This window comes from Dictyobacter formicarum (genome assembly GCF_016587435.1).
In genome coordinates, this window is sequence record NZ_BNJJ01000013.1 from 115343 (window position 1) to 230685 (window position 115343).

At 50.7% G+C, this 115343-nt stretch carries 99 protein-coding genes and 1 tRNA gene (2 of these 100 running past the window's edge); 56 read left to right on the plus strand and 44 right to left on the minus strand.

All coding sequences use genetic code 11. The features are described from left to right. The 15 genes from JMI88_RS22415 to JMI88_RS22480 all read right to left on the minus strand — a co-directional run. Nucleotides 1-640 carry the 5' portion of a PP2C family protein-serine/threonine phosphatase gene (locus tag JMI88_RS22415; protein ID WP_201364207.1) on the minus strand. 245 nt of this gene lie to the left of the window's left edge, so only the first 640 of its 885 coding nucleotides appear in the window; its start codon is at nucleotides 638-640; the stop codon falls past the left edge of the window. Between the two features lie 234 nt (nucleotides 641-874). Continuing rightward, nucleotides 875-2296 (minus strand): ribosome biogenesis GTPase Der, encoded by a 1422-nt coding sequence (gene der, locus JMI88_RS22420; protein ID WP_201364208.1) that lies wholly within the window; start codon nucleotides 2294-2296, stop codon nucleotides 875-877. Nucleotides 2297-2733: 437 nt separating this feature from the next. Then, entirely contained in the window at nucleotides 2734-3675 is a 942-nt protein-coding gene (locus JMI88_RS22425; RefSeq protein ID WP_201364337.1) for a ribose-phosphate diphosphokinase, read from the minus strand. Between the two features lie 84 nt (nucleotides 3676-3759). After that, nucleotides 3760-5610 (minus strand): N-acetylmuramoyl-L-alanine amidase, encoded by a 1851-nt coding sequence (locus tag JMI88_RS22430; protein WP_201364209.1) that lies wholly within the window; start codon nucleotides 5608-5610, stop codon nucleotides 3760-3762. 358 nt (nucleotides 5611-5968) lie between these two features. Further along, nucleotides 5969-6466: a YggT family protein gene (locus tag JMI88_RS22435; protein ID WP_201364210.1), complete on the minus strand. Its 498-nt coding sequence runs from the start codon at nucleotides 6464-6466 to the stop codon at nucleotides 5969-5971. Nucleotides 6467-6547: 81 nt separating this feature from the next. Then, entirely contained in the window at nucleotides 6548-8323 is a 1776-nt protein-coding gene (locus JMI88_RS22440; RefSeq protein ID WP_201364211.1) for a DUF2079 domain-containing protein, read from the minus strand. 43 nt (nucleotides 8324-8366) lie between these two features. Further along, nucleotides 8367-8966, minus strand: coding sequence for a metal-dependent hydrolase (locus tag JMI88_RS22445; RefSeq protein WP_201364212.1), 600 nt, complete (start codon nucleotides 8964-8966; stop codon nucleotides 8367-8369). Nucleotides 8967-9148: 182 nt separating this feature from the next. Continuing rightward, complete coding sequence (locus JMI88_RS22450; protein ID WP_201364213.1) at nucleotides 9149-9475, minus strand: Rieske (2Fe-2S) protein; 327 nt, start codon at nucleotides 9473-9475, stop codon at nucleotides 9149-9151. Between the two features lie 19 nt (nucleotides 9476-9494). After that, entirely contained in the window at nucleotides 9495-9893 is a 399-nt protein-coding gene (locus JMI88_RS22455; protein WP_201364214.1) for an iron-sulfur cluster assembly scaffold protein, read from the minus strand. A gap of 22 nt (nucleotides 9894-9915) precedes the next feature. Then, nucleotides 9916-11196 carry a cysteine desulfurase gene (locus JMI88_RS22460; protein ID WP_201364215.1) on the minus strand — a complete coding sequence of 427 codons (1281 nt, stop codon included), beginning with the start codon at nucleotides 11194-11196 and terminating at the stop codon, nucleotides 9916-9918. 178 nt (nucleotides 11197-11374) lie between these two features. Beyond that, nucleotides 11375-12829 (minus strand): Fe-S cluster assembly protein SufD, encoded by a 1455-nt coding sequence (sufD, locus tag JMI88_RS22465; protein WP_201364216.1) that lies wholly within the window; start codon nucleotides 12827-12829, stop codon nucleotides 11375-11377. After that, nucleotides 12822-13646 carry a Fe-S cluster assembly ATPase SufC gene (gene sufC, locus JMI88_RS22470; protein ID WP_201364217.1) on the minus strand — a complete coding sequence of 275 codons (825 nt, stop codon included), beginning with the start codon at nucleotides 13644-13646 and terminating at the stop codon, nucleotides 12822-12824. Before sufC ends, sufD begins: the two co-directional genes overlap by 8 nt. Nucleotides 13647-13667: 21 nt before the next feature. Continuing rightward, nucleotides 13668-14036: an RrF2 family transcriptional regulator gene (locus JMI88_RS22475; RefSeq protein ID WP_373323946.1), complete on the minus strand. Its 369-nt coding sequence runs from the start codon at nucleotides 14034-14036 to the stop codon at nucleotides 13668-13670. Then, the gene (locus tag JMI88_RS40770) at nucleotides 14036-14212 is read right to left on the minus strand and encodes an Rrf2 family transcriptional regulator (protein ID WP_373323947.1); all 177 of its coding nucleotides are present in this window, start codon (nucleotides 14210-14212) and stop codon (nucleotides 14036-14038) included. Before JMI88_RS40770 ends, JMI88_RS22475 begins: the two co-directional genes overlap by 1 nt. 163 nt (nucleotides 14213-14375) lie before the next feature. Continuing rightward, nucleotides 14376-15191, minus strand: coding sequence for a class I SAM-dependent methyltransferase (locus JMI88_RS22480; protein ID WP_201364218.1), 816 nt, complete (start codon nucleotides 15189-15191; stop codon nucleotides 14376-14378). A 589-nt stretch (nucleotides 15192-15780) separates the two neighbouring features. Between JMI88_RS22480 and JMI88_RS22485 the strand changes: the two genes are divergently transcribed. The 5 genes from JMI88_RS22485 to JMI88_RS22505 all read left to right on the plus strand — a co-directional run bounded on the left by JMI88_RS22485 (nucleotide 15781) and on the right by JMI88_RS22505 (nucleotide 23593). Next, nucleotides 15781-16212 carry a hypothetical protein gene (locus tag JMI88_RS22485; protein WP_201364219.1) on the plus strand — a complete coding sequence of 144 codons (432 nt, stop codon included), beginning with the start codon at nucleotides 15781-15783 and terminating at the stop codon, nucleotides 16210-16212. A gap of 196 nt (nucleotides 16213-16408) precedes the next feature. Beyond that, complete coding sequence (locus JMI88_RS22490; RefSeq protein WP_201364220.1) at nucleotides 16409-17293, plus strand: 4-hydroxy-3-methylbut-2-enyl diphosphate reductase; 885 nt, start codon at nucleotides 16409-16411, stop codon at nucleotides 17291-17293. A 6-nt stretch (nucleotides 17294-17299) separates the two neighbouring features. Continuing rightward, nucleotides 17300-18673 (plus strand): helicase-associated domain-containing protein, encoded by a 1374-nt coding sequence (locus JMI88_RS22495; RefSeq protein ID WP_201364221.1) that lies wholly within the window; start codon nucleotides 17300-17302, stop codon nucleotides 18671-18673. A 199-nt stretch (nucleotides 18674-18872) separates the two neighbouring features. Continuing rightward, entirely contained in the window at nucleotides 18873-19367 is a 495-nt protein-coding gene (locus JMI88_RS22500; protein WP_201364222.1) for a YajQ family cyclic di-GMP-binding protein, read from the plus strand. 221 nt (nucleotides 19368-19588) lie between these two features. After that, the gene (locus JMI88_RS22505) at nucleotides 19589-23593 is read left to right on the plus strand and encodes a tetratricopeptide repeat protein (RefSeq protein ID WP_201364223.1); all 4005 of its coding nucleotides are present in this window, start codon (nucleotides 19589-19591) and stop codon (nucleotides 23591-23593) included. Nucleotides 23594-23719: 126 nt separating this feature from the next. Here the strand turns inward: JMI88_RS22505 and JMI88_RS22510 are convergent, their stop codons facing one another. The 4 genes from JMI88_RS22510 to JMI88_RS22525 all read right to left on the minus strand — a co-directional run bounded on the left by JMI88_RS22510 (nucleotide 23720) and on the right by JMI88_RS22525 (nucleotide 27933). Beyond that, nucleotides 23720-24865 carry a lipid II:glycine glycyltransferase FemX gene (locus tag JMI88_RS22510; protein WP_201364224.1) on the minus strand — a complete coding sequence of 382 codons (1146 nt, stop codon included), beginning with the start codon at nucleotides 24863-24865 and terminating at the stop codon, nucleotides 23720-23722. 69 nt (nucleotides 24866-24934) lie between these two features. Further along, nucleotides 24935-26056: a lipid II:glycine glycyltransferase FemX gene (locus JMI88_RS22515; RefSeq protein ID WP_201364225.1), complete on the minus strand. Its 1122-nt coding sequence runs from the start codon at nucleotides 26054-26056 to the stop codon at nucleotides 24935-24937. 6 nt (nucleotides 26057-26062) lie between these two features. Continuing rightward, a complete protein-coding gene (locus JMI88_RS22520) occupies nucleotides 26063-26626 on the minus strand; it encodes a GNAT family N-acetyltransferase (protein ID WP_201364226.1) in 564 nt (187 codons plus the stop codon). A 635-nt stretch (nucleotides 26627-27261) separates the two neighbouring features. Continuing rightward, the gene (locus JMI88_RS22525) at nucleotides 27262-27933 is read right to left on the minus strand and encodes a hypothetical protein (protein WP_236023008.1); all 672 of its coding nucleotides are present in this window, start codon (nucleotides 27931-27933) and stop codon (nucleotides 27262-27264) included. Nucleotides 27934-28179: 246 nt separating this feature from the next. Here JMI88_RS22525 and JMI88_RS22530 point away from each other — a divergent pair, with 246 nt between their 5' ends. Together JMI88_RS22530 and JMI88_RS22535 are read left to right on the plus strand one after the other, a co-directional pair. Then, entirely contained in the window at nucleotides 28180-28803 is a 624-nt protein-coding gene (locus tag JMI88_RS22530) for a DUF4291 domain-containing protein (RefSeq protein WP_236023009.1), read from the plus strand. A gap of 58 nt (nucleotides 28804-28861) precedes the next feature. Then, on the plus strand, nucleotides 28862-31186 hold the full coding sequence (locus tag JMI88_RS22535; protein ID WP_201364228.1) for a GH92 family glycosyl hydrolase: 2325 nt from the start codon (nucleotides 28862-28864) through the stop codon (nucleotides 31184-31186). A gap of 113 nt (nucleotides 31187-31299) precedes the next feature. Here JMI88_RS22535 and JMI88_RS22540 read toward each other — a convergent pair whose 3' ends face one another. After that, nucleotides 31300-32046 (minus strand): cytidylate kinase-like family protein, encoded by a 747-nt coding sequence (locus tag JMI88_RS22540; protein WP_201364229.1) that lies wholly within the window; start codon nucleotides 32044-32046, stop codon nucleotides 31300-31302. Nucleotides 32047-32224: 178 nt separating this feature from the next. After that, complete coding sequence (locus JMI88_RS22545) at nucleotides 32225-33037, minus strand: polysaccharide deacetylase family protein (protein ID WP_201364230.1); 813 nt, start codon at nucleotides 33035-33037, stop codon at nucleotides 32225-32227. A 384-nt stretch (nucleotides 33038-33421) separates the two neighbouring features. Between JMI88_RS22545 and JMI88_RS22550 the strand changes: the two genes are divergently transcribed. Beyond that, the gene (locus tag JMI88_RS22550; protein ID WP_201364231.1) at nucleotides 33422-34105 is read left to right on the plus strand and encodes a hypothetical protein; all 684 of its coding nucleotides are present in this window, start codon (nucleotides 33422-33424) and stop codon (nucleotides 34103-34105) included. Between the two features lie 112 nt (nucleotides 34106-34217). Here JMI88_RS22550 and JMI88_RS22555 read toward each other — a convergent pair whose 3' ends face one another. Next, nucleotides 34218-36056: a copper resistance protein CopC gene (locus JMI88_RS22555; protein ID WP_201364232.1), complete on the minus strand. Its 1839-nt coding sequence runs from the start codon at nucleotides 36054-36056 to the stop codon at nucleotides 34218-34220. A gap of 262 nt (nucleotides 36057-36318) precedes the next feature. Here JMI88_RS22555 and JMI88_RS22560 point away from each other — a divergent pair, with 262 nt between their 5' ends. Next, nucleotides 36319-37767, plus strand: a complete 1449-nt coding sequence (locus tag JMI88_RS22560) for a vanadium-dependent haloperoxidase (RefSeq protein WP_201364233.1) — start codon at nucleotides 36319-36321, stop codon at nucleotides 37765-37767. A gap of 90 nt (nucleotides 37768-37857) precedes the next feature. Here JMI88_RS22560 and JMI88_RS22565 read toward each other — a convergent pair whose 3' ends face one another. Beyond that, a complete protein-coding gene (locus JMI88_RS22565) occupies nucleotides 37858-38844 on the minus strand; it encodes a glycosyltransferase family 2 protein (RefSeq protein WP_201364339.1) in 987 nt (328 codons plus the stop codon). Beyond that, complete coding sequence (locus JMI88_RS22570; RefSeq protein ID WP_201364234.1) at nucleotides 38844-39389, minus strand: GtrA family protein; 546 nt, start codon at nucleotides 39387-39389, stop codon at nucleotides 38844-38846. Before JMI88_RS22570 ends, JMI88_RS22565 begins: the two co-directional genes overlap by 1 nt. Before the next feature lie 393 nt (nucleotides 39390-39782). Between JMI88_RS22570 and JMI88_RS22575 the strand changes: the two genes are divergently transcribed. The 8 genes from JMI88_RS22575 (at nucleotide 39783) to cydC (ending at nucleotide 50067) form a co-directional block, all read left to right on the plus strand. Then, a complete protein-coding gene (locus JMI88_RS22575; protein ID WP_201364235.1) occupies nucleotides 39783-42278 on the plus strand; it encodes a sensor histidine kinase in 2496 nt (831 codons plus the stop codon). Continuing rightward, nucleotides 42275-42931, plus strand: coding sequence for a response regulator (locus JMI88_RS22580; protein ID WP_201364236.1), 657 nt, complete (start codon nucleotides 42275-42277; stop codon nucleotides 42929-42931). Before JMI88_RS22575 ends, JMI88_RS22580 begins: the two co-directional genes overlap by 4 nt. Nucleotides 42932-43054: 123 nt before the next feature. Beyond that, entirely contained in the window at nucleotides 43055-43534 is a 480-nt protein-coding gene (locus tag JMI88_RS22585; RefSeq protein ID WP_201364237.1) for a YbaK/EbsC family protein, read from the plus strand. A 442-nt stretch (nucleotides 43535-43976) separates the two neighbouring features. Beyond that, nucleotides 43977-45365 carry a cytochrome ubiquinol oxidase subunit I gene (locus JMI88_RS22590; RefSeq protein ID WP_201364238.1) on the plus strand — a complete coding sequence of 463 codons (1389 nt, stop codon included), beginning with the start codon at nucleotides 43977-43979 and terminating at the stop codon, nucleotides 45363-45365. A 13-nt stretch (nucleotides 45366-45378) separates the two neighbouring features. Then, a complete protein-coding gene (gene cydB, locus JMI88_RS22595; RefSeq protein WP_201364239.1) occupies nucleotides 45379-46398 on the plus strand; it encodes a cytochrome d ubiquinol oxidase subunit II in 1020 nt (339 codons plus the stop codon). Between the two features lie 155 nt (nucleotides 46399-46553). Then, nucleotides 46554-48305 carry a thiol reductant ABC exporter subunit CydD gene (gene cydD, locus JMI88_RS22600; RefSeq protein ID WP_201364240.1) on the plus strand — a complete coding sequence of 584 codons (1752 nt, stop codon included), beginning with the start codon at nucleotides 46554-46556 and terminating at the stop codon, nucleotides 48303-48305. Further along, a complete protein-coding gene (locus JMI88_RS39485; protein ID WP_236023010.1) occupies nucleotides 48302-48751 on the plus strand; it encodes an ABC transporter domain-containing protein in 450 nt (149 codons plus the stop codon). The genes cydD and JMI88_RS39485 overlap by 4 nt, the downstream gene beginning before the upstream one ends. A gap of 8 nt (nucleotides 48752-48759) precedes the next feature. Next, a complete protein-coding gene (cydC, locus tag JMI88_RS22605) occupies nucleotides 48760-50067 on the plus strand; it encodes a thiol reductant ABC exporter subunit CydC (protein ID WP_236023011.1) in 1308 nt (435 codons plus the stop codon). Between the two features lie 200 nt (nucleotides 50068-50267). Here cydC and JMI88_RS22610 read toward each other — a convergent pair whose 3' ends face one another. The 3 genes from JMI88_RS22610 to JMI88_RS22620 form a co-directional block, all read right to left on the minus strand. After that, on the minus strand, nucleotides 50268-50540 hold the full coding sequence (locus JMI88_RS22610) for a hypothetical protein (protein WP_201364241.1): 273 nt from the start codon (nucleotides 50538-50540) through the stop codon (nucleotides 50268-50270). 390 nt (nucleotides 50541-50930) lie between these two features. Beyond that, the gene (locus JMI88_RS22615) at nucleotides 50931-51314 is read right to left on the minus strand and encodes a hypothetical protein (RefSeq protein WP_201364242.1); all 384 of its coding nucleotides are present in this window, start codon (nucleotides 51312-51314) and stop codon (nucleotides 50931-50933) included. After that, on the minus strand, nucleotides 51292-51702 hold the full coding sequence (locus tag JMI88_RS22620) for a hypothetical protein (protein WP_201364243.1): 411 nt from the start codon (nucleotides 51700-51702) through the stop codon (nucleotides 51292-51294). The genes JMI88_RS22615 and JMI88_RS22620 overlap by 23 nt, the downstream gene beginning before the upstream one ends. 332 nt (nucleotides 51703-52034) lie before the next feature. On the opposite strand from JMI88_RS22620, the gene JMI88_RS22625 reads away from it, so the two are divergent. Beyond that, complete coding sequence (locus tag JMI88_RS22625) at nucleotides 52035-52958, plus strand: SDR family NAD(P)-dependent oxidoreductase (RefSeq protein ID WP_201364244.1); 924 nt, start codon at nucleotides 52035-52037, stop codon at nucleotides 52956-52958. A gap of 127 nt (nucleotides 52959-53085) precedes the next feature. Here JMI88_RS22625 and JMI88_RS22630 read toward each other — a convergent pair whose 3' ends face one another. Continuing rightward, nucleotides 53086-55494: a serine/threonine protein kinase gene (locus JMI88_RS22630; protein WP_201364245.1), complete on the minus strand. Its 2409-nt coding sequence runs from the start codon at nucleotides 55492-55494 to the stop codon at nucleotides 53086-53088. A 382-nt stretch (nucleotides 55495-55876) separates the two neighbouring features. Between JMI88_RS22630 and JMI88_RS22635 the strand changes: the two genes are divergently transcribed. From JMI88_RS22635 to JMI88_RS22655, 5 genes are all read left to right on the plus strand, one after another. Beyond that, nucleotides 55877-56647, plus strand: a complete 771-nt coding sequence (locus JMI88_RS22635; RefSeq protein ID WP_201364246.1) for a pentapeptide repeat-containing protein — start codon at nucleotides 55877-55879, stop codon at nucleotides 56645-56647. 154 nt (nucleotides 56648-56801) lie between these two features. Then, nucleotides 56802-57479 (plus strand): response regulator transcription factor, encoded by a 678-nt coding sequence (locus JMI88_RS22640; protein WP_201364247.1) that lies wholly within the window; start codon nucleotides 56802-56804, stop codon nucleotides 57477-57479. Then, the gene (locus JMI88_RS22645) at nucleotides 57476-58987 is read left to right on the plus strand and encodes a sensor histidine kinase (protein WP_201364248.1); all 1512 of its coding nucleotides are present in this window, start codon (nucleotides 57476-57478) and stop codon (nucleotides 58985-58987) included. Before JMI88_RS22640 ends, JMI88_RS22645 begins: the two co-directional genes overlap by 4 nt. Before the next feature lie 171 nt (nucleotides 58988-59158). Continuing rightward, complete coding sequence (locus tag JMI88_RS22650; RefSeq protein WP_201364249.1) at nucleotides 59159-60589, plus strand: amidase; 1431 nt, start codon at nucleotides 59159-59161, stop codon at nucleotides 60587-60589. 10 nt (nucleotides 60590-60599) lie between these two features. After that, entirely contained in the window at nucleotides 60600-61406 is an 807-nt protein-coding gene (locus tag JMI88_RS22655) for a DUF2785 domain-containing protein (protein ID WP_201364250.1), read from the plus strand. Between the two features lie 81 nt (nucleotides 61407-61487). On the opposite strand, the gene JMI88_RS22660 is transcribed toward JMI88_RS22655, so the two are convergent. Together JMI88_RS22660 and JMI88_RS22665 are read right to left on the minus strand one after the other, a co-directional pair. Beyond that, nucleotides 61488-61886, minus strand: coding sequence for a response regulator (locus JMI88_RS22660; RefSeq protein WP_201364251.1), 399 nt, complete (start codon nucleotides 61884-61886; stop codon nucleotides 61488-61490). A gap of 435 nt (nucleotides 61887-62321) precedes the next feature. Continuing rightward, complete coding sequence (locus tag JMI88_RS22665) at nucleotides 62322-63152, minus strand: helix-turn-helix domain-containing protein (RefSeq protein WP_201364252.1); 831 nt, start codon at nucleotides 63150-63152, stop codon at nucleotides 62322-62324. Nucleotides 63153-63276: 124 nt separating this feature from the next. On the opposite strand from JMI88_RS22665, the gene JMI88_RS22670 reads away from it, so the two are divergent. From JMI88_RS22670 to JMI88_RS22700, 7 genes are all read left to right on the plus strand, one after another. Then, on the plus strand, nucleotides 63277-63864 hold the full coding sequence (locus tag JMI88_RS22670; protein ID WP_201364253.1) for a hypothetical protein: 588 nt from the start codon (nucleotides 63277-63279) through the stop codon (nucleotides 63862-63864). A 51-nt stretch (nucleotides 63865-63915) separates the two neighbouring features. Next, nucleotides 63916-64059, plus strand: a complete 144-nt coding sequence (locus JMI88_RS22675; protein ID WP_201364254.1) for a hypothetical protein — start codon at nucleotides 63916-63918, stop codon at nucleotides 64057-64059. 790 nt (nucleotides 64060-64849) lie between these two features. After that, nucleotides 64850-65446, plus strand: coding sequence for a hypothetical protein (locus tag JMI88_RS22680; RefSeq protein WP_201364255.1), 597 nt, complete (start codon nucleotides 64850-64852; stop codon nucleotides 65444-65446). Between the two features lie 191 nt (nucleotides 65447-65637). After that, a complete protein-coding gene (locus JMI88_RS22685) occupies nucleotides 65638-66642 on the plus strand; it encodes a tyrosine-type recombinase/integrase (RefSeq protein WP_201364256.1) in 1005 nt (334 codons plus the stop codon). Between the two features lie 131 nt (nucleotides 66643-66773). After that, nucleotides 66774-66845, plus strand: a tRNA-Thr gene (locus tag JMI88_RS22690). A 281-nt stretch (nucleotides 66846-67126) separates the two neighbouring features. Beyond that, complete coding sequence (locus JMI88_RS22695) at nucleotides 67127-68041, plus strand: DMT family transporter (RefSeq protein ID WP_236023012.1); 915 nt, start codon at nucleotides 67127-67129, stop codon at nucleotides 68039-68041. 204 nt (nucleotides 68042-68245) lie between these two features. Further along, nucleotides 68246-69124 carry an aminoglycoside 6-adenylyltransferase gene (locus tag JMI88_RS22700; RefSeq protein WP_201364258.1) on the plus strand — a complete coding sequence of 293 codons (879 nt, stop codon included), beginning with the start codon at nucleotides 68246-68248 and terminating at the stop codon, nucleotides 69122-69124. Nucleotides 69125-69402: 278 nt separating this feature from the next. On the opposite strand, the gene JMI88_RS22705 is transcribed toward JMI88_RS22700, so the two are convergent. The 5 genes from JMI88_RS22705 to JMI88_RS22720 all read right to left on the minus strand — a co-directional run bounded on the left by JMI88_RS22705 (nucleotide 69403) and on the right by JMI88_RS22720 (nucleotide 72251). Then, on the minus strand, nucleotides 69403-69858 hold the full coding sequence (locus JMI88_RS22705) for a type 1 glutamine amidotransferase (RefSeq protein WP_373323953.1): 456 nt from the start codon (nucleotides 69856-69858) through the stop codon (nucleotides 69403-69405). Next, the gene (locus tag JMI88_RS22710; protein WP_201364260.1) at nucleotides 69813-70124 is read right to left on the minus strand and encodes a type 1 glutamine amidotransferase family protein; all 312 of its coding nucleotides are present in this window, start codon (nucleotides 70122-70124) and stop codon (nucleotides 69813-69815) included. The genes JMI88_RS22705 and JMI88_RS22710 overlap by 46 nt, the downstream gene beginning before the upstream one ends. A gap of 201 nt (nucleotides 70125-70325) precedes the next feature. Continuing rightward, nucleotides 70326-71156 (minus strand): SGNH/GDSL hydrolase family protein, encoded by an 831-nt coding sequence (locus JMI88_RS22715; RefSeq protein WP_201364261.1) that lies wholly within the window; start codon nucleotides 71154-71156, stop codon nucleotides 70326-70328. Nucleotides 71157-71455: 299 nt separating this feature from the next. Next, a complete protein-coding gene (locus JMI88_RS40180) occupies nucleotides 71456-71587 on the minus strand; it encodes a hypothetical protein (RefSeq protein ID WP_268906008.1) in 132 nt (43 codons plus the stop codon). Beyond that, the gene (locus JMI88_RS22720; protein ID WP_201364262.1) at nucleotides 71559-72251 is read right to left on the minus strand and encodes a class I SAM-dependent methyltransferase; all 693 of its coding nucleotides are present in this window, start codon (nucleotides 72249-72251) and stop codon (nucleotides 71559-71561) included. Before JMI88_RS22720 ends, JMI88_RS40180 begins: the two co-directional genes overlap by 29 nt. A gap of 269 nt (nucleotides 72252-72520) precedes the next feature. Between JMI88_RS22720 and JMI88_RS22725 the strand changes: the two genes are divergently transcribed. The 7 genes from JMI88_RS22725 (at nucleotide 72521) to JMI88_RS22755 (ending at nucleotide 80980) form a co-directional block, all read left to right on the plus strand. After that, a complete protein-coding gene (locus JMI88_RS22725; protein ID WP_201364263.1) occupies nucleotides 72521-72973 on the plus strand; it encodes a GNAT family N-acetyltransferase in 453 nt (150 codons plus the stop codon). A gap of 334 nt (nucleotides 72974-73307) precedes the next feature. Beyond that, nucleotides 73308-74891, plus strand: coding sequence for an MFS transporter (locus JMI88_RS22730; protein WP_201364264.1), 1584 nt, complete (start codon nucleotides 73308-73310; stop codon nucleotides 74889-74891). A gap of 170 nt (nucleotides 74892-75061) precedes the next feature. Then, nucleotides 75062-76768 carry a peptide ABC transporter substrate-binding protein gene (locus tag JMI88_RS22735; protein ID WP_201364265.1) on the plus strand — a complete coding sequence of 569 codons (1707 nt, stop codon included), beginning with the start codon at nucleotides 75062-75064 and terminating at the stop codon, nucleotides 76766-76768. A gap of 117 nt (nucleotides 76769-76885) precedes the next feature. Further along, the gene (locus tag JMI88_RS22740) at nucleotides 76886-77842 is read left to right on the plus strand and encodes an ABC transporter permease (protein ID WP_201364266.1); all 957 of its coding nucleotides are present in this window, start codon (nucleotides 76886-76888) and stop codon (nucleotides 77840-77842) included. A gap of 36 nt (nucleotides 77843-77878) precedes the next feature. Then, nucleotides 77879-79105: an ABC transporter permease gene (locus JMI88_RS22745; protein WP_201364267.1), complete on the plus strand. Its 1227-nt coding sequence runs from the start codon at nucleotides 77879-77881 to the stop codon at nucleotides 79103-79105. Nucleotides 79106-79285: 180 nt separating this feature from the next. Next, complete coding sequence (locus tag JMI88_RS22750) at nucleotides 79286-79954, plus strand: SOS response-associated peptidase (protein ID WP_201364268.1); 669 nt, start codon at nucleotides 79286-79288, stop codon at nucleotides 79952-79954. 405 nt (nucleotides 79955-80359) lie between these two features. Next, nucleotides 80360-80980 carry a biotin transporter BioY gene (locus JMI88_RS22755; protein ID WP_201364269.1) on the plus strand — a complete coding sequence of 207 codons (621 nt, stop codon included), beginning with the start codon at nucleotides 80360-80362 and terminating at the stop codon, nucleotides 80978-80980. A 448-nt stretch (nucleotides 80981-81428) separates the two neighbouring features. On the opposite strand, the gene JMI88_RS22760 is transcribed toward JMI88_RS22755, so the two are convergent. Both JMI88_RS22760 and JMI88_RS22765 read right to left on the minus strand, forming a co-directional pair. After that, nucleotides 81429-82847 (minus strand): DUF512 domain-containing protein, encoded by a 1419-nt coding sequence (locus JMI88_RS22760; protein ID WP_201364270.1) that lies wholly within the window; start codon nucleotides 82845-82847, stop codon nucleotides 81429-81431. Between the two features lie 129 nt (nucleotides 82848-82976). Continuing rightward, nucleotides 82977-83123, minus strand: coding sequence for a hypothetical protein (locus JMI88_RS22765; RefSeq protein WP_201364271.1), 147 nt, complete (start codon nucleotides 83121-83123; stop codon nucleotides 82977-82979). Nucleotides 83124-83789: 666 nt separating this feature from the next. Between JMI88_RS22765 and JMI88_RS22770 the strand changes: the two genes are divergently transcribed. From JMI88_RS22770 to JMI88_RS22785, 4 genes are all read left to right on the plus strand, one after another. After that, on the plus strand, nucleotides 83790-85649 hold the full coding sequence (locus JMI88_RS22770; RefSeq protein WP_201364272.1) for a serine/threonine-protein kinase: 1860 nt from the start codon (nucleotides 83790-83792) through the stop codon (nucleotides 85647-85649). A 425-nt stretch (nucleotides 85650-86074) separates the two neighbouring features. Further along, nucleotides 86075-87868 (plus strand): ABC transporter ATP-binding protein, encoded by a 1794-nt coding sequence (locus JMI88_RS22775; protein WP_236023013.1) that lies wholly within the window; start codon nucleotides 86075-86077, stop codon nucleotides 87866-87868. A gap of 20 nt (nucleotides 87869-87888) precedes the next feature. After that, complete coding sequence (locus tag JMI88_RS22780; protein ID WP_201364274.1) at nucleotides 87889-89709, plus strand: ABC transporter ATP-binding protein; 1821 nt, start codon at nucleotides 87889-87891, stop codon at nucleotides 89707-89709. Between the two features lie 597 nt (nucleotides 89710-90306). Then, the gene (locus JMI88_RS22785; RefSeq protein WP_201364275.1) at nucleotides 90307-91989 is read left to right on the plus strand and encodes a molybdopterin-dependent oxidoreductase; all 1683 of its coding nucleotides are present in this window, start codon (nucleotides 90307-90309) and stop codon (nucleotides 91987-91989) included. Between the two features lie 32 nt (nucleotides 91990-92021). Here JMI88_RS22785 and JMI88_RS22790 read toward each other — a convergent pair whose 3' ends face one another. Continuing rightward, nucleotides 92022-92456, minus strand: a complete 435-nt coding sequence (locus tag JMI88_RS22790) for a FixH family protein (RefSeq protein WP_201364276.1) — start codon at nucleotides 92454-92456, stop codon at nucleotides 92022-92024. A 439-nt stretch (nucleotides 92457-92895) separates the two neighbouring features. On the opposite strand from JMI88_RS22790, the gene sdhC reads away from it, so the two are divergent. The 6 genes from sdhC to JMI88_RS22820 all read left to right on the plus strand — a co-directional run bounded on the left by sdhC (nucleotide 92896) and on the right by JMI88_RS22820 (nucleotide 99519). Further along, on the plus strand, nucleotides 92896-93495 hold the full coding sequence (gene sdhC, locus JMI88_RS39490; protein WP_236023014.1) for a succinate dehydrogenase, cytochrome b556 subunit: 600 nt from the start codon (nucleotides 92896-92898) through the stop codon (nucleotides 93493-93495). A gap of 71 nt (nucleotides 93496-93566) precedes the next feature. Next, entirely contained in the window at nucleotides 93567-93983 is a 417-nt protein-coding gene (locus JMI88_RS22800) for a succinate dehydrogenase/fumarate reductase transmembrane subunit (RefSeq protein ID WP_201364277.1), read from the plus strand. A 15-nt stretch (nucleotides 93984-93998) separates the two neighbouring features. Then, nucleotides 93999-95735, plus strand: a complete 1737-nt coding sequence (gene sdhA / locus JMI88_RS22805; protein ID WP_201364278.1) for a succinate dehydrogenase flavoprotein subunit — start codon at nucleotides 93999-94001, stop codon at nucleotides 95733-95735. An 11-nt stretch (nucleotides 95736-95746) separates the two neighbouring features. Continuing rightward, a complete protein-coding gene (locus JMI88_RS22810) occupies nucleotides 95747-96454 on the plus strand; it encodes a succinate dehydrogenase iron-sulfur subunit (RefSeq protein WP_201364279.1) in 708 nt (235 codons plus the stop codon). 197 nt (nucleotides 96455-96651) lie between these two features. Continuing rightward, on the plus strand, nucleotides 96652-97533 hold the full coding sequence (locus JMI88_RS22815; protein WP_201364280.1) for an alpha/beta fold hydrolase: 882 nt from the start codon (nucleotides 96652-96654) through the stop codon (nucleotides 97531-97533). Between the two features lie 480 nt (nucleotides 97534-98013). Then, complete coding sequence (locus JMI88_RS22820; protein ID WP_201364281.1) at nucleotides 98014-99519, plus strand: tetratricopeptide repeat protein; 1506 nt, start codon at nucleotides 98014-98016, stop codon at nucleotides 99517-99519. 77 nt (nucleotides 99520-99596) lie between these two features. On the opposite strand, the gene JMI88_RS22825 is transcribed toward JMI88_RS22820, so the two are convergent. After that, nucleotides 99597-99917, minus strand: a complete 321-nt coding sequence (locus JMI88_RS22825) for a hypothetical protein (RefSeq protein ID WP_201364282.1) — start codon at nucleotides 99915-99917, stop codon at nucleotides 99597-99599. A gap of 1037 nt (nucleotides 99918-100954) precedes the next feature. On the opposite strand from JMI88_RS22825, the gene JMI88_RS22830 reads away from it, so the two are divergent. Next, the gene (locus tag JMI88_RS22830; protein WP_201364283.1) at nucleotides 100955-102145 is read left to right on the plus strand and encodes a LolA family protein; all 1191 of its coding nucleotides are present in this window, start codon (nucleotides 100955-100957) and stop codon (nucleotides 102143-102145) included. A gap of 90 nt (nucleotides 102146-102235) precedes the next feature. On the opposite strand, the gene hemH is transcribed toward JMI88_RS22830, so the two are convergent. The 4 genes from hemH to JMI88_RS22850 all read right to left on the minus strand — a co-directional run bounded on the left by hemH (nucleotide 102236) and on the right by JMI88_RS22850 (nucleotide 107804). Next, the gene (hemH, locus tag JMI88_RS22835; RefSeq protein ID WP_201364284.1) at nucleotides 102236-103174 is read right to left on the minus strand and encodes a ferrochelatase; all 939 of its coding nucleotides are present in this window, start codon (nucleotides 103172-103174) and stop codon (nucleotides 102236-102238) included. A 12-nt stretch (nucleotides 103175-103186) separates the two neighbouring features. After that, nucleotides 103187-104269 (minus strand): uroporphyrinogen decarboxylase, encoded by a 1083-nt coding sequence (gene hemE / locus JMI88_RS22840; RefSeq protein ID WP_201364285.1) that lies wholly within the window; start codon nucleotides 104267-104269, stop codon nucleotides 103187-103189. A 153-nt stretch (nucleotides 104270-104422) separates the two neighbouring features. Continuing rightward, entirely contained in the window at nucleotides 104423-106381 is a 1959-nt protein-coding gene (locus tag JMI88_RS41150) for a serine/threonine-protein kinase (RefSeq protein WP_201364286.1), read from the minus strand. A 160-nt stretch (nucleotides 106382-106541) separates the two neighbouring features. After that, nucleotides 106542-107804, minus strand: a complete 1263-nt coding sequence (locus JMI88_RS22850; protein ID WP_201364287.1) for a serine/threonine-protein kinase — start codon at nucleotides 107802-107804, stop codon at nucleotides 106542-106544. 549 nt (nucleotides 107805-108353) lie between these two features. Between JMI88_RS22850 and JMI88_RS41155 the strand changes: the two genes are divergently transcribed. Continuing rightward, a complete protein-coding gene (locus tag JMI88_RS41155; RefSeq protein ID WP_236023019.1) occupies nucleotides 108354-108575 on the plus strand; it encodes a translation initiation factor in 222 nt (73 codons plus the stop codon). A 155-nt stretch (nucleotides 108576-108730) separates the two neighbouring features. Here the strand turns inward: JMI88_RS41155 and JMI88_RS22860 are convergent, their stop codons facing one another. Beyond that, nucleotides 108731-109147 (minus strand): VOC family protein, encoded by a 417-nt coding sequence (locus tag JMI88_RS22860; protein WP_201364288.1) that lies wholly within the window; start codon nucleotides 109145-109147, stop codon nucleotides 108731-108733. Between the two features lie 350 nt (nucleotides 109148-109497). Between JMI88_RS22860 and JMI88_RS22865 the strand changes: the two genes are divergently transcribed. From JMI88_RS22865 to cysS, 7 genes are all read left to right on the plus strand, one after another. Continuing rightward, complete coding sequence (locus JMI88_RS22865) at nucleotides 109498-109971, plus strand: hypothetical protein (protein ID WP_201364289.1); 474 nt, start codon at nucleotides 109498-109500, stop codon at nucleotides 109969-109971. 465 nt (nucleotides 109972-110436) lie between these two features. Then, entirely contained in the window at nucleotides 110437-111090 is a 654-nt protein-coding gene (locus JMI88_RS22870; RefSeq protein WP_201364290.1) for a translin family protein, read from the plus strand. Between the two features lie 265 nt (nucleotides 111091-111355). After that, a complete protein-coding gene (gene menA, locus JMI88_RS22875; RefSeq protein WP_201364291.1) occupies nucleotides 111356-112717 on the plus strand; it encodes a 1,4-dihydroxy-2-naphthoate octaprenyltransferase in 1362 nt (453 codons plus the stop codon). A gap of 275 nt (nucleotides 112718-112992) precedes the next feature. Continuing rightward, nucleotides 112993-113526 carry an MOSC domain-containing protein gene (locus tag JMI88_RS22880; protein ID WP_201364292.1) on the plus strand — a complete coding sequence of 178 codons (534 nt, stop codon included), beginning with the start codon at nucleotides 112993-112995 and terminating at the stop codon, nucleotides 113524-113526. Between the two features lie 191 nt (nucleotides 113527-113717). Then, nucleotides 113718-114374 (plus strand): hypothetical protein, encoded by a 657-nt coding sequence (locus JMI88_RS22885; protein ID WP_201364293.1) that lies wholly within the window; start codon nucleotides 113718-113720, stop codon nucleotides 114372-114374. A gap of 165 nt (nucleotides 114375-114539) precedes the next feature. Further along, entirely contained in the window at nucleotides 114540-115319 is a 780-nt protein-coding gene (locus tag JMI88_RS22890; protein ID WP_201364294.1) for a TatD family hydrolase, read from the plus strand. Further along, nucleotides 115316-115343 carry the beginning of a cysteine--tRNA ligase gene (gene cysS / locus JMI88_RS22895; protein WP_201364295.1) on the plus strand. 1157 nt of this gene lie beyond the right edge of the window, so only the first 28 of its 1185 coding nucleotides appear in the window; the start codon lies at nucleotides 115316-115318; its stop codon lies beyond the right edge, outside the window. Before JMI88_RS22890 ends, cysS begins: the two co-directional genes overlap by 4 nt.

Consider the following 115343-nt stretch of genomic DNA (forward strand, 5'->3'; position numbering starts at 1 on the left):
GATAGATCAGGTTCCTTTGCGGATGCGTGTAGACATCTTCTGGTTCGATTTGCTTCGACTCGACCAGGCGAGCAACCAGCGAGTGGTCCCTGGTGACAGGAGTTAAATTGTTCCCTCGTAACAGATACGTACGACTGTCGCCAACGTTGGCAATATACGCCTGATCATTTTGAATTAGCGCTGCGGTAACAGTGCTACCCAGACCGCGGGCCGATGATTTTTTCTCACCATAGCCTACGATTGCTTTGTTGGCTTGTTGTATGGCGGACTCCAGTTGATCTCCGATTAAAGAAACCGCCTGCGTTTCAGGCAATTTCTGTGTTTTTTGACTTGTAGTCGAATTTGCAGGGGTAGAATTTAATTTAACAGTTTTATTTGGATCCAGCGCTGCTTTGTCTAGTTTGATGGTAGGCTGATCATGGACAGGCTTAAAGAAAAAATCTAACGCTTTACTGATTGTCTCCACGGCTAGCTTGCTCGCCACCTCTCCTGCCTTATAGCCTCCCATGCCGTCAGCCACAATGAATAAACCGCGATCGCCATCTTCTGAAGATTCCACGCGCTTATAAGCATAATCTTCGTTCTGATCCCTTTGTTTCCCAACATCAGTTTTATCAGCAGCAGTAAGTTTTAAATGCATAATAAATTACCTCACCCAAGCAGGAGACTCCTCTGTCCGTTACATGTTCACTATAGCATATAGGAGTATTCGTGACAATTGCAGCATGCCCAATAACATAGTTCTATAATTATTGCATGAATATGATGTACGACTCTATAGGATACATCATTTATACGCAGCAAAAAGCCGACGGTTGTAATGGTGATCTCTACCCGGGTAAGGTCTATTTCCAGACGCGCAGTGGTGCTGCCTTTAGCGTTTCTCGTCACGTTCTTTAGCGGAACGTGGTCTGAATTGCAGGCGAATGGCGGTACCTCTAAAACTAAAGGCTTCGCGCAGGCGATTCTCCAGATAGCGCTCATACGAGAAGTGGACCGCTTCGGTGTCATTGACGAAAAAGACGAAGGTGGGAGGATTGACCCGCGCCTGCGTCGCGTAGTAGATCTTCAATGGTTTGTGGCGAATGACGGTCGGGCTATGGCGGCGAGTGGCCTCCTGGACGAGTTCGTTGAGGCGCGAGGTGGGCACGCGCAGGTAGCGCATCTCGGCGATCTTAACGGCTGCTTCAAGAATCGATTTTACATGATAGCCTGTCTTAGCCGAGGCAAATACAATTGGTGCATAGGGAATGAATTTTAGTCCTTCAGCTAGAATATCACGATACTCTTCCGCGCTCTGAATCTCCTCATTGGGATGGGCGAATATGCCCTCGCGCTCGGCTTTGCGCTGCTCCTGGGCCAGGTCCCATTTGTTGACGACGACGATCACACCTTTAGCTTGATCGTGGATGGCGCCGGCAATGTGGGTGTCCTGGGCCGCCAGACCTTCGCTGGCATCTAACATGAGGATGGAGACATCACTGCGCTCAATGGCACGCTCTGAACGAAGCACGCTATACTTTTCGACGCCAGCGCCAATGCGACCACGGCGGCGAATACCAGCGGTATCGACCAGGCGGATCTTGCGCCCTTCAAATTCGATGGTGGTGTCGATCGCATCGCGGGTGGTGCCCGGAACATCGCTGACGATGGAGCGCTGCGAACCAGTAATGGCGTTCAATAAAGAAGATTTGCCCACGTTTGGACGCCCAACGATGGAGATACGAATGATGTCTTCATCTTCCTCTTCTTCCATCTCTTCCGCTGGCGGCAACTCTTCCACAATACGGTCCAGTAGATCACCAGTACCCACGCCCTGAATTGATGAGATCACGATGGGTTCACCCAGACCCAGGCTGTAGAATTCGACCGCGTCCATACGGCGGTCTTTGTTGTCGGCCTTGTTGGCGGTCACAATGACGGGCTTTTGGGTCTGCCGCAGTTGGTGGGCCACGTCTTCGTCGGCGGCGGTGATACCAGAGCGGGCATCAACCATAAACACAATCACATCTGCCTCTTCAATAGCCAGTTGGGCCTGCGACATCACGTGATTCATCAGATCACCAGGTTGACCATGCAAACCGACCTGCCCCACAGGTATACCATTACCTAGCTCCAGACCGCCGGTATCGATCAAGGTAAATTCACGTCCGTTCCAGTCGGTATCTCCGTAGAGGCGATCACGGGTAGTGCCCGGCATATCTTCAACAATGGCGAGGCGCTCGCCAATCATACGATTAAAAAATGTGGATTTGCCGACGTTTGGTCGGCCAACAATAGCAACAAGCGGCTTCATAAATGCCCCTCCACCCTTTCCTGGTGCAAAACAATCCTCAATCGCGTACCCGCGCCCCTTCCGGACGCAGCGCATGGGTATTATAACACAATCTATCGTCGCCCTTTGCGGACATTGCATTTTATGTAATCAAAAGAAGAATCACCGTAGGTGCTGGGCTTACCCCAGCTTGCCACCCGCCGCAGCGTGGTGGCCCTGTTGATCATGCCCCCAGCATGCTCGCCCTCGTCGTTCAGTCCCTCATGGCGGTTTCTGTGCCCAAAAAGGAAGGTTCCTTTTGGGCACCGCGTGGGGGAAGAAGTAATGCCGCGAGAAGCATTATCGCTGGGATACAGGGCCCCACAAACGGTGGGGCAAGCGACCGCAAGGGTCGTACCTACGGTCTCGCGTTTCCAAGGGAGCGTCTCTCTGGCGAAATATACATATCTATCTCAAGGTTACCAAAACAATTCAGATACCGAACGACCATCATGGATGCGACTGATGGTACCAGCTATGAGTTCCGCTACAGAGAGTACTGTCAGATTGGGCAAAAGTTCAGGCTCAGGAGATGGAATGGAATCGGTAATCACAATCTCTTTAATAGGGGCCTTTCTGAGACGTTCAAGGGCCGAGCCAGAAAAAATGCCATGAGTGACACAGCAATAAATGTCTAGCGCCCCTCCTTCGTGTACGACGCGCACTGCCTGGGTGAGTGAACCGGCCGTGTCAATCTCATCATCCACAATCAATACATTGCGACCTTCAACGTTGCCAATGATACCCATAGCCTCAGTCATACCATTATTCCCTAAACGCCGCTTCTCAACTATTGCCAGAGGTGCATCCAATCGGTCCGCCAGTTTTCGTGCCTTTTTAGCAAAGCCTTCATCCGCCGATACAACGGTAAAGTTCTGGAGGTCCTTATCAACAAAATAGCGCGCCTGCGTAATCTGGGCCGTCAACTCATCAACTGGAATATTAAAAAAACCCTGGATCTGCCCGGCGTGCATATCCATGGTCAAAACTCTATCAGCGCCCGCAACTGTAATGCAATCAGCGATCAGCCGCGCCGTAATGGGTACCCGGGGCTGATCTTTTTTGTCTGTACGTCCATACGCATAGTAAGGAATCACTGCAGTAATGCGGGCTGCCGATGCACGTTTCAATGCATCAAGCATGATCAGCAATTCCATAATTGAACGATTAACGGGTGTACTGAACGGCTGAATTACAAAAACATCACGGCCACGAACGTTTTCGTTAATTTTGACAAAAATATTCTCGTTACTGAATTGAAACACATCTGCATCTCCTAGAGGAATTCGCAGATGTCGACATATGGCTGCTGCCAGCGGACGGTTTGCGTTCCCGCTGAAGATACTCAAGTCGTCCAAAATGCACCTCCTGGTAGCAAAAAGTATATCACATTGCTAGCCGGTGTGGTAGATTGCTTCGAGGTTTAATAGCTGTGTTTATCTCACCTAAAGGTTAACAGCTGTCTCCGGTACCCAGGCCTGGCGGTGATTAAAATTGATTTCGTACCAGTAGTTATTCTTATCGTCCTGCACGCCAAATGCGGAGACAAAGATGGCTCTCTGGGGCGCGTCACCGATTTGATAGTCATTTTTTTGTTCGGGCTTGCCATATACTTTGGTCGCGGTTCCAAGGGCAATCAGCATGCCCATTCCACGACTGATAGAACCCGGGGGTACAGCCAGCCAGACCTGGCGGGCGCTGCATAAATGGCTCGGCTTCTTATCCTTGAGATGGGACTCCACGCCATACCAGATCTGATACATCGCCATACCTGTGCTGGCCTGGTCCATGGCGACATTAGTATAGGCGTAGCTGATACCGGGCTCAATATTGCTGGTCTCATCGGTGATGCTGTGGCCGGCGTGTGGCACTAATCCTGAATTCGTACTAGGACCGTTGTAGAGGGAAAAGAAATTGTAATTGGCCTCCGTCTCTTGGCCGCCCGAACCAACGGGCACGCGATTAAATGGCGGGTCGACTGAAATGACATTAGCGCTGAAGGCGGTATGACGAGCATCAGGGGTGTCCTGCGCACCGATCAGACTAAAATAATAGCCCCATAACCAGTACGGTCCGGGATCGACATGGTTAGGCATCAGGGCCACCGAGGGTGCGGGTACGTCGCCATGGCCAATAATATGAGCACGATCAAACGGCAAATGATATTTCTTGAGCAGATAGGCTACCAGTTTGGCCGAGGCCAGGTACATGGCGGCATTATACCATTGATAGCCCGTGGCGGCATATCCGGCATGCTCGATGCCAATGGCGCGCTGGTTATACCAATAATTTCCCATGTGATAGGCGATATCGGTATCGTGCATGATCTGATAGACCGTCCCATCAGTATCCACGACATAATGGGTGCTGACAGCGGCTTTGACATTGTGGAAATAGTTGATGGCGTCCATGGCGCTGCCTTCAATGTCGTGAATGCCCACAAAATCAACGGGATAGTCCGCTGGCCTGTCAGAGCTTTCGTAGGTACAGGGTGCGTTGTCATCGACACTATTGCAATCAAATTTATTGGCATCCAGGATGCAATCGATGGCACCGGGATAATCGGTATTGCCATCCCGCGAACAGCCTTTGGGTAAGGCTGCGCTGTCTGGCTGCATAATTTGCGAGTGGCTCGAGCGGCTCATGGCCCCAATAGGTTTATAATGCTTTGTGGCCGAGATTGGCATGGCAGAAATGCGTGGAACGACGTGCTGAGCCGCCAGGGTCACTATTTCACCCTTCTCTGCTCTGGCCACGAATCCCTGATTGATGATCTTATAAACGGCGTCGGCATACATCTGGCCAACCGCCGCCGAAGAGGCACCGCTATACATACTCAGCACTTTATACCAGGCATCCAGGGCCTTTGCGGGAGCGCGACCGGAAGAAAGTTGCCGCCAATAGTCGCGCAGGGCCGCCGCTCCACCTCTGATATTCGTGGCTAGATCCGTCTTGAGGACCGCTGGATCAGCCCTGAGATCTCTGGCGGCCAGCATTAAACTGGAGTTGCGGTGCGTCGTCATCAGGTGCATGCATCCATATCCTCCATCGATACTTGGTGTCCCCCCATGATTGCTCAGGCGGCCCTCCATGTAGCAGAGCGCTTTTAGCAACGGGACCGGCACAGCAAATTCAGCAGCGGCTTGCGCAAAAACCTGATTGAGGTTGCCGGCCGCGTGAACCTGCGGCTCATGGCTGCTCCACATTCCCTTTAACACGCTGGCGCTGACCAGCAATCCGACAAGCACGAGTACAGGGAAAGAGCGATATGGTCTGAGAAGATTTTGTATGCACATACAGGAGATTCTTTCTCTAAACTGCAAAAGATTATTATTGGAGAACAAACAACTACTAACACTACCATTATGATTGCGGTCAAAAACCTGATGAGGTAAAAAAATGCGTCAGCAGAGGATGTAAGAAGAGGGTTGCGGGCGCCTGTACGCGGCTAAAGGCGGATTCAACGCTGGCTTACGGGCAACGGTCCGGTTGTGGACCGAGAAGAGATACTCTTGTATATATAGGAAAAAGGGGGAAACAGCGCGACGCGAAAGATCTATAAATATGAATATAAATAGAATGCCCGGAACTCGCAGCACCGGCATGCCACGCTCCAGGCAGTATTTGCCGCTTATAAAAAACGAATAAGTGCCGCTAGTTTGTTGGTTCTTCGGGGCTGGAGATCAGAATGCTCAGGAAACGCCGCACAGCCCAGAAGATCAGCCAGTAAATGAGCATCGCAATCAATGTCGACCATTCAAATTCCTGGCCACCCTGTACCTTTAATGAATTGACGATATTAGAAAAAGGGAACAGAACAATGTCTGTCAACGAGTACAAAAATCCCACGAATAAATTTGCCTGTAACGCACCAATCAGTTTCAGGAAAAAACGTATGATCAGCGTTACCTCAAGTACAACCAGAAACCACTGAAGAAAATCGTTCAATTTACCAATCGCATAACGAACCGTTCGAGCCTCTTCCTGGCGTGTCTCTGCGTTCTCGACCTCTGCATCCGTCTCGCGCGGAGGCACTGCAGGCATAGGCGGTGGTACGGCCCTGGGCGGCAGGTCCGCCATACGCTCGCGCTGAGGTAGCACATCAGTCGGTTGGGCACGAGTAGGTTCATCGGGATACGGATTATTAGGCATCCTGCAATCCTCCCATCTGTTAGTCAAGTTCGCGCAAACACGTAAGAACAGCATATACCACACAAATTATAGCACTCTTTTTTACCGCTGCGCTATATTTTTCTCTCTTACCAGCAGTATAACTCCGTCCGCCTGTGCAATGGGCTTGAATTCTCCTGTGCGCTGTATCTGATTTAATACATCCAGGAAATTATCTGAATAGCTTTTATTCTCAGGAGATGCATTATCCAGGTCTACAATCACGTAATCCACCAGCTTGTCCTGACCACGCGTAAAGGTGGCCACGGTTAGCTCGGGAAACACTGTTACATAGCGCCTCTCCGTCAGGTGCGGATTGATATTGCCTCCCGCCGATACGACCGCATCGGGCGGAATCATATCCAATAGTTGCTGGATGTGTTGTTCACGCGGCCCCGGATTATGGTCGGCCAGAAAACTATTTAAAAGCGGCCAGACCACTACAATATTTAATACGATCATACAGACAAACCAGACGGAGAGCGCTCCCTGTAACCAGGATGCGGGTATATAGGAGGCCAGGTCCTTCATGCGCAGGTGCATGAGTTGTCTGCATTGTTGCCAGCCGCGCAGTAGCGAGGAGAGGTGGAGATGGGCAACCAGCCAGCGCCAGCCTATGATCAACCAGGACCAGATGCGAATGGCGTTTTTCCGCAGCCAGGGCCGCAAAGCGGCTGTGCCTGGCAGGGGTTTTCCAATGCCATAGGTCTTGCGGCCCAGCACCACGTCTTCACGATAGAGCTGCTGCTCGGTTGTCTCTTCGCGCAAACCATACCAGTAAAAGTAGAGGCGCCGCGCCCCGTGGATAGCTGCAACAATCACAAATGGAATAATGGCCGCATGATAGTGATAGACCCCATTGTGCTGGAACGATTCAGAGGTCAGCAGGTTGATAGCCAGCGAAGGAAGAGTTGGAAGCAACCATTCAGGCGCCAGCAGGGCGATAAAACCAGTGCTACGCAACAAGCTAGCCAGATAGTAAATGCGGTCCAGCGTAATCAAGACCCCAAAGACAATCCAGGGATGGCTCAAGATATTGAAGATGGCCGCCACTGGGGAGGGTCCTAGTGCCTCATAGCGATACCAGTAGTTGTCCTGCTGCGCTCCCACATTGAAGTGTGGCTTGATCACCAGGAATGCCAGCAGCGTCCAGATGATGCCACCAACAAAGACTACCGCCCCCAGGCGAGGTATACGATACTTCCAGATCGCTACCAGTGCCAGCAGGGCCACCACTGAACCCATCTCTTCTTTACAGGCGGCCACCAGAATACACAGAATTACAAACCAGACATGCTTGCGATAGGTCAGCGCCAGTACAGCGTAGAGCAAGAGTGGGGTAACCAGGGTCACGGGATGGAAATCAAAAAGATTTTCGCCCAGAACGGCGGGCGCCAGCAGATAGCCAAGCACCATCACAGGCGCCAGTAGCGGCAGCGTTGGCAACGACTTGCGCGTCAATACAAAGACCGGCAACGCTCCGGCTGCCAGCATCACGGTCTGAAAAATCAACAGAATACGAGGGTCAGCGCCAAAGGCATACAGGCCGGCCAACAACAAAAAGATTGGCTCTACATGCTGGGCCAGGCGAATCGGCGCTCCATACCAGTTATCCGAATGATTGGTAAATTCGACGAAATGGCCATGCAGCGTATTCCAGGTTGCCTGGTCCATATTTCCCAGGTCGAAAGCCGTAGCCTTAAAGACAGCGTAGCGCAAAACGGATTGATCGCCCAATATGATCATATAGGCAACCACCATCAGCAACAGTAGCAACCAGGCAATACGTTTTTGTGCCAGTAGTGAAAAGTATGAACCAAAGCTTACACGTTTTATCATGTTCTTCCCGAATACACATGCAATATGCGTACATATAATAGCATCAAATCGCTATAACCGAATTATAAACCCCTATTGCGACTAAAATCATAATGACCCAGACAATCACAAACTCAGGCCAGCTGCCAGTGCGGAAGCGCCAATGAGAGTCAGGGGGAAAACCAAAACGCTGTTTGAGGGGCCAGAGCAATGGGACGCCTCCTAGCGTCAACGCATCTGCTGCGATATGGAAAATGCAGCCAAACAGGACGCCAAAGAAGAAGACATGCGAACTGGAAACAAATTGAGCGGGAAACTGATATCCTCGGAGTTCCAGCAGGTAGCTTACCACTCGCTCCAGACCGATAGCAAGCAATGACCCAAAAGCCAGCCCCATTAAGCTATGAAAAAATGTTCGATGTCCCGCCAGCTTCTGGATACCTTTGCTGATCACACCCAGCTTTTGGCCCAGAGTACTACGCGCATTGTCAATATCCGGCAATAGTGCCCCTAATCCAACAGCAAAGTAATAAACCCCTTTATCTATCAGCAGGTTCAGGGAAACATCATGTGCCCCCGTGAGCGGTGGACCGCTCAAATGAAATAAGCTATCTATGACAACGCCCGCGGCGAGGCCAACTAAGAGATGAGAGCGACCTTGCATTTAGCATCCTTTCAATGGCGAGAAAATAGATATTGTCACAGAAATTGTATGGTGCTCTTCTGTAACTGTCAATAGCGGCTGAGAAGGATGGTGTGGTCCCGGGATGACTCATATATATTCCATCAAAAAGAAGCGTGAAATGCATATATGCATTTCACGCTTCTTTTTGATGGAATATTGCTTTATTCTTCTTCAGGTGGCAGGCCTATGAAGATGGTTTCGCCCTCCACTTTTACTGGATAGGTATAGAGGTCTTGCCGCGCCGGGCCACGCAGGACTTCACCGCTGCGCACATCGAAGCGCGCACCATGCCAGGGGCAGGTGACGACACAGCCGTCAAAGTCTCCCTGATTAAGGGGTCCACTGATATGGGTGCAGTTATCGGTAAAAGCATAGATGGTACCTTCCAGCTTGACCAGGCAAACTGGCTCGCCTTCTACTTCGACTGGATATAGTTTTCCTTCACGTAGGTCGCTGACGTCAGCGACCTTGTAAAACTCTTCAAGCATGGATGTTTTCTTCCAGAGCTTACTCGTCTTCGTCTTCTTTGGGATGTTCCAGGCCAGCGATCGCCAGGGCACGATGGAGTACGCGCAACGATAAGAAGGCGCACTTGGTGCGGGCCGGGCTGATGGGAATACCCAGCGCCTCCAGCACGTCGTCTTTACCCAGCGCGATTACTTCTTCGACGCTCTTGTCCTCGATCATCTCGGATAACATTGATGCCGACGCCTGGCTGATGGCGCAGCCGCGACCCTGAAACCGTACGGCGGTCACGCGATCACCCTCAAATTGTAGATCTATCCCTAGCTGATCACCACAGAGAGGATTAGAATCTTCGCAATGTACGTCGGGATGCTCTAGTTTTCCATAGTTGCGTGGATCTCGATAGTGATCCAGAATGTATTCGCGATAATCCATTGACATAAGCGCCCGCCCCTTTCTAATTTTAAAAATGGAAGATTTCTTGAGCTTTTAGTAGACCTTTCACCAATATATCGATCTCTTCCTTGACTGTATAGATATAGAAACTGGCACGCGCAGTAGCGGCCAGGTCATAGCGCTCCATTAACGGCTGCGCGCAATGGTGACCAGCGCGGATAGCCACACCAACCTCCTGGTCCAGGATGGATGCCAGGTCATGGGGGTGGATATCGGCCAGCGTAAAGGAAACGACACCACCACGCTGATCGGCAGAAGGTCCATAGATCTTTATGTCGGGCACCTCTTGCAGTTTTTCCAGCGCATAGGCGGTAATCTCGCGCTCGTGCTGGCGCACCGCTTGCATGTCCAGCGCCTTCAGGTAATCGATGGCGGCTCCAAAGCCAACTGCTTCGGCAATGGCGGGAGTGCCAGCTTCAAATTTCCAGGGCAGATCATTTGCGGTGAACTCGCGCAACTGTACGGTGCGGATCATATCACCACCGCCCATGAAAGGCGGCATAGCTTCCAGCAGAGCCTTTTTCCCATAGAGCACACCAATACCGGTTGGTCCCAGCATTTTATGCGCGCTAAAACAGAGAAAATCTACATCCAGTGCCTGGACATCAACTGGCAGATGGGGCACGCTCTGGGCACCATCAAGCAATACCAGCGCGCCTGCGGCGTGGGCCTGGGCGATCATCTCCTGTACTGGATTGATCGTGCCCAGCACATTCGACATCTGGGTACAGGCCACCAGTTTGGGCTGCTGCTTTAAGAGTTCCGCATAAATATCCAGTTGCAGCAGACCATCATCGCTTACAGGCACAAATTCGAGCCGGGCACCAGTCCGCTGCGCCAGCAATTGCCAGGGGACCAGGTTGCTATGGTGCTCCATCCCGGTCAAAATAATCAAGTCGTCGCGCCCAATATTAGCGCTGCCCCAGCTATAGGCCACCAGGTTGATACTCTCGGTGGTGTTGCGTGTGAAAATAATCTGCTTGCTCTGGCGTGCATTGATAAAGCGTGCAACTTTGACGCGCGCCTTTTCCATCGCCGCCGTCGCCTCTTCACTGACCTCATAGACGCCGCGATGCACATTGGCATGATAGTTCTGATAATAGTTGCTCATAGCCTCAATAACGGCCTGCGGCTTCTGAGAACTGGCGGTGCTATCCAGATAGACAAAGGGCTTGCCATGCACTTTACGCGCAAGGATAGGGAAATCCTGCCGCACATCGTTTATGCTGCGGCCGGAAAAAGATGTCTCGTCAGAGGTGATAGGTATAACCTTATCGAATGTAACCATAGGACAACAACCCTTACTGTTTCTCTCAAGAAGAGGGCGAGAGACAAGAAAGGGTGGGAAGATAAACAACCACCAGGGGCGGGCGATCGCAAGCGATCGCCCAACAATAACTTACTACCCTGTGTGATTACTCACAGCCAGCTTGTGGTCGCCCTCAAACAACATGTTCATACGACCCTTAGTATTCGGCAAGTTTAATCTCGTCGTCTTCGGGGTTGCCATCCAGACTGATAGCGCCCTCGTCAACGCCTTCGATCTCCCAGCGCTCTTGAGCATCAACCCAGGTATCGGCCTCTGTCTCATAGGCACCACTCATGCGGCTGATAATACTACGACGCAGACGGATACGCAGGTTTTCTACGGGTATACGTTGTAGCACTGGTTCAAAGAAACCCTGTACGATGATGCGCTCCGCCTCAGGTCGGGAAATACCACGAACCATCAGGTAGAAGAGCTGCTCTTCATCGATCTGACCGCTGGTAGCACCATGGCTGGCACTTACCTCATTGGCGGCGATCTCCAGACCCGGAATGAACTCACCACGAGCTTTTTTGCTCAACAGCAGTCCATGGGCCGACAGGAACGATGCGGTCTGCTGCGCTTTTGGACGCACCCGAATCATGCCGTCGAACTCGACACGCGAGCTATCGGTCAAAACGCCTTTGACCAGGGTCTCGGCATTGGTCGAGAGGCCCACATGGTCGGACAGCGTGTTGATCACATAGCGCTGCTCATGGTCGGTAAAGAAGACACCCACGAGTTCGCCAGCGCTACCGTTGCCCTGCAGACCAGCGCCAATCGTGGCCAGATTGACTTTAGCGCCCAGGTCGGCCAGCACGAATGTGACACTGGCATCGTTCTCAAAGACAGCATTTTTATTGGTGATATTCCAGATGTTCTGTCCCAGATCTTGCAGGTTGCTAAACTCTACCCGACCCTCACGTTTGGCGAAGATTTCCACCACGTCACTCAGCAAGGAAGGATCCTCACCATCGACCGTGGAGTTATACTCCTGCACGAAGCGCACGCTACTCTGCTCATCCGCGATAATCAGCGAATGGGAGAATGCAGCGGAGAGGGGCTGGTTAAGCCACAACTGCGCCAGCATTGGAGATTCAATCTCAACGCCCTTTGGCACATAGAGGAAGAAGCCGCCAGTCCAGAAGGCTGCGTGCAAGGCTGTATACTTGCTGGTACCAACGGGGACACAGCGAGTCATGAAATACTCGCGCACCAGGTCGGCGTGCTCACGCACAGCAGTATCCAGATCGGTCAGGATGACACCTTGCTGCTTGAGCTCTTCGCTCAACTCGGTATGCACTACCGTTGAGTCGAGCTGTACAATCAAACCAGAACGCTCATTAACCAGCGAGGCCTGCAACGATTGCAGCACAGCCTCAGGCAGGGCTGCATCTTTCTCAACAGCGGTAAAAGGTTTCAGTTGTTCGAAATGAAAAGCAGCCATCGCCTTGAGGGTACCCAGGTCGCCACGGCGACCAAGGGGAGCAGCAGTATTTTCGTAGGTTTCCCATGCCTGCAGACGCAACTGTAGCATCCACTCTGGCTCCCCCTTGTAACGCGATAACTCTTCTACCGCAGCACGGGAAAACCCTGGAGCCAACGTGTTAAGCATCTACAGTCTCCTCACTCACTTCTTCAGCAGGTCGCAGCCATTCATAGCCTTTTTCCTCTAATTCGAGGGCCAATTCCCTACCACCGGATTTGACGATGCGGCCATTGAACATAACATGGACAAAGTCAGGCTTAATATAGTTCAACATACGCTGGTAGTGCGTGATGAGCAGAATGCCCAGATCAGGACCGGTCAGAGCATTGACGCTCTCAGAAACGATGCGCAAAGCATCGATATCCAGACCAGAGTCGGTCTCGTCCATCAGAGCAATTTCTGGCTCTAACAGCGCCATCTGCAAAATTTCAGCGCGCTTCTTCTCACCACCGGAGAAACCATCATTGATAGAGCGGTTAATAAAACTATTATCGACGCGCAGCAGCTTCATTTTCTCCTGCAGCAATTTGCGGAACTCACCAGGGGGTACTGTGCGGCGCTTGCCCATCTTACCCGTAGGATTCTCGCCCTCTTCAAGCGGCTTATTGCCCTCACGTACAGCTTCCAGGGAGCGGCGCAAGAAGTTAGCCACGCTCACACCAGGAATAGACATCGGATACTGGAAAGCCAGGAAGAGGCGCATGCGTGCGCGACGATCGGGCGAATATTCCAGGATATTCTCACCTTTAAACCAGATCTCACCATCGGTCACTTCATATTTGGGGTTGCCCATAATGACGTTCGATAATGTACTTTTACCAGAACCATTAGGTCCCATCAATGCGTGGATCTCGCCCTGTCGTACAGTAAGGTCAACGCCACGCAAAATTGGTTTACCTTCAATATTGGCATGTAAGTTTTTAATTATAAGTTCAGATGCCATATACCCAAAAACACCTTCCTTTTATGGTAAGGGACGAACTTCAGTTTCGCCGTCCTTAGCAGGTAGACAGAGTTGCTGTGAACCCAGGCCCACGTGAACGTCTGAGAGTGCAATGAATTGTGCGGCAGCGCTATGCTCATTGGAAGAGACGGCCGCCAGCTCTGCTAAGGTCATTGAATCTAGCGTTTGAGCTACCGCATCACGTACTTTTGTCCACAGATATTTCGTTTTACAGGCCTCTAGAAAATTACAAATCTGGGTCATTTCTCCCTCTGTCGCACAAATCATGGGAGCAATCGGGCCTTCTAAAACACGTACCACTTCACCCATCGTAATCTCCGACGGATGGCGACTCAATTTATAGCCGCCATGAGCACCACGAGTACTCATTACCAGTGGGGGTCAGCTTCTCGCAGCAATTTTACCAATTGCTCTAAATAAGCCAGGGGTAATGTTTCGGCCTGAGAAATATCGGTAAGAGAGCGAGGACGACCACCATAGTGACGGGCAAGATCAACCATGAGCCGTACACCATACTCGCCTTTAGTAGATACACGCAACATCATGGTCTCTCCCTTCTTAGCGTATCGCCTGTTCACATAATCAATTAATCCGACCTGTTCACTAGGATATATTCTAGCATCTGCAGAGGGAGAGCGTCAACTATCAGCACGCATGCCGCCAAAGGCAGGCGGCAATGCTGCTTTTGGACGGGCGCGCCCCCCGAACCTACGATGGATTTTTTGGTTTACGACCAACAACAATCTGGCGAGGTCCTTTGCCGAAAGGCTTCCAGAGATAATCGCCATAGATAGCCTCGACGCTAAAGCCGGTTGAGATAAACAACATCTGCAACTCGCGCGGGAAGAAGAGGTGCATATCTAGCTTGGAGAGGTAGCGCTCGTTCTCACCGGTCTCAAAGAATTTCTCGTGCGTCCAGGTGATATGCTGCAACTGCTCATGGGGATCATATTTGCGGGTAGTATATAAAAGCATGGTGAAATCACCATCGGGCGACTCAATCTCATCTTCCAGATAGACGGTCGAAGGACGGTTTAAGGCATCACTTAGATAATCGATATCGGGTAGAAAAGTATCCACTACAAAATGTCCACCGGGAGCCAGGTGCTCGTAGGTGGTACGGAAAGCAGCCAGTTGCTGTTCGATTTCATAGAGGTGGCAGATCGAGTTAAAAGGCAGAAAAATGAGATCAAATTGGCCTTTATGTTCCAGGTCATAATCACACATATCGCCATGATGAAGAATGACTCGCTGCTGGATTTCTTCAGGTTCACGCGCTAATTTGCGCTGATAAGCATCCAGCATACCTTGTTCAAGATCCAGGCCTTCGAGCACAAAACTGCCAGGGCTGTGCAAGAGCTCAAGGCCGATACGTCCACTCCCACAGGCCAGTTCAAGCACCTGGCTTGGAGTATAACGCATAACAAGTTCGCGCCAGAAAGGTAGATCCTGCTCTGACTGGCTCTGATATTCCAGGTCATAATCATTGACCTGCTCGTAGTATTCACCCATCGCATAGGGCATGGTTGTTAGTCCTTGTCGTCATGACTTGCGCAACAAATAATCTCCTGGATATATCAACAAGTATCATGATTTCCTGAGTGGCAACATCTACTCCGGTGAATTTACACTGGCAGGATGAAGCACACCCGGACATCATTGCGATTTCATCAGAAGGCCGCCGTTCATTGCGCACAATTTGCAATACAGTAAAAAAAAGAGGAGACACCTGAGGGTACCAATGTAGAGATTAGCATATGCATTACAACAGCGCAAGCCACCATCCGCACGCCCTGCAAGCTCCGCATTTTTTGAGCGCACCTCAACAAAAAACACAAAACATCCTAGCTCTGGCATGTGCGACACCGTACAGGAAAATACAGCATGTACCTGATGGCAACTAGACTGATTTTGCTATAGTATGTATAGGATAATATAGCAGGCCATTCAATTGTATGAGCACAGCTGCCTGGACAAGGATCAGGTCTCCTGAAATCAGACACATTGCAACAGTTGAGGCATGGAAACGTAATAAGCCGCAACCTGGCGGCATTTACGTTTGCTTTTAGAGCAGACAATAGTTAGTAGCTACGATGACAGAGGAGAAGTATCAATGCAAGACATAGCACCAGAGGTGCTGTCCATCGCAGACGCTTGCCTTGGTGGACTGCAAGGTCGTTCAGCATTGTTAATAGGTCCTGACGAGCAGCGCTACCCGTACCTGAAATTACTACGGCAAGAGAGAATGAAATATATTTATCAAGAGGATACGCCGGACCGCGTCCCCTACATTCTCCCTTATGTCCAGCTATTAATCTATCTGCCTGCGATTACCAGGTTTGAAGAACAGTACACGGGAGTTCCTTACCTGACGGCAGCCACGATTGCCAGGGGCTGCGAGGGCAGGCGTACGCCTCTGCTGGTTTTTGATCTCGCTCCTACGACTTCGGTTGAAGAACTGGCCGGCCTACTCCCAGCTGTCTGCTTGTACACACCGGAAGATCTACGTCGCATCCTGTGCAAAACCGCAATGAAGGCCTCCTGACCCAATGGGTCCCACGCGTCACAGATCATCTTCAAACGTAATCAAATATAGAATGCAGTCATTTGAGTATGACTGTGACAGCCATGCTATCCAATTTCATTAGCCCACCACATCAGTGTATAATAGAAAATTGAAACCACCCTCCTATTTGTGAGAGGGCCACGTAATCAGCCAGCAGCTATTTGGAAGAAAACGAATGGAAGTTATAAAAATCTCACCCCGTGGCTATTGTTATGGTGTCGTTGATGCGCTTACGATCGCGCGCAAGGCCGCCAAAGATGAAACATTGCCACGCCCTATCTACATTATCGGTCAAATTATTCACAATCGCCACGCCATTGATGAGCTAACAGGGGTGGGAGTCACAACCCTGGATGGTCCTAATCGCTCAGAGATTCTGGAACAGGTGGAGTCTGGCACGGTCATCTTTACCGCCCATGGGGTCTCGCCCGAAGTCAAACGGCGCGCCCAGGCACGCGGCCTGACCTGCATCGATGCTACCTGTCCCGATGTGACAAAAACACATGATCTGGTGAAAGATCTGGTAGCCCAGGGATATTATATTCTCTACGTTGGCAAAAAAGGCCATCCCGAACCAGAAGGTGTGATGGGGGAGATTCCCGGACATGTTAGCCTGGTTGAGGTTGAGGCCGATGTCGACGCTTTGCAGCTGACACCTGAGCAAAAACAGAAGATCGCCGTTTCCACACAGACTACCCTTTCGCAATGGGATACACGCCGTGTCATTGAGCATATTAAGGAGCGCTATCCCCACGCTGAGGTCCATATCGATATCTGTGCCGCCACCCAGACACGCCAGGAAGCTGTAGCAGCCCAGGCCCGAGGCGCTGATTTAACGGTCGTGGTCGGTGATCCACGCAGTAACAACACCAATCGCCTGGTTCAAGTATCGGAAGAGCTAGCCGGTGTGCCTGCTGTGCGCATTGAGGATCTATCCCAGCTAGATCCAGCCTGGCTCAAAGGTAAAAAACGCGTCGCCGTGACTGCCGGAGCCTCAACGCCCAGCCAGCTCACCCGCGAGGTGATCCGTTATCTGGAGCAATATCCAGTAGAAGCATAGGAGCACATGCAAGAAAAACTCGCAACTGAACCCCGGGTCATTACCTCAGGTGAGACCGCGTTTGTGTATGATATGGCGACACTCATCAACGCGGTCTATCAAATGACCATTGAGCTGACCAGGGAAGGCAATGTCCCCAAGCGCATCGTAAAAAAGCTACGCCCCCTGCTCAAGGGACAGGAGCGCATTGATTGGGACGAGAACGATATCTATATCAACATGATGATTCACTATCTCCTGGGTGCGAGAATCCTCACTCAAATACAACCTCCTCTTGATAGTGCTAAATTTCGTTTAGCCCCTGGACCCAGGTTCGAACAATGGGCGAACAACAATATATTGGAACAGACCTGCCAGATGCTGGAAGGGTGGCAAGGGAGCTATAATTGGGTTGATGTGCCCAGAGCCTCTTCCGGAGAGAGAGATTACTTCTACGATTCATACACTTTTAGCCAGCAGTTACGTCCCTTGCTGCTCAAACAATTGTGTGCCTATCCTGTGGGCTCCTGGTATTCAGTGGAAACCCTGGTACAAGAGATCTGGGAGGCACATCCCGAGCTGGCTAAGCAGCAAAAGTGGAAGGGATCTTTCTTCAACAGGTATAATGGGACTGCCAAAAAAGATAGCCAAAGGGATCTCTATGTCGAGTGGGCATTGGAGGCCGCACCAACATTCATTAATATGCTGTATTCTTCCTTGATTGAGATGAATATTGTCGACGTAGGAAATGATCCGCTAGAGGACGGTTATAAACTTCACCTTTCGTCTTGCGCCTTCCGCCTCACTGAATTGGGTGGGCAAGCCATCGCACAGGTGATAGACACAAAGTCAGACAAGAAGACCAAAGCAAAAGCGCAACCACGCCAGAAATCGTTGATTGTTCAGCCCAACTACGAGATCTTACTGCTCCAACTGGACCTCCCTTCCCTCTATAGTATTCTGCCCTTTACGCAGGTGAAGCAGGTCCAGATGGCCAGCACCCTGCTACTGACCCAGGGCTCCATCTTGCGCGCCCTCCAGCACGGCCTGAGCATTGAAAAGATATTGACGATATTGCAGAAGCTGAGCCAGAAAGAATTACCGCAAAATGTGGTCTATAGTCTACAGGACTGGGTCCGCCAGCATAAACATGCTACAATCTCGCAGATAGCACTACTGGAGTTGTCAGATGAAGAGACGGCGACGCGCCTCGCCCAGCATCCCACTCTAGTCAAGATGAATGTGCGCCAGCTTGCGCCAACCTTGCTGGCTATTCCGTTCAATGACAGCGGCAACGTCAACTATCAAAGCCTCCAGCAACTCATGGATAAAGAAAATATCTCCCTGGATTTTCTCGGCCCATCTAATTCCAGACGGTACAGGGACAGCGACTACTATTAGGCTGATTCATGTACTATACTTACGTATATCCCTTTTGACTGTCCGTTGGCTGTGTGCCACTTGGGGGATAAAGTGGAAACGGGAGGCAAAATGCGCTACAATGCCAGAGAAGGTATAGACTCGGTAAGATAGCTAAAGATGTAGCGTATTCCTCTGCTAGCCATATTGTACCAATCTACAAGATAAAGAGAGGATTTTCATGGCAGGTGACTGTTCATTCGATATAGTATCGCAATTTGATGAACAAGAGTTGGTCAATACCATCGATCAGACTCGACGTGACGTGCAGACACGATATGATCTGAAGGACACGAAAACTGATATTATACAGGCGAAAGATTCTATTACTATCACAACTGATAGCGAACTCTCGCTTAAAGGTGTACGCGATATCCTGGAATCCAAGGCTATACGCCGCAAGTTGTCGTTAAAGATCTTTAAACCTGGCAAAGAAGAGAATGCGGCCGGCGGCCGTGTGCGCCAGGTAATAGAGTTGCAGCAGGGAATTACGCAGGAACAGGCAAAAGAGCTGAGTAAAATCATTCGGGATGCCTACCCCAAAGTACGCACCCAGATTCAGGGAGACGCGGTCCGGGTAATGGCAAAGAGCCGCGATGATTTACAGGCGGTCATTGCTCTGCTCAAACAGAAGGATTACCCCATTCCACTGGATTTTATTAACTATCGCGGGTAACACTTCAGGCATGGGCACATGGGGAATGATAAATAGGTATTCCTGTACAATACGACACAGGAATGTACAGGTACTTTAGTACCAAAACAAGTGTCCATGCCTTTGAATTGTTGTACCCTAGTTTTGACTAGAGCAGTTAGCACGATCCGTGGTGGCGCAATATTCGCATAAACGCAGGAGCGTCGCTGCTTTGTGCGCTCATTCGAGAAAGTGAACCTTTCATGCCTGGGAACAGACAAGTCTTTAGTGCATCGATTAACGCAGCCGACCGTCAACGTTGGGATAGTCACTGGGCGGAGGCAATGCATGAATACCAGAAAGCACTCGCCGAGTTCCCAGAAGATGCTACAGCACGTAGTGGTTTAGGGTTTTGCCATATGCAAATGAAGCAATGGCAGCTAGCGCTCCGCGAATATGAATATATTTTACAGCGCGACCCCAGCAATGTGATTGCTTTGAGTAAGACCGCCGAACTGTACGTCATTTTGAATAGGCGCGATGATGCCTATCAGGCATATCTGCACCTGGCTGATCTATATTCGCAGGCCGGTCAAGGCGCACGTGCGGAGGCAGCCTGGCAGAAGGCGGTTCAGTTGTCCCCCGGCAATCCCGAACCACACGAGCGACTTGCAAGCTATTATTTTGAGAAGAAAGATATCTCCCAGATGGTACAAGAGCGCCTGGCAGCGGCTCAAGGCTATCTTCTCAAAAATGAACCGGGTCCGGCGCGTGTGCATTGTGAAGAGATTTTACGTGCAGATAGGGGCAATCCCCGGGCACAACAATTACTTTCCCAGATACTGGCAGGGGGGACTGGCTCATTGGCTTCTCATGGAGAGGCAGGAACAGCATTTTCGTCAATTCGACCAGAGACCGGTACTGGTCAGCCTGTGAATAACAGTCCAGCTGCACAGTATCCATCATCGGTCACAGATCAATCATTCACCGGTTCAGTAACATCGGAAAATACAAGCGGAGGGAATACTGGCATCATGGGTAACATGGGTAGCGCGGGTAACTTTGGTGGGGTAAACAATCCTGGATCAGCGGCAATGGCCAATGGAAACGGGATGAACTCAGCACCTCGCAATAGAATTACTGCCAACCAGGTCACAGGGGCATTGCAGCAGGCGCAAACATTTCAAAACCAGGGCCGTTTCAATGATGCTATAGACCTCTGTGAACAAATCCTGGAGAGTGGCTTTGACCGTCCAGATGCTCGATACTTTTTAGGTTGGCTTTATCAGGAGCAGCAACGTTGGGATGAAGCGATTCAGCAGTTCCAGCTCCTTCTTAATGATCCCGATTATGCACTTTCCTGCTACTATGCACTGGGTCAGTGCTATAGGGCCCGTGGCGATCTGCGTACCGCCACTATCCATTTTGATGAGGCAGTCGACCGGGTAAACTTAGATGCATTGACGGCTGAAGAGTCGGATCAGCTGGTCCAGCTCTGTCAGGAAGCTGCAGAGGCACATCGGCTTTTGGGAGAACAGGAGCAGACGCTCACTGTTTATAATGCATTGCTCGGTTTCTTGCGGAGCCGTGGTTGGAACGATAAGGTAGCTCAGGTTGAGTATATGCTCCAGCAGGCGCAGAATGCTCCCGCTCCTACGCGTACATCGACACCTCCTCCTGCTAGCGTTACGCAGGCGCCTCCTCCTGATCAGGCTTCGTTTCCTCCGTCTCAGGTGGCGGAAGCCCCGACGATGGAGATTAACGCTAATACTATTGCGAACGCTGCCAATACAACGCCCGCAGGTAATCAGAGCAGCCCGACTGGCGATTTGCCCGATTGGTTGACAGGCATTCTTAACGATTCAGAAAAGACACAGAATGCGCCCAAACCGGCACCGCAGCAGTCTGCCTCTTCACCAGCGAATACTCCGACGGCGCAGAGCGCTCCTCAACCGCCTGCTCCTGCAACGGAATCGGCCCCATCGTGGCTGACGGATGAGGCGAAGCCAAATTCAACGCGTGCGCTATCGCAGGATCTTGATCCGCTGGCACCACAGGCTCCGGCCCAAACTGGACCACAGGTGCAGCAGTCGCAGCCGCTAGCGGCGCCAACGCCGGTTCCTCAACAGCCGGCGGCGCAGGTAGCGCCAACGCCATCTCAACCTCTGGCTGCTCCATCCGATCCAGTGCTACCACCAGTGGCCTCACAGCCATTGGCCACGCCGACACCGGTTATGCCTCCACAGGTTTCGCCCACACCGGCACCGCAAGCATACCCGCCGGTACCTGCTATGCCATCACCGCCGGCCGCTTCGGTCTTTGAAGATCCACAGCTAATGGTACCTGGCACACCGGCTCGACCGGCGCAGGAACCCAAACCCGGCTTTGAAGATTTGCTCAATCAAATGGCTGGAGCACGGGGTATGGGCCAGGTAGCGGACGCCGTGCTCAATAGCACCGCCGCACTGCCTGAGAATGTCCGCATGCAGGTTATGCACTCAATGCAGGATATCCAGAAATATATTAATCATGGCTTGCTGACCCCGGCGACGGAAGAGTGCCTGCGCGTCATCGATATCGCGCCACAATATCTGGATGTACACCAGGTGCTGTGTGAGATCTATGTGCGCCAGGGCAAAATTGAGCAGGCGATTACCAAGTATGCCATCCTGGTTGATACATACATAGTCAATGGACGCATCGACGATGCGATCGCCACATATCGCCGTATCCTGCAGCTTGAGCCCAACAATATTACCTATCGCACGCGCCTGATCAACATGCTGTCCAGCCAGGGCAACAAAGAGGATCTATTGCGCGAGCGTACGCTGGCCGCCGAGTCATATCTACGCCTGGGATACATGGATCGGGCGATGACTGAGCTGGAGCAGGCGCTGCAAGAAAGTCCGACCAGCGTGCCAACACGCTTGAACTATGCGCTGGCCCTGCAGAAACTGGGACGCACACAGCAGGCGGTGGCTGAATATCAGCGTGTGCTGCAGATCGATCCACGCAATATTACCGCTCTAGTGCGCTGGCATATCGCGATGATCACCACGCTGGGAACTCCACGCGCGACGACCCTGGAGCTGTTGTCGCGCATTCGCTGGCAGTTACGCGGCGAGGGTCAAAAGCATGCCCAGGCCGTAGTGCGCGAATATACCCAGAGTGCTGAGGTCTATCCAAATAATGCCGATGTACATTTTGCGCTGGGCCAGATTTATCAGCAGTGCGGTTACTATGATCGCGCGGTAGAGGAATACAATCAGGCGATCCGCGATAGCCATATCGAGATCTTTGCTCGCGCCAGCGCGGCGCAGGCATTGCTGTCACAGGGCAAACCCGAGGCCGCCATCCAGCAACTGGAGCAGGCCCTACAAACTGTACGCCTGTCTCCGCAGTCGCTGGATCCGGCTACCTGGGCAGCTCGCCCTCGTGAGGAAGGGGAGGAGCATCGCGCACCTGAGGTGGAGATCTCCACTCAGCTAGCTAAAGCTTATGGACGTACAGGTCAGCAGGAGCAAATGCAGGCTATCTTGCGTCAGTTGCAACGGGTCAAGCCGGCACAGGACGAGGTGGCCTCAAGCATGTCTGAGATCGCTGTTCACCAGGGAGATCTCAATAGTGCTCTGCAAGAATATATGGACCTGGTTCAACACTACCGCAATAACCGCCAGACCGACAATGCAATTAATGTCTTGAAGGAAATGGTGCGCCTGGCCCCTCAGGATACACGATCTCATGTTGAGCTCGCTGATATCTATGTCAGCCGCGGTTTGTTGGATGAGGGTATGGCGGAGCTACGCTTATTAGCGGACATCTATCTGCGCCAGGGCAGGCTGGATCAGGCAGGCGAGGCAGTTCAGCGCATTGGCAACATGTATGCGGAAATGGGTGACATTGAAGAGGCTCTGACCAGCTTGTTCCGAGCCGCTGAGCTCAATCCAGAATCAATGGATCTGCTGCGCGAAGTCGTTGGTTTCTGCCTCCAACTGGGCCGTAATCAGGATGCCGCTAAATATCAGGGCATGATCGCTCGTCACTACTTTGAGACTCAGCAGGTGAAAGAAGCGGTCGCCGCCTTGCAGCAGCTGATCACCATTGATCGCTCAAATTATGATGCCTATGATATGCTTGGTCAGACCTACCAGTCGGTCGGAGAATATGAGCAGGCCAGTCGCGTTTATCGCAACCTGGCTAAGGTTAATCCTAGTAGCTCGATAGCTCGCGAGCGACTGGCTACCCTGCAAGAACTGCGTACACGCTAGAATAATGTCCTATTTATTCAGCGGTGCAAAACGTGCGCTGAGCTCACGTTTTGCACCGCTGAATAACATTTTTTGAGCGCCGTAGGCGTGAACAGTCAGGGGCCGCAGGCACGAAGAGCAGAGTTTTCAAACCTCCTTTTTTTGAACCGGCGTCTGAGCCTGCTCAGTTTCCTGGGTGGGAGAAGATGGCGCCTGTTTCTGCTGGGCGGGATGGCTCGCATGGCTGGCCTGGCGTAGTTCGCGGCGCGCATCCAACCTGCGTTTGACGTCGAGCATAATGCGGTAAGCCTGATAAACGAAGGGTTGATAAACCAGGTCATGTGTTGCCAGAGAGAGCATTTGATGACCGCCAAAGCCGCGTTTGAAAAGGTAGACGCCCCACATTTCCTGGCCCTCTTCCAAAATTTCAGGGATGCCACGGAAATTGTAATACTGACAGCCGTGCTCCTTCGCCCATTGGATGCCGGTCCATTGCAACAGGTGATTGGGCATCTTTTCCCGATGTTCATTAGAAGAGGCGCCATACATGTAGTAGGCCCAGGGACCCGCTATCAATAGAATGATCCCTGAAACAGGCTGTCCTTCGTATTCAGCCAGGAACAGGGCTGCTCGATCCTGCTCTCCCAGCACACGCAATATATCGGTGTAGAGCGACTTATCGTTGATGAAGAATTTATCACGCTCGCTGGTGGTTTCATAGATATGGTAAAAAGTATCGATATCGGCCTGGCTATGGCCACGGCGGATAGTAATACCCTTGCGGCCGGCCAGGCGGATATTATAGCGCCACTTCTCTTTCATACCGGCCAGCAAGGTCTTTTCATCAGGTCGAATGTCCAGCACCCACTCGTTTCGAATATGCACATGAGATGGATTGATGCGGAAACCACGCCGCTTCAAGGCGGTTAACCACTTAAAGTTGTCTGCTTCTACAGCTGGTTCAATCTTTAACATAAAGGCATGCCGCTTACGCGCTTCTACTTTGATGTAATTGAGAAGGATCGTCATGGCCGGGGAGGCGGGATCTTCGATCACCGGTCCGCGCGGTGCATAAAAATAGGTCTGCTTGAGGACCGGAATCCGCGATACGATCAGCAAGATCGCCGCACATAATTGCCCGGCGTCGTCCAGTACTCCGATACGCAATGTCTCTTCCGCTCCCAGGTATGAGCCGAACTCCGCCCACTCATAGGTCTGTGTCACATTGCAACAAACGGATGACATGACAAAATCATTCCATTGTTGACGATCTTCAATAATCCGAGCTTCCATACGTCCTCTTCCAATCACCGGTAGTAATAACGTTATTTACAGATAGTTTATTTGTTGCTTCTACGCTGCTTAATCGGCATCTGACAATACTTCTGGTATACCGGATAAAAATTGCTGCTCTGGTTCGGCATGCTGTCGCTCTTTGTGGCGCTGCTGTCGGCCTAGCTCAACCAGTTTCCGCCATGGCTTATAGATAAGTGGCTGGTAAACATAATCCTGGGTTGGCATGGTTAAACGGGAGTAACCACCAAAGCCACGCTTATATTCGTAAACCTCCCATAAATCCTCGCCCGGCACCAGTACATCGGGAATCGAGCGAAAATCAAAGAAGTGACAACCACGCTTTTGCGCCCATTGTAAGGCGTGATATTGGAGCAGGTAAGCCGCTAAGCGGGCGCTTTCCGTCTCCAGTTCTCCGGTAAACATATCCCAGCACCAATGACCAAAACGCAAGATCATTTTTGCGGCCAGCAGCCGCCCATTCTGTTCTGCCAGCAAAATGGTAGCATCATTAGAGGTGGCAAAGGTTTGCATAGTTTGCCAGTGATAGTCTTTTGCATGCACAAAAACATCGCTACGCTCACTGGAAGCTTTGATCAGTTCATAGTAGGTGTCGAAGTCCCGCGTCAGGCAGGCGGTTCGCACCACCACACCCTGCTGCTCCGCAGAGCGGATATAGCTCTGCCAGGCCGGTATAAACCTGGAATAAAGCTTCTCTGCGGGAGGCCGAATATCCAGTACCCACGAGCGCCGCCCATGCACAGAATTGGGATTGCTCAAGAAACCTGCTTTATGATAAACCGCCAGCCAGGTATCAAGATTGGGATCATCATCAGCGATATTGGGTTCAACACGTAAGACAACTGCATGCTCATGCTGCGCAATCGTAGCAACGTGTTTTACAAGTAAGGCCAGAATAGAAACATCCAGATGCTCCAACACAGGCCCGCGTGCGCAGTATAGCCAGGTTGGGCGTAATTTAGGTAATGGCAATGGAACCGCGGATACCGTCAGGAGCATGGTACCAATCAGGCGTCCATCTTCCAGGACACCCAGGCGGTAGATCTGTTCCCCAAGTTCACGGCTGAGCTCACCCCATTCATAGGACTGCAAAAAATGCCCATGGGGCTGGCTCAGTACAAATGTATTCCATTGCTCGCGATCGTGGATTTCCTGGATTGTGATACTCATGTGAGACTACAACGTTTCTAAGTACTCACTTCTCAAGAGGCTATAGACGCGAACATTGTGGTATTTACCGAAGCGCAGAATCATCTCACGCAAGGTTCCCTCATATTTGAAGCCAGCCTTCTCATCGGCACGCCAGCCACCGATATTCTCTTCCATATCTTGAGTCTGAATACGATTGAGGTTTAATTCTAAAAATCCATAGCGCAGCATCAATCTGGTTGCTTCTGTCCCGAAACCTTTGCCATGCAAATTGCGGTCCCCGATAATGACATAGAACTCAGCGCTCTGATTCAAGACATTGATATCTTTGAGCCCTACCAGGCCTACCAGACGATTGTCCTCTTTCAGTGCCACGCCAAATAAAATGTGTCGCGTGTCTTTATAGAGATTGTCTAATCTTTCTCTACCGCGTGCATCGCTGGTAGGATAGACCGAAAAATAGCGACGGATCTCTTCATCATTCATCCACGTTGAGTAGAGATGATTATCTTGAGTTGGCTCCAGTGGCCGTAAATACAGGCGCTCCCCAACAATAAAGGGATTCTGCAAATTTGAAGTATCCTGGGTCATATTCTACGTTTCCCTTCTTCCGAGTTCGTCTTAGTTTTCCCCGTAGGATTCCATGGGAAGTATAGCATAGGGGGTAGGGCGAGGCAATTTTATCGCCTGATTCGTAGGTCATTTGTATATCTAATCAAGTTCACATAACTTCCCACAAAACACGAAAAACGTAGATACGACCCCCTATGCACGTCGTCCCAACACGCAAAAGCACAATAACGGCGATCCCCATAGGTTCGAGGCTTGCCCTCGATTTGCCGCCCGCCCATAGGTTCGGGCCTTGCGCCCGATTGGCGGCCTTGTGTTATGATCATCCGGCATGCTCGTTCGTCGTTCGGCCGCTCGTGGCGTGACACGGTGCCCAAAAGCGAAGGTTCCTTTTGGGCACTGCGTGGGCCGAGGTGCCATACCATGAGGAGCCGAACAACGTGGATACCGGGTCGCCGCTCTGCGGAGGGCGACAATCGAGGGCAAGCCTCGAACCTACGCAATCGCTTTTATTGTTGCTCATACGCTTGATTCTTATTTTTCATACATAATAACATTGCTATTTGTGCGAATAAACTTGTGACCACGTGATCTTTGTCTATCACGTGGTCACAAGTTTATTCGCACAGCTATTGATCGCTCAGGGTTGGATAATCTCAGTGAGCATACAATGGTCTGAGATTGCCACCATGGTACGAGCATGAACCTCTTATCCCACCAGAATGTGAAAAGGTGTCGTCCTGACACTCCTCTACATAGCCCCTGGTCTTTGACCAGAAGTCTCCCACACAGGCAAAGTAGGCACAAAAATTAGCTGGTGGATTGTATATGTAATTTCCCGGGTTGAAATCGTACCCCCATGGATTACCATTGACACCAGTCACTACCGGCGGTTGTGTCGGCTGAGGTGCTGGCGGCTGCGTCGGCTGAGGTACTGGCGGTTGCGTCGGCTGGGGCGCCTGCGTCGGTACAGGTGTGGGCGTCGGAGTTGGCGTCGGAGTCGGGCTCGGTGTAGGAGTCGGCTTTGGCGTCGGGGTTGCCGTTGGCTGTACCGTTGGCGTGGGCTTCACCACCGCATGAGTTGCAGTAGTCGTAACCACACTATTCTGGGTCACTTTTGTGGTAGAAGTATTTGCTGGACTCGCAACAGCAGCCAGACTAACACAGGAGCATAACATAAGGAATACAAGGGCGCCACAACCAATTCCCCACTTTGTGACTTTCTTTTGTCTCTTATACCAATTCCAGGCACCTTTCTTTGGAGCTTGAGCCGTGGGGGCATTAAACTGACCAGGATAAGGGGGTGGCTGAATGGGTTGACCGGACATAGTATTTTGTCCATAAAAATTGTTCTGAGAATCATTAGGATTATTATGCATACATCAGCTTTCACAGTCATAAACACAATATTTATATATATACATACATTAATTTAGACGTGCAATCATCGAAATAGTAACAATAGATGTCTGGATCTCTATTAGCTACGTGATATATAATGACATTCATTCCTTGTCTGATCGTTATGCGCACATATTTATATGACATTATTAGCGATGGAGTCATTATCTAATATGAAATTGTTAACTTCATCTTATCTAGAACAACAGGCACAGTGGCCTCAAACGGGACACCATATTCTGGCCCAATACGATGAGGAGTCGATTGTTGTTTACCAGGCCTACAACCGCTCCATTGGCCATTTTGCGGCCTGCAATGGCCATTTTGGGGGCCGCCATTTTTCATTTGAGCGTATGTCCTGGATCAAGCCCAACTTTTTATGGATGATGTACAGAAACGGTTGGGGGCAAAAAGAAAATCAGGAGGTGACGCTGGCGATCCGTTTGCGGCGTTCGGCCTTTGATAGCTTACTGGCTGCCGCTGTGCCTTCTAGCTATTGGGCCGACGTCTTCCCTTCGCAGGAGGAGTGGAAGCGGGCGGTAGCAACTTCCGAGGTGCGCTTGCAGTGGGACCCCGATCATTCTCCAACCGGTCGCAAATTAGAGCGGCGCGCCCTACAATTGGGTTTACGTGGCTCTGTGCTGCAGAGCTATGCACGCGATTGGATTCTGGAGATCGAAGACATTTCGGCTTTCGTGGAGGAACAACGCCCGTTTACTCGTACAGAGAAGGATGCGCGATTGTTCACTCCACGCGAGATGGTCTATCCTTTTCAGGCGCCACATATTCGCCTCTAAGTCAAATTGTTACCTAACCGCTACGCCAGGCGTTGCAGTTGGTTCTGAAAGAAAAAACATGTTAATGAAAATGCGTCCTTTTGTCTTCAAACGAGCGTTTTTCATAGTTTTAATCGCTGTCCTGCTTGTATCATTGATCTGGGCGGTCCAGTGGCTAGTTAAGCCAGCACCCACGCTCCCTCGTGTGCATACCACCAGCACAGCAAGCACAGTGAATCCGATAGCATATGTCAATCCGTTTATTGGCACTGCGCCCGGGGGTAGCCACTTTGGCACGGTCGGTAATGGCGGCAACACTTTTCCAGGAGCTACCTATCCAATGGGTATGTTGCAGTGGAGCCCAGATACAACCTCAAACCTTCCCGGTGGCTACAGCTATTCAGATCACACCATCAAAGGCTTCAGCCTGACACATTTTAGTGGTCGCGGCTGCATTGCTTATCAGGATGTTCCGTTCATGCCCTATGTGGGAACAGTTACGGCCTCGCCAGCTACAAATGGTGCTCTATATCGCTCTACCTTCTCCCATAGTTCCGAAGCGGCACAGCCGGGCTACTACAAAGTCCACCTGGATAAACACAATATCCAGGTGGAATTAACGGTAGCCGCTCTGACCGGAATGGGACGGTTTACCTATCCAGCCTCTTCCTCGTCTACCATGCTGATCAACACCGGTGGCAGCGCTATCAGTAATACAGCAGCCAGCGTTACTATTGATCCAGCTAGCAACGAAGTCAGTGGTGCCAGTACCAGTACCGTTGGTTGTGGGACGGAGCACTATACCCTTTATTTTGTGGCGCAATTTGATCATAACTTCATGCATTGGGGAACCTGGAATGGTGAAAAAGTCCAGGCGCAGAGCACGAACAGCCAGGGAGCGCGCTCGGGAGCGTATGTGACCTTTGGCACCAACCAGGTTCGGGCTTTACATGTACGTGTGGGTATTTCTTATGTGAGCATTGCCAACGCACGCAACAATCTGGCAGCTCAACATGCTGGTTTTGATTTTAATACAATGCAAACGGCTGCCAGCCAGGCCTGGAAGCAGCAACTTGGTGCGATCGCGATTCAAGGCAGTAGCAACGACGAAAAGACAACGTTTTACACCGCGCTCTACCACGTACTTATCCATCCCAACCGCTTTAACGACGCCAACGGGCAATACCGGGGCTTTGATGGTCAGGTTCATACGGTGTCCAGTGGCCACATACACTTCGAGAACATTGCCGCCTGGGATGAGTACCGTTCACAGATCCGCTTGCTGGCGATAATTGCTCCTGGCGCAGCCAGCGATATCGCACAATCGCTGGTAGATGATGCTCAACAAGGCGATGGGCATATTCCGCGCTGGGAGCAAACGAATGCCGACTCGCATGGGATGAGAGGAGATGGAGGATCTATCATTATTGCAGAGGCCGCTGCCTTTGGAGATACCAGTTTTGATACTCAGGGTGCCCTGGCAGCAATGGTCAATGGACAGGCTAACATACGCGAGGACTTCCAGGATTATAATTCGCTCGGCTATGTACCTGCTGATCGTAGTGAGTCGGCCGCCATCACACAAGAATATACCAACACGGACTTCGCGATTGCTCAGTTTGCCCATAGCCTGGGGCAGCAGAATATTTATCAACGCATGTTACAAAGCTCGTCCAGATGGCGCAAACTTTTCAATACCACCAGTGGCTATATCCAGCCCCGCGCACGAAATGGAAGCTGGGCGCCTGATTTTGATCCTGCCCATATGAATGGTTTTGTTGAAGGTAATTCGGCTCAATATACCTGGATGGAGCCATTTGATCTTCCCGGGTTGTTTAAAAGTATGGGAGGGAACACAGTAGCTGTAAAGCGTCTGGATGCCTTCTTCACCAACCTTAACATAGGTCCAGATAAGCCTGAAGCATTCATGGGCAATGAACCCTGCCTCGAAGTACCCTGGGAATATGATTTTGCGCAGGCTCCATCCCATACGCAACAAGTTGTGCGCCGCATCCAGCTACGGCTCTTCAGCAACAAACCCGGTGGCCTGCCAGGCAACGACGATGGAGGTGCTACCTCTTCCTGGTACGTCTTCTCGGCCCTTGGTCTGTATCCCGAGATTCCCGGCGTTGGTGGATTCGTCATTGGCAGTCCATTGTTTCCATCCGCTACCATTCAACTTGCCAGTGGGCACACACTTACCATTACTAGCACAGGCGCCAATGACCACAGCCCATATGTGCAGAGCCTCAGACTTAATGGCAAGCCGACAACCCATCTCTGGCTCCCATGGGATAATGTCAAAAACGGGGCCACTCTTGCATTTACGCTAAGCCAGCAGCCGACAAACTGGGGCAGCAACGCCACCGACGCCCCTCCTATCTTTACATCCACGCAAAATTGAATACACAACCTGTCCTGGTTAGCCACTTCAGGTTCGCTAACCAGGACATCTAAAAAGTAACTAGCCCTGACGATTGCCGGGGCTGCTTTGTTCCCCTGTTGAATACCGTGTATTTAGAGTGTGTCGGTTGGTGGACGAAAATCCAGCGGCCGACCAGGATATTTAGCGGAGCCAGCGCCCGGTCCCAGCTCATGTTCAGGAACGGTAAGACGACCGGCTTTACGTTCCAGAGCCAGACAGATAAGGTCGACCGCGCTGTCCAGATCTATAACACCCGTATTCAAGACCAGGTCGTATAGATGTGCATCAGTACTATTGGCGCGATAATGGGCCTGTAAATAGCGTTCGCGATGGCGATCCTTCTGTAAGATGCGGTCACGAGCAGCACTGTGGTTCAGACTTTCACGCTGCACAACATATGTGATACGTTTCTCAAGTGGTGCAACAATACGCACATGCAACACATCGCGCATGCGTTCCAGAATTTTTTGGGATCCTCGGCCAACGATAACAACCTGGCCTTCGCGAGCTACTGCCTCGACCACACTGACCAGCGCTTGATGGTATCCTTCTTCCGACGTATTCATGTTATTGGTCACATCTACCAGCAAAGCTGGATCGACCGAGCGCATGCTGGATAGGATGCGCGCTACGATACCCTGCGAATACTCATCCTGTAGTTCAACTTCACGTTCACTGACGCCTAGCATATTAGCAATACGAACCACAAATTCATGATCAATCAATCGCCATTGTAATTTTGTGGCCACGCGGCGAGCAATTTCGCCACCACCGCTTCCATACTCACGCGAGATAGTGACGGCGCGCATCTGTGCGCTCAAGGGTTGTTGACTATCCATGTGAACATTCCTCCCATCATTCACGGGACATTATGCATGTCACTCGAAGTTGTTCTATCTCTATCACGGATGAGCAGGCTCACAGAAGGACAATGTCTTGTTTTTGCACAGCAAAACTGGCTGCCTGCAATCCTAAAACCTACAGAACAGCCAGTTAGGGACGAGGGAACGGATGAAACTATTGCATATCTTTGATGAGTTGGGGCACTGTTACCAGAGTAAAACCTCGCTGCTGTAGTCCGGCGATAATCTGTGGCAGCGCCGCCACGGTCTGGCTACGATCTCCGCCGCCATCATGCATTAAGACAATGTCGCCATTCCCTGCATGATCCAGCACAGCATGTACAATCGCAGCAGTACCTGGACGGCTCCAGTCTTGCGTATCGATATTCCACAATACAGGTGTCAGGTGGAGTTGCTGCGCATGGGCCTTGACTGTTGCATTGATCGCGCCATAGGGAGGCCGGAAGAGAACAGGTGTGACGCCACTATCGCTCTGAATAACATTATTGGTATCAACTAATTCTTTATTAATCACCATATCAGAAGCCTGGGTCAGATCAGGATGATTCCAGGTGTGGTTGCCGACAACATGGCCAGCATTATTTTCCTGGGCCACCATATCAGGATAGTCGCGTGCGTTTTCGCCGACACAGAAAAAGGTCGCGTGCACATGATTGCTCTGCAAGATATTTAATATCGGGCCTGTAAAGACGGGATTAGGGCCATCGTCAAAGGTCAGAGCAATTTCGGGCTTAGTAGAACTACCCTGAAAGATGACGCTCTGTACTACATCCGGCGCTGGAGTTGCAGGTTTATCGTTAATAACTTTAACTGTTGCGGTTGGTTGTACCGTCGGAGTTGAAGACAATACAACTGGAGTTGAAGATAATACAACTGGATGTACATCACTGGCATAGACTACAACAACCGATCCCCAGGTTGCCAGGCTGGCAATTAAAATGCCAAGCAATAAGAATATCTTCTTCATAGGCGTTCCCAAATCCTTTTAGGCTATTTGTTTATGAGCTTTTTTATAGGTGGTAATTGTGACCATATACATATGCATGTGATTTATATTTGCTATAGAAAGCATAGAGCAAAAATGGCTGAGTTCAAATGAGGTACACCACTGATTAAAGATGAACTTTTTCACTAAAATAGTGCCCGATAGATATAGAAATGGATAAATTTCCAGCTTGACAAAAACATTGACGTATCCTATGCTTTATTGTACGAGAAATCTATTGATGGCAAAAAATAATTTCTTCTCTGCTGTACAGTGCCATAGAGATATGTACAGCTTCTCACCCTGGATAAAATAAATACCCACATTGATGTCTCGAAGACGAACTTCATGAGAGGGGGTCTGCGTATGTCAGACCAATTTGGAACAATCACGGATCGTCTGGCCGATGTGATCCGGGTGATTACTTTTTCGCGCCAGACAGGGACCCTGGTTGCCGAACGTAGTGGACAGCAAGGTCCGGAAAAAGTTGTGGCACGCTTTTTAAAAGGCAAAATGATTGAGACACAGGCCACCCCTCCATATCAAGGTAGGGATATATTGGCGTGGCTGCAAAGTTGGGGATCATGCCGCTTTAAATTCGACCATACCTTAGAGCAGACGAGCAGTTCTGCCTCTTCACCACCGCCTACACCAGTTATTGAGAAACCGTCCACTCTACCATCCCCTGTCACCTCATCTCCCGGAATGCCGCCTATCAGGAGCACCGATCCAATGCGGCGTATCCAACATCCAGGTACCAACCCTGGCTTTCCTTTCCTGGGAGAAGTTTCAAAACAACAGGCAGATCCTTATCAGACTCCAATACCATCTACACCTATGCAGCGCGTCCCCCAGCGACGTTCGACCAACAATGAGCATAGCCTGAGGCTACTTGAGCAACATCGGCTATCGCGCCTACATCGACAGGTATTTCTCTTAGTCGATAATCGTCGCACACCAAAGGAACTTGGCCGCCTGACAGCACGTAGACTGGACGAGATATATGTGCTACTTACCGACCTGGAGCGTGCAGGACTGATCACTTTTTAGAAGTTTTCTCTCTAACAGCGTTTGAGCGCCGTGACCTCTCGTTCTCCTCACGTCTTTGCCAATCAAAAATACACATGTGTTGCGGAAAAGAACGTAGGCGCAGTGCACCGGATCAATAACCAAGTGCAATGATGAAGGTCTTTTGAATATCATTTGAGCCAGCATGATGTATCACTAAGGTTAGCTCCCAGTTGCCTGCCATGCCGAAATTAGCGCCGGTGGTACGATAGCGACCGGGCGAGCCTTTCACTGGCTGGAGAGTAAGCTCCTGCACTCCTATATCTATATCTAGCATATTGGCACGCACAATCACGGTATTGGTGGTATGCAGAGGCTGTCCATAGTGATCTTTCAATTCAATTTCAATGGTATTGCTACCAGATCTGGCGGGATCGAGCGTCAGAGTATATTGCAGGCCACTCGCTGTCCCCTGGTATACAACAGCTTTGGGAGCAGGAGAGCTCACCACAGGAGCAGGGCTTAAACTGGTCAGGATGCCTACGCTCACTAACAAGCATATGCCCAGCACAGCTTCTGTCCTGAGTACAACTTGCCAACGACGCTGGAGCTTATCTGTAGCTAACGATCCAGCGTCCATGCGCCCACTCTGGTTGGAGACAGATGTGCTTATACGCGGTACTATGCGCAGCTGCTGATAAACACCCAGGGCAAGCAAGAGGGCAAAGAGGCCCAGTTTGAGCAACAAGGCCTGACCATAACTACTGGTCCATAACTGTTCAAACAACTTTAGCTGGACGCCAGCCTCGAGCGTGCCAGTAATACTTAACACCACAATACTGATAATGGCAAACAGCGAAAAGCGCGGAATGATGGCCACCAGGACACGTGTGCGGTCGGCTGCACCAAGCTTGAACTGGCGCAGTGCCATAGGGAATATAAAGCCGAGCATTAACAATCCACCCACCAGGAAGCTTGCTGCTAGCATATGCACTACATCAGAGGGGATCATGAACAAGAGATCTTGCCGACCGGCCGCATGGGAATTTAAAGAGGTCGTACACATGATAGCAATGCTGATGAGCAAGAGGAGTCCCCATAACTCGTTCAGCGTATAGCGGCGTTCCAGGATGATGCGACGACCGATCAGCCATAGCAGGAAAGCGACCAATAAGAATAGCAGACGGAAAAGCCAGATTACCCCAAAACGGCTTTTGAAGGCAACGTTTTCCAGTGCTTGATTGGCAAAAATAGCCCAGAGCGCGGCTCCACTGCCGATACTGGCCTGGTAAAAGAGAAAGGCGATTGAACCAACACTCACCACTAGCCAGGACCAGAACAAAAAATCGGATGAACGCAGCAGCATCACCTGCCGCACTTGTCTCGACTCGGGTCCAACGTGCTCAATCAAAGCGTCGATAACTGGACGCCAGACCAATAGCCAGAACAGCAGGCCTCCCACCAATCCTGCCAGGCCCAGGTAGTTCAGCCAGCGTATGCCAACACTCCAGACATTGAAATCGCTATTAACATTGGAGCTCTGGTTGGGAGCAGGGTGAACAGGGGATGTCCCACCACCAACAACAAAGCTAAAGCTACCAGCAACCGCATGCCCATCGGCCTGCGAAACATTGTAGTAAACCACCCGATATGCTCCATCGGGTAAGCCTGCCAGCAGCGACACACGCAACGAAGCTCCATCCGAACTGACATTACTGTCGTGGCGATCGATACGCTTATTTTGTTGATTATAAACCTCAACATGGCTGAACTTTGGCTCGATCCGCTCAGTAAACCAGACCTGTACCGCCACCGGCGGCTCACCGCTGGCTAGATGCGCATTGGCGGCTGGATTGCTATGGCTATATTGAGCGAGCGAAACCATAGCATGCGCGTCACGCGGCACGCCAAAGAAGAACAAGCAACAGACAATACAGCAAATAAAGCCTGCTCTCTTTACCAGTATAGAGGAAAGTTGACTGTGTGTACCCATGAGACCTTCTTATTATTTTCTCGCCTGTGCCATTACTATATATAACACGCCAGGGTGGCAAGAAACTGGCAAACTGCCCTTACTCCAGATCTGCGATCGACACAACATCCATCACTATATAAAAGCTCTGGCATAGCGGTGTTTAATCCCTTTGTATAGTAAAAAGAGAGACCAGTCATACTCAGACGACACCGGTAAAAGGCTCGCAACCCCGTAAGCTCCCCCGGAAAGGAGTATTCCCCATAGAAGAAAGCTATAGATAATGGGTAAGATAGTGGTGGATCGCAACAATATTCTGCGCGCTAGCATGACTTTGCTCAAGGGTGTGAATACGCTGCCTGCTGTGAATAGCATGTATAGTGCCCAGGTGGCCCTGCTCTGGAATGAGGCGCTCCTGCAGGCCATCCGCACCAGCAAACCGACTGTCACTATAGTTGCGCGAGCCCTGGCCATTGTGCATACCTGCATGTACGACGCCTGGTCCGCCTATAATCTGCAAGCCAGCAGCACCTGCTGCTCCACGCGGCTCCGCCGTCCTGAGCACGAACATACCCAGGCCAACAAAGAAGAGGCGATCAGCTATGCCGCCTATTGGGCCCTACAAGATCTCTTTCCCGAACAAGAGCTGCAGTTTCGTACACTTATGTGTCGACTGGGATACTCAACCCTGAACCAGGCCAGCAATACCAGCACGCCCGCTGGCATCGGCAATCTGATGGCACGCATGGTGCTGGACTTTCGCCATCACGATGGCTCAAATCAGCTGGGCGATATGCAACCAGGAGCTTATGCCGACTATACGAGCTACCAGCCGGTAAATACGCCGGATCAGATCAGCGATCCCAATTCCTGGCAGCCGCTCCGTGTGCCAGGAACAGATCAGAGCATAACTGTGCAGAAATGTGTCACGCCACACTGGGGACGGGTCAGGCCATTCTCCCTTGCGCATGGCTCGCAGTTCCGTCCCGCTGTTCCTCCAGCCACCATCTATAACCAGCGCTACAGTATGCAAGCCAACCAGCTGCTAGATATCAGTGCCAATCTCACCGATAAACAAAAAACCATCGTTGAATACTGGCAGGATGGTCCTTCCAACGAGCAGTTGCCCGGCCACTGGTTTGTAATTGCGCGCTATGTGGTACGACGAGATTTGTATAATTTAGACAGTACCATCAAGCTCTTTTTTATATTGGGCAATGCCCTGCTGGACGCCAGTATTGTCTGCTGGGATACAAAACGAGCGTACAATTCTGAGCGCCCCATCACAGCCATCCATTATCTGTACGCCGGACGCTCGGTGCTGGCCTGGGGTGGCCCTCATCAAGGAAGCGGGCTCATTAATGGATCTGATTGGCGCCCCTATCAAATGGACAACAGTATCACGCCATCTACTCCCGAATATTGTTCAGAACATAGCGCCTTCAGCGTCGCCAGCGCCAGCATACTGAACTTCTTTACTCGCAGCGACTACTTCGGAGGAGCATATACCAGGCAGGCGGGAAGCTCAGCAATCGAGCCGGGCACCACCCCAAAAACGGATATCACCCTCAGATGGAAAACCTTTAGCGAGGCAGCCAGCGAAGCAGGAAGCTCGCGCCTCTATGCCGGTACGCATTTTGAGCAGGGGGATATCACAGGCCGCGTCCTTGGCCGTGAGATTGGCAAGCTCGTCTGGCAGCGCGCCCAGCGCTATATCAACGGCAGCATCTAAGTCATAACTTCCTTGCTCGTGCATCCCTACCCGAGTGTCCAGAAAGATGCACAAGCATGTAAGCATGTGACCTATACTATCACCGGAATACTACTCGGATGCGTCCTTCTTTGTAAAACCAAGCGTGTGATGCACAATGTACAGAGGGCGAGCGCGCACCTCATCATAGATGCGTCCCAGGTATTCGCCAATGATGCCCAGAAAAATGAGCTGTACACCACCGAGGAACAACACCAGGATCAGCGTTGAGGCCTGTCCGACGATGGCGCCAGTGATCAAACGTAGGAAAATGGCCACCACAATGCCTAGCAAGCTAATGCCCGCCAGGATAAAACCAAAAGTAGTAGCCAGTTGAAGAGGAAGATGGCTAAAGCTAGTAATCGCGTCCAGAGAAAAACTAATCATTTTCCTCAAGGGATATTTGGTGGAACCAGCATAACGTTCCTGGCGATGATAGAGGACGGCCTCCTGACGAAAACCGACCCAGGCGGACAGGCCACGCATAAAGCGATGGTGCTCACGCATCTGGATCAAAGACTCCACTACGGTGCGGTCCATCAGGCGAAAATCGCCGACGTTGCGAGGAATATGGACTGAAGTGATGCGATCAATCAAGCGGTAGAAAAGTGAGGCCGTAACCAGTTTAAACTTTGTCTCGCCAATGCGGGACTCTCGCTGGGCATAGACCACTTCGGCACCATCTTTCCAGCGCGCGATCAGATCTAGAATCACTTCTGGCGGATCCTGTAAATCTGAATCAATGACAACCACAGCTTTTCCTTGCGCATAATCAAGACCCGCCGAAATAGCAATCTGGTGGCCAAAGTTGCGTGAGAAATCAATGATACGCACACGCGAATCCTGGGCATGCAATTCCTGCATGACTCGATAGGATTTATCTCTACTGCCATCATTGATTAAAATCAGTTCAAACGGTTCATCCAGGGTCTCCATCACCTGGATGATGCGTTTATAAAAATGAGGAAGCGTCTCTTCCTCATTGAAGACTGGAGCCACAATAGAATAAACAAGCTGTGCGAGAGCCCCCGGCATCCTATCTTCCTGTGGTGCAATCATCACACATTCTCCTCTTCAGGCTGTCTGTCATTCATCACCTTCATTTCAGGCTTCTTCATTTCGGTCGGATATAGCAGCTGAACCGATGTCATTTTCGGACGAAAAACCAGAGTATTCATTGTAAAGAAGTTTACCAGAGATGCCACACCTATGCCTAGTGCTGAAGCAAGCAAAGCTGGAATAAATGAACGAGCCGCAATAAACACAATCTGATTGAGTAGGGCAGTAAACACAATCGAGCTATGAAATTTGAGCCAGCGCGAGAATAAGACATGCATCGCCTGTGCGTCCGAGGCTGGCTGGCGGTCGCGCCAGGTAAAAAAGAAGCTCATGAGAAAGTTTACCTGGGCTGAGAGTAGAAAGGAGACGACATTGGCCGTTGCCGACTCCCAGCCCTTCGCGATTAATGTATTCAATAGGCCTAACTGAATTATAGCAGCCAGGCCACCAGTACAGACAAAGCGCAAGGGACGAGCAGCGCGTGAGAAAAGAATCTTATTAAAGTACTGTATGCTCTGCTTCAGGCTTCCAGATAACTGCACCATTCACATACCACCATTTCATCTAGTTTCACTTAAACTGATTCTCTGGCCCCCTATCTTCTATAGAGTGCCAGACTTCCATTCCTACACAGGTTGTCTGGCGTGGGAGCGCTGACGACCCATATCTTCTTTTATTGTGCACTATAGGCACAAAAACTCATGAAGAGAGCTAACCAGGACATGGGAGCTACCCAAAGCATACTTATTCAACCTGTGTCTGTCTTCGGGGAAATCCCTGATGTTTGATGCGCCTGAGCAGGTGCCACTTTTAATGTGCAGGATTCAAGCCGGGGAAATCCCTGATGTTCGGCAACAGCAAATTACGCTACAATACAATGACTATAGGTTGAGTGAAGAGCAACAACGTTCGTAGGGAGAGCAGAAAGAAGGCAGCGCGTGAAAGAGAAACTCTTTCTACCACAGCAAACATTTGTCGGAACAACCATTAGACGCTGGTTCATCGCTGTGCTGTGCGTGGGGGTCCAGCTGGTCTTGCTGATCCTTTTGAATAAAAACCAGTCAACCCATCCAGAAGTCACTCTCGCGCCCGTCAATGGCAGACCCGGGATCTGCCAGGTGCTCAACGTGACCCCTTTTACTGATGCCTGGACAAACAATGTGCGCGTGGGCTCGGTGATCTATCCAAAAGAGCGGCCTTTCCCACCAGGACATATACAGAATTGCCAGCTGGAAAGCAATATTGTAGCGACCACTGAACCAGGCGGGCATCCATTTACGATTCATGCCTCACCACAGGCGATGAACCCGGTCGATGTTTTTATCGCTGGCATCCTGGCCTTGATCTTTGATACTGCGGGTATCGCAATCTTTTTCCGCTCAAAAGATCGACCAACTGCACGCGTGGCCTTTATTCTGTTCTACGTGGTTTCTCTGATGTGCTCCCTGTTTGGCACCTTTAACTTAAATGTGCATTGGGCTAGCGCGCTGTTTATTAACCTGCTCATTTTAACGACCGGGCTTTCGACGACCTTCGTCTGCCTCTTCCCGCATCCGCTGTTAAACCATACTACCCGACAAGGGTTACGCTGGCTTCCCTATGTGCCGCTGGGCGTAGGGATCGTGCTGATGCTGCTTAACCTTGTTCCGATATGGGCACATACATCGCTGCATATGTTGCTTCTGCTGTTAGCCTTTCTCTATAACATCGTCTGCGTACTGATTGTGATCGGGATACTGATCTGGGGTATGCGCCATATGGCTCGCACCGAGCAACAACTGGCTCGCATGGTCACGATCGGGATTATTTTCTTGCTGGTCATATCCAGTCTGACGATCGGCATCGTGCCCCCGATGCCTTTCTTCCACTCGAGCTTGCTCCACCTGGTGCCGGTACCACTGGTTATCCTACCCATCATCTGCGATTATGCGATCTTCCACCATCAGTTGCTGGGAGCCACCAGCCTGCTGAGCCGAAAAGTTATGCGCGTCTTCCTATGGGCCTTGCTCTCCTGCGCCTTTATTTTTCCAGCCATCATTGCTCTACGCACCTTTACCAGCGGCGATAGCACGGTCCAATTGGAGTGGCGCGACTACCTCTACGCGGGCCTGATGGCGTTCAGCCTCTGGCTCTTTCCCCTGGTCTGGAACAAGGTACGCGATGCGGGCGACCATGTGTTCTATCATGATTTCTATCAGTATAATGATGAGCTACGCCAGCTCAGTACAGCCCTGACTGGACTAAGAGGACTGGACCAGATCAGCGCATTTATCCTGCCCAGGCTTGAGCAACTACTCAATGCTAATGAGGTGGCGCTGTTTATCCGTGCTATTTCACAGGACGAGATGCGCTATGTGGCCGAGCAGAGCAGGGATACCAGTACGTGGCATATCTATCGCCATTCACAGGAGCGCGCAGCTTTTACCGATCACCGGTTGCGTGAGGCGGCCGACCTGGCCCTGGTTCATTTTCGAAAACGCTCGTTTGAACCACTGCTTTTAGATTCCATGCTGCTGTTTTCACTCTATGATGGTGAACTGGTCACTGGTTTTTTGTGCCTGGGACCAAAACAAAATTACGAGCCCTATAGCCGCCTGGATAAGAGCTTTCTGGCCTCGCTGGTGGCTCAGCTATCGGTGCTGGAGGTCAATAATCGCTATCTCACCCAGGCGCAGGCGGATGCCCAGAAGTTGATGGCCCTCAACCATCGTGTAATTCAGGCTCAGGAAGAGGAGCGCCGCCACCTGGCGCTGGATCTGCATGATGATGTGTTGCAGGAGGCGATGCTGCTGGTACGTCAGCTCTCCGATGCTCGCACGATGGATGATGTAACCAGGACACTGCCCGTGGCCCAGGCGGTCGTTACCGATCTTCGCCGCACGTGCCTGGCGCTGCGTCCCTCGCTACTGGAAGAGTTGGGCCTGGCTGAAGCGCTGCGCTGGCTCGGCCGCCAGACGGAAAAGATGGGGGGCAACAAGCTGCAAGTGATCGTTTATAGCCTGGGACCAGAGCCCGAACGAGCCAGCAATATGTCGAGCATGGTAGAGCTAGCCTTCTATCGCGTGGCTCAGGAGGCGCTGGCCAATGTGGTGAAGCATGCACATGCCAGCCGGGTAATGGTACGCCTGCGCTATAGTCAGCAGGGGAAAATCTCTCTGGTGATCGCCGACAATGGATCTGGCTTTCGCCTGGGTGATCCACGCCTGGAGAGCCTGGGCATCGTAGGTATGCATGAGCGCATGTCCGCCATCAGCGGTTCAATCGTAGTACGAACACAACCGGGCCGAGGAACAGCCGTGCGCGCCACCTATAAACCAGGGGACCTGCTGCCCGAGGAGCACCCTCGTTCCACAATACTTACAGTCCCACAGGTAGAAAACATGACCGCCCTGGCGTATAATGACAGGCCAACACAGGAGGAACTGGCACAATGAGAAGCGCCCACCCCGTGACTATTCTGTTGGCGGATGACCACGCCATGATGCGTGAAGGTACGCGTAAACTGCTCGAAGAAGATCCTGCGTTAAAAGTGATCGGAGAGGCGCAGGATGGTGCCGCAGTGCTGGCGTTCTGCCAGCATACGCGGCCAGATGTCGTGGTTTTAGATATCTCGATGAAGGGCATGAATGGCTTTGGGGCCGCCCAGGCACTACTCTCACAGCCAGGACCTACGCCGCCCGCTATCCTGGTTCTGACAGCCTATGATCAGATCGCCTATGTACAAACCATGCTGAAATTTGGCGTCAAAGGCTACTGGCTGAAAAGTGCCAGCGGTAACGCGATCCGCCAGGCCATCCATGATGTGTCGCAGGGGAAACGCAGCCTCTCACCCGAAATCCGCCAGTTGCTGGAGGAGGAACACGAGGCGCAGGCTGGACCCCGTGAGCCGCTGACCATGCGTGAGCAGGAGGTGCTGCGACTGGTGGTCCAGGGACTGCGCAATACCGAGATCAGCAGGCGTTTGAGCGTATCGGTCAAGACCATCGAAACACATCTCACCAGCCTCTATGGCAAGCTGGGAGTGCAATCCCGCGCCGAAGCCATTGCCCTGGCCCAGCGGCAGGGCCTGCTGCTAGACGAACGCTAACCTGAGTGCATACATCCACAGTCTAATATCAGCGATTGGATGGTGATATACTATAGCCAGCGCAGAGCGCCATTTGCCACGGCAAGCACCACATATCTCAATCAGTAAAGGACCGTATGTTGTATGGCTAAAAGAGTACGCACCCAGGCAATGCGAGTGCTGGATGCCCATAAAATCACTTATACTGTCCACCTGTTTCCAGATACCATCCACAATGCCGAAGAGGTAGCCGCGCAGATCGGCTTGCCGGCCGCCCAGGTTTTTAAGACGCTGGTGGTGCTACGCGAAAACGAACCCAATGCCCATCCATTGCTGGTGATGGTACCGGCCAATCAAGAGCTAAATTTGCGCCATTTCTCCCACGAGATCGACGCCAAAGCGGTACGCATGGCGGGCCACGACCAGGCAGAGAAATTGACCGGCCTCAAAGTCGGCGGCATTTCGGCCCTGGCTTTGCTCAACCGTCCCTTTGATGTCTATATCGACGAGAGCGCCTCCCAATTCGAGCAAATCGCGATCAGCGCCGGGCAGCGCGGCGTCAACCTGCAACTAAAGGTCAACGATATCATCCAGCTGACCTCAGCCACCCTCGTCTCATCGTAGATCGTCTTGTTTCTTTCTCTTCGTATCCTCGCCTCAATGACATGTATTGGAGCCCAACACCTACGGGTTATTGTAATGGATACACTAAGGTGTTATGGATGCACCCCTGATGCTTCTATACAGCGCTAGAGTATACATTTCCTCCCCTTGCTACATCCAAACGCCTGCTAAATCATCTCCTGCATATCAGAAAAGCGATTCGCAAGGACGCGAAAACCCGATGCCTGAAACGTCTCCACTCTTTTCTGCGTCAAATGCCAGTAAAAACTCGCAGCAATAATCAGGTCCTTAATCGGGTAAAGTTCTGATGTCTGAAGAGGCTAACCAGTGCCATACTATGGGTGAACAAAACAAAGAGACAAAAAGCAATGATGCACAGCGGACTCCTGGAGTGAGATCCACGAAACAATTATTATTCCGCTAAACAATAAGGAGCGCATCTGTGGATGCATTAACACTCTCACGATTACAATTCGGTAGCACGATTATCTATCATTTCCTATTTGTGCCACTGACGATGGGCTTAGCATTGATCGTCGCCATTATGGAAACGGTCTATGTGCGTACCGGAAATGAAACATACAAACGCATGGCCCAGTTCTGGGGCAAACTCTTTCTCATCAATTTTGCGCTTGGGGTAGTGACTGGTATTGTACAAGAATTCCAGTTTGGCATGAACTGGTCCACTTATTCCCGCTTCATTGGGGATGTCTTTGGAGCCCCACTAGCGATTGAGGCGCTACTGGCCTTCTTCCTGGAATCTACGTTTCTGGGCGTCTGGATCTTCGGTTGGGAGAGGCTCTCGAAAAAAGTACACCTGCTGGCCATCTGGCTGGTAGTCCTGGCCTCCAACCTTTCAGCCTTCTGGATTATTATTGCCAATGCCTTTATGCAGCAGCCGGTTGGCTATGCCATACACAATGGCCGCGCTGAGATGACCAACTTCTTTGCGCTACTGACCAATCCAACGCTGTGGGAACAGTTTCCTCACATTTTCTTTGGCGCGATCGCCACTGGTGCCTTCTTTGTAGTCGGCATCAGCGCATACCACTTTATCAAAAAGTCATCGGATCGCGATTTCTTCCAGCGTTCAATGCGCATTGGCCTGCTTGTAGCTTTGGTAGGCGGTATCGCCGTCTCAGTAACCGGTCACCTGAGTGGCCAGCATGTGGTCCAGCAGCAACCTATGAAGATGGCCGCCGCTGAAGCACTCTGGGATACTGAGAGTCCGGCCTCTTTCTCGCTGTTCACCATCGGTGATCCGAAGAATATGAAAGATGTGGTCGCGATCAAGGTGCCTTATGCCCTGAGCTTCCTGTCCTACAACAACTTTACCGGTGAAGTAAAAGGTATTAAAGAGCTGCAGGCTCAGTATGTCAAAGAATATGGCCCCGGTAACTATGTGCCGCCAGTAGTGGTCACATACTGGAGCTTCCGTCTGATGATTGGTATAGGGTCCGCAATGGCCTTGCTGGCAATGGCTGGCCTCTTCTTGATGTGGAAGAAACGGCTGGAGCAGATGAAGTGGTTCCTGTGGCTACTGGTAGCCGCCATAGCGCTTCCCTATCTCGGGAATACCGCTGGCTGGATACTGGCGGAAATCGGGCGCCAGCCCTGGCTGGTCAATGGTCTGTTGAAGACCGCTGATGGCGTCTCGCCGTCGGTCAGCCCTGGCGTTATCCTCTTCTCGCTGATCACATTTATCGTCGTCTATGGTGCACTGGCCGTTATTGATGGTCTGCTGATGTTCAAAGTAGCCCGTCAGGGTGTCGCCGCCGTAGAGAAGACGCACGTGGAAAATAAAGCAGAAGAACTGGTTGCAGCTTATTAAGAAGAGGAAAACTATGGACCTACAAATACTCTGGATTGTTCTTATTATCATCCTCTTCACAGGCTTCTTTGTACTGGAGGGATTTGACTATGGTGTCGGTATTCTCTTGCCTTTCCTGGGCAAGAGCGATACCGATCGGCGTATGATCATCAACTCGATCGGCCCCTTCTGGGACGGCAATGAGGTCTGGTTGATCGCCGCTGGCGGTGCCATCTTCGCCGCCTTTCCTAACTGGTATGCGACGATGTTCAGTGGCTTCTATCTGGAGATGTTTCTGATCCTGCTGGCCTTGATCATCCGAGGTTCCGCGATCGAGTTTCGCAGCATGCGAGAACATCCGCGCTGGCGTGCGCTGTGGGATGGCCTGTTCTTTGTTGGTAGCGCTCTACCCGGTTTTCTGTGGGGAGTGATTGTGGCTAATATGATCCATGGCGTACCCATTGACTCCCATATGAACTATGCTGGCACGCTGTTGACACCATTCAATCCTTTTGCCCTGCTATGTGGACTGGCCGTGGTGATGTTGTTTGCCTTGCATGGCGCGATCTTTCTCAGCCTACGCATCGAAGGGCCGCTGATGGCGCGCGCCGAACGGGCCGCCCGACGCATCTGGCTGCCTGCCGTGGTCGTATTCCTGCTCTTTGTCACTATGGGATTTTTCAACACGACGGTCATCCATCACATGTTATTGGATGCAAGGGTGATGCCGCTGGGTTATGCCATGCTGGCCGCCTTGATCTCCATCCCATTGCTACTGAGGCGCCATCATAGCGGTTGGGCATTCAGCATGACCACAATCACAATTGTGCTGGCCGCCTTGAGCCTTGGCATCAGTGCCTTCCCAAACATCATGGTATCCAGCCTTAATCCGGCCTGGACGCTGACAATTCGCAATGCATCTTCCAGCCCATACACGCTCACAGTGATGAGCTGGCTGGGCCTGACCATTGTGCCCATTGTGCTGCTCTATCAGGGCTGGAACTACTGGGTCTTTAAACAGCGCATCCAGCCGCATAAAATCGGCCACTACTAATCATCCGTCCACCCTGTATCCTTGATATAATGAATTAGCGTTGATTATATCAAGTAGGTGCGCTCCTTGCGGGCGCTTCAGCTTCAGAAGCGCCCGCAAGGAGCGCACTTACGATCAGCCCGCAAGGAGCGCACCTACGATCAGGAGCGGTTCTCATGAAGATAAATAAACGCCTGCTACAGTATGTCAAAACCATGCGCATCTATGTGCTCATCGTGGGTGTGCTCAGCTTTCTTACCGCCATTTTCATCATCTTACAATCGCACTATATCGCTTCGATCATCAATACGATCTTCTTACAGAAGCAGGGCCTGGCTCAGGTAATCAGCATCCTGTTCATACTGCTGGCGATCCTGCTGGGTCGAGCGGCGATCATCTGGGGCAACGACATCGCCACCAATACCGTCTCTGGCACAGTCAAAAGTGATCTGCGCTTGCGTCTCTTCCGGCATCTACTCAAGTTGGGACCCATGTATGTGCGCGGCGAGCGCAGCGGTGAGATCGCCAATACCACCACCGAAGCGGTTGAATCATTGGATGCTTATTTTAACCTGTTCTTTCCGCAGGTCTGCGCGACCATGATTATCCCGCTGGTGATTCTGATTACGGTCTTCTCAACCGATCTTCTTTCCGGCATCGTCTTGCTGGTAACATGGCCAATCCTACCGGTATTTATGATTCTGATCGGCTTGCAGGCAAACGCCATGACCGAGAGTCGCTGGCGCCAGATGAGTCTTTTGAGCGCGCATTTCTTAGATGTCTTGCAGGGAATGACGACGCTCAAACTATTTGGGCGCAACAAGATTCAGCAAGAGACCATTCGTCGCATTAGCGATCGCTATGGGGATACCACGATGTCGGTGCTGCGCGTGGCCTTTCTCTCCTCGTTAGTGATGGAACTGGGAGCCACCATCAGTAATGCTATCATCGCCGTTGAGATCGGGCTACGCCTGCTCTATGGCTCTATTCCTTTTGAACAAGCCTTTTTTGTACTGCTGCTGACCCCTGAGTTTTACCAACCTCTGCGCAACCTGGGCACGCAGTTCCATGCCAGTATGAACAGTGCAGCCGGAGCAGAGCGTATCTTTGATATTCTGGAGACATCGGCGACCACAGAGGCTACAACAACCGCTATGGAGGAGACGGCAAAGATCGAGCAGACGCTGCTGATTGATGGAGTGCACTACGCCTATCCAGGCACGGATGGACAACGCCACGAGGCCCTGCGCGGCATCTCTTTTGCCATGCAGCGTGGCCAGAAAGTTGCCATCGTCGGCAGGAGCGGCGCTGGTAAAAGCACGTTGGCGAATCTACTGCTGCGCTTCATCGAGCCCGATGAGGGAAGTATTCGGGCCGACCAGCGTGATATTCGCGACTTCAGTGCTGCCGCGTGGCGCAAACTGGTGGCCTGGCAGCCGCAGCGCCCCTATCTGTTCAATACGACGGTGGCCGAAAATATCAGGATGGGCCGACCGGAAGCCAGTATGGAGGAAGTAATCGAGGTGGCCCGCATGGCAAATCTCCATGACTTCATCCAATCGCTGCCGCAGGGTTATGCAACACCGATCGGCGAACGAGGCACCCGCCTGAGTGGAGGACAGCTACAACGTCTGAGCCTGGCGCGCGCCCTGCTCAAACAGAGTCCCATCCTGCTGCTAGATGAGGCTACATCGACACTGGATGCCGAAAGCGAGGCTCAGGTCTTGCGCACCATTGATCGTGTCGCCCCCGACCACTTTGTCTTGATCATCGCCCATCGGCTACACACCATCAGTAGCGCAGACCGCATCGTCGTCTTGCAAGATGGCCTGGTGATTGGCAGCGGGACCCATCAGGAGCTACTGGCACAATCGCCCGCTTACCAGGAACTCATCAAAGCTTATGAAGATGAGGAGGCAATCGTATGAACGCCACTTTGCGCCGTCTGATCCAGCTAGCCTGGCCGATTAGAAACTGGATGCTGCTGGCAGCCTTGCTCGGTTCCTGTACCATACTCAGTGGTATCGGGTTGCTGACAACTTCAGCCTATCTCATCTCGGTGGCGGCCCTACACCCTTCGGTGGCGGCGCTGAATGTGGCCATCGTCGGCGTACGCTTCTTTGGCATTGCCCGTGGCACTTTCCGCTATCTGGAGCGCCTGGTCTCACACCGCGCCACCTTTCGCCTGCTGGCCAGGCTACGCGTCTGGTTCTACAGCGCCCTGGAGCCATTGATACCAGCGCACCTGCTGGAGCAAATGGATGGTCAGCAACACGAGCTACGCAGCGGAGACCTGCTGCGGCGCGCAGTCTCAGACATCGACACATTACAAAACTTCTATATCAGAGTGCTAGCCCCCCGCTGGTTGCTCTGATTATCGGAGTGCTGATGTGGATCTTCTTTGGCTACTTTGGCACAGTCTTTGGCCTGATCTTTATCGTCTTCTACGTGATCTCTGGCGTCGGTGTGCCCTGGCTGGCCCACCTGCTGGGTCAACGCGTCGGTCGCGAGATGGTCGGCACGCAGGCCGAGCTAGAGTCGCACCTGGTCGATAGCGTACAGGGCATAGCCGACCTGGTCGCCTTTGGTCAGGAAGAGCGCCAGGCCCGCTATATCCAGACGCTGAACAAGAAATTGCAGAAGCTGCAGATGACCTCAGCCTATATCAGCGGCATGCAAGGCGGCCTGAGCAATCTATTGATGAACATGACGGCCTGGACAATGCTGCTGGTAGCCATCCCTCGTGTCTACCAGGGAACGTTAAATGGCATCTTCCTGGCCGTACTGGTACTGGGTGCGTTGGCCAGTTTCGAGGGTGTAATAACGCTGCCAGCGGCTTTCCAACAACTGGGTAGTAGCCTGGAAGCGGCACGGCGCCTGTTTGAAGTAGTGGATGCAAAACCGGCCGTCAGCAATCCGGTGGCTCCATCGCCAACGCCAATCAATCAAGTAATCAAGATCGAGCACCTGAGCTTTCGCTATGCTCCCGACGAGCCCGATGTTTTGCAGGACATTACCTTTACGGTGCCGCAGAGCAAATGCGTCATGGTGGTCGGACCAAGTGGCTCCGGCAAATCAACGCTGGCCCACCTCCTGCTACGCTTCTGGGACTACCAGGAAGGTAAGATTAGCGTTGGTGGCTTTCCGCTGCAAGATTATCAGCAGGATGACCTCTACAAGCAGGTGAGCGTAGTGGAACAGGATACCCACCTGTTCAATACGAGTATTCGCGAGAATATCTTGATTGCGCGTAAAGGGGCCAGCGAAGAAGAGCTGATTGAAGCAGCGCTACAGGCTCAGTTGCATGACTTTGTAATGAGCCTACCCGATGGTTATGATACCCAGGTCGGAGAACAGGGATTGCGCTTGAGCGGCGGTGAGCGCCAGCGGGTCGCCATCGCCCGGGCCTTCCTTAAAGATGCGCCCATTTTAGTGCTGGATGAGCCAACCGTAAATCTGGATGCAATTACCGAGCGCGCAGTACTGGATGCACTCAAAAGCTTGCGCCAGCAGCGCACAACGATCATGGTAACCCATCGGCTGGTCGAAATGGAGATGGCCGATGAAATCCTGGTGCTGCAGCATGGGAAAATTGTTGAGCGCGGCAGCCATGCCATGCTCATACAAAACGAAGGTCTCTACTGGAGAATGTGGCGGCAACAACGCTCAAAAACCAATGTATCAGCCTGATGCACTCCAGCAGAGTGCCAGAATCCTGCCATTATGGGGAGAATGTCGCTCCCTTGTGGACGGGCGCATACGCGCCCGAGCTGGTTTTTCATGTGAGCTGCAGAAAATGTACCATGGTACATTTTCTGCAGCTCACATGACTTTGAAGTATGAAAAATGCGCGCTGCGTATTTTTCATACCCCTACAAAACCTTAAAGGGTTAGCGAGCATTTGGGGCATCCAGAATCAGGCGCTGCGCGCGCGCCACCAACATATCCCTCTCATCCAACATCTCTTGTGTCACAGTCTGGCCCACTTCTAATTTTTTCACGTAATTGATGCCATCGTATGCGACCTGCACCAGCTGGTTATACAAATTTTCGGTGTACGCCTGCAGCTCTGCCTGCGTGATAATCGAAGCTGACAATTCCGATAGCGGCTTAAGTTTCTGGTGAATCTCCAAAAGGATCTCCCTGACGTTTGTTTCCTCCATCAAGTGCCTCCTGCAGCGATAACTATTCGTCCAACGGTAGATTGACATCTTATAAAATACAAACATCACAAAGATTAGCAATTTAAGACCAGTGCAAATATATTTGCATAATACTATATAAGCAGCTAAAATTCGATAATGCTTTCTTCTAAATAGCTATTTTGTAGCTATTTAGAAGAAAGCGTCCAACTTCCATCATCAGCGAAGGGGCGCGTGCGCGCCCAATCCCTGTTTTTGTATGGTGGTATGTGAAATTTACAGCATGTTGTGGCAAAATCACGCGCGACATGCTTTAGAAAGGAGGCGGCACGATATGCTTCACGAAGAACAAATGCGTCTCAGGCTCTTATCCGTGCTTTCTGGTAATCAAAGCTGACTGATTGCCTCCCTTTACGCCAGCGCAATCGCATACGTTGTTATCGCTTTTATGGGCGCATTGTTCGTTGAGGCACGGAACTGGTAGACGTCACAGAAAGCGACCGTCTTCCCGTCTTTGAACTTCAGTAATCCATCGGCAGCACCATTGTATCCGTGCGTGACGATCGTATTGATGATCAGTTCCGCAACCTCATCACTTCTCGACCGTTGAAGTTCTGTGAGAACGTCCTGTTTTCCGCTGATGCACCGGCCGCCAACTAGGTTCCAGCGGATATCGTCAGTCGTGTTGCGGGCAACAAAAGCACTGTCGTTGCTGACGGCCGCAACGATAAAATCTTTCAGAAATAATTTCTTAGGCGCATTACCGCAATCTTCATGAATAGTAATCGTCACCATAGTGATTTGTGTCCTTTGACTGGAAGAATTCTTGGCGTTTTTCCGCCAGGATTGTTGTCATAAAATGTGCCGGCATCGGCACTTGATACATATATTTGGTAAATGCCCTGAAATCTCGACCGATTTTGCCCTCAAACATGCACACTTGCCCCGAATCATGCACATTGAGACAACGTTTCCTGGGGAAGCCGCTCCCCACCTGGAGTATCAGGAATGGTGGAAATAAATTGCTCGCGTGCCTCTCGCTCCGGCGTCCTTGCCGTCTGGATAGGCCCAGTGCTACGTAAGCTGCTATCAAGCGCAAAGTATCGGGCAATACACGTAAATGCAATTTAAAACAAAGATGCTGAATGGTGAACTCTTTCTCCATACTCTGCTGTTTTTCCATTGTATTGCCTTTCCTGCTATCTCTCCTGAGACTCAGAGAGGGGGGGATCTTCAGCATTTCCTGAACAAATCATACATCTTAGAGTGCGCTCTCAGTCAAGGGGAATGATGAGGTATCTCAAAACTCACCGATTGTGGAATCCCAGTAATGAGCTCTTGACTGAGAGCGCACTCTAAGGTGTAGACTGCGATCCATGGACAAAGACGAGGCAGAGGAAAAGATCTGTCAGGTTCTATCATCTCCCCCTGATTGGGAGCGTCATGTTGTTCCGCAAAGAACCGTCGCGGCTTGTCTATCTTGCCGCGCTTACATGAAAGAAAGGAAGCCAGCTCATGGCACGCATTACAACACCATTCGGGTTCCATTCCACGACCGCCGAGGTCTCCGAAGGTATCGACTTGTCCGGTAAACGGGTGATCATTACCGGGGCGGCTTCGGGTATCGGCACCGAAACGGCGCGGGCACTGGCCCATCTCGGTGCCGAAGTCACGCTCGCGGTCCGCAATGTAGAAGCCGGAAAGCGGACCGCAGCCGAGATCACGGCAAAGACCGGCAACCGTAACGTCTTCGTCGCTCCGCTCGAATTGACCGACCGTGCATCCATCTCTGCGTTTGTCGCCGCATGGGATAAACCGTTGCACATCCTGATCAACAATGCTGGTATTATAGCGTTGCCGGATCTGCACCGCACCCCCGAAGGGTGGGAACTGCAATTTGCCACCAACCACCTCGGTCACTTCGCACTGGCGCTCGGCCTGCACGATGCTCTGGCAGCCGCTGGCAACGCGCGCATCGTCTCGGTGAGTTCCGCGGCGCACCGGAGATCCCCAATTGTGTTCGACGACATCCACTTCGTGCGCCGCGAGTACGAGGCGTGGTCGGCCTACGGGCAATCCAAGACGGCCAATGTGATCTTCGCTGTCGAAGCTACCAGGCGGTGGGCTGCGGACGGAATCACGGCGAACGCCCTTATGCCGGGCGGTATTCGCACTAACTTGCTACGCTACCAGACAGGTCCAGAATATCAGAAACTCGTCGAAAGCTATCCGTGGAAAACCCTGGAGCAGGGAGCCTCAACCTCGGTCCTGCTTGCCGCCTCGCCACTTTTGGAAGGCATTGGAGGTCGCTACTTTGAAGACAACAACGAAGCCGGCCCAAACGTGCCCCCAGCGGAAAACGGAGTCGCCGCGCATGCCCTCGATCCCGACGCCGCTGCTCGGCTCTGGGACGTGTCGCTCGACCTCTTGAACAATTAACTGAAAAGGAGCCCTCCTTGTCCATGGGCAAGGAGGGCTGACCAGCCAAAATGAAAAGGTAAAGAAAAATAAGACGTATTCTTAATGGGAATATTCACGTACATGTGACAATCATGCGGCGCTCGACTTAGCGATCAGTCCAGCCGATCACGGTCAGGGTTGCGTTATGTGGCGAAATGGCTACCGTCTTCAGATGGGCGCTGCTCAACGAGCCAATAGAGAGAGTATCGACCAGTGGACCACGAAGGGTAGAGGTTTTAAGGGCATACATCAGACCGTCACGCGAGACATTAGACCAGCTATCCTGGAAAGATTCGTTTAAGGTGATGCTTTTCATACTACTATCAACTGTGCATAAAAGTTTTGGCGTTTGTACGCCAGATACATCGATCAGCCATAGGCCGTTGGGTTTAGAGGGCGCTGGATGCTCAGCCAGAGAAATGGCCAGGATATGCTGCTGTACGCTACGAATTTGCGACACAGCCAGAAACTGATCCACAAAAAAAGGATTCTCATCTCCCAAACGACCAATACTACTGGCCCCGCTCAACAAAGGTCCACACTGCACACAATCCGTTGGCTTGCCCGCGCAGTGGCTGACATAAATGCTGGCATCGGTGCCAATTGTATAATCATCGCAGTCGGTGCCAGCAGCCAGCGCGATTTGACGCAGGTTATGTTCTGGAGCAGCCTGGCCGCTCGCGATGGTGGCCTGATAGAGGTTGCTGCCAGGATCGCGGAGATAGAGATGCAGGGCATCAGGCCAGCCAACCAATTGGTAGCGCTTTGGCGCCACGATTTTTAGCGCAATGTCCCCATTGGCAAGCCATAATTGATAAAACTGAGATCCGTTTTCAATCGAAAACAGTACATGTGCTCCATCCGCATAAGTATATGGAGACCAATATATATCTTCGATTGATGGTTCTGTAGCATTCGATAAAGGGGCACAATAGAGCGTCTGCAAAAACTTGCCATCGATACGTATTAATTGGAGCTGGCTCTTCTGCGCAGCAATCGCGACAAACAAGATCCATTGTCCATCGGGCGAGATCTGCGCCCGGCCAAGGCGTTCACCCGGAAACTGGCTGATCACGATATTGCGGGCCGTCTCGCTATCGTAGCGCATCAATGCGCTTGCGGCATCCTTGCTCACTGGCAAACCTGGCTGCTGCATATAGATCATGCTCTGATGTGCTGGTGAGGACGTACCCAGAGGAGTGAGAACCGCTGGACGGGCCCGTCCGGCGGCCGGACAACTTGTAGTGAGCATCGCGTCAGCGGAGGCGGTTGCGGTCGAGATTATGCCCTGCTCAACATGCGATCCACTATGACCAGCCATCAGCGCGGGCCAGATCCAGAGAACCCCCAGAGGTATCAGGGCCAGCAAGATTAAAAAGATAATAACGGAAAGAATGCGTGTCGAGGCCTGAGTTGTTCTCTGCTGACTGGCCGCGTAGCGTGCAATCGTAGCTGGCAGCACAGCGGTACTTAACTGCGAGTGCTTCAACCGGGGTGATGGTGCTGGCACTGGCGGCAGCGCTTCATGCGCGGGCGATCGATATTCTCCGACAACTTCAGGATCTGGCACCATGGCGGCGTCGGAAAACCAGACCCCCTCAAGATTGGATGAGGGCAGCGCAATCTTCTGGTTGGTTGATAGAGGAAAAGCATAGCTGGCATTTTCGCTCACTACGACGCGCATTAAGGCATAGAGGAAGTCAATCGGTCGTTGATAACGTTGTTCAGCCTCTTTAGCCAGGGCACGCAACACCACCGCTTCCAATGCCTCAGATAACTGGGGATTGAATCCACATAGCGATGGGGGTGGCTCATAGAGATGCATTGTCAGAACCCGGATAGCCGTATCGGCGATAAAGGGGACACGGCCCGTCAACAACTCATACAATACCACCCCTAAACTATAAATATCGCTCGCGGGCACCGCTTTACCTTGAATTTGCTCCGGGGACATATATTGAGGAGTCCCCATGATGCTATTTGTGTGGGTGGCAAAATTTGCCAGCGTACCTTCATCGGCCTCATCTGCCAGTACCTTCACCAGGCCAAAATCTGACAGCACCAGCGAGTGATCCGCTTTGAATAGCATATTATCTGGCTTGATATCGCGGTGAATTAATCCTCGATCGTGGGCATATTGTAAGGCGCGCAAGATAGGGGTAAGCAGGTCCAGGGCAACACGTGGGGAGAGCCGCTGCTGCCTCTGCAAATAGTTACGCAGCGAGCCAGAAGATAAGTATGGCATCACGAAATACGCCATGCCATTATAGCGCCCATACTCATAGACCGTTAAAATATTAGGGTGCTCTAGCTGAGCGACAATCTGTGCTTCACGTTCAAAGCGGTGCAAAAACGAGTCCTGCCCATCTTCGCGCGGCTTAAACACTTTGAGGGCCACTTCGCGGTTCAAATAGGTGTCGCGAGCCAGGAAAACCGTGGCCATCCCTCCCAGACCAATCAACCGCGTAATCTGATAATGTCCTAAACGCTGACCGACCATTTCACCCGGCCCCATGCAATCCACCCCCTCGATGATCGTGAATAACCCATCTCTCTACTTTATTCCGATCCACATACTTAAAAGCACGTAGCGTATTCCACTTCAAATAGTAACATGACTTTCAAGCACAAGCAACCTTTTTATTCTATAATAGCCATTAAGAGAAGCAATAAATCAGGATCATTTTGAGCCAATATTAGTACTTTTGGAAAAATACTATACGCTCCATCGCAGCGGATCCACTCTATCTAAGAGCAAGGTTACGAATAGATAACAACCATATCTGCTGTCCCTTATCATTTCTTGCTTCACAGAATAGTAATGGTAGCGTATGATAGAAGAAACATCAGCATCCAGAAAATTTTTGCTCACTCGTCCAGCTCAAAGGATGGTCAGTATGGATGGTATGGAAGATACAACAACAGAGGATATGCAGCCGTCTCCACAACCTTCGGGAACGCCTGAGGGAAGGCGCCAGCGTGGGGCTTTTTCCTGGAATAGCTGGCTTATTCCGTTGCTCATACTTTTACTCTGTATCGGCTTTGTGCTAACCAATCTATTTCAAGCCCAGAACGCTCGTATGCTCACCGTGCAAACACAAAATGCCCAGCTGCAACTGGCCAGGGAACAGCAACAAGAAACGATTCTACAAAACTATCTGAATAAGATATCTGATCTGCTGGTACATGATCAACTGCTTGCGAAACGCAAAGCCTCCGATCCGGCCAAAATAGCTGCCGACGCCCTGACGCGGCAGGCATTTAGTCGTCTAGACCCGGATCGTAAAGCAGCATTAATGCGCTTCATCTATCAAACAAAACTGGTCAGCAATGATAGCGTCGTGCTCAATCTACAAGATGTCGATATCAGTAATGCTCATCTGGGCCAGATAGATATTCGCGACACGTACCTGGTAGGCGCCAATATGAGCGGAGCAGACTTGCATGGAGCCATCCTCAGCGATACAATTCTTACGTTCACCAATCTCTCAGGCGCCAATCTAGCTAAGGCGGATTTACATGCCAGCGATATGCATAATACCAACCTGGCTGGTGCTAACCTGGCTGGCGCCAATCTACGCGACGTCACAGGGCTGACCTCCGACCAGTTAGCAAAGGTACGCTCTTTAAGCGGTGCTACCATGCCAGATGGAACTGTACACCGCTGAATACTATCTTCTTATGTACCGTATCTTTTTATACTCGAAAGGCCTGTAAACTTCATCTTTAATTCATTTTTCTCTGGTAATGTAATAAGTACTGTGGCAATAACTATGCTTCAAAACAAAGGAATCACATCGTAACTCTATGAAGGAGCGTTGCGTGCATATTTTAGTTGTCGAAGATCATCCTACACTGGGACCGGATCTCAAACGAGGCTTAGAAAATAATCATTACTATGTTGATCTTGTGGTTACAGGACCCGAAGCCCTGGCGCGAGCATTCAAGTTTCCCTATAACCTGATTATTTTAGATGTATTATTGCCTGGTCTTAATGGCTGGGAGGTCTGCCTGCAACTACGTGATCACCAGCAGACGGCTCCGATCCTCTTCCTTACGGCCCTGAACAAAGTCGATCAGCGCATCAAAGGACTGGATATGGGTGCGGATGACTATCTGACCAAGCCTTTTTCGTTTCAAGAACTTGAAGCGCGGGTGCGCGCCCTCTTGCGCCGCGATCAGCCACCTCAAGCACCGGTGCTACGCTTCATGGATATCTCCCTGGATACGCGCACCCATGAGGTCCAGCGTGGTGAGCGTCCTCTGACACTATCCAGTAAAGAATACGCGCTATTGGATTTTCTGATGCGCCATCCGCATCATGTGCTCAGTCGCGACATGATCGCAGAACATGTCTGGGACTATGATGCCGAACACCTTTCCAATGTCATAGATGTATATATTCGTTATCTGCGCACCAAACTGTGCGCTGGCGGCGAACCAGATGTCATCCATACCGTACGTGGCTCTGGCTATCAATTAAAGGAGCCAACACAATGAGACTCTTCCAAAAGCCTTTGTGGCCACTGGGTATCCGACTACAATTGACTCTCTGGTTTACATGCGTCTTTGCTATTCTGTTATTTATAGCCAGCGCCTTTCTCTACAAGCACTTACAAACATCGCTGGCTGGCAGTCTGGATGGCGCCCTGCAGAGCCGTGCCGAACAGATCGCCGGCGAGATCTACCTGGAAAATGGCACTATCCAGATGCATGAATCGGTTGGTCAATTACCAGGATTTGACCGGGATGCCAGTAGCCGTCCTCTCACAACGACCGATGTAAATGACGATATTCTGGTACGCATCCTGGATGCCCATGGAAAGCCATTTCGTAGCACACCAGCCTTTCGCTTGCTACGTGTGCCATCCAGCAGCGTGACCCAGACGCTGAAAGGGGAACCCTGGCAGGCCACCATAACGACGCTGGATGGCCACGAGAATGCGCGCATCTATAGTCGCACAGTCAACAAAGATGGCCAGCTGATCGCCATCATACAGGTGGGACAATTCACGAACGAATTGCAAGATATGCTGCACCATGTGGCCGAAGAGCTACTGATCATGGGCGTGGTGGTGCTCCTCTTCAGTGCCGTGGGCAGCTATTGGCTGGCCTCACGAGCATTCGCCCCCATTCACAATTTGATCCGCACAGCTCGTTCCATCAAAGAAGGAGACCTGCAACAGCGTGTACCGGTACCGGCGGCCCGCGATGAGGTTTATTTTCTGGCCGTCACGTTGAATGAAATGATTGAGAGCCTGGACGCCGTCTTCTCGCGCCAACGGCGTTTTGTGGCCGATGCCTCGCACGAACTACGGACTCCAGTCGCCGTTATTCGCAGCACAACCGATGTGGCTCTGCTCCATGCCACCACTCAGGAAGAATACATATCGGTTCTGCGCAATGTCAATATAGAAGCCGAGCGTCTCGGTCGCCTGATCAATGACCTGCTGGCCCTGGCCCGTGGGGATGAAGGTAAGATCAAGCTAGAGCACGAACCGGTACGCCTGGATCAGCTGGCGGATGTCGTGGCCGCCAACGCCGACACCATCGCCGAAGAGCATCATGTAACCATTCACCGCTCGCAGCTCCAGCCCGTTACGGTCCTGGGAGATGAAACCCGGTTGATCCAGATGATCATGAACCTCTTAGACAACGCCATCATCTATACCAATCCCGGGGGCTCGGTCACCTTGAGCGTGACCGCAACGCCAACCCATGCCATCGTGACCATTCAGGATACCGGCATCGGCATCGACAAAGAACATCTCGCGCATATCTTCGAGCGCTTCTATCGCGTCGATCAAGCGCGTATGCGCAATGCTGGTGGGAGCAGTGGATTGGGACTGGCCATCGTGGACTGGACGGTGCAGGCACACCAGGGAACTATTACGGTAGAAAGCCAACCAGGTCAGGGAAGTACATTCACCGTCAGCCTGCCACGCGCCATCGAAGCCACGCCCAAAGAAAGTGTGCTGATCGGAGGTCACGAGAAAGCCAGGAAATAAACTGAAAAATAGCCAGTGGCTATTAGCAGTAAAAAACAGCAAGCGTTTCAATCTGCTCGCTTTGTGTGATATAAAGAGGTTTACATCCTGATACAATAAAGCTTACAGGCTTTTTGTCCTTGCCAACACAACAACCATAAACCATAACAACCCAAAAGTGAGTAGATAACAATGCCTTATACATCCATACGCGAAGCTGCGGACGAAATTCATTCGGGAATTATTACTCCCACTGAAATGGTCTTAGAAACGCTAGAACAGATTGACGAGACTGATGGGGACATCCAGGCTTTCGTAACTGTAATACGTGAGCAGGCGCTCCAGGATGCTGAGCAAGCTGAGCGCGAATTGCGCACCGGACTCTACCGCAGTCCATTGCATGGTATTCCCATCGCCATTAAAGACTTGATAGCCGTCAAAGGCGTTCCGACCACGGCCAGCTCAAAAGTGCTGGCCGAAAATATCGCAACCGAAAATGCCATGGTTATCGAACAGTTGCGCAAAGCAGGCGCCATCATCATCGGCACAACTAACACCTTTGAGTTTGCCTATGGACCCTATGCGCCGCCCACGCGCAATCCCTGGGATCACACACGCACCACGGGTGGATCGAGCGGTGGCTCAGCCGCTGCGGTGGCCGCTGGCATGACTTTGGGAGCGATTGGCACCGATACAGGCGGCTCAATTCGCATTCCAGCAGCCTGCTGTGGTATCACAGGGCTCAAACCAACCTACGGTCGCGTCAGTTGTTATGGTGTCATCCCACTCAGCTGGTCACTCGACCATGTCGGACCACTAGGACGCAGCGCCGAAGACTGCGCCATCATGTTTGACGCCATCGCCAAATACGATCCTCGCGATCCCAACAGCGTCTCTGGACCACCCAGTCGCCCGGCCACCACGCTGATTGAAGGGGTCGAGGGCCGAGGTCCACTCTCTCTACAGGGTCTGCGCCTGGGCATCCCCCAGGATGCCTTCGTTGATCCAATCGATCCCGAGGTCCGGCTCGCCTGGAAAGCGGCCTGCCGCGTTCTGGAAGAAGAAGGTATAGAGATCATCAACGTCGAACTGCCACGGCCAACCATGGATCTCTATCGCACCATCCAAAAACCCGAAGCGACACTGGCCCACACCCAAAAAGGTTGGTATCCCACACATAATGAGCTCTACGGCGATCTGGTGCGCACGCGCTTACAGGAAGGTCGCTGTATCCCTGCCATAGACTATCTGAACGCCCAGCAGGAACGCCGCACCTTCGCCAGCAGCCTGCGCAGTCTGATGCAACGTGTGGATGCACTGGTGCTCCCGACTGTCCCTACGCCAGCTATTCCACTGGAGTTGGCAGGCAAAACGATCGAGATTGATGGCCATACGGAGGATGCCACCACCGCTTATCTGCGCATTACCATGCCATTCAACCTGGCGGGACTGCCCACTGTCGCATTCCCGGCTGGCTTCAGCGCCACGGGACTACCCATCGGCCTCCAGGTGGCAGGCAGACCTTTCGAGGAAGCTACGGTGCTGCGCATCGTACATGCCTACCAACAGATGACCGATTGGCACCAGCGTCCACTTCCTTCCAATACAGATCAAAATGTATAAGCAATAAAACATGTGGCAGGCGGGGCGTTCAAAGCTCTACCTGCCTGCCACATATTGTCAGCAAAAAATAGTCAGACCAGAATCTCACCGCACAGATCCGCAAATCAGTTCTATCATTCTAGCGGCCGGCATTATCGGTCAACAAAAATTAACCCAAAAACAACTAGAAGAGCTCCTCTCAGTGACACTTGATCAAGATCACCTCTTCTATCAGGTCGGAGAAACAGGAACAGACTCGGTCTTCATGCGCAGTTTCTCCTGTCTGATCATCGCATCAATTCTTTTTAACGATTCGCCTGATCCGCACCTGTCATCCTCCACAATCACCCTTGTCAAGGAAAAACTCTCTCATTATGCACAGGAAGAAAAGGACTGGCGTGGCTATGTCGAAGGCAAAGGCTGGGCACACGCCATGGCCCATCTAGCCGACGCCCTCGACGAGTGTGCGCAACATCCACATATGTCAAACAAAGACCGCCAGGAAATCCTGGTGCTGGTCAGTGAATTGGCCACGCTAGACGAACCACTCTATCATGAAGAAGACCTGCGCCTGGCAAAAATAGCCTATCATATCATTCTGGGGCACCAGGTCGATGATAACTTTATCTCCAAATGGATCGAAATGTGCTCTATTTCGCGTGACCTGGATGTTGAATCCTGGATGCGCATCATTAACGCAAAAAATGTCTTACGTAGCCTTTACTTTTTACTGCACTGGGACAATATGGCGCCCCTGGTCACCGAGCGCATCTCAGAGATACTCTACAAACAAGACGAAGTCTATCTTGAAGCAAAGAAGACAACAGCAGAGGATTAGACTCGATAGGGGAGAACACAAAAAAGGATGTCCAGGCTGGGCATCCTTTTTTAACCACTACATAAAATGATCATCTTTATATTATCCTAGTATAGTCTGAATGGTATCCAAAAGATCATCCAGCTCAAACGGCTTCTGCAAACACGCCATATTGCGCTTCTGAGCCTCATCCTTAGGAAGGTAAGCACTCATCATGATTATGGGTACATCATCTATTTCAGCCATGGCACGCATACGATCACACAATTCCAGGCCATCCATATGTGGTAAGCGATAATCGGTGATTACCAGGCACGGCTTCTGCACACGCATAGTTTTTAAAGCCTGAAAGCCATCAGTTACCAGCATCGCATTGTATGGAGTTTCCATAATAAGCGCATCAATCAGTAAAGTACCAATACTATCATCATCTTCTACCACCAATATAGTATTTTGTATATCATATTCTTTTGTAATTGTGAAGTCTCCCAAACCCTGCATAGTTAGAAATCTCCCCGGGGCTATAAATAAGCATCACAAATTTTATTCTAACAAAATAAACACGGCTGATAAATCCATGCCGTTTCATCAAATTATCCATTTTATATTAGTTTTTACTGAGGAAATGGCGCGACCGATTACCAGGCGCTCAAAATCACGACCAATACGCGCAATAGCAACAGGACAGAGATGCACTATTTAAAGATGGATTTAAAAGAATACATTCATCTGCTCAAAAAAGTGGTCGTAAAAATTCCCATAAAAAAAGCTTGACAGCCATAAAAGTTATCTGTATAATCTACAACGTAGTCGGCGAACTACATGTCAAGCCGAAGTAGCTCAGTGGTAGAGCAACGGTTTTGTAAGCTGTAGCATGAGCTAAAATATATAGTGAACAAGCTTCACACCTGCTTTTAAGGCAGGTGTTTTTGTTTGCTATTTAGCTGGCGATATACGGTTCTTACGGTTCTGGTTATGAGTTTTTTGCCACTCTTTTAACTCTTTTTTGTAGTCAATCAAGAGGAAAGATGTCGATGTTTCGGGGTCCAAGACAAATGTTAACCTCTTGTTGAGCCTCTTGCCATACTCCTGCATACCTGCGTGAATAGACATTGCAATACCTGTAGGTGTCTCGCTGGTGGCGTAGAACTTGGAGAATATAATACCTCTCTGGCCAAGCTTTCCCAGTTCGCGTCTGATACCTCTCAAGAGGACAGATACATAGTGCATTCTCGTTGTGTCATTTAGATCTGGCTCACTTGCGATGATCAGTAAGCAGCTAACAGCCTTGCCTTCCTCGTACGTCTCCACTTTGTCGGCTGTGATATTCCAACCTCTGATTTTACCTGCCATAAAGTCCATTAAGCATTCTTCCTGCAAAGGTAAAAGATGAAAGAATGCTACTACTTTCTCGTTGTGCTTTACGACATAGCAGCTTTCCGGGTTCTTCTCCAGCCAAGACCGCCGTAACTCTGCGCTCATTGTCGGGCCAATAGCTCGTAGTGCAACGTCATAAACCATATCCATATCAGATGGCTGCGCTATTTCAAATGTGGTCTTAGGTGGCTCCTTTGCTGTCAGAAACGCCATCCACTTTTCTGCATAATCATCTACCTCTGCCTTTAGGTATACGCCATACTGCTTTCCTGGCGGGATGACTTTTTTAATTTTGCGCTGGTTCACGAGATTTCTAAGCGCTGGCTCCGTGATGCCTAGCAGTCTTTGCACATCTCGTCCAGTATAGTAGCGATCGCTGAGCTTTGGCATTATTGTAGACCTCCCTCAATAATGTAAATGTGACTTATGTTTCCTCCTCTAATTCTACCATAAATGTGAAGTTACACAACCACCAACTTTCATAAATGTGACTTAGCGATATAAGGTTATTAATGTGAACATCAAAAATGTTGACAATCAAAAACTGGTGTGCTATATTTCTTCTATAGAAGTTCACATTCACATTTTCGACAGTAACACGAACCAAATCAGAAAGGTCTTTCACATGTTAAAACCTACTCGAACAACTGATGCTCTGCCTATGATTGGTTTTGTAGTTCCAACTTGTGAGAATGAAATACCCGATTATTCGCCTTCATTGCTTTTGAGTTATGCTGGCCTGGATCATCAAATTGTTGGTAGTCGATTTTTTACTAAAGCTTGTATGTGGGGCTTTACCTGTTTCTTTGATGATATGTTCGATCCTCACACTGGTAAATATGAGCATCGCTTTTATACACTCCAGGCGGTTCTTGAGGATATGTACCATGACATTCTTGATCACTACTTTCATGCTAATGACTTACCTTTTGAAGTGAGTGTTGGCTGCTCTTTAGGGCGTCTGTCTGCTCTGGCTCTCTATCAACCTGATGTCGCGGCGGCTGCCTATCAATCATGGCTGGCTCTGGTTCGTGTTTCGGTCAAGCAGAATTATGCATGCCTGTGTGAGGTGTCGAATGATCAGCAAGAGGTAGGCGCCTAATGCTTCTCCCTCCAGCTGCTCTCTCTGAGCAATCTATGCGCCTGGCTCCGCATGCACAACGCCCGACTTTTCACGTCGGGCTTTGCGCTTTTCCCTGGAGTGCTGCGCCTGGCCGGGATGGCTTTCGCCTGGTCGCCCAACGTCTACGCCCTGGCTGCTTCTTGTACGCCTGTACGCCTGCACGCCTCACGCTGAAGAGAGAAACGCTTGCTATCGGCTGCAGCGTTCCTGCTGTCTCTCTCTTTCTCTCCTGGATCTTTTCTCATCAATCTTTTAGCGCCACGCGCCAGGCGCCCAACTCTTCGACTCGCCCAACGCGAACCATGCTAAAAGAAACCTACGCTGAAACAGCCCTCAGGCATCCAGGAGCTGAGGCACGTACTCAAACGCTCGCCGACGATCGCGCTCGCCCTGCGGCGGTGCGAAGCAAGCGTTCTACCTTTGAAGGTTCTGCTAAGCTTGGAATGGCGAGGCGAGAGGGTAGATCTCATACTCCTCAGTATATCCTCTCGCCTCGGCATGGAATGCATAGCAGGGCCGCAAAAGGTGGAGACGCTAGCCGCGAGCAATGCTCAACATCGTATGCCTATATTGGCTTTATATTTCTAACGGTTCCTCTTACGCTTCTCTCTGAGTGCCTTAACGAAGAAAAAGAGAACATAGCAACACCCAATACCACTCAAAATTATTGCAATGACTCTGAGGGGGACTACATTGGTAAAATCTGCCACAAGGCTCAAAATAGCACAAAGCAAAAAAAGCGCAATTGCTATAAGTTCAGGAGCAAGCAGATTAATATGCTGAGGCTTCTTCATGGTATCCATCCAACCTTATTCATTAGTATTTCCGTATTATACTTCCAATCTTCATTAGTTGATCTGGCTGCTCATCAACGGCACCCCACGAAACCAGTAACACGTGGGGTGCGAACTACATTCTCTCTGTTCTCAGTTATATTCTTCTCATTTGTTGAAAGGTGGTTTTCATGGTAGAAAGTCTTCCGGCTCCGCTTCTAGAGCTCGTTCGTCTAGCTAATGAGGGAAATAAGAAAGCGATACAGGCGATAGAAAATATTGCTAGAGATATTCTGGATCAGGATGATCAGCGATTTTACCGGGTCTGTGAAAAGGTAGCTCCTGTGCTTCTGCGTATGGAAGTGAGGAAGATCATGGAGAGTCAGCCTCGGTATCTGCCGTTGCCTCCTCAGCTCTCTCAATTTGAACGTGATCCGGTGTTCCTGGCTGCGCGTCCAGTAGGCCGGTTCTGGTATCGCTTTGATATGCATAGCCTGGATGAGGAGGGCTTAGAGGTGGTGCGTGCTCCTCGTCGTTTTTCACGGCATGCCATTTTTCAATACCTGGATAGCACGGTGCGTATTCCCGATGTCGAGCTTCACCTGGAGGTACCACTCTCGTATCGGGTTGGTGAGTTGGTGGGCTGGCTCTCCGCTCTGGCGACATCACAACACGATGACGCCCAGGCGGGAATAGTGATGCTCTCCGCGCTGGTGGCTCCGCTCCTTGTCTCTGCTCCTGTTCCGCCAACTGCTCCAGCTGGCCGCCTTCGGGCTGGTAGAAAGTAGGGTGTGATGGATCTGTTTCATACATATTGCCATGGTTGTAAGAAGAAAGCTCATTGTAAACCTCTGGCCTGGCGAAAGGATTCACAGGATAAATGGCGCATACGCTTACTTTGTCCTGGCTGTCGGGATCGCTACAAGCGGCTTCTATCTGGTGGCTCTAACTAAGTTACATATTCTAGAAGAGGTAATGAATGAAACTTACTGATGCGGTTAAAGGCTATCTGCTTAGTCGTAAAATGAATTGCTCTGACAAGACTGTTGAATGGTATCGTCAAAAGCTGGCTCATTTTTGTATGGTCCTCCAGCAAGAGTATGAGGTGACTATGCTGGATGAGGTAACTGTAACTCACTTGCGTTTGTTTGTTGAGCTTATGAAAGGGACTAAGGCTAACGCTAATAATCCACATAAGCCAACTAAGGATGATACTACAGTTAGCGATCTGACAGTAAAAGGCTATGTGCAGGTCATTAAGGGCTTCTTTAACTGGTGTGTAAGAGAGGAGCTTATAACAAAAAATCCTGTGCTTAAATTGGAGAATCCGAAAGTCGGTAAATATGTGATAAAAACATTTAGCTCCGACCAGGTCAGGCAAATGTTAGAGGCTTGCAATACTCATACGATGATAGGATTTAGGGACTATACTATCATCTTGTTGCTGCTGGATACTGGCATTAGAGTATCAGAGCTATGCGGGCTTACATTGGATCGTGTATACCTGGAAGTGATAAACGATGCGTTTATTAAAGTCCTGGGCAAGGGTCGTAAAGAACGCGAGGTTGGTGTTAGCTCTGATGTTGCTCAATATCTCTGGAAATATATACATCAGCATAGGCACGCTAAAGACGATAGAAACCAGACTCTTTTTATAAATCTGTTTGGTGAAAATCTCACGATTTATGGTGTTGAGCAGATGTTAGAGGAGGTTGAAAAGAGAGCCGGGATAACTGGCGTGCGTGTGTCTCCGCATACATTCCGTCATACATTTGCTCGTATGTTTTTAGAGAATGGCGGCGAGGTCTATAAACTGTCGCTTATCCTGGGTCATAGTAGTGTCCTGGTCACTGAAAATTATCTCAAGGATTTTGTGAGTAGAGAAGCCAGGCAGGGTCAATCTAAACATTCACCTGTTTCCTCTTTGAACCTGGGTAAACAGAACAACGGATTCAAAAAGAAAGTTCAAAAATGGGGGGACTGATGTTTATAAAATGGGCTTTACAGATATACGGTTAGTTCAAAATGGGGGATAAAAATTGATCAGAAAAAAGTATTGACAACTCATGGATGACGGTGTATACTGCTTTCTGTGATCGAGAGATTACAGATTCTGCCGAAGTAGCTCAGTGGTAGAGCAACGGTTTTGTAAACCGTCGGTCGTCGGTTCAATCCCGACCTTCGGCTCTTTTCTTTTTTGGAAACCTTACATCTCCCTCTATGAACGATCCGCACAGCGAACTATTAAATCTCACCTTCCAAGTTCTATTCTTTTTGTCAAAAACATGTAATGCACGCTGTTCCAAACTTTGGCTGGCAATGCGCTTATAAAATATTCTCATGTATATTTCCTTTCACATAATGGCATTCCAGTGATGACACAAATTGGCTCTTGTATTAAGGTCAACCATATTCTATATTAATAGGAACATTTATGCTATATGATTCGACCATATACAGGAGAAATCATGACACGTAAAGGCTGGCTACTCTTTATCGCCATTTCAGTATTCTGGGGCATTCCTTACTTCTTTATCAAAATTGCTGTACGCGAACTGGACCCGGCCGTGGTGGTATTTGCCCGGGCCGTTATTGCAGCCGCTGTACTGCTACCAATGACAGCGCGGCAGAAAACGCTGCGACCGATACTCAAACACTGGCCCGTGGTCCTGCTATTTGCGATTATCCATATGGTTGGAGCATTTTTGCTGATTAGCTATGGCGAGCAACATGTTCCATCCTCCCTCACCAGCCTGCTGATCGCGGCCAATCCGTTGCTAGTTGCGCTGCTGGCTCTGGGCTTCGATAAGAGGGAGCGCGTCAATGGCCTGCGCCTGATTGGGCTGCTGATTGGTATGGTGGGACTGGTAATCCTACTGGGTTTCGATGTAGGAGGAGACAGGCAGATGTGGCTTGGGGCAGTTCTGATCCTGCTCGCGGCTACTGGCTACGCGATTGGCGCTCTGTTGCTCAATCGTCGCCCTCTCGTCGAGCTACCCAGGACCGCAGTGGCGGCTGGAGAGTGCAGTGTCACCACCATTGTGCTGCTGCCATTGATTCTGACGCGACTCCCCAGCAGCGTACCCAGCCCAGGAGTGCTGGCCAGCCTGCTCATTCTTGGACTGATCTGCACAGCCCTCGCCCTGCCAACCTTCTTCGCCCTGATCGCCGAAGTCGGAGCCAGTCGCGGCACAGTCATCACCTATGTCAATCCCGCTGTCTCTGTACTCCTGGGCGTTACAATCCTTCAAGAACCATTTACTATCGCCACCATCGCTGGCTTCCTATTGATCATCGCTGGCTCCTGGATCTCTACCACCGGCTCCATCCCGTTTCTGGCAGTTCGCAAAACTCCGCAGCCAGAGGTATGCCAGACAGAATAAGCCGCTCCCTTCTCGCTTTATGAGTTTCCTGCCGCAGCACTCAAAAAATATTTGTGTTGCTGCAAATGTGCATCCGCACATTTGCAGCAACACAACAAAGAAGGCTTCGAAACAAGATTGGTTTGTAATCGTTTAAAAACCAATAATTACCCAGGTTGCCACCTATCCTGGGTGATTACATTATTACCTTTCACTGGGAGACTTATGAACCAAAACGACCCCGTCATCGCCCGCCTGATCTCTTGGGCCCAATCGCGCGAGGATATCCGCGCCCTGGTTTTAAGCAGCTCGCGTACCAACCCGACCGTACCCGAGCTGGTCGACGCGCTTTCCGATTATGATCTGGATGTGATTATCCACGGCGATGCACGCACCTGGTATGAAGACCGCGCCTGGCTCGAGGAGCTTGGCCCAGTACTCGTTGGGTTCGGCGACCCACCGACGAAAGAATACGGCATTGAAATTTCCGGCTACGTCATCATTTATGCCGACGGCACCAAAATCGACTTTACCATTATGCCCGAAGAGATCTTCAAACAGGTGGTCGCCGAACCCACCCTGCGCGATGGTTGGGATGACGGACATCGGGTTTTGCTCGATAAAGATGCTCTGTCCGCCGGGTTAAAAACACCCTCTCACCGCGAATTCATCCCCACCCCACCCACTGCGGAAGAATATCGCGATGTGATCGACCGCTTCTTCACCGAGGCTACTTATGTGGCCAAGTTCCTCTGGCGCGACGAACTGATCTTCTTCAAACACTCCCTCGACCAGGAGGTGAAAGCCGACCTGCTACGGCGCATGCTCGAATGGCGCATGGAGATCGACTATAACTGGTCCATCCGCCTGGGTGTGCTCGGGCGCGGGCTGAAGAAACGCCTCTCACCCGAGCTCTGGAACGAACTGGAGAGCACCTACACCGGCGCCAGCATCGAGGAAAACTGGGCCGCGCTGTTCAAAACTATTGCCCTCTTCCGCAGACTCGCCAGTGAGGTAGGTAGCCATCTAGGATACACGTACCCCACCGACCTGGACAAGCGCATGATGGCTTACCTGGAGAAGATTAGGAGGATGGAGCATTAATTGTATCAAAAGAGGGAAGTGATTCCCTCTTTTGATACAATTAATGCTTAAAAACAGTTTTAGAGCGTTTCTGAATATCATACGTTTCGCGCCTGCGGCCCCTGACGCTACGCGCCTGCGGCGCTCAAAAGGTCTTTTTATGTGCAGCCTTTCGCGCAAAGCGCGAAAGGCTGCACATAAAAAGGGCTCGGGTGCGAATGCACCCGCCCATACGGGGGCGCTTTGCTTCCCATCATGATGAAACTCTCAAAGTTCATCAGGGTAAACGACAAACACATTTAAAACAGCTTGCTGATTTTGAAGAAGTTTTCCAGTATAATAGTTGAATGTGCTGCATAAGTAGGATAAAGATCAACAGCCTCTATTTCAGCTTTGTGATATACCTCTGTGCCATAGGTATCAATAAATTCTTTTTTCAGTGAGGGATCATGTAACCAGCGATCAAGCATATCTTCAGTAAGTTCTACATGATATTGTAATCCATAGGCATGCTGGCCATAGCGAAACGCCTGGTTGAAGCCATCGGTTCGGCAAGCCAGTTCAATTGCCCCTTTCGGCAACTTAAAACAGTCATCATGCCATTGAAAAGCCTGCTGATAATCTGGCAAATTATGGTAAAGAGGATCCTTGTGGCCGGCCTCAGTAAAATGTATACGCAAGAAGCCAATGTAGCTCTTTGGTAATTTTTCTACCTCCGCCTGAAATGCGCGCGCCAGTAGTTGTCCCCCAGGCAAAAACCAAGGTAAGGGATGTCCTGTAAGATCGCCTGGCGAAAATATGCTTCTTCATGCACGGTATAGGGATATTTACGCGTCTCGTAGACATGCTGCGATCCACCTAAAACAACAATTGCCTGGCATTGCGTCGGATCAGGAAGCGGATCTCGACCAACATGTATCAGATGATAGTTGATGTCGTGTTCATCTAGAATGTAGCCTACGCGACCAGCGGGATTTTCTAAGATGTGTTGAAGGATCAACACACGTTTCTCCTCTGCCATAGCCCTGCCTCCTATTCTCCACAAATAAAAAACTACCACCCTGCTAGTATAGCAGGAAATGGACTGTGGGAGAGAAGATAGAAGAGTACGCGACCCGACCGGATGTGTGCGCCACTCCTCGATGGCCGGACCGGGTCGCACGTGGTTATGTTTTTATCTGGCTACATGGCTACAATATCAGACAGAATACCGCAGGATTAGCTAGTAACCAGCGGTCTGCTCAAACGCATTGGCGATAACACTATAGCCAGTCGAGGTTGCATGAATGTCCTTGAACAGGCTACACATCCATGTGTAATTGCAAATATTGGAATTGGGGGTTGCAGCACCACCGAGAGGTGTGAACACATCAACGACAGTCGCATAACCGCTGGCATCCGCTGCCAGGTGCTGATTGATTACCTGGGCATATGACACCATCGTTGGACAAATATTCTGATAGGGATCGTAGTAATTCATCAACAACAGGTCACCGCTCCGCCGGCCGTTCACCGTCATGGCGGCAGTCAACTTCGGCAGTATCACCTGCCTCAAATTGGTATCCATCGTGGCCAGGTCGCTGTTCCATGTCGAGCTGATCGTACATGTCGATGTATTAATGTCATGAAGCATGTCGTTAGCCCCGATATCTAACGTCACCGGACTGACATTGCCTGCATTTAATTCGAGATACAGAACCGCAGCATCAAGTTGAGAACCAATGTAGGGAAACTTGCGCAAAACTGAGAACGAGCAGCCGCCATTGATCATCGAGGTTGTTGTCTCACCAGGGCAGGCCATATTGGCGTAACTTGTGGCGCCATGGCTCTTGAGATTGGCGTAAAAGTCATCGGCATACCCATGAGTGAGATTAAGATTGGGCTGGTATCCATAGGCCAGCGAATCGCCAACCGCCAGATAATGAGATTTAGGTCCTACAAGAGACGCATGAATGGCGGCAAATGCCGATGGCATAGATAAGAAAAAGAGACTGGATACAAGAAAAACAGGCGCAGCGATGCGAAAAAGAAGTTTCACCATGCCTTTGAGCATATTTTCCTCCTTGAAAAAATATACTAATCTGGCACTTTAGTAAGGGCTGTTAAAGTGGTAACAGCTTTGAGGAGAAAAGAAATCTTACACGTCTATTTCATAGTATAAATATAAAAAATCAGAATTACAAGCTTTCAAGATATCAAAATATAATTTATACTGTAATGCAATGACCAATATTTGAATAACAGCAAATATTTTTGACATAAAAATACTTTTGCGCTACGTTTTTGGGGTAATCGTGATAAAAGATTCCTGATGAGGTGCAGAACATGTTCTGCACCTCATCAGGAATCTTTTTAGTGTGCGCTGAGCGGTGTTCCCCATATAATCTCGCTGACTACAGATAGCGTCAGTAACCCATCGCGCATAAAAGGTGTGAGCAACTGGCTGACGGCAGCATCAAAAGCGCTGGCCGCCTCTTCGCCCATGCGCTCCCGCGAAAAAACCGTTGCGCGAGTGAATGGATTGAATATAGTCCTCTCCCGATTGCACAAACGGAACCGGCTGTGTCAGCACACTACCAACTTTCTGGAAGAGATGGCGCTGCTGTAATTCTTCAATGAGATTGTATGGGCGAAACTCGCGATTGGTTGAGAAGCGGGAGATAAGCGCCAGCAAATCTTTATCCCAGGGATTGGATTCCGTTCCACAACCAACAATTGCCAGGTAACCATGAGGAGTGAGCAAGCGCTGAAATAGTGGCATAACAATATCCCATTCCATCCAGTGCAAGCTGTCATCAGCCGTGATCAGGACATAAGGAGGATTCAGCGCTACATCTTCGACGCGGCCATAAATCCAGTTGAGTCGAGGATGATCACCGCCGGGGAGGGTTCTTGCTTTGTTGAGCATGGCCTGGGAAAAGTCAACCGCGTCGAGCCGTTCTACCGAGTTAACTAATCGCCGTGCCAGTGCACCGGTGCCACATCCCACGTCAAGAATGGTACGTGGCTCATCGGTTATCAGCGCCAGGAGCGCATTGACAGTTTCATCGGGGTGCGGAGGTCGGTGATGGTAGACGTCAACAATACTGCTATCCTTGAATTGTTCCGCGTACTTCAGGCCAAGATGGCTCGGTTTTGGCTGCGTCATATAGCTCCTTTTTTTCTCTTTATAGACTTTCACCTGCATTACCTGTGTTCTCAAGGAACTACGGATGAATTTCGCCACGGTTGCTGAGCCATATATCCCCCCTATGCTGTCCCACCACGAAAAACCAGCAATAAAAGCGGAACCTATGGACAATCGTTGTTATTGTTGCTTTTGCACGATTGAACGGTAGCTACGCATATATTATTATGTATATCATCATATTAATGGGGAAAACACATATTGATTGCAGCGAAAGGATAACAATCTACATGGATAGGGTTGAGCAGCAGCAACAACTAGGCAGGGCATTGGAACAAGTCAAATTGCCTGCCGGGATTTTGATCAGGGCATGGGCTGAAGAGGATTTCCCAGCTATTCAGCGACTTAGCCAGGCTGAAGGGTGGACCTCACCAAGCCAGCGTTCTGCTGACTCGCTGCGAGCCTGGCAGAACTCGTGGCCGGCACTGGTTGCGCTAAAAAATGATGCGGTGGTAGGTTTCGTTCGTGCGTTAACTGATGGTGCTATTACTATGTATATTGCTGATCTGCTGGTAGACGTACACACACGTAACGCTGGCATCGGACGAACACTACTAGAAACCTGCCACCAGCTTTATCCCACCACACGCCTGGATCTGCTGGCTGCCGATGGCTCACGCGCATTTTACGAGGCGTGCGGTTATAGGCTCATGCACGATGGCATGCGCAAAAGTTATATTTAAATGCTGTATCTTTTCTGGCTTAATGAATCGCTTTTCTGGTGCTTTTTCGAGCTAGAAAGGAGGAAGCGCCCGCAAGGGGCGCACCTACGGATCGCTATTCTTGTGCTTCTTCGAGTGGGAAGGAGCCGCCCATTTTTATGATAGCTTCATCCTTCATGATGTACTTACCATACAAAATTAGCTTGTAACCTGTAGCTTTTTATTTGGATTAGAAGCTGATGCTAAACAAGGGCGGTTCCTGTCCTTGTTTTAATATATACTTTCAGTATGAGAAAAGTTAAAGGAATGAATTATTATTCAGCCCATGTGGGTAGATAAATTGGAGGACTATGCGATGACGACTGCACCCCTTGCGGCAGAGGCTCAGGATAAGGCGCGCCTGCGTGGAATGGCTCTGGTATCTGTGATCGTTGCCTTGATGTTAACGCTTTTGCTAGAGGCTCTTGACCAGACGATCGTCGGTACGGCGATGCCACGCATTATCGCGCAGCTACATGGCCTGGATCGCTACAGCTGGGTAGCAACCGCATATATTCTGGCTTCGATGACCATGATTCCAATTGTGGGCAAGCTCTCGGATCAGTTTGGTCGCAAGTGGTTTTTACTGTCGGGTACAGTGCTTTTCCTGATGGGATCGGTCCTGGCTGGAGCAGCTCAGAGTATGAATCAGTTGATCATTTTTCGTGGCCTTCAGGGATTGGGCGCTGGCATCGGCATGGCGCTGGTAGCAACCGTGATGGCAGATCTCTTTCCGCCAGCCGAGCGCGCCAAATGGAGCAGTCTCTTTGGCATTGTCTATGGCGTCTCCAATCTGCTTGGTCCCACCTGTGGTGGCTGGCTGGCCGAGCATGGTCCATTGCTGGGAAGCCTGGTAACCGAAAGCACACGCTGGCGCTGGGTCTTTTACATCAATGCACCGATAGGCCTGATTGCACTGGTAGCATTATTGATCTTTCTACCGTCCAATCTGTCAGAGCATACCCAGAAGTGGGATGGCTGGAAATCGCTACGCCGCATTGATGTCGCTGGTGCGATCTTCTGTGCCGCAGCCACCATCTGCCTGATGCTGGGGCTCACCTGGGGCAGCGCAAACATCTCTGCCTGGACCTCGGCACAGGTGCTTGGAATCATCGCCGTTGGCATCCTGCTGCTTATCCTGTTTGTATTCACCGAACGCCGGGCCAACGAACCCATTTTGCCGCTGGATCTCTTCCGCCGCTCAGTCTTCAGGATTGGAGCCGCGCTGGTGCTATTGCAGAGCATGGTCCTGCTGGGATTGGCTCTCTACCTGCCACTATTCGTCCAGGGTGTGTTGGGAGTCTCGCCAACCAACGCAGGATTAATCATGACGCCATTCTCGGTAAGTATGGTCGCGGGCTCTATTCTTGGTAGTATGGCACTTAATAAGCTGAGGCGCTACCGCGTGGTAGCTGTGGCAGGAGCGCTCATCATGAGCGTTGGCACGCTGATGATTACACTCATGACCCCGGCCTATAACATAGGATTGATTATCGGCATCCTGATCCTGACCGGCATTGGTATTGGTCCCTTCTTCTCGTTGCCTATGGTAGCAGTCCAGAATGCGCTACCAGCCAGCCAGCTAGGCATCAGTACCGCGGCACTCCGTTATCTGGGCCAGGTAGGAGCTACGCTAGGCATAGCGATCGTAGGAACCGTCATCGCCAGCACAGTCTCAGGCAATCTGATGGGCCATTTGCCAACCGACGCAGCCTCTAAGGCAGCACTGGCCAGTGCTCTGCAACACGGTTTTCTCGCCGTGCTGATCTTTGCACTGCTCGCACTACTCACCACATTTTTTCTTAAAGATATGGCCATTAAAGAGCCACAGGCCAGCTCAGAAACCAATGAAGAAAACCAGGATGCAGCTTCTGTCGATAAAACATTAGTGCAGGCGTAACGCCATCCTTTCAACAACCAATAAAGCAGGGTGACCGGCATCACCATAACGATGCCGGTCACCCTGCTTTATTGATTTTTTACTGCATAAAATTTAACTGATTTCAATAAGCATATTATAATGTAATTACTATCCATATTGCTTCAGAAGATTGGTAATAAGGAGGCGTTATGCGCCACATCCGTAAGAAATCTGCGTTGCTCGGGGTGGCAAGCTTATTTTCAATTCTGGTCATCCTGCTGTCCGCATGTGGTGGAGGCACTACGAGTAACGGTAACACGCCAACTAACCTGGCGTCCAAGCAAGTTCTACGCGAGCCAGTCATCGGTGGTGACTTTGATTCGCTCGATCCTGCGCTGACAGCCGGTGGCCTGGGTGATCCGATCAATCTTATTTTTACTGGTCTGGTAGCTGCCGATGATCAGGGCAATATTCACGATCAACTGGCTGCATCGCACCAGGTTTCCAGTGACGGACTAACATACACCTTTACACTTCGCTCCAATCTGAAATTTAGCGATGGAACAAAACTGGACGCCAACGATGTTGCCTACAGCATCAACCGCACCATTGATCCAGCTACAAAATCACAGGTCAGCAATTATCTGAGCCTGATCAAAGACTATGATAAATTTTCCAGTGGTAAGGTCAAAACCCTGATTGGTGATAGCATTATTGTCAAAGATCCCCACACCATTTCACTGATCATCAGCAAACCGGCCAGCTACTTCTTGCAGGCCCTGAACTACTCTACCTCTTTTGTCGTCAACAAAGCACTGACCACCAAATATGGTGCCAAATGGGTAGATCACCTCAACGAGGGTGCTGGCGATGGTCCATTCAAAGTGAAAAGCTATAGCCACACTACTGGCCTGGTCCTGGTACCTAATCCAAACTACTACAAAGGCAAACCCAAACTGCAAGAGATCGACGAAATCATCACCGGCGACCGCGATAGCACCTTCAAATCGATGAAAGCCGGCCAGTTTGATCTCGCACCAGTGCCCCCTGCCCTGGATAGCGCCAACAATCAGTTACCAGGTTATCAGACATCACCAGCATTGGCCTCACGCTTCATCGGTATGAACTACCTGGTCAAACCCCTGGATAACATCAAAATCCGCCAGGCGTTGGAGCTAGCCCTGAACCGCAATCTGATCGTAGGCAGCATCATTGGTAAAACCGTCACTCCAAGCTACCACATCATCCCCGATGGCATTCCTGGCTACAACAAAGATCTGCAAGGACCAGCTGGTATCACTACTCCAGCTGGCAATCAGGCCAAAGCCAAAGAATTGTTCAAGCAGGGCTTGCAGGAAGAAGGTTATAAGAGCGTCAGCGACCTGCCCAGCATCTCACTGGTCTATGCGCAGGACTACAAAGCCGGTGCCGACACCATGGCAGCAGTTGCCAACGAGTGGAAACAGGTGCTGGGCTTCAACGTCAAGCTGGTAGGCCTACAGGGCACTGACCTGATTTCGCAGGAATTCGCCACCGCTGGCAAAACTGGTCCTTTACAGATGTGGTATGGCAGTTGGGGCGCTGACTACCTGGATCCCCAGGACTGGACAACCCTCTTCTTTGATAAAGGTGTCAGTAACAACGCCTTCAACTATGGTCAGAACAAGTCAGCCAACGTTGCTGATCAGCAGGCGGTACAGACAGAGTTAGAGAAAGCCGATACCATAAGCGATCAATCAGCGCGTATGAAAATGTACCAGGATGCCGAGCAGAAGCTCGTCAATGATGTTCCTTACATCACTACCTATCAGTCTTCCTACAGTTACCTGGTAAATCCAAAACTGAAGGGATGGAAGCTCTATCCATTAGGAAGCATGGCAACCGATGACTGGGCTAACGTCTACTTTACCAAATAAGTACATTCGGCGTTAAAGCGACATCCTGCTGTGCTCACGCAGGAAAGGGTAGCGGGCTTGCTCGTCTCGCTACCCCTCGTCTGCGAGAGCACCTCGCGTATAACAGAGGATCATGGCATGACTCGATTTCTAGTCAAACGCCTGATAGGATTATTCTTTATCTTGATCGGCGTCACCTTCATTACATTTATCCTGGGCTACCTGGCACCAGGAGATCCAATTAAAGAATCGATGGGGGACCACTTCAATCCAGTACTCTGGCTGCAGTTACGCCATGCATACGGATTTGACCTTCCCTGGTATCAACAATACATCAACTTCCTGATCAAACTGGCCCACTTCGATCTGGGCATCTCCTTCCATCCCCAACAACGAGCCGTCTGGGATATCCTTAAAGATGGTGTGCCAATCTCGGTCGAACTCTCAATGTGGGGTACCATCGTTACGCTCCTCATGGGCATTCCAATTGGCATTATTACCGCCATTAAAGCCAACACCTGGATCGATACTACCAACATGAGTATCGCCCTGGTTCTGTATGCCCTCCCATCATTCATTCTGGCCGTTTTTGTGCAACTCCTGGTGCTCTGGATCGATAAAACCGGCATCGGCTGGCCAATTAGCGGCTGGGGAGATCCCTGGCAATATACCTGGAGCGACATACAGTACAAACTCGTACCCATACTGACCTACGGAGCAACTGGCTATGCCTACTATGCACGATTGACGCGTACCACCATGCTGGAAGTGCTGCGCCAGGACTACATACGTACAGCTCGAGCCAAGGGTCTGCGCGAGAAGGCGGTCATCTATCGCCACACCTTGCGTAACGCAATCATCCCTTTGATTACCGCAGTAGGCCTCTTACTGGGATTACTTGTTACCGGCTCTTTCTTTATCGAGAATATCTTTAGCATTCCAGGAATCGCCAATATTACAGTTGCAGCCGTCTCTCAACGTAACTATCCCGTTATTCAGGCGACGACCATCATGGTCGCTATCGGCGTCGTGTTTGGCAACCTCATTTCTGACATCTTGTATGGCATTGCCGATCCACGCATCAAAACCGAATAAACATAGCAGCAACTAGAAAGGGATAGAGGAGAACGGATGAAGGAGAATCATGAATTAGAGTCTCCTGAGACTCAATCAGAGGCGCTCGTTCCTGCGGCTGGCATACCCGAAACGGTAGAGTCGTCAGCTGAGACACAAGCAGAAGAAACACTCAACCCGATCGATGGTGTAGCTCCTGCGCCTGAGGTACTCGGGCAAGATATACTCGATGGGCCGGCCCTCACCGAAGAGGCAGAAGTTGAGACACCAGCCACCATCGAGGAGTTAGATCCCAAACAACAAAAACAGGAGCGTAAGAAGCATCCAGGCCCCACACGTACAGCGTTACAGCATTTCCGCCGGGACATACGCGCCATGATCAGTCTGGGCTTCATCATATTTTTAATACTGCTGGCTCTTTTTGGTCCCCCTATTTATCATCACATTGGTGGTATCTATAACAGTGACCTGCAGGGCAGAATCGGGCCCGAGGTCTATCATAGTTATGATCACCAGGAATTAAGTAAGGTCAACCAGGGACCATCAGCGCAATATTGGCTGGGGACCGACGCACTGGGACAGGACATGCTGGCCCGCCTGATGCAGGGCCTGCTCATCTCGCTAACCGTGGCCTTTCTGGTCGAGGTGGTCGATGTTGGCCTGGGCGTGACCATCGGTGTGCTGGCTGGCTATTATGGCGGCTGGATCGATACCCTACTGGCGCGTCTTACCGACCTGGTTTTTGCCTTTCCAGGCTTGCTCTTCGCCATCTTGCTTACCGGCGTCTTTGGTCCGACCGCCAATGACTACTTCTCAAAGTTGCCGCTGGTCGGAGGCTTCCTCAGCAATGGTAATGCCTCACTGGTCATCGTTTCACTCGCCTTATCACTGGTCTCCTGGCCGCTGATGGCGCGCTATGTGCGTGGCCTGACCCTGCAAATCAGGCAGCAACAATTTGTTGAGGCCGCCCACACCTCAGGGACACCCGATACCCGTATCATGCTCAAGCACATCATACCCAATCTCTTCAACATTGTATTTGTCACCTCCACGATGAACATTTCGGGAACGATCATCGGTGAGGCCGGCTTAAGCCTGCTCGGCCTGGGAGTCACCCATCCCGGCTCTAGCCTGGGCCTGATGATCGCGGACGGCATCTCCCTATTAGAAGTTTTTCCCTGGGACACGCTGTTCCCCACCATCGTCCTGACCGGCATAGTGCTAGCGATCTCATTTATTGGCGATGGCCTGCGCGATGCCTTCGATCCACGCGCCAAAAACTAACGACAACTACTGATTTCTCTAATCAATCCCAAAAAGGGGAAAGGAACCAACATATAGGTTGGTCGCCCTTTCCCTTTTATTGACGTCTGCATAACCGTTTTCCCCGTATTAAAGAAGAATAGTTCAATGCCAGGACAATAAGCATAGCATTAAACAGAGAAAGGTCTAACAGGAAAAACTATGTGTGGTCGTTTTACACTGTTTCACAACATGCAAGATATAGGACGAGCATTCCGGGTGGAGGTGCCAGCCTCGATGCAGTTAAAGCCACACTACAATGTGGCTCCCACCCAGGATATTGTCACCATACAGAACAAAGATGCATCCCCACACCTGGAACTATTGCGCTGGGGCCTGATTCCCTCCTGGGCCAAAGAAGAGGGCATTGGCAGCCGCATGATCAATGCGCGGGCCGAGACGCTGGCAGAAAAACCCAGCTTTAAGCGGCTCCTGCATAATAGACGTTGCCTGATCGTAGCCGATGGCTTTTATGAGTGGATGCAAGAGCCGGGCTCAAAGCTTAAAACACCGATGTATATCACCCTCAAGGGCCAGGAGCTGTTTGCCTTCGCCGGACTCTGGGATAGCTGGAAAAATCCAGCCGGTGAGCAGATTCGGACCTGCACGATCATTACGACTACCCCCAACGAGGTGGTCTCGCCCATCCATAATCGTATGCCTGCGATCCTCACAGACGAAGGGCGTGAGGAATGGCTCGACCCGGACCAGAAAGACGAGCAGGCCCTATTGCACCTGCTAAAAGCCTATCCAGCCCAACAAATGGAGGCACGTCCAGTCTCACGGCGCGTCAACGACATACGCTACGACAACGCAGACTTAATCGCCTGACGCGCCCGAAAAACTTAAGCAAACAAGGAACACGGGGCGATGCGCATCGCCCCGTTCCATCACACAAAAGCGATAATAGAAGCGATTCGTAGGTGCGCCCCTTGCGGGCGCTTCCTTGCTTCCCGCTAGAAAAAGCAACAAGAAAAAGACGAGCAGGCCGAGGGCATGATCAACGGGGTTGCCAATCGGGCGCAAGACCCGAGGGGGCGACAATCGAAGGCCAGCTCCGAACCTTTCAATACGTTATTATTACTTTTCCGTGATGGAGCGATGAGGGTGAACATAGGAAAGTGAATGGTAACTGAACTATGGTACAATAATCTGCATGCATAGTTGATCTACAGAAATGTTTGTCAACGTTGCTAGTAAAGAGGGATATGCAAAGTAGTCAAAAGGAGTATTTTTATGGCAATTGCCCCCGGAACAACACTTATCGATTATATCAGTCCGGCGGCTCCATCGCGTAGCAAGGCGCTATTGAAAGATGGAGCACTGGTCATTGGAGGCAGTCTCTTGATGGCTCTGGCTGCCAGGGCCAGCATCCATGTACCATTTTCGCCCATTCCATTCACACTGCAGACGCTGGTCGTCATGCTGGTAGCGGCCACATTGGGCAGCCGCCGTGGCGCACTGGCCATGCTCTTGTATTTGGCTGAGGGAGCATCTGGCCTGCCAGTCTTTGCCAGTGGCGGTGGATTCATGTATTTAATTTTATCCCCCAGTGCGGGCTATCTCTGGTCTTACCCGCTGGCTGCCTTTGTAGTCGGATATTTATGTGAGCGAGGCTTAGATCGCAAATTAAGCACCTCGATCCTGGCCATGCTGCCCGGCACCGTCATCATCTATGCCCTGGGCGTCTCCTGGCTGGCCGTGGTCGCGCACCTGACGCTGACACAGGCGCTTGTGGCCGGTATGTTACCATACATTCCATTTGACCTGGTAAAGATCGTGATCGCCGCCATCCTGATGCCAGTTGCCTGGATGTTTATCCGCCACGTCAAACCAGAATCTCAATTCAAACGCTAATTTTTGCCTATGCGCTAAGCAATTGAAAAAAGTTCCAAAAAGTGGGTGGCAAGCAGCGCATCAGGCGCGCTGCTTGCCACCCACTTTAGATATTTTTGAAAGAAAACTTTTATCGAAACTTTATTCTAATCATCTGACCAACAAATAAAGCAATTCCACCCAACAGCAACAGCACTCCCACTGTAAAAATAGTAGTTCGCAATCCAGCAGAAAAACTCTGCGCCACCAGTAGGCCAACCACCCCGCATTGCATAAATGCAGCACAGATCAAATAACAGGTTGGTAAATTATTTGGGCTATTCCCCTGCATAAGCTCTGACCTTTGGTATACCGACACGATTTCACATCAAGAGTATAGAGGGGAAGGAAGAAACGAGGAAGGGTCATATGACCCAATTTGTCCGTTGCCTGTTTTTCACACTTCCACGGACAAATTGGGCCACATAAATTATAAGCGGGACTGGACGCGCACCAGCTGGCGTTCGCCACCTTTGACGACACCAGCCAGTGAGCGCAGGGCATCAATAGTCTCTGGCGCATTGCGCACAAACTCAACCCGGGCGGGCTGCAACTTCTCTTTGAATTCCTCAACGGTCATATCATCCAGGAAGCGCACTCCATCATTGTCCAGCATCACCCGTGGCAGCAGAATCAGATCCGCCAGATCACCATTTTCGCGCAAAGCCTCCAGCACATCCTGGCCACAGAGCAGGCCAGCCACTGTAATACCTGAGCCAAAGAATTTATTCACCACCGGCAACACCTGGGTGTCCAGATTTTCAATTTTCTTGATGTCTTTGGCCAGATCTTCGATCACCGGACTCGCCATCGTACTGGTAACGACAGTTACCCGGCGTGGTTCCGGCATGCGAGCTGGCAGGCGCCGCTTACTACGGGCCCACTGATCAATCAGGAAGCGCGTCATACCCACGCCATTCTCGATCTGCGAATAGAGACCATAATGGCGTGCCGGAGGAAATTCGCGCTCCGTAATGTAGTACCACTCATCCGACAGATACACAAAAGGATTGCCATCGGGCTCACTGGCCTCGAATTCACGCTGGTAAGCCTCAACCTGCGCAATGATGGCTTCGGCCTCCTCACACGTATAGCGACGCAACGTGGGCAGGTCACCCATCTTCAACATATTATTGTACTTGGTCAGGCCAACTGGAACCGCTGAAATGGACTCAACAATCGGGCGCAAAGCAATCAGATCACGAATGCTACGATCCAACAGCTCTCCATCATTAAACCCTGGGCACAACACCATCTGCGTATGGCAGGTAATACCAATCGAGCCCAAACGTTGAATGTGTTCCAGAATCTCACCGGCGCGTGGTCCATCGACCATCTTCCGCCGCATATCTGGATCAGTCACATGGACCGACACATAGAGAGGTGAAAGCTTTTGCTCATCCAGGCGCTGCCAATCCAGCTCTTTCAGATTAGTCAACGTAATGAAATTGCCGAACAGAAACGAATAGCGATAATCATCATCCTTAATATAGAGGGAAGAACGCATTCCATGGGGCATACCAGCTTGAGGGGCAAACCGCTCAGGGAGTCCCTTTATAAAGCAGAAAACACATTTATTGGCACACTGGCGAATAAAAGGAGTGGGCTCTTCACCAAATAACACGCCCAGATTCTCATCAATGCCTTTTTTGACAAGCACTTCATGCTGCTCGTGCTGACGATCATAGCCAATCACCAGCTCCTCATCGGCAACATGGAAGCGATAATCGACCAGGTCGCGAATCACGTTCCCATTAATCGAGCGAACGAGATCGCCTGGTTGTAGTCCAGCACGATCGGCCGGACTCTCGGGCACTACCTCACGCACCCATCCATACATCTTTGGCATTGGTTCATATCCTTAATAAAGAGGGGAAAGACAGGGATGGCTGGTAATCTACATCCCCATAATAAACTGATAGCTATCACGTGATTATATCCTCTCTGCTACTACTCGTCAAATTTCCTACTTCATCAGTCAGGAATAGTTCTCCTTTTTAGCGCCTACGGCGCCGGTTGGTGTTTGTGGTGTGCGCTCGGGTTGCTGCCGTGGCAGCAACCCGAGCGCACACCACCCATAGAGCAGCGGGATTGTCAAGGGCCGCCAGCCCTTAACCGGGGGCATGATCGCTCTCCCATTCCTCTCTCTTGTTCTTTCTGTCACCACCCATAGAGCAAGCGGGATTGTCAAGGGCTGGCGGCCCTTGACAATCCCGCTTGCTCTATGGGTGGCCCCCTCCTTTTCTTCCTTTCCGCCACCGCAAGGTGGCGTGTAAAAAATAAAAAAAATTAGAAAATCCTTAAAAGCCACATTTATACTTGACTATTCAGATAATCGCGGGTATTATTAGACCATACGAAAGGAGGTGGTGTGCATGTATGAACAACGTCGCTGCACAGGCAGCGTTGAATTCCACACCTTCCAGACGAGAGGGGTGAGGCGCTAACGCGTCTTGTCACACCTGGCTTGGAGCCTGGTGCGGATTTTAAACCGACGTATTGGCCGGTAGTGCATTCTACCTGCCTGTGCAGTAATATCGGGACACCGACAGAAAGATTGATTTGCCGGTGTCCCGGTTTTTTTATGTCCACAAGCCACTCCACATCAAGTTTGATATTACTACTCCAATCACGTCTATCCTGTCAGCAGTACACTACATATGAAAAAGCTAGCCATAAAATTTAACCACAGCATGTCATGAAAACAGGCACAAGATTGACACGCTCTATTTTATGCACTACTGTACTTAAAGCGGTATTTAATCAATAATGACAAAAATAGGAGCAGGGAGTGCTTTCAGCTGAAATTTTTTGCGCCAATTGTGGCGCAGCTAATAATTCACAGGATAGTTATTGTTTCGCCTGCCATGAGCCACTACAGCATACCAGCGCGCCAACGAAAACCACATCAACGATTCATCTACTGCGGCAGCGTTATCGGGTGCTGGAGCGCCTGGGACAGGGTGGCATGGGTTCGGTGTATAAAGCAGAGGATACCGAGCTTGGCAATCGGCCAGTGGCGATCAAGGAACTCAGTCAGAAGGGACTCAATCAGCAGGAATCTCAGGAAGCGGAGGAGTCTTTTAAGCATGAGGCTTTATTACTGGCTGGATTGATGCACCCCAATCTACCGCGCATCTATGAGAACTTTTCGGAGTCCGGCCGCTGGTATCTGGTCATGGATTTTATTGAAGGCGAGACGCTGGAAGATTATCTGCTCAAGAAAGGTGGAAAACTGCCCTGGTCGGAGATCTATGAGATCAGTATGCAGCTCTGCTCGGTGCTGCAGTATCTGCACACGCGTCCCACACCGATCATTTTCCGTGATCTGAAACCCCTGAATGTGATGCTGACCCCCAATCACCAGGTCTACCTGATCGATTTTGGGATTGCACGCCTCTTTAAACCGGGTCAGGCCCATGACACCATCGCTTTTGGCTCACCCGGCTATGCCGCGCCAGAACAATATGGCAAGTCCCAAACACAACCGAGCGCCGACATCTATAGCCTGGGCGCCATGCTGCACCAGATGCTTACTGGTATCGATCCAGCAAGCACGCCCTTTGCCTTTAGCAAGGTACCAAACATACCAATATCCCTGCAAACCTTGCTCAATCAAATGCTGGACCTGAACCCCAACCAGCGCATCGAATACGTGGAAAAGGTAAAGGAATCTCTACAAAGCATCAGCACAAAAAACTCATCGCTTCTCGCCTCTGCCAACCGCCGTGCCACCCCCACTATAGGCAAAAGCATTTGTAGCTATCCAGGCCATATGGGCATCGTAACCTCGCTCAGCTGGTCGCCGTCCAGCAATCTGATTGCCTCAGCCAGCCAGGATAAAACCGTACAGATATGGGACATCAAGAGCGGGCAAATGCAGGCGCTCTACTCAGGAAACCTGGAGAATTCAAGGAGCAGAAGCATCGAAGCCGTGGCCTGGTCGCCTGGAGGCAAGTTTCTGGCCTCAGCCAGTGACGACGGTATCGTTCAAGTTTGGACCAGCGATTCCTTGCAAACAACCTTCACCTACAAGACACTAAAGCAGCGCATTCGTGCTCTGGCCTGGTCTCCCGATGGCACGTTACTGGCTTCCGTTAGTACTAACCTCCTGCACATCTGGAAAGCAAGCAATGGTGAAACGGTAGCCAGTCTGGAAACGGGCCATAGCATCATCAATTCTATCGCCTGGTCGTCAGCTAATGATAACCTGGTGCTGGGATACGATGAGCCCTGTGTGGAGGTCATACACCTGACGCAGCAGCATAGCTGGAAACGAGAGGCGATATACAGAGGCCACCAGGCCGCGATCAAAAAAGTAGCCTGGTCTCCCGATGGCACACAGATTGCCTCGGCCAGCGCCGACAAAACCGTACAGATCTGGGAGGCCGCCACAGGTAAACGCAACCAGATCTATCATGGTCATACAGAAACCGTCTATACGTTGGATTGGTCGCCAGATGGCCAGAGCATCGTCTCCGCCAGCGCCGACGGCACCATTCAGATATGGGATGCCGGTAACGGCACGTTGAGCTTCACCCATCCCAGCCATAATCCCACCGTTTATGCCATTGCCTGGTCGCCGAATGGTCAGTACATCGCTGCAAGCGCCCACAGCCACGTATACGTCTGGCAAGCCACAGAAAAATAAGCACAGCCTGAACCTCTTTTTCCGTATCCCTGCAGGAAAAATGAGTAGAGATCATAGTATGAAAGATTAAAAAAATATTATGATCTCTACTTTTATCCCATTCCTAAAAGGATGACTTTATGGTATGCTGTACTTATCATGAAGTTAGAATAAAAGTTTCAGGTCAGGCACCTCATGATTCGATCATCATGCGACACATTTGCTTGCCCCCAGCCTCAACCAGCAGGAAAGAAATGATAAATACGACAACAGATGTCAACAATTATACCGTATACTAAGCAGATGAGTTAGAACACATATTCGATTACACCTCAGAAGTCGTCAAAGTAATTCGTAGATAACTGTACAGTTATGCAATGATTGGTGGGTAAACGTTTATCCCCTATTTTTTGTAGTGCATTCCAAACTCCATGTGGAGGTATCCCTTGCTAGCTAAACGCGAGTTCACAGTTGCCGATGAGTATCGCTACAACTGGTCCAGTCCGGTCCGCTGGATTGCATCCCATCTTTTACGCTATAAATTTTATGTATTTGGATTCATGCTGTTGTGCATTGTCACTAATGCGCTCTACGCTTCGATTCCATTTCTGACTGGATCGGCATTTAACGCGGTCTTGAACAAAGAGACGGCCATTAGCCAGTTAGGTATGATCGCGCTTTCATTGCTTGGAGTAATCGTAATCCAGGGGGTCTTCGATCTAAGCGCACGCTTCTTTGCTGAGATTCTGAGCAAGCGCTTCGCCCGTAACGCTCGTGAGGAGCTCTATACCAGTCTGCTAGGAAAAAGTCAGACCTTCCACAATCGCCAGCAGGTTGGAGATGTGATGGCACGCGCTTCCAACGACATGACACAGCTGAGCGATATGGTTTCGCCAGCCTTCGATATCATCTTTGACTCGTTTACCAGTCTGACTGTCAATATCATATTCATTGGCCTGGTCAATCCGCAGTTGCTACTGGTTCCGTGCATATACATTGTCGTTTTCTTCTTTGCGCTGCGCCACTATTCGCGCCAGCTTAGTCCGGTATCGGATCGGATGCGAGAAGAGTTTGGGAAGACTAATGCAGTCCTGAACGAAGCCGTAGCTGGCATTGAAGTCGTCAAAGCAACTGCACAGGAAAAGCAAGAGGTGCACAAGTTTATCACCCGGGCCAGCCGCTATCGCGACTTCTACGTCCAGAACGGCAAAATCCAGGGTCGCTATCTACCAACCTTGTTGCTCGGAGTAGCGCTAGCACTGGCCTTCCTGCATGGCCTGTACCTGCTCTCGCACCACGAGATCTCGTTGGGAGCACTGATTACCTTCATGGGACTGATCTCCAACCTGCGCTTCGTCACCTTCATGTCCATCTGGACCTTTGGGCTGGTACAACTCGGCATCTCCGGAGCCAGGCGCATTCTGTCCCTGATGAAAGAAGAAACAGAAATGGACGAAAACGCTGGTGGTTACCACGAGGAGATACGTGGCGACATCGTCTTCGACCATGTAACCTTCAGCTATGGCGAGACCCCCATACTGAAAGACATCTCGTTCCGGGCCAGACCGGGACAAACGATTGCGATTGTCGGACAGACAGGCTCTGGCAAAAGTACGCTGACCAAACTGGTCAATCGCATCTATGATGTTGACTCGGGCAGCGTCAAGATTGACGGGGTCGATGTGCGCCAATGGGATATGGATGGCCTGCGCTCGCAGATTTCGACCATCGAGCAGGATGTTTTCTTGTTCTCGCGTACCATTGCGGAGAATATTGGCTATGGTCTGGGCTCTAAAGCTAATCGTGCCGCTATCGAGGTGGCCGCCCACGATGCCCAGGCGCACGAGTTCATTCAAAGCTTTCCGCGGGGCTACGAAACCGAGATCGGAGAGCGCGGCGTCACCCTATCGGGAGGCCAGCGCCAGCGCCTGGCCATTGCGCGCGCCCTGCTCACCGATCCACGCATCCTGATCCTGGATGACTCGACCAGCGCCATCGACAGCGCCACGGAAGATGAGATCCAGAAAGCCATTCGTCGCCTCCTGCAGGGACGCACCACGCTGCTGATTACCCACCGCCTCTCACAGATCCGCTGGGCCGACAGCATTCTGGTCTTACGCAAAGGCGAACTGATCGATCAAGGTACACACGAAGAACTGCTGGCACGCTGCGAGACCTATCGGCGCATCTTCTCGCACTATGACTCGGCCGTTCCAGCCTCGGTAAGTAGTGGGGATTAAGAGGAGAAAGGAAGTTTACCATGGGCTTTATCATGGCAGGTCTGGATGCTGAGGCATATGATCGTAGTTATACTGATAGACAATTGATCAAGCGCATCATCCGCTACTTTAAACCAAAACTACCCCTGATGATCGCTATCATCGTGCTGGTGGTACTGAACTCGTGCCTGGATACAGCGTTTCCGCTGCTGATCTCAAACAGCATCGACACGCTGGTCAGCACGCGGGCTCTGGAGTCGGCCATCGGGCTGGTTATCTTCATTCTGTTCTCGGGAGCACTCTCCTGGACCTGTAATATGTTCCGCCAGCGCTTTACTGCGCGCTCGGTTGGAGATGTGGTGCTTCAACTGAGAACCGACGCCTTTAGCGCTGTTATGTCGCGCGACATGTCATTCTTCGATGAGTTCTCATCCGGTAAGATTGTCAGTCGCGTGACCTCGGATACCGAGAACTTCGCGACTGTCGTGACGTTGACCCTGAACCTGCTCAGCCAGATACTACTCTATATATTGATCGTCGTCGTGCTCTTCTTCCGCAATGCTCAACTGGCCTTGATGACATTAAGTATTATGCCATTGATTATCGCGGTCGCCCTGGGCTTTCGTAGCCTGGCTCGTAAGTTTACGCGCAACGCCCAGCGCTCCCTGGCGCGTGTCAATGCCAATGTACAGGAAATTGTCAGTGGCATCACCATCGCCAAAAACTTTCGCCAGGAACAGAATATGTACGATGAGTTCAAGCGAATCAACGCACAGTCGTATTATGTCAATCTGCGTTCCGGCTTTTTGTATAACGGCATCTTCCCGGTACTGGTCTTTATCGCCAATATCGGCACAACCCTGATCGTCTACTTTGGTGGACGCAATGTAGCCAGCGGCACCATCTCAGCCGGAGACTGGTTCCTGTTCATTCAAAGTCTGGGACTGCTCTGGCAACCATTGACCAGCATCGCCTCGTTCTGGAGCCAGTTCCAGTTGGGTCTGGCCGCCAGCGAACGCGTCTTTGCTTTGCTGGATGCCGAGCCACGCGTACATCAGATCGATCAGCAGCCCGTCAAGCAGCTTAAGGGCAAGATCACCTTCAAGAACGTTTTCTTCAGCTATGATGATCGACAGACGGTACTAAAAGACTTCAGCCTTACCATTAAGGCAGGAGAAACTGTCGCCTTCGTCGGCCATACTGGAGCTGGCAAATCGAGTATCGGCAAACTGATCTCGCGTTTCTATGAGTTTCAGGGAGGCCAGATTCTGATCGACGACCAGGATATCCGTAACTTCGATCTGCACGACTATCATCAACGGCTGGGGATCGTGCCGCAATCGCCATTCCTGTTCTCTGGCACGGTAGCCGACAACATTCGCTACGCCAGGCCAGACGCCACCGACGAAGAAGTCAGGGATGTGGCGCAACGCATCGGCGGCGGCGACTGGATCGAAGCGCTGCCTGAAGGTCTGGATACCCTGGTTGGTGAAACCGGTCGCTCCCTATCGATGGGACAACGGCAGCTGGTGGCCCTGGCACGCGTACTACTGCAGGAGCCAGCAATCATCATTATGGATGAAGCGACGGCCAGCGTTGATCCATTGACCGAAGCCCAGATCCAGGAAGGGCTGGATGTGATTCTGGAGCAGCGAACGGCAATCGTGATTGCACACCGCCTCTCTACGATCAAACATGCCGATCGCATCATTGTGCTGGATGGTGGTCGCATCGCCGAAGAGGGCACGCATGATGAGCTCATGGAGCGAGGTGGACATTATTCAGAGCTCTACAACACCTACTTCCGCCATCAATCCCCCGACTACAAACCCGGCGAAGGATTTGTGCCGACGCGCACCTAACTAGATGCGCGTCGGGGCGAAGCCCCTTAGCCTGGGGGCGCTGACGCCTTACAGGTGTAGGTTTTTCAGGGGCGTAGCCCCTGAGGCCCCTGATGCCGCCCTGCGGGCGGCACGGGGAAGGGAAGAGTTGGGGGCACAGCCCCCAATCCCCCAGTCAAGGGGCTCGCCGCCCCTTGCATCCCCGCTTTCCTGGCGTGAATCCAAAAAACCTATACCTGTAAGGGCGCTGACGCCCCCATTCTTTTATATTTATTGTGGAATACAGAAAAATGCGCATATGCGCATTTTTCTGTATTCCACAATAAATATTTTTTGAGCGCCGCGGGCGCTCGTGCGATGAAACCTTCAAGTTGCATGATACCAATAGGTTCGGGCCTTGCGCCCGATTTCTCACTCGGTATATGAAGATGCTCACGAGACAATGTCATGTTTCCATTCATCAATCAGCAGAACAATAAAAAAACCTACACCTGAAAGATGCAAAAACAATCCTTGCAGATGGTAAAAATGCTATCCTATGTACGTGAAAACTACTATAATGATTATTAAATAGATGGATTTATTGTGTGAGATAGATTTGCGATTAAGGGGACGTTCATGGGAGCACTACCTACTACGCAGAAAGAGCGCTGGCAGCGTGGCGCGCTGGCTGGCCTGCTGGCTGGCATCCTGGCCAGCCTACTGATGCTGCTCCTGAGCCTGACCATGGGGAGTATTTCACTCCCCGAAGCCCTGGGTTCAGCGATTGCACAATCATTACCTCTTCCTGTTTTTGATTATTTGCACACGTTGCTGGGCGGCGACGCCAAGCATTATCTCTTTTATATTATTCTGGTTGGCCAATGTCTGGTTTTTGCTCTCTTTGGTGGACTCTGCAATCTGCTGGCCGATCGACTGAACTTTGGACAGTGGCGCGATGAGCAAGGTGATCTCAATTATAGCGTTGGTCTGATGCTAGCCTTCATTCTCTGGCTCTTCAGTGGCCTGATCTTTCTGCCGCTCACTGGCTCTGGTATCTTTGGTGCTCAACTGGTGACTGGCGCACTCAATACCATGTTCAGCCTGGCCATCACCGGTATAGTCTATGGGCTGCTCTTTATCTTCCTGCATAACAGGCTGACCTGGCGCCTGCTGCGCCGGACGGCGTCACCTGACCAGGAAACGGCAGAGGCGTTAGAAAGCAAACGGATAGAGCGTCGCTCATTGATACGCAACAGCCTGGTAGTGCTGGGCCTGGGTACGCTGGGAGTCGCCGCCTGGCGCTTCATTACTGGCAGCAGCGGCGGCACAGCCAGCACGGCAGATCCTCAGCTTCAGTCTAACCTGTTGAATAAGTACCAGCAAAAGATTTCGCCTCCGCCACAACCAACTTATGGAGAATGGCAGGAGGTTCCAGGACTCTCCTCCGAAGTGACCAGCAACGCGCAATTTTATGGCGTCTCCAAGAATTTACTGTCAGATCCCAGTGTGAAAGGTGATGACTGGCAACTGATGGTGGATGGCCTGGTATCCCAGCCCTTCACCATGAGCTATAAAGAGCTGCTGGCGCTGCCCATGCACAAGCAATATGAATCCATGATGTGCATCAGCAACGAGGTGGGTGGCAGCTATATGAGCAATGCCCTGTGGGAAGGGATCTCGCTGAAGGACCTATTGGAGAGGGCGGGGACCATCAAGCCGGGCGCCACCAAGGTCGTGCTCTATGCCGCCGACAGCTACAGCGATAGTATCCATCTCGCCAAGGCCCTCGAGCCGACGACGATGGTAGCCATCAAAATGAATGGTGAGACCCTACCCACGTCCCATGGCTATCCCGCCCGCCTGCTCGTGCCGGGCATCTATGGTATGAAGCATGTCAAATGGATCACGCGTATCCAGGTCGTCAACACAGATTATCAGGGCTACTGGCAACAGAACGGCTGGAGCGATCCCGCGCCGATCAAGATGACCTCGCGCATCGACACGCCCACGTATGGAAGCAAGGTCAGCGCCGGCAAGCAGGCCTACATCGCCGGCGTGGCCTTCTCCGGCAACAAAGGCATCAGCCAGGTTGAGGTCAGCGTCGACGGCGGGAAAAGCTGGCAGAAGGCCAACCTGCGCCGTCCGCTTTCCGCGCTCACCTGGGTACTCTGGGAGCTTCCCTGGCAGCCGCAGGCTGGTAGCTACAGCATCGTCGTCCGGGCCACCGACCTGCAAGGAAATGTTCAGAATCCCAAGATTGCCCCTCCGTTGCCGGATGGTTCATCGGGCTACCATACCATCCCGATAACGGTCTCCTGAGTCGAGATTGAAATCGAGCGCAAGGCCCGAACCTACGGGGTGGTGATGGTGAAGGTGGTGGAGGCGGGCGGGACGCCAGGGGCCGCGATGCGGATGCGAATCTCCCAGGAACCGCTCATGCTGAAGTGAGCCTGGGCCTGGTAGATGCCCGGGGATTGCGGCCGGACAGCGATCTCTTCCGTCCCCATGTCCATCGTGGTCATTGAATTGGACAGGGTCACGCTGGCATTGCTTACTAGCTGGCCAGTCGCTTTTTTGACGATCTGGAAAGAGAGATGTGCTGGCTGGTCGGTCGGCGGCGGGTTTGGATCGACCTGTAATGTAACCTCGTAAGGGCCGGCCTGGGACACCTGCACAGGCGCGGTGGGGTGGCGAGGAATCAAAGACTCCAGGGAAGTACCAAGAGTAGTAATTACGACCAGAAAGCCCAGGCCCAGGACCACAATTAAAAGTTGTCGTCTCTTCATATAATCTGTTATAGAGGATCTTCAAACCGATCGCTGGAGCAGAAAAAAGGTGAGTCATGCTTGCACACCCCTGCTCATTAGAGAGAAGGTTCTACTATGACGAGCAGGAGCGAAGCATAACCCACCAGGAAAAGTCTTCTTGCAAAATGTGAACTCGATTATTGCTCTCTATCTCACCTGTATTATATCTGATTGCGCAGGCTATTACCAGTCACAAAGCGTTGGATTGCAGGCAGGAATTGAAGAGAATAGAAAAAGAGTCAGTTTACCGTTGGCGCAGCCCGGCTAACTGACGTATAATATTAATAACACCGTCAACTCCCAGAAGGTACAACGAGGTGCTAGAGACAAAGACAGTGCAAGTCAGGGTTCAAGGCATACCAGTTCGATAGTATAGTAATGTACTGTTTGTTCTTATTGCGAAAAGCCAGCTGGCTGAATGCAACCTGGAACAAGGCTGATCAGCTTATTTACCAGTCCAAGCAATGGCACCTCTGGTGGATGTCCAAATGGGCGAGAGCAAGAGCCAGGAGGCCAGAAAACAACGCCGAAGCAGCGCGCATTGTGCTACTTCAATCGAGAGTGTGTGCCTGGGCACCACTCTCATTTATCGCCTCAAGCCCTACCTCCCGCCTCCAGAATCGAGGAAGAAATGTACAAAGGTCAATCTGGAATGTGGTCCTGGCTGCTTCACCGCATCACAGGGCTCGGTATTTTGCTCTTTCTGTTTATCCACATCGTCGATGTCTCAATGCTGGGTTTCGGGCCCGAAGTGTATAACCAGAGCGTTACGCTATTTGATTATTGGATTGTGCGTTTGTTATCACTGGCCTTAGTAGGAGCCGTACTCTATCACGCATTCAATGGCATCAGAATTATGGCAATCGACTTCTGGCGCAAAGGGTCTCGCTACCAACGTGTAATGTTTTGGATTGTCCTGGCTGCAACAATCATCGTCTTTATTCCCATGGCCTACGTGATTATGGTGCCCGCCTTCCACTGGTTAACGCAAGCGCCACACACAACAGCAGGTCGCTAAACGACCCATCTACGATGGAATGACCATCCTGGGTACAGTGAAACATACTCAATGTAAGGAGAAGCATCTTTATGCTGCGTATTTCTAGCGGACGTGGACCTCGACCTGTAGCCGGCGGGTTCGAAACATTTTCCTGGTATTATTTTCGTATTTCAGGGGCACTACTACTCGTGCTGGTGATCGTGCATCTACTTATTATGCACATCTCTAACGACGTATCCTGCACCACCTATGCATTTGTTGCCATGCGCTACAGCAACGTCTTCTGGCGTGTCTTTGACTGGCTGTTGCTCACGGTGGGCCTGACTCATGGCATGAACGGATTGCGCGTGGTCATCGACGACTATGTACGCGCACCGGGAGCACGTATGTGGCTCTTATCGATTTCCGCCGTACTACTGGTGGTTTTCTTCATGCTCGGGACACTCACCCTGATTACCTTTCCAACGGTTCCTGGTGCAACGGGACCACTATGCATTCCCAAATAACAGTGAGGATTAATTATGTATCAGAAGTTTGATGTGGTTATTGTTGGCTCTGGCGGCGCCGGTCTGATGGCAGCGATGCAACTTCCCAATGCCAGTGTTGCAGTCCTGACCAAGGTTTACCCTACCCGTTCACATACCGGAGCAGCGCAAGGTGGCGTTGCAGCGGCCCTCGGTAACCAGGAAGAAGATCATTGGAAATGGCATATGTACGACACCGTCAAGGGCGGTGATTACCTGGTTGATCAGCCAGCAGCAGAGATCCTGACGCGCGAAGCTATTGACGCGGTATATGAACTAGAGCATCGAGGACTGCCTTTTAACCGCACAGACGATGGACGCATCGACCAGCGCCGCTTCGGCGGGCATACTCGCAACTTCGGCGAGGGTCCGGTACGCCGTTCCTGCTATGCCGCCGATCGCACAGGACACATGATCCTACAAACAATGTACCAGAACGCCATCAAAAATGAGGTGCGCTTCTTTAATGAGTTCCTGGTGCTGGATCTGCTGATCAATGATGGGCAGGCCTGCGGTGTCGTCGCGTTGGAGATCAAGACGGGCGAGATCCATACCTTCCACGCCAAAACGATTTTATTCGCTACCGGTGGCTATGGCCGCGCCTGGCGCGTTACCAGCAACGCCTTTGCCTGCATGGGCGATGGCATGTCAATCGCCTATCGCCGGGGTATTCCGCTGCAAGATATGGAGATGTACCAGTTCCATCCCACGGGCATCTATAAAGTGGGTGTACTGCTCAGTGAAGCAGCCCGCGGTGAAGGCGCCAAGCTCCTCAACGGCAAGGGCGAATACTTCATGGAGCGCTACATGCCGGTCCTGAAGGACCTGGCTCCCCGTGATATTGTCTCACGCTGTATCGTGCAAGAAATCAAAGATGGCAACGGTATCGATGGCAAAGATTATGTCTACCTGGATGTGCGCCACCTGGGAGCCAAGAAGATCGCTGAGAAGTTGCCCGATATTACAGATTTCGCCCGTAACTACCTGGGCGTCGAACCAATCACCGAGCCGGTGCCGATCCAGCCTACCGCCCACTATGCGATGGGTGGTATTCCAACTGATGTCGATGCTCGTGTCGTCATCGATTCACAGTGGACACCCATGCCGGGCTTCTATGCCGCAGGAGAAGTAGCCTGCGTCTCCGTCCATGGCGCCAACCGCCTGGGCACCAACTCGCTGGTAGACCTGATCGTCTTCGGACGACGCGCTGGCAAGCACATGGCGAAATTTATTCAGGAGACCGACTTCGTTCCCCTGCCAGCCAGCCACGAGGAATACTCACGTGAATATATCGATCATCTCTATAGCTCAACCGGCGGCGAATCGGCGGCCCATATTCGCTCCGAGTTGCAGAACGAAATGATCGAAAACGTCTTTGTGGAACGGCACGACAAAGGCATGCGCCATGCCCTCGACCAGATTGCCGGCCTGCAAGAAGCCTACAAAAACGTTCAGCTACAGGACAAAGGCAAACGCTTCAACACTGAACTGGTAGAAGCAGTGGAGCTTGGTTTCCTGTTAGACTGCGCAGAAGCAACCATCCATGGAGCCCTGGCCCGTACAGAGAGCCGAGGAGCCCATTTCCGCCTTGATTATCAGAAACGCGATGACGCGAATTGGCTCAAGCACACCCTGGCCTATCGCGGCACTAAAGCTCATGATGTACGCCTGGACTATAAAGATGTGATCCTCATCGACGATCCAATCTTCAAGCCCAAGGAACGCAAATACTAGAGGAGTTGGCAATGAACGTACTGATACGTATTAAGCGTTATGATCCAGAGCGAGACGCTAAACCCTACTGGGACGAATTCCGGGTCGAAGCAGATCCGATTGATCGCTTGCTGGATGCGCTCAACACGATCAAATGGACTATGGACGGCACCCTCACATTTCGTCGTTCTTGCGCCCACGGAGTTTGTGGTTCGGATGCGATGCGCATCAATGGACGGAATCGCCTGGCCTGTAAAGTGCTGATGCGTGACGTCGGTAATAAAGTCACCATCGAGCCCATGCTGGGTTATGCAGTCATTAAGGACCTGGTTGTCGATATGGATCGCTTCTTCGATAAATATCGGTCTATCAAGCCCTTCCTGATCACATATGATAACGAGCCTGGCACAGAGCGGCTTCAGTCTCCGGCGCAGCGCGAACGCTACGACGAGGGCACCAAATGTATCCTGTGCGGCGCCTGCACCGGCTCTTGCCCGTCCATCTGGGGCAATCCAGATTGGGTTGGACCAGCTTCGATCGTGAATGCGCACCGCTTCATTTTCGATAGCCGTGACCAGGGTGCAGCCGAGCGGCTCCAGCTGTTGAGCCACAAAGATGGTGTCTGGCGTTGTCGCACCATCTTCAACTGCGCCGATGCCTGTCCACGTGGTATACCTGTCACCGATCTGATCGAACAGGTCAAGCGCGCCGTCGTATACGGTGGACCAGAAGAAGCCTGAGGTTATGGGCGTTTGCCAGTGCGCTGGCAAACGCCCATAGGTTCGAACCTTGCGCCCGATTTTTCGCTCACGCACGTAAATGCCCAAGAAACGATATCATGTTTTCATTCATCAACCAGCAGAACCATAAAAAACCTACACCTGAAAGCGTTTTGCTCCATTTTTATACTACTATATAAAACATGGAGGAACTTTATATGGGAGTATCAACCGAAAGCTGGCAGCATCAAGACATTATGACCAATACCATTCGGATGCATTATGTCACTCAGGGCGAGGGTCCGCTGATAGTTTTGCTGCACGGATTTCCCGAATTCTGGTATTCATGGCGCCGGCAAATCCCCTTTCTGGCGGAACTCGGTTATACCGTTGTGGCACCGGATTTACGCGGCTACAACGATAGCGATAAGCCAACCAGTGGCTATGATGTGCCAACGCTGTTACGCGATATTGTCGGTCTGATCAAAGGCCTGAGATATGAGAAGGCTATTATCGTCGGACACGACTGGGGAGGCGTCCTGGCCTGGAACTTCGCCATTGCCTATCCCGCGATGACCGAAAAGCTGATCGTATTGAACGCGCCCCATCCAGGCGCCATGCAACGCGAGATGCGCACGCTCAAGCAATTGCGCAAAAGCTGGTATGTCTTTGCGTTCCAGCTTCCCTGGCTGCCTGAGTACATACTGGGTCGCAACCATGCCGAGACCATCGGGCGCATGTTCCAGGAGACGGCCGTAAAAAAGGAGGCCTTTCCCCCAGAGGTACTCGCCCGTTATCGAGAGGCCATGAGCAAGCCACGCGCCCTCACATCCAGCATCAACTATTACCGCGCGCTCTTCAAAAGGCCACAAAACTTGCTGGACAGCCGGGCCACCCGAGTAATCAACATGCCCACACTCCTCATATGGGGTGAGCAGGATGTGGCGCTGGATATCGCACTCACCGAAGCACTGGACCAATGGGTCACGAATCTGCAGGTCAAACGCATTCGCGATAGTGGACACTGGGTACAGCAGGAGCACCCAGAACTCGTCAATCGCTTCCTGCGCGAATTTCTACAAACCAGCACAACCCGGTAACGGTCAGATCCAGCACAACAGCCCGTAATCATCAACGATGATCCACAGGACGTAACGCAGTAAATTTTACTGGATGCGTCCTCATTGTTTATTGAGAACTTTCTTACAGTATAAAGCATATCAGAAAACTTTATTACATTCTAACCGACTTATATAGGAATTTCGCCTTTAGCATTGTAATTGCAGGGCTTTTTTGGGTAAAATAGATACATATACATGTATACACCCGGAACCACACGCTACTCCTGCTATTATTCATATTTTATCGGGTTAATTTACGCTGACACCATCCCTGTAAAATGGCGTGGGTAGCCATTAAACGCTATATCTGGAAAACGGCGTATCTCTTCTGTATTTTAAATTTATATTAGTAAAAGCCCGACAGAGAGGCCTGCTATCTCTGTACAAAAAATGAATACAACATCATCGCAGCCAGAGGACACAACGTCTCGCTCTGAGCTTCACACTGGTCAGGCAGGGATGTCTCCCGAGAACGTTCCGGCCGCCAGGGAACCATCATCCCCTACACTGCGTGACACCAGTGAAGTCCCCACCGAAAAAGTACCTGTTGTCCATGCGACAGGGGCTTCCTGGCCAGCATCAGCGCCTGCGCCATTGTATCCAGACTACCCACCACCAGGGGCCAACAATAATTTCCCGGCTCCCCCTATGCCAACACCTGTACGGCAGCCTAAAGGCATTGCCAGGCCGCTACCTACCTGGGCATTTATCCTGGGTCTGCTCGTAATTGTAGGGACACTGATCACCCTGTTTTTCACCGGCAGTGACTGGGCAGACGGCGATCTACACCTCGCATTCGTCGCCGCCGGGCTAGCTGTCATGCTCTTGATTGTGCTCGGCATTCGCTCCCTGGCCGGCATGGCGGCCAGCAACAATCCTCAGCGACTGAGACAGTATGTATCCTCCATTCTGGTCATCATTATCCTCTTCACCAGTGGAGGCGCAGGATTGCTGGCACACGGATCCCTGCATGCTGCTCAAGCCCACTTCCTGGAAAACCAGCACCAATGGGGACAGGCCATCACCGAATACCAGTTGGCCGGAGAAAAAGCACCCTCAAGCGTTGACCTGGCGCGCACCTATGATGAATGGGGAGAAGACCTGAGCCAGAACAAACAGTTCCAGGCCGCGAATGGCAAGTTCGACATGGTGCAAAGCAATTTCAGCCAGACACCAAACGAGGTTAGCCGCGCGCAAAAAGATGAGACACAATCCTATATCAACTGGGGCAAACAGGAAGCCGGACAACACCACTACACCAATGCCACCAGCCGCTTCGACTATGTCCTCAGCCTGTCCTATTGTGGCTCAGATTGTAAGGCCGAGGTCAGCGCATTAGACGCCACCGCCTATTATAATCAGGCAGAAACGATGCTCAGCCAGAAAAATTATCAAGAGGCCGTCACTAGCTTCAAGGTGGTACAAAATCGCTTTCCGCAGGCGCCAGAAGCGAGCAAGCAGCATAAAGATATGAGCAAAGCACTGCTGGGAAAAGGCAAGGAAGATAAAAGCACCCTGTGTGAAACGGCTCTGCCCGTCTATCAGGAACTGGCCACCAAATTTGCCGACACGCCCGAAGGTCTGGAAGCAAAGGCAGCCCTGAGTGTCCCTCAGCCAGTGTTAGGGCATTTCGTCAATGGTGTACCAAAGCTCAGCGATGGCTATGTAAAGATCAATGCTTCTTTATTACAAAATTTGAGCACCGATGTTACCAGAGACGACTTCTACCAGCAAATGGCCAACGCCCCGACAGCCACCATCAGCGACGACGGGCACTTTAAATTCCAACCCCTCAAACCCGGTACCTATGACCTGGTATGGGGATTTATACGCAATGATGGCTATGAACTCTACATGTTCTACCATTCAAAAGAGACCAATCAGCCCATTTATGTCGCGCAGGTAGGTCAGCTCTGTCCCTTTGATTTCGGGGATATCCAGGACCCATTCATGCAAAACAATTAGCGATAAAAAATATTACAAACAAAAACAGGGCATCGACTGGTAGTGCATCGATGTCCCTGTTTTTTGTTTGCAGACCCTTACCTCATATGTATCTTCACCGAGCGCCGAGGGCGCTGGCTTCCATTTAGCTCAGGAGCCGGCTCCTGCAGTTGCAAAACCATTTGGGTAATAGACTCATGCTTCTCCACATCCGGATATCCACCACTAGTAACTTCGACTTCATGCCTCTGGAGTGCTCCTAGTGGGCCCTCTGCTTCAATGACCTGCTCCATCCATTGCATGCCGCAGATTCCACATATCCCATGGCTTGCCTCATAGAGCTTGGGTAGCGGTAAAGGAGACAAACGCTCCCCTGCGCTATTAATTAAGCGCAAGCACCAAGCGCATTGACGCACCATACATCCACATCCTTTCTCAGCAGGCGTCTCCTCGTAAAAAGGAGTCGTTATCGGCATTATAAAATCTATCTCAATAGATTTTCTTGACAAATCTGGTCCCAGGAATAAAACATTTTTATGTATGAATTCTTCTTACACATACATAATGAACGGTAACGGCCTTTGATTTCGCGATAAATGGGAGACTTGATAGAGTGCACCAGAATATATTCACTACCACCCTCCACCAGCCACCTCGTGACGCGGATACAAGACGATCATACTACAACAGCAATCGACGATATAATAGCCGCGTATTTTTGTTCCCTATCTATTATAATCAATCTTAAGCCAAATAATGAGTAAATTTCGACCTGTTTTTGAATAATGGATAAAAACAGACGAAAATGTCTCTATATTTACCAGTTAAAAATACTCATCCCTCTATTTCTCCACCATAAAATTACCAGATATAAGCATGTGCTATAGCAATTTTTGATAAAGAAATATTTGACAGACCACCGTAAAAATGAACATGCGAATGTCAAATAACTAGCATAAACGCTACTTTAGAAACGAATAGGGTATAGAGAAGCCACATGCTTTCTACACTATCCCCCAAAAGGTTATATATTATATTTTCTGCTGCATGATATACTATTTAGTAGCAAATGTATACTTTTAAAAGCGCCAGAATCCTGGCTGGGGTAGTTAAAGGGCTTGTGGCTAATACATTTCATTGAGAATATGTCTGAAAGCCATAGGGCTCGCGCCTGCGGCTCCTGACGCTACGCACCTGCGCCGCTCAATAGATCTTTTCTGTGTTGGTGCAACCTGTGCGCATTGCACACAGGTTGCACCAACACAGAAAACAGGCTCGGGTGCGCATGCACCCGCCTGTACGGGGGCGTCTGGCTTCCTATGGTGATGGACTTCAGACATATTCTGAGGATTGTAGCTGCGCTTCGAAACGGTATACAATATTTTTGACTGGTATTTGTTCGATTACTGAGTAATTTAGAACATATACGATGTTCTTTATAAAAGGAGTTCTTTCTATGAACCTCTCTCACTGGAGGTCTAGTACGCTATCATTGCTCGCCCTGCTGCTTACCTTGCTGGTAATCGCAGGCTGTGGCAGCGAAAGCCAGACACAGACAACTGCTACTCCCACCAAAGCGCCGATCAAGTCTACTCCAACATTAACCAGTGGATCAGGGCAAAATATCCTGGACTCGATGGCAAACAAGCTGGATAGCGCGACGACGCTGCATGGAATGTTCAATCTGACCAGTTCCAGCCGGACATTCAATGGCACCGTTGAAACAGAGTTATGGAAAGCGGCACCGGATAAAAGCCGTACAGAAGTACAGAAATCTACCCTCGCACAGTTGAGTAAGGGCGCTCTGTCAGTGAGCGATGGGCAGCAGATATGGCAATATGACCCGGCCAAGAAAGTAGTATATACGGGCAAAGTGACTCATAATGCCAATACTCCTGATACACAGAGCAGAGGAATCGCGGGCTCAGCGGGCGGCCAGGGCCAGAGCCTGCTCAATATCATCCAGAGTATCTTTGATCATAGCAGCGGCACCCTGCGCTCTTCATCTGCCCAGGTTAGCGGGCTCACTGCCTATGACATCCATGTAGTGCCACGCCCCAATGGTAGCGGAGTTGACGCCACTAACTTTAACTATAATGGCGAAATCTATGTCGATAAAAATACTCAACTCCCGCTGAAAGTTGATCTGAACATTAATAGTCTGGGCAAAATCGCGGTCGCCATACCTCAGCTGGCGCTTAACCAGCCGGTCGACAACAAACTGTTTACCTTCACTGCTCCCACTGGTACGAAGACACGTCCGCTATCAGACCTCAATGGAACACAGGACACAGGCAAACTAACGCTGGCCCAGGCCCAGAAACAGGCTGGCTATCACCTGTTGAGTATTCCAGGCAATCAGAGCGAATATACGCTGACCGGTGTCACCGCTCTGGGAACACCGGGCCTACAAACCTATACGCTAAACTATATGAAAGGCAGCCAGGCCTTTACGCTAGCTGAGGGCAAGCCACTGGCTAACCTTCCTGGACGAGGAACGGCAACCACGCTACGCGGCAGTAGCGCCAACATTTACAGCAACAATGGAACTACCACACTCTCGTGGACCGAAAAAGAGATTGGCTATCGCATTAGTGGTGCGATCAGTGCTGATCAGGCAAAGCAGATTGCGACGCTACTCAATTAGCACCTGTGGTGCTATACTCAATATTGAGTAGCTTTGTCCAAAAAAGAGTGTGCGGCCACTGATGCGGCCGCACACTCTTTTTAATGATTTTTATTGGGCCAGGGTGTCTTTGACGACGGCGGCGAGGGCTTTGATGAAGAGGGGGCTGGTGTTTAGAGATTCGGTGCGAGCAAATTGAATGCCGTGCTCTTCAGCCTGCTCGCGCGCACCAACTTCGATGTCATACAGAATCTCCAGGTGGTCGGCCAGGAACTGCACTGGAGCAATCAATACATGCTGCTTGCCGGCTTCCTTCAATTCAGGCATCACATCAGCAAAGTCTGGTTTAAGCCATTCCTCGGGAGTGTGGCCGGCGCTCTGGTAGCAGAACATCCAACGATCATCCGCCAGGCCTGCGCGTTTGGCAATCTCAGCTGCCGTCTCTTTGAGATGGTTGATATAATCTGGCTCGTTCTCAATCACACGTTTAGGCATGCTATGTGCGGTCAGCAATACCGGAACCCGGTCGCGCACATCCTCCGGGAAGCGCGCCAGCGCCTGCTGAACACGCTCGGCCACCGCCTGCAAGAAGAAGGGCTGCAAATGCCAATCGGTCGAAATCTTCAACTGCAGATCGTCCTGGTGCAGGTTCTCATAGGCCTGCTGCAGTGTCTTGATATAACCACTCATGATAATAGGAGAATATTGTGGAGACATAATAATGCCCACCAGAGATTGCGCACCGGCGGCCGTCTCGGGTACCATATCCGCCACAAAAGGCGGTGAGAAACGCATGCCGGCGGTCACATGATAGGTGGTGCCATCGGTACTGCTCGTGTTCAGCTCTTGCTCTAAGGCCTGGGCCTGCTCTTGCGTAATACGGATCAATGGTGAGCCACCGATCAAAGCATAGCGGCGCCGAAACTCGGTCAACACCTCTTCTGAAGGCTCTCGACCACCATACACATTTTTAATATAGGCAGGAATATCATCCAGAGTAGCTGGCGAACCGTACGTCATCAACATGACACCAACATGTTTATTTGTCATCTGTTTCTTCCCTTATCTTTTTGTCGTTTCATGGACAGCATCCACCAGGCGGCGCAACAAATCAGGATCGGCCGCCATCGGGATACCATGTCCCAGGTTAAAAATATGACCGGGCCGATTGGCCGCTCGGCGCAACACATCTTGCATACCGGCCTCCACCACAGGCCAGGAGGTTAACAACAACGTCGGATCCAGATTCCCCTGAATGCCGCGCTCCAGGCCGATGCGCTCCCAGGCCGTATCCAGTTCGACGCGCCAATCAACGCTAATGACATCACCACCAGCTTCAGCCATACTCTCCAGTAAGGCCGCCGCCCCGGTACCAAAATGGATCGCCGGCGTCCCTGTCTGTTTGATGGCCGCAAAGATACGCTGTGTATATGGCAACACAAAGCGGCGATAAGCGGTAGGGCCCAGAGTGCCGATCCAGCTTTCAAAGATCTGAATAACATCGGCTCCGGCAGCAATCTCCGCCAGGACATATTGGGTTACAACAGTAGTTACCTTCTCCATTAACGTATGCCAGAGGGCAGGCTGGCTATACATGAGAGCCTTGGCGGTCGCATAATCACGCGAAGGCTTGCCCTCAATCATGTAGCAGGCCAGCGTAAAAGGTCCGCCAGAGACGCCGATTACCGCCTGCTTTCCCTCTAATTCGCGTCGCACCAGGCGCAGCGCCTCAAGAATATAGGGTACCGACTCCTCAATATTCATCAACCGCAGAGCCTCTACATCATGGGCTGAGCGGATCGGATTGTGGATAACAGGGCCTTCGGTACGAAGCTCGAAATCAATCCCCATGCCCTCCAGAGGAAGCATGATATCAGCATAGAGCACAGCGCCATCGACCCCAAAGCTTTCCACCGGCATTATAGTCATCTGAGCACACAACTCAGGCGTTTTGATGAGGGTTAAGACATCATATTTTTCACGTAGCTCTTGATAACCTTTCGAGCTACGACCAGCCTGGCGCATGAACCAGATTGGAGTCGCATCGGGTTGCTCATGCCGACAGGCGGCTAGAAAACGCGCAACGCCAGTTGAAGGAACATGCGGCGACTGTGCAGTAGAGGCAGGTATTCTATCTTGTTGCATAAGTGTTCCTTGTCAGATTTTTGCGCACCCACCAGGGTTTCCCGCAAGGTGCTTTTCATATCATAGCGCGCTAACCAGGAATTAGGCAACCGCGAATCTACAAAAATCTGCCAAAAAATTGAAGAGCGGTAGAGATTTAGAGATTTATCTTGGTTACGGAGTGACGCTGGAGAGTTTGAGGTGCGTAAAGCTGGCAATAGCCTGCTCGGTGGCTGAGATAGTACCAGCCTTAAAAGCCAGCTGACCATTCTTGTAGGTTGAATCATGGACCTCACCCAGAAAAATACCGTTCACATAGAACTTGAAATCACTGCCCTTTGCCAGCACAAGCAACGTATTTACGCCTGAACCGGGCACGATCGCGCTACTGGCAGTAGGCTTGAGCAGGGTCGCATATCGGTTGCGGTCAGCACCGCCATCATGGCGCAAGAACGAAAACTGACCCACATTATTAATTTGAAAGGCATAGTATTGATCCCCACGCAACCGTAGCAACATATCAACCGTACTACCGGATAACAAAGAAACATTCACCTGAACGCTGGCATCCCCGATTAGCGGCGAGATCAAAGCGCAGGGCAGTTCAGCCGATCCCTGGCTGTACATGACGCGATAAGATCCATAGGCGAAGGCACAACTGCCGGGAGACTCGGACCAGCGGCCGCTCGTATTATTGGCCAGATCGTCTTGCAAGATCAGCTGTCCGGGCGCAGCGGTACTTTTAGGGTTTGTTGGGTTTACATGTCCGGCTGACTGAGGAGCACTGGCCACCGGCACCGAATGGACATTCCCAACGACGGTATCAATGGGTCGCGTAGCGTAGAAGTAGTACATAGTACTCACAGGTAAAATGATAAAAAGCAGGATACCAGCGCCAATAATACCGGAGATAATGCCGGTGCGTCGCTGTACCCGGTGATGCATACGAGGGCGCTCCGTCACGGGAGTGGATCGTCCACGACCACGACGGCGGGGCAGCGAATGAGCATCTGACTGGACCGATGGTAATGACGATAGCTGCATAGAAGATGCAGGATCAGAAATGCCAGGAACATATCCCTGGCGACGCGCACGCCGCGATGCCCTGCGCCTGGCAACAACCGGCAATACAGGTCGAGAGGTCATCAGGCGTCTGGCGGGAGAAAAAAGACTATGGTGCCGCCGTGGTTGCGCAGGGGCCGCTGGCGCCTCCTCACTGACCAGCACTGGCTCTGGCAGGCTAATGTCAGCAAGCATCACCTGCTCATAATCTTGCTCTACAGCTAGCTCTATTGGCGTCGAATAATTTTCTTCTTCAACTGGCGCCTGTAGAGCCTGCTGGTAGGCTGCCGCCAGCTCCGCAGCTGAAGCATAACGTCGCAGTGGATCTTTATCCAGTGCCCGCAACACTACGCGATCAATAGCGCGTGTCAACGCTGGGTTGTGTAAAGAGGGAGGCAGAGGCTCATCACGTAAATGCTTCCAGAATACCGCAACCGGCGTCTCAGCCTCAAAAGGCAAACGGGCAGTCAACATTTGATACAACAGAACACCCAGTGAATAAACATCTGTACTGACTGTTGCTGGAGCATTGGCGAGATCAGGAGCCATATATTCAGGGGTGCCCATCAACACGCCAGTGCGAGTCAATGCTCCGGTCGCATCGACAAGCTTGGCCAGGCCAAAATCGGCCAGATAAACATGGCTACGATCGCGCAACAGAATGTTTGAAGGCTTAATATCGCGATGCAAGATACCATGATCATGAGCAAATTGGACGGCGCTGGCAATCTGATCAAGCAGCAAGCCCGCTTCAGCGGGAGTAAGTGGGCCCTGAGTGAGCAAATCTCGCAGCGTCCCACCGGGAACATACAGCATTACGAGCAGATGCCAGGGCTCGCACTCTTCATAGTCTAGAGCAGGAAGAATATGTGGATGGTGCAACTTATCAATAGCTTCCGCCTCGCGACGGAAACGCTCGAGATAGTCGGTCGCATAGCCGGTCATAACCTTAATAGCAACATGCTGCTCAGCAACGTCATCGTATGCCAGATAGACCTCTGACATACCGCCGCTGCCGAGCAAACGTTGCATATGATATTGTTTAACAACAGTTCCTTCTAGACCAGGCATCGCAATAAGCATCTTTCTGTCGCGGGAAATATGATGTAAAACAATACATATAACACGCAGCGACTAGATGCATAGATGCACAAATATACACTTTTATACGAAAAGGGTCATTTTTAGAAAAGATGAATGGCCGGGAAAAGCACATACATTGTTCCAGACCTCAATTACCGGACCCTTTGTGATATTCCCCGTCGTGGCCTCTGGAGTTTCCTCCCTGGCTATCATTATTGCCCCAATTATGCTTATTATTGTTATTATACTTTGAGATGGGTTGAGGAGGTGATGGATTTTTAGGTTGGGCCGCATTGGTTGGTGTGGGCGTCAGCTTAATGATAGGTTTAGCATTCGTATTAACAGCATTAGTTGAAATCACATGCTGAGGGGGAGCAGCTTCAGCTCCCCCAAGTGACATCTTAAATCCCTGTGGTCCCAGGCTCGCATGTAACACGGCAGGTGCCATCACTAATAGCAAAGGCACTAACAAAAGCGTAAACAAGAAGCGTCCACGCAACATACGATGCTTCTGACGCACAATGGTCACGCGCGGCTTCTCAAAGCCAAAATGATTGACTTGAGTAGACATATTTGCCGCATTCAAGCGATTCTCTTCTGCCAGCTTCACAGCTTGTGCATAAGCCAGATAGAACTCCTGAGCCGACTGAAAACGGCGGCGCGGATCTTTCTCTAATGCCTGAAAAAGTACCGCATCCACCTCAGCAGGGATGGATGGATTATAGATGGATGGTGGATCAGGCAGGTCACGAATATGCCGCATATAGACAGCGATAGGGGTATTCGCCTTAAAAGGGACGCGTCCGGAAAGCATCTCATACATCAAGACGCCCAACGCATACACATCGCTACAAGGTGTCGCTTCATGCTCGGCCAGTTCTGGTGCCATATACTCGGGGGTACCAATCAAGTAGCCAGTCAATGTCAGGCCATTATCTTCACCCACCCGTTTCACCAGCCCAAAATCGGCCAGGTATACATGGGTACCGTCCCGCATCAACACATTCGAAGGCTTGATATCTCGATGGACAATTCCTTTTTCATGAGCATAATGAAGTGCCTGCGACAACGGTGCAAGCACTTGATCAGCCTCAGCAAGCGTTAGAGGTCCTTGCTGCAAGCGTTTACTCAATGTTCCATGCTCAATATAAGGGGTTATTAGATAGCACCACGAATCAAATTCCCCATAGTCCAGGACGGGCAAGATGTGTTCATGGCTTAAGGCGGCCTGGGCCTTTACTTCAGCGCGGAAACGCTCGTAATAGTCACCTGCCCCTGTATTCACTAGCTTCACGGCAACGACCTGATCGCTAGCAGTGTCACGCGCGAGATAAATCTCAGCCATACCCCCGCGTGCCAGACGCTTCAGGATTTGATAGTGTCCAAGAGTGACTTGTTCTAGCTGTTGCATTACTATCCCCATGCTAAAATATACAAGCTGTTCCATCACACGCGGTTAAAAAGCCATCAGTAACGCAACTTGTGCTGCTGACTCAGGCACAACAAGCACGTTGAAGCATTTGTGTAGAGAAGAAGGGCACTCCACTCTCACGACTGGAGCAACTTTGCTCATCTGATGGTATAGCGTAACCTTACATATACATACACGGCTGTTTATCTGAATTAGTGTCAGGATGAGATTAAATACCTATTTCTCTATAAAACGAAAGAGTTCGTTCTTTTTTTAATAGATTGAAAAATAGGTATGAGCGCGATACGCTCGTATATACTTTCCAATCTATTAATCCGATGGAGGAGAACGGAATTTTGTATGAGGTTGGTATGATACAATGCAGGGTAGAGTGCTAATGGAGAGGAAAATTCGCATGCCAGACCGCATAGTTTATTCAACCGAGAGTGGTCGCATCTCGACCTGTCCCCAATGTGGACAACCTTATAAAGATTGCCGTTGCGATCAAGCAACGCCCCCAGGAAAAAGAGCGACGGTATTGTGCGCATTATGCGTGATCGCAAACAGCGCGGCGGCAAAACCGTCACGGTCATCACCGGCCTGCCTGGCCAAAGTAGCGAGTTGGCGGCGATGGCCCAGCAGCTAAAGAAGCTCTGCGGCACCGGTGGCACCGTTAAAGATGGCAATGTTGAGATACAGGGCGACCACTGCGACAAAATCCAGGAGAAACTCACCAGCCTTGGCTACAAGGTCAAAAGGGCTGGTGGCTAAAGCCAGCGCTAATAGTACCAGACATATATATTAATGCTTTTCATGGAGGAAACGAGAGCATTCATAATTGGGTGCTGACTTTTTGGGGAGGCGTCACCACGAAAAAAGCCTGCTGCCAGGTGAGCTTTTTTCGTGATGTGGGGTAGGTAGAGACGTTACGCTTTTTGACCCTCAATGTTTACAAGCCACGACACACCAAACTTGTCAGTGAGCATGCCAAACGTATCACCCCATAGGGCTTTCACAAGTGGCATTGTTACGTTACCACCAATAGAAAGCTTCTCGAAATAGCTTTTTAATTCTGCTTCGTTGTCACCACTAAGTGACATACTATAGTTCGTCCCAGCTTTATATTCCATACGATCCGGCGTGTCGGAAGCCATAAATGTAATGCCGTTGTCGGCTTCCAGCACAGCATGCATGATCTTGTTGTCTTCGCTCGGAGCTTGAGATGCATTGTACTCTTTAAATGTGCTCATCGTAAGTTTGCCCCCAAAGACAGTTTTATAAAATTCCATGGCTTCTCGAGCATTGTCTTTAAAACTAAGGTATGGGTTAAGTCTGGTTTGCATAGTTCCTCCTGGTTTAGTATTTACATTAAAAAGCTCTTTTATAATTATAAAAGAAAATTTGTTCTAATGCAAATTCTGTATGAAGTGGTCCATGGCAATGTCGATGGAGTACCTGGCAGTTATCGAGCATAAGTGAGATGTATTGAGTACTAGGTCGCAAGAACATAATATAAGCAAAGCTGCTCTTCCTTCCTTGATTTTATACTGGAGCAAGGAAGGAAGAGCAGCTTTGCTGTATTGACAAGAAGACTGACAAAAAAACTTCCGTTTTAGTAGGAGGTGCGTGGAATACTTACAGTGAGGGGAGTTTATATCGTAGCCATAAGGGATCAACAACGGAGAGGATAAAAATGAACATAGACGAGCAATTTGAACATTTTCTGGCAGGGTTAGGAGTAGAAATGGAACAACCAGAAGATCAGCAATATAGTAGTGACTCCATTCCAGAGATCTCCATTTTTCAAGCCTCACGTGATCATTATGGTGTCTTCTATCGTTTGGATATTATCGACCAAAAACCAGAATTGCGCATTATGATCCCGGTAAATAAGGGAGACGCCAAAATGGACATCTATCTTGTCCGTTTGAGCGAGCGTACACCACTTAATGAGAGTTTTGTCAGGATGTCCATGTATGAAGGCAGTGGGGCTTATGAGCAGGGGCGTGATGCGGCATTACAACATCTTCTATATGCGGCCGCTGAAATGATGAAGCAATTATTCTGGTCTGGAGATGTACAAAGCCTGATTTTTCCTCCCGAAATAGAAGTCTATCCGATTCTGGTCCAAACAGAACGCCACAGCGGCAAAAAGAGAGCTCGCTAATTATTAAACAGCATATGCTGTAAAAAGCAATCGGAAGCGCCGCTTGATCGCGGCTAGCTCCGCTGCCACTGGCTCAACCATTTGAATGGTTCAGTGTTCAGGAAAGGCGTTAGCTTCCCATGCAGCTTCGCTCATCCGATTGAATGGTATAACGCTATATATAATTAAGAGGCGCCCAAAGGACATTAGTTGTCCGTGGGCGCCTTCTTCTATGTACGTATATCAGTATCATTGGTGCTATTTTAAGGCTATAACAGAGTCGTCCAGTTACCTTGTAACGTTACATAGAGTAGAGGATGGTGATTTTTTGACCGCCCCCTATTGAATCATTGTGCAGTATCCAAGTACAATTGTACCAGTGTTGGTAAAGCTGGTCAGGGCAAACATGCTACATAGAATCAGCAGGTAGTCAGAAAATTCAACTGCATGATGCACTAGAGGCATTATAGAAAGGAATAGCATCGAATGCCCGAACAAATAGATACGATAGGGCGAGAGGCGAATGAATATTTTACCCTCAAGCATGCTGCGCGCGAAAGTGCATTGCCCAAGTCGCGTGCAGCCATTCGCTTATGTGCTAACAGTATCAGGGCTACCCATCGCCATGAGACTGCTGCCGCCGAGGCACTGCTTAAGCAAGCTGCCACATTACTGACAGAAATGGAAAAGGACCTGCAAGACCATCGTGATATTTATTTCGCAGGTTTCGTCCAGGATGCCCAAAAAGAGTACGCCGAAGCATGCACATTTGCAGCCCTCACCCAGCATCAACCTTTGCCCACACCCAGAGAACTCTCCATCGGCTATGCAGCCTATCTCAATGGTATCGCAGAAGCAATTGGGGAACTTCGACGCTATGTGCTGGATCAGCTTCGTCGCAGCAATATAGAGGGTTGCGAAATATTTCTCAACTACATGGATGACATTTATTCAGTCCTGATTACGGTCGATTTCCCAGACGCAATTACCAGTGGCTTACGACGTACCACAGATTCGGCTCGTGGCATCCTGGAAAAAACGCGTGGCGATCTTACAGCGGCGGCCATCCAATTGCAGCTACAACGATCCATGCGCGAACTTCAGGAGGGTTTACAACAACATTTGCCGGTCGATCAATAAAGAATAGGAGTCGTACGTAGAAAAAAGTCCGCTTCCTTGACTTTATTACACCAACAACAGTAAGCTGTCAGATGCTTATCATAAGCGTATATAGACGTAGGCATGGCATCTATGGCATATATTTATTAATCAGGTAGACCTGCCGACATAGATACGTACCAACTAAAGCCACACATCATATCGATGTATACAAGCACTCATACTGTAGACATATAAATGCACTCATAAAACATATTAGTCAATCGCTACACCAAGAGGGGAGCGCATGGAAAACACAGAAAAAAACACCACCAATCAAGATCTCGCTCCGGAAGTCGAGCCACGGGAAGAAGCATCATCTCAAGCAGCCCATTCCATCCAGGTGGTGGATGCCGATCCTATCCAGGACGAGGCTGTCCAGGTTGAAGATGAGCAACCCGAGGCAGCAGAAGATGAGCCCATGCCAGAGGTAGTTCCCGAAGCGACAAACAACAAAAAGAAACAATCAGCCCAGATCGTAACTGCTGATAAAGTTCAGGCCGAAGAGGTTCCAACGATCCCTATTGGTTCTTTACAAACCATCAGCACGCTTGAGCCAGAAGTGTCAGTACATTCTGTTGCTTCGATGCGAGCGGTTGGCATGCCGGTGCCGCTGGTAGTCCAGCCATCCGAGTATCGACGCGGCATCAGCGAATGGCTGGACATCTGGCGCGATGGAATTCGGCTCCACTACCTCCCGCTATCCCTGATGCCGATTATTTTAGGCACTGCCCTGGCCTGGACGCAGAGCATTACACCGGAAAAACCATTCGGCCACATTGAGATCGTCCATTTCGTTCTGGCACTAATTGGGGCAATCTTCCTACAGATCGGCGCCAACCTCATCAACGACTACTACGATCACCAGCACGGCATTGATGCCAGCAACGCCCTTGGTCCTGGTGGATTGATTCAGCAAGGACTCATCAAGCCAACCCGTGTATTAACGATGGGCTTAATCGTGCTGGTAATCGGTGCCGTAGTGGGGCTGATCGCCGCGCTTGCTGGTGGTCCGCTTACCTGCCTGTTTGGTCTGGTCATCATACTGTGCGCTTATTTCTTCAGTGCTACGAAAAGATCGCTCTCCAGCCTGGGGCTTGGAGAACTGGTAGGCTTTGGCACGTTTGGCTTATTGCCCGTCATGGGAGCCTATATGATCCAGACGGGCGGCCAGTTGGTCGCGACGACCTTTTATTATAGCCTGACACTCGGTTTCCTGGCTGCAGCCATCATCTACGCTAACAACATGCGTGATATTGAAGGCGATAGCCACGTTGGCAGAAAAACCATCGTAACCATGATAGGCCTGCGCTGGAGCCGCGTTGCCTACATCATACTGATGCTACTGGCCTACCTGGTAGTACTAGCGTTGGGTATTCCTCATGGCCATAACCACTTTGTGCTACTGGCACTGTGGACTCTGCCAACGCTCGCCGTTGCCATCAGTGGTGTGCTACGCACAGAAATTTCAGCTGGCTTCCACGACGTCATGCGCCAGAGCATGAAAATATTCGTCAATTTTACCATCTTGCTCATCATTGGTCTGGTCATAGCAGCCTATATACCAGTATTGCCCAAACTACCAGAGCACCTCATTCCACTCCCATAAAAGTAAGCTCCAAGACATAAAGAGAACTAACGCGAGCCTTCTCGAGCGAGAAGGCTCGCGTTAGTTCTCTTTATGTCTTTTCTTCAGCATATTCATAGTTAGCAAAAGGGAATATAAACCGTTATAAATAATATCACAGAATATAGCGCATATGGAAATGTATGTTGTTCATAATCGCTGCGCAGTATTGATAAAACCATATAAATATATTTTTCTTTATGTGCTATTTTTCTCTATTAATGTTTTTTTCTATATAAAATGGGAGATACTATACGATGTGGAAAGGCTCTGTTATTTCACTCCAGATCGCTCCAGGTGAAGGGCAACCTTTGATTAACATTGACCAGGCACATGCAGTTCCTGGTCGTGGTATCGAGGGTGATCGCTACTATCTGGGCACTGGCCATTTTTCAAAAATGGGGAAAGCCAGCTATGAAATAACCCTCATCGAAAGCGAAGTGCTGGCAGCACTAAAAAGGGATTATGGCTATGAACTCACGCCATTGACTGCCCGCCGCAATATCGTCACTGTAGGCGTACCGCTCAACCACCTGGTCTGGAAATCATTCCAGGTTGGAGAAGTCACATTGCTGGGTCGCAGACTGTGCGAACCTTGCTTTCACCTGGTCCAACTCACCCATCACAGCGCCCTCAGCGGCCTCCTTCACCGTGGTGGTCTACGCGCCCAGATTCTGACCGAGGGCATCATCCGGCCTGGTGATCCCGTCCAAATATCAGATAATCAGGACCTTGCTCAGGCATTTAAAGCTGAACAGGCGGCCAAAGAGGCGCTTGAACCAGCTATCTAAATCTAAAATCACTCCCTTTATGCCGTTACCTTATATTCAACGCTCAGCACCAGTGGTGCTGAGCTTTTAATCTTCTTTCTTAAGAGAGTCAATACACATTTCATATGCCCTCTCTTATTGTTTTTTATCGCGTTTCACGGAAGTTTACTGCACCTATGTTCTCAAAAGAGAGTGAGAGGTTTAATAAAAAAATGGGAATTAACTATAGTTATGAGCTCTATTTTCCCAAGGATAAAGTATGGGATGTACTCAATAAATTAGTGAAGATGGAAATGAGGTTTCCGCTACACCCTGCACAAGGACAAACAACGTTATGGTTACCTGATGGTGAAAAGATGGTGGTTCCTTTTAGTTCCCACTTGAAAACAGATCCAATTTACTATACGCATGAGACAGTCAAAATATTTTTGGACGCAAGTTTTTGGTTATATGTTGAAGAAAGCGAACGGAAACAATTTCTCCAGGATGGCTGGTGCATCAACGATCAGGGTTATATAGACCTTGGCAATATGGACTTAACTATCGATTTTAAAACAGACATTGGACAACCATTTGTTCAATTCAGCTTTGTCGCAGTAACCGATGGTATGAGTTTTCTATTTGAACTCTCCCTTTCAATACGGAGAGCGTTCGAAACGTTTTTAATTGAGCACAAGGGTATTTGTGGAATTATAGACCGAGAAGATTATCAGGATGCTATCCTCTGGTGGGCAAACAACCAGATGTGTTTTGAATTTATCCCAGGGTCATGTCCTGAACCTGATGCAGAAGAGGAAAGTCTGATAGAGCATTTTGATCTATGGTGCTCCAGACGTTTTGATGAACGAGTTCGCAGCTATTTGAAGTAGCTGCAATAACAATGGTTATAGATCAAAGCATGGGCTGAACATAGCAGGCCAGTGTATAAAAGTGTTATACTTACTTTAATAAAGGAACCTGGGAGAGAGCTAAGGCAGTTTCCGCTTTGACTCTCCTTTTCTTATGTTCACTTGCTGTTGGAAAGGATTTGTGGAGTGCTCATCGACAGCCACACACATATAGATACTGACCGCTTTCATAGTGATCGAGAAGCAGTCATTCAAGCGGCAATAGCAGGCGGGGTTACTCGCATGGTAGACCCCGGTTGCGATCTGGCTTCCAGCCAGGCAGCTCTCGCGTTGGCCAGGGCTTATCCAGGTGTCGTTTTTGCGGGCGTGGGCGTGCATCCGCACGAGGCTACGACCTATACACCTGAGGTAGAAAACCAGCTACGCGAAATGGCACGTGAACCTGAAGTAGTGGCCATCGGTGAATTCGGACTCGACTACTTTCGCATGCTCTCACCACGCGATATACAACGTAACGTCTTCTGCGCTCACTTGCAACTTGCCCGGGAATGTAATCTTCCCTGCATTATTCATGTACGCGATGCCCACGAAGATGTGATGGAGCTATTGCGCGCCCATGGTCAGGGATTGCGTGGCGTATTTCACTGTTTCTCGGGCGATGTTGCTCAGGCGGAGGAATGCCTGGCATTCGAAGGTTTCATGCTCTCATTTGCTGGTCCACTCACAAAGCAAGGGAATGCTCTTCCAGACGTTGCCCGCATGGCGCCACTCGACCGCATCCTGGTCGAAACGGATAGCCCCTATCTGGTTCCCAAACCATTGAAAGCCAGGCGGAACGAGCCACTTTTTGTAAAGCACACCGCAGCAAAACTGGCAGAGATACGCGGCATGACCATGGAAGAAATTGCTCAGGTCACAACAACAAACGCGGTTCGTTTGTTCGGTCTAGGAGAAAAGCAAGCATGAAACTATTTAATACGCTGACTCAAT

What these genes read in the sequence shown, in the direction of transcription:
- der (WP_201364208.1), bottom strand. Translation starts at nt 2,296, where the DNA reads ATGAAGCCGCTTGTTGCTATTGTTGGCCGACCAAACGTCGGCAAATCC.
- JMI88_RS22430 (WP_201364209.1), bottom strand. Translation starts at nt 5,610, where the DNA reads ATGTGCATACAAAATCTTCTCAGACCATATCGCTCTTTCCCTGTACTC.
- JMI88_RS22435 (WP_201364210.1), bottom strand. Translation starts at nt 6,466, where the DNA reads ATGCCTAATAATCCGTATCCCGATGAACCTACTCGTGCCCAACCGACT.
- JMI88_RS22440 (WP_201364211.1), bottom strand. Translation starts at nt 8,323, where the DNA reads ATGATAAAACGTGTAAGCTTTGGTTCATACTTTTCACTACTGGCACAA.
- JMI88_RS22445 (WP_201364212.1), bottom strand. Translation starts at nt 8,966, where the DNA reads ATGCAAGGTCGCTCTCATCTCTTAGTTGGCCTCGCCGCGGGCGTTGTC.
- JMI88_RS22450 (WP_201364213.1), bottom strand. Translation starts at nt 9,475, where the DNA reads ATGCTTGAAGAGTTTTACAAGGTCGCTGACGTCAGCGACCTACGTGAA.
- JMI88_RS22455 (WP_201364214.1), bottom strand. Translation starts at nt 9,893, where the DNA reads ATGTCAATGGATTATCGCGAATACATTCTGGATCACTATCGAGATCCA.
- JMI88_RS22460 (WP_201364215.1), bottom strand. Translation starts at nt 11,196, where the DNA reads ATGGTTACATTCGATAAGGTTATACCTATCACCTCTGACGAGACATCT.
- sufD (WP_201364216.1), bottom strand. Translation starts at nt 12,829, where the DNA reads ATGCTTAACACGTTGGCTCCAGGGTTTTCCCGTGCTGCGGTAGAAGAG.
- sufC (WP_201364217.1), bottom strand. Translation starts at nt 13,646, where the DNA reads ATGGCATCTGAACTTATAATTAAAAACTTACATGCCAATATTGAAGGT.
- JMI88_RS22475 (WP_373323946.1), bottom strand. Translation starts at nt 14,036, where the DNA reads ATGAGTACTCGTGGTGCTCATGGCGGCTATAAATTGAGTCGCCATCCG.
- JMI88_RS40770 (WP_373323947.1), bottom strand. Translation starts at nt 14,212, where the DNA reads ATGATGTTGCGTGTATCTACTAAAGGCGAGTATGGTGTACGGCTCATG.
- JMI88_RS22480 (WP_201364218.1), bottom strand. Translation starts at nt 15,191, where the DNA reads ATGCCCTATGCGATGGGTGAATACTACGAGCAGGTCAATGATTATGAC.
- JMI88_RS22485 (WP_201364219.1), top strand. Translation starts at nt 15,781, where the DNA reads ATGCAAGACATAGCACCAGAGGTGCTGTCCATCGCAGACGCTTGCCTT.
- JMI88_RS22490 (WP_201364220.1), top strand. Translation starts at nt 16,409, where the DNA reads ATGGAAGTTATAAAAATCTCACCCCGTGGCTATTGTTATGGTGTCGTT.
- JMI88_RS22495 (WP_201364221.1), top strand. Translation starts at nt 17,300, where the DNA reads ATGCAAGAAAAACTCGCAACTGAACCCCGGGTCATTACCTCAGGTGAG.
- JMI88_RS22500 (WP_201364222.1), top strand. Translation starts at nt 18,873, where the DNA reads ATGGCAGGTGACTGTTCATTCGATATAGTATCGCAATTTGATGAACAA.
- JMI88_RS22505 (WP_201364223.1), top strand. Translation starts at nt 19,589, where the DNA reads ATGCCTGGGAACAGACAAGTCTTTAGTGCATCGATTAACGCAGCCGAC.
- JMI88_RS22510 (WP_201364224.1), bottom strand. Translation starts at nt 24,865, where the DNA reads ATGGAAGCTCGGATTATTGAAGATCGTCAACAATGGAATGATTTTGTC.
- JMI88_RS22515 (WP_201364225.1), bottom strand. Translation starts at nt 26,056, where the DNA reads ATGAGTATCACAATCCAGGAAATCCACGATCGCGAGCAATGGAATACA.
- JMI88_RS22520 (WP_201364226.1), bottom strand. Translation starts at nt 26,626, where the DNA reads ATGACCCAGGATACTTCAAATTTGCAGAATCCCTTTATTGTTGGGGAG.
- JMI88_RS22525 (WP_236023008.1), bottom strand. Translation starts at nt 27,933, where the DNA reads ATGTCCGGTCAACCCATTCAGCCACCCCCTTATCCTGGTCAGTTTAAT.
- JMI88_RS22530 (WP_236023009.1), top strand. Translation starts at nt 28,180, where the DNA reads ATGAAATTGTTAACTTCATCTTATCTAGAACAACAGGCACAGTGGCCT.
- JMI88_RS22535 (WP_201364228.1), top strand. Translation starts at nt 28,862, where the DNA reads ATGTTAATGAAAATGCGTCCTTTTGTCTTCAAACGAGCGTTTTTCATA.
- JMI88_RS22540 (WP_201364229.1), bottom strand. Translation starts at nt 32,046, where the DNA reads ATGGATAGTCAACAACCCTTGAGCGCACAGATGCGCGCCGTCACTATC.
- JMI88_RS22545 (WP_201364230.1), bottom strand. Translation starts at nt 33,037, where the DNA reads ATGAAGAAGATATTCTTATTGCTTGGCATTTTAATTGCCAGCCTGGCA.
- JMI88_RS22550 (WP_201364231.1), top strand. Translation starts at nt 33,422, where the DNA reads ATGTCAGACCAATTTGGAACAATCACGGATCGTCTGGCCGATGTGATC.
- JMI88_RS22555 (WP_201364232.1), bottom strand. Translation starts at nt 36,056, where the DNA reads ATGGGTACACACAGTCAACTTTCCTCTATACTGGTAAAGAGAGCAGGC.
- JMI88_RS22560 (WP_201364233.1), top strand. Translation starts at nt 36,319, where the DNA reads ATGGGTAAGATAGTGGTGGATCGCAACAATATTCTGCGCGCTAGCATG.
- JMI88_RS22565 (WP_201364339.1), bottom strand. Translation starts at nt 38,844, where the DNA reads ATGATTGCACCACAGGAAGATAGGATGCCGGGGGCTCTCGCACAGCTT.
- JMI88_RS22570 (WP_201364234.1), bottom strand. Translation starts at nt 39,389, where the DNA reads ATGGTGCAGTTATCTGGAAGCCTGAAGCAGAGCATACAGTACTTTAAT.
- JMI88_RS22580 (WP_201364236.1), top strand. Translation starts at nt 42,275, where the DNA reads ATGAGAAGCGCCCACCCCGTGACTATTCTGTTGGCGGATGACCACGCC.
- JMI88_RS22585 (WP_201364237.1), top strand. Translation starts at nt 43,055, where the DNA reads ATGGCTAAAAGAGTACGCACCCAGGCAATGCGAGTGCTGGATGCCCAT.
- cydB (WP_201364239.1), top strand. Translation starts at nt 45,379, where the DNA reads ATGGACCTACAAATACTCTGGATTGTTCTTATTATCATCCTCTTCACA.
- cydD (WP_201364240.1), top strand. Translation starts at nt 46,554, where the DNA reads ATGAAGATAAATAAACGCCTGCTACAGTATGTCAAAACCATGCGCATC.
- JMI88_RS39485 (WP_236023010.1), top strand. Translation starts at nt 48,302, where the DNA reads ATGAACGCCACTTTGCGCCGTCTGATCCAGCTAGCCTGGCCGATTAGA.
- JMI88_RS22610 (WP_201364241.1), bottom strand. Translation starts at nt 50,540, where the DNA reads ATGGAGGAAACAAACGTCAGGGAGATCCTTTTGGAGATTCACCAGAAA.
- JMI88_RS22615 (WP_201364242.1), bottom strand. Translation starts at nt 51,314, where the DNA reads ATGGTGACGATTACTATTCATGAAGATTGCGGTAATGCGCCTAAGAAA.
- JMI88_RS22620 (WP_201364243.1), bottom strand. Translation starts at nt 51,702, where the DNA reads ATGGAAAAACAGCAGAGTATGGAGAAAGAGTTCACCATTCAGCATCTT.
- JMI88_RS22625 (WP_201364244.1), top strand. Translation starts at nt 52,035, where the DNA reads ATGGCACGCATTACAACACCATTCGGGTTCCATTCCACGACCGCCGAG.
- JMI88_RS22630 (WP_201364245.1), bottom strand. Translation starts at nt 55,494, where the DNA reads ATGGGGCCGGGTGAAATGGTCGGTCAGCGTTTAGGACATTATCAGATT.
- JMI88_RS22635 (WP_201364246.1), top strand. Translation starts at nt 55,877, where the DNA reads ATGGATGGTATGGAAGATACAACAACAGAGGATATGCAGCCGTCTCCA.
- JMI88_RS22645 (WP_201364248.1), top strand. Translation starts at nt 57,476, where the DNA reads ATGAGACTCTTCCAAAAGCCTTTGTGGCCACTGGGTATCCGACTACAA.
- JMI88_RS22650 (WP_201364249.1), top strand. Translation starts at nt 59,159, where the DNA reads ATGCCTTATACATCCATACGCGAAGCTGCGGACGAAATTCATTCGGGA.
- JMI88_RS22655 (WP_201364250.1), top strand. Translation starts at nt 60,600, where the DNA reads ATGTGGCAGGCGGGGCGTTCAAAGCTCTACCTGCCTGCCACATATTGT.
- JMI88_RS22660 (WP_201364251.1), bottom strand. Translation starts at nt 61,886, where the DNA reads ATGCAGGGTTTGGGAGACTTCACAATTACAAAAGAATATGATATACAA.
- JMI88_RS22665 (WP_201364252.1), bottom strand. Translation starts at nt 63,152, where the DNA reads ATGCCAAAGCTCAGCGATCGCTACTATACTGGACGAGATGTGCAAAGA.
- JMI88_RS22675 (WP_201364254.1), top strand. Translation starts at nt 63,916, where the DNA reads ATGCACAACGCCCGACTTTTCACGTCGGGCTTTGCGCTTTTCCCTGGA.
- JMI88_RS22680 (WP_201364255.1), top strand. Translation starts at nt 64,850, where the DNA reads ATGGTAGAAAGTCTTCCGGCTCCGCTTCTAGAGCTCGTTCGTCTAGCT.
- JMI88_RS22685 (WP_201364256.1), top strand. Translation starts at nt 65,638, where the DNA reads ATGAAACTTACTGATGCGGTTAAAGGCTATCTGCTTAGTCGTAAAATG.
- JMI88_RS22695 (WP_236023012.1), top strand. Translation starts at nt 67,127, where the DNA reads ATGACACGTAAAGGCTGGCTACTCTTTATCGCCATTTCAGTATTCTGG.
- JMI88_RS22700 (WP_201364258.1), top strand. Translation starts at nt 68,246, where the DNA reads ATGAACCAAAACGACCCCGTCATCGCCCGCCTGATCTCTTGGGCCCAA.
- JMI88_RS22710 (WP_201364260.1), bottom strand. Translation starts at nt 70,124, where the DNA reads ATGGCAGAGGAGAAACGTGTGTTGATCCTTCAACACATCTTAGAAAAT.
- JMI88_RS22715 (WP_201364261.1), bottom strand. Translation starts at nt 71,156, where the DNA reads ATGCTCAAAGGCATGGTGAAACTTCTTTTTCGCATCGCTGCGCCTGTT.
- JMI88_RS40180 (WP_268906008.1), bottom strand. Translation starts at nt 71,587, where the DNA reads ATGGGCGAAGAGGCGGCCAGCGCTTTTGATGCTGCCGTCAGCCAGTTG.
- JMI88_RS22720 (WP_201364262.1), bottom strand. Translation starts at nt 72,251, where the DNA reads ATGACGCAGCCAAAACCGAGCCATCTTGGCCTGAAGTACGCGGAACAA.
- JMI88_RS22725 (WP_201364263.1), top strand. Translation starts at nt 72,521, where the DNA reads ATGGATAGGGTTGAGCAGCAGCAACAACTAGGCAGGGCATTGGAACAA.
- JMI88_RS22730 (WP_201364264.1), top strand. Translation starts at nt 73,308, where the DNA reads ATGACGACTGCACCCCTTGCGGCAGAGGCTCAGGATAAGGCGCGCCTG.
- JMI88_RS22735 (WP_201364265.1), top strand. Translation starts at nt 75,062, where the DNA reads ATGCGCCACATCCGTAAGAAATCTGCGTTGCTCGGGGTGGCAAGCTTA.
- JMI88_RS22740 (WP_201364266.1), top strand. Translation starts at nt 76,886, where the DNA reads ATGACTCGATTTCTAGTCAAACGCCTGATAGGATTATTCTTTATCTTG.
- JMI88_RS22745 (WP_201364267.1), top strand. Translation starts at nt 77,879, where the DNA reads ATGAAGGAGAATCATGAATTAGAGTCTCCTGAGACTCAATCAGAGGCG.
- JMI88_RS22750 (WP_201364268.1), top strand. Translation starts at nt 79,286, where the DNA reads ATGTGTGGTCGTTTTACACTGTTTCACAACATGCAAGATATAGGACGA.
- JMI88_RS22755 (WP_201364269.1), top strand. Translation starts at nt 80,360, where the DNA reads ATGGCAATTGCCCCCGGAACAACACTTATCGATTATATCAGTCCGGCG.
- JMI88_RS22760 (WP_201364270.1), bottom strand. Translation starts at nt 82,847, where the DNA reads ATGCCAAAGATGTATGGATGGGTGCGTGAGGTAGTGCCCGAGAGTCCG.
- JMI88_RS22765 (WP_201364271.1), bottom strand. Translation starts at nt 83,123, where the DNA reads ATGCCCCCGGTTAAGGGCTGGCGGCCCTTGACAATCCCGCTGCTCTAT.
- JMI88_RS22780 (WP_201364274.1), top strand. Translation starts at nt 87,889, where the DNA reads ATGGGCTTTATCATGGCAGGTCTGGATGCTGAGGCATATGATCGTAGT.
- JMI88_RS22785 (WP_201364275.1), top strand. Translation starts at nt 90,307, where the DNA reads ATGGGAGCACTACCTACTACGCAGAAAGAGCGCTGGCAGCGTGGCGCG.
- JMI88_RS22790 (WP_201364276.1), bottom strand. Translation starts at nt 92,456, where the DNA reads ATGAAGAGACGACAACTTTTAATTGTGGTCCTGGGCCTGGGCTTTCTG.
- sdhC (WP_236023014.1), top strand. Translation starts at nt 92,896, where the DNA reads ATGCAACCTGGAACAAGGCTGATCAGCTTATTTACCAGTCCAAGCAAT.
- JMI88_RS22800 (WP_201364277.1), top strand. Translation starts at nt 93,567, where the DNA reads ATGCTGCGTATTTCTAGCGGACGTGGACCTCGACCTGTAGCCGGCGGG.
- sdhA (WP_201364278.1), top strand. Translation starts at nt 93,999, where the DNA reads ATGTATCAGAAGTTTGATGTGGTTATTGTTGGCTCTGGCGGCGCCGGT.
- JMI88_RS22810 (WP_201364279.1), top strand. Translation starts at nt 95,747, where the DNA reads ATGAACGTACTGATACGTATTAAGCGTTATGATCCAGAGCGAGACGCT.
- JMI88_RS22815 (WP_201364280.1), top strand. Translation starts at nt 96,652, where the DNA reads ATGGGAGTATCAACCGAAAGCTGGCAGCATCAAGACATTATGACCAAT.
- JMI88_RS22820 (WP_201364281.1), top strand. Translation starts at nt 98,014, where the DNA reads ATGTCTCCCGAGAACGTTCCGGCCGCCAGGGAACCATCATCCCCTACA.
- JMI88_RS22825 (WP_201364282.1), bottom strand. Translation starts at nt 99,917, where the DNA reads ATGGTGCGTCAATGCGCTTGGTGCTTGCGCTTAATTAATAGCGCAGGG.
- JMI88_RS22830 (WP_201364283.1), top strand. Translation starts at nt 100,955, where the DNA reads ATGAACCTCTCTCACTGGAGGTCTAGTACGCTATCATTGCTCGCCCTG.
- hemH (WP_201364284.1), bottom strand. Translation starts at nt 103,174, where the DNA reads ATGACAAATAAACATGTTGGTGTCATGTTGATGACGTACGGTTCGCCA.
- hemE (WP_201364285.1), bottom strand. Translation starts at nt 104,269, where the DNA reads ATGCAACAAGATAGAATACCTGCCTCTACTGCACAGTCGCCGCATGTT.
- JMI88_RS41150 (WP_201364286.1), bottom strand. Translation starts at nt 106,381, where the DNA reads ATGCCTGGTCTAGAAGGAACTGTTGTTAAACAATATCATATGCAACGT.
- JMI88_RS22850 (WP_201364287.1), bottom strand. Translation starts at nt 107,804, where the DNA reads ATGCAACAGCTAGAACAAGTCACTCTTGGACACTATCAAATCCTGAAG.
- JMI88_RS41155 (WP_236023019.1), top strand. Translation starts at nt 108,354, where the DNA reads ATGCGTGATCGCAAACAGCGCGGCGGCAAAACCGTCACGGTCATCACC.
- JMI88_RS22860 (WP_201364288.1), bottom strand. Translation starts at nt 109,147, where the DNA reads ATGCAAACCAGACTTAACCCATACCTTAGTTTTAAAGACAATGCTCGA.
- JMI88_RS22865 (WP_201364289.1), top strand. Translation starts at nt 109,498, where the DNA reads ATGAACATAGACGAGCAATTTGAACATTTTCTGGCAGGGTTAGGAGTA.
- JMI88_RS22870 (WP_201364290.1), top strand. Translation starts at nt 110,437, where the DNA reads ATGCCCGAACAAATAGATACGATAGGGCGAGAGGCGAATGAATATTTT.
- menA (WP_201364291.1), top strand. Translation starts at nt 111,356, where the DNA reads ATGGAAAACACAGAAAAAAACACCACCAATCAAGATCTCGCTCCGGAA.
- JMI88_RS22880 (WP_201364292.1), top strand. Translation starts at nt 112,993, where the DNA reads ATGTGGAAAGGCTCTGTTATTTCACTCCAGATCGCTCCAGGTGAAGGG.
- JMI88_RS22885 (WP_201364293.1), top strand. Translation starts at nt 113,718, where the DNA reads ATGGGAATTAACTATAGTTATGAGCTCTATTTTCCCAAGGATAAAGTA.